At 38.0% G+C, this 115,343-nt stretch carries 104 protein-coding genes, 1 tRNA gene and 1 pseudogene (1 of these 106 cut by a window edge); 89 read left to right on the top strand and 17 right to left on the bottom strand.

What is annotated here, in order from left to right:
- The 5 genes from ACYQ2D_RS06915 to ACYQ2D_RS06895 form a co-directional block, all read left to right on the top strand.
- A protein-coding gene (locus tag ACYQ2D_RS06915; protein WP_459785004.1) for a glycoside hydrolase family 31 protein crosses the window boundary here: on the top strand, positions 1 to 1,790 show its 3' portion. It extends 277 nt beyond the left edge of the window; the window shows 1,790 of its 2,067 coding nt (coding positions 278-2,067); its start codon lies beyond the left edge, outside the window; it ends in the stop codon at positions 1,788 to 1,790.
- Between the two features lie 96 nt (positions 1,791 to 1,886).
- The gene (locus ACYQ2D_RS06910) at positions 1,887 to 3,878 is read left to right on the top strand and encodes a glycoside hydrolase family 31 protein (RefSeq protein WP_444138909.1); all 1,992 of its coding nucleotides are present in this window, start codon (positions 1,887 to 1,889) and stop codon (positions 3,876 to 3,878) included.
- Between the two features lie 42 nt (positions 3,879 to 3,920).
- A complete protein-coding gene (locus ACYQ2D_RS06905; RefSeq protein WP_117454995.1) occupies positions 3,921 to 4,559 on the top strand; it encodes a YesL family protein in 639 nt (212 codons plus the stop codon).
- Complete coding sequence (gene yicI, locus ACYQ2D_RS06900) at positions 4,556 to 6,802, top strand: alpha-xylosidase (protein ID WP_459785003.1); 2,247 nt, start codon at positions 4,556 to 4,558, stop codon at positions 6,800 to 6,802. The genes ACYQ2D_RS06905 and yicI overlap by 4 nt, the downstream gene beginning before the upstream one ends.
- Positions 6,803 to 6,978: 176 nt before the next feature.
- Positions 6,979 to 7,749, top strand: a complete 771-nt coding sequence (locus ACYQ2D_RS06895; RefSeq protein ID WP_117454999.1) for a nitroreductase family protein — start codon at positions 6,979 to 6,981, stop codon at positions 7,747 to 7,749.
- Positions 7,750 to 7,856: 107 nt separating this feature from the next.
- Here ACYQ2D_RS06895 and ACYQ2D_RS06890 read toward each other — a convergent pair.
- A tRNA-Gly gene (locus ACYQ2D_RS06890) sits at positions 7,857 to 7,929 on the bottom strand.
- A gap of 177 nt (positions 7,930 to 8,106) precedes the next feature.
- Between ACYQ2D_RS06890 and ACYQ2D_RS06885 the strand changes: the two genes are divergently transcribed.
- The 5 genes from ACYQ2D_RS06885 (at position 8,107) to ACYQ2D_RS06865 (ending at position 11,397) form a co-directional block, all read left to right on the top strand.
- Positions 8,107 to 8,448, top strand: a complete 342-nt coding sequence (locus tag ACYQ2D_RS06885) for a cyclic-di-AMP receptor (protein ID WP_117455001.1) — start codon at positions 8,107 to 8,109, stop codon at positions 8,446 to 8,448.
- Positions 8,449 to 8,506: 58 nt separating this feature from the next.
- On the top strand, positions 8,507 to 8,857 hold the full coding sequence (locus ACYQ2D_RS06880; protein ID WP_022304702.1) for a cupin domain-containing protein: 351 nt from the start codon (positions 8,507 to 8,509) through the stop codon (positions 8,855 to 8,857).
- A 100-nt stretch (positions 8,858 to 8,957) separates the two neighbouring features.
- A complete protein-coding gene (locus ACYQ2D_RS06875) occupies positions 8,958 to 9,344 on the top strand; it encodes a 4Fe-4S binding protein (protein ID WP_022304701.1) in 387 nt (128 codons plus the stop codon).
- 151 nt (positions 9,345 to 9,495) lie between these two features.
- Positions 9,496 to 10,425 (top strand): alpha/beta fold hydrolase, encoded by a 930-nt coding sequence (locus ACYQ2D_RS06870; RefSeq protein WP_459785001.1) that lies wholly within the window; start codon positions 9,496 to 9,498, stop codon positions 10,423 to 10,425.
- A 3-nt stretch (positions 10,426 to 10,428) separates the two neighbouring features.
- Positions 10,429 to 11,397: a biotin--[acetyl-CoA-carboxylase] ligase gene (locus ACYQ2D_RS06865; protein WP_117455005.1), complete on the top strand. Its 969-nt coding sequence runs from the start codon at positions 10,429 to 10,431 to the stop codon at positions 11,395 to 11,397.
- Here ACYQ2D_RS06865 and ACYQ2D_RS06860 read toward each other — a convergent pair.
- Complete coding sequence (locus tag ACYQ2D_RS06860; protein WP_117455007.1) at positions 11,377 to 11,868, bottom strand: VanZ family protein; 492 nt, start codon at positions 11,866 to 11,868, stop codon at positions 11,377 to 11,379. The genes ACYQ2D_RS06865 and ACYQ2D_RS06860 overlap by 21 nt on opposite strands.
- 127 nt (positions 11,869 to 11,995) lie before the next feature.
- On the opposite strand from ACYQ2D_RS06860, the gene thyA reads away from it, so the two are divergent.
- Positions 11,996 to 12,847: a thymidylate synthase gene (thyA, locus tag ACYQ2D_RS06855; RefSeq protein ID WP_117455009.1), complete on the top strand. Its 852-nt coding sequence runs from the start codon at positions 11,996 to 11,998 to the stop codon at positions 12,845 to 12,847.
- A gap of 35 nt (positions 12,848 to 12,882) precedes the next feature.
- Positions 12,883 to 13,371 (top strand): dihydrofolate reductase, encoded by a 489-nt coding sequence (locus ACYQ2D_RS06850; RefSeq protein ID WP_117455011.1) that lies wholly within the window; start codon positions 12,883 to 12,885, stop codon positions 13,369 to 13,371.
- 59 nt (positions 13,372 to 13,430) lie between these two features.
- Here the strand turns inward: ACYQ2D_RS06850 and ACYQ2D_RS06845 are convergent, their stop codons facing one another.
- Positions 13,431 to 14,456 (bottom strand): branched-chain amino acid aminotransferase, encoded by a 1,026-nt coding sequence (locus ACYQ2D_RS06845; RefSeq protein ID WP_459784998.1) that lies wholly within the window; start codon positions 14,454 to 14,456, stop codon positions 13,431 to 13,433.
- Positions 14,457 to 14,624: 168 nt separating this feature from the next.
- Between ACYQ2D_RS06845 and ACYQ2D_RS06840 the strand changes: the two genes are divergently transcribed.
- From ACYQ2D_RS06840 to ACYQ2D_RS06795, 10 genes are all read left to right on the top strand, one after another.
- A complete protein-coding gene (locus ACYQ2D_RS06840; protein WP_459784997.1) occupies positions 14,625 to 15,890 on the top strand; it encodes a 5-bromo-4-chloroindolyl phosphate hydrolysis family protein in 1,266 nt (421 codons plus the stop codon).
- On the top strand, positions 15,891 to 17,027 hold the full coding sequence (locus ACYQ2D_RS06835) for a toxic anion resistance protein (protein ID WP_117455017.1): 1,137 nt from the start codon (positions 15,891 to 15,893) through the stop codon (positions 17,025 to 17,027).
- A 19-nt stretch (positions 17,028 to 17,046) separates the two neighbouring features.
- Positions 17,047 to 18,102 (top strand): flavodoxin-dependent (E)-4-hydroxy-3-methylbut-2-enyl-diphosphate synthase, encoded by a 1,056-nt coding sequence (gene ispG / locus ACYQ2D_RS06830; RefSeq protein ID WP_459784995.1) that lies wholly within the window; start codon positions 17,047 to 17,049, stop codon positions 18,100 to 18,102.
- A 68-nt stretch (positions 18,103 to 18,170) separates the two neighbouring features.
- On the top strand, positions 18,171 to 22,691 hold the full coding sequence (locus tag ACYQ2D_RS06825) for a PolC-type DNA polymerase III (protein WP_459784994.1): 4,521 nt from the start codon (positions 18,171 to 18,173) through the stop codon (positions 22,689 to 22,691).
- Positions 22,692 to 22,736: 45 nt separating this feature from the next.
- Positions 22,737 to 24,017, top strand: coding sequence for a bifunctional folylpolyglutamate synthase/dihydrofolate synthase (locus ACYQ2D_RS06820; RefSeq protein WP_459784993.1), 1,281 nt, complete (start codon positions 22,737 to 22,739; stop codon positions 24,015 to 24,017).
- A gap of 74 nt (positions 24,018 to 24,091) precedes the next feature.
- Complete coding sequence (locus tag ACYQ2D_RS06815; RefSeq protein ID WP_187558292.1) at positions 24,092 to 24,553, top strand: hypothetical protein; 462 nt, start codon at positions 24,092 to 24,094, stop codon at positions 24,551 to 24,553.
- An 18-nt stretch (positions 24,554 to 24,571) separates the two neighbouring features.
- Complete coding sequence (locus tag ACYQ2D_RS06810) at positions 24,572 to 25,039, top strand: hypothetical protein (protein ID WP_117455026.1); 468 nt, start codon at positions 24,572 to 24,574, stop codon at positions 25,037 to 25,039.
- A gap of 244 nt (positions 25,040 to 25,283) precedes the next feature.
- A complete protein-coding gene (gene rsxC / locus ACYQ2D_RS06805) occupies positions 25,284 to 27,248 on the top strand; it encodes an electron transport complex subunit RsxC (RefSeq protein WP_459784991.1) in 1,965 nt (654 codons plus the stop codon).
- A gap of 1 nt (position 27,249) precedes the next feature.
- Positions 27,250 to 27,870: a methylenetetrahydrofolate reductase C-terminal domain-containing protein gene (locus ACYQ2D_RS06800; RefSeq protein ID WP_118701083.1), complete on the top strand. Its 621-nt coding sequence runs from the start codon at positions 27,250 to 27,252 to the stop codon at positions 27,868 to 27,870.
- Positions 27,871 to 27,924: 54 nt separating this feature from the next.
- Positions 27,925 to 28,803, top strand: coding sequence for a methylenetetrahydrofolate reductase (locus tag ACYQ2D_RS06795; RefSeq protein ID WP_117455032.1), 879 nt, complete (start codon positions 27,925 to 27,927; stop codon positions 28,801 to 28,803).
- Positions 28,804 to 28,873: 70 nt separating this feature from the next.
- Here the strand turns inward: ACYQ2D_RS06795 and ACYQ2D_RS06790 are convergent, their stop codons facing one another.
- Entirely contained in the window at positions 28,874 to 29,971 is a 1,098-nt protein-coding gene (locus tag ACYQ2D_RS06790) for a pyridoxal phosphate-dependent aminotransferase (RefSeq protein ID WP_459784990.1), read from the bottom strand.
- 172 nt (positions 29,972 to 30,143) lie between these two features.
- Between ACYQ2D_RS06790 and ACYQ2D_RS06785 the strand changes: the two genes are divergently transcribed.
- The 6 genes from ACYQ2D_RS06785 to ACYQ2D_RS06760 all read left to right on the top strand — a co-directional run bounded on the left by ACYQ2D_RS06785 (position 30,144) and on the right by ACYQ2D_RS06760 (position 40,113).
- Positions 30,144 to 33,590 (top strand): DUF5717 family protein, encoded by a 3,447-nt coding sequence (locus ACYQ2D_RS06785; protein ID WP_459784989.1) that lies wholly within the window; start codon positions 30,144 to 30,146, stop codon positions 33,588 to 33,590.
- A 16-nt stretch (positions 33,591 to 33,606) separates the two neighbouring features.
- Positions 33,607 to 34,872 (top strand): DUF5716 family protein, encoded by a 1,266-nt coding sequence (locus tag ACYQ2D_RS06780; protein WP_459784987.1) that lies wholly within the window; start codon positions 33,607 to 33,609, stop codon positions 34,870 to 34,872.
- Positions 34,865 to 35,647: a tetratricopeptide repeat protein gene (locus ACYQ2D_RS06775; protein WP_022304681.1), complete on the top strand. Its 783-nt coding sequence runs from the start codon at positions 34,865 to 34,867 to the stop codon at positions 35,645 to 35,647. Before ACYQ2D_RS06780 ends, ACYQ2D_RS06775 begins: the two co-directional genes overlap by 8 nt.
- Positions 35,648 to 35,724: 77 nt before the next feature.
- Positions 35,725 to 37,158 carry an adenylosuccinate lyase gene (purB, locus tag ACYQ2D_RS06770; protein WP_187558289.1) on the top strand — a complete coding sequence of 478 codons (1,434 nt, stop codon included), beginning with the start codon at positions 35,725 to 35,727 and terminating at the stop codon, positions 37,156 to 37,158.
- Between the two features lie 187 nt (positions 37,159 to 37,345).
- Positions 37,346 to 38,629 (top strand): adenylosuccinate synthase, encoded by a 1,284-nt coding sequence (locus ACYQ2D_RS06765; RefSeq protein WP_117455044.1) that lies wholly within the window; start codon positions 37,346 to 37,348, stop codon positions 38,627 to 38,629.
- Positions 38,630 to 38,739: 110 nt separating this feature from the next.
- Entirely contained in the window at positions 38,740 to 40,113 is a 1,374-nt protein-coding gene (locus ACYQ2D_RS06760) for an NAD(P)/FAD-dependent oxidoreductase (RefSeq protein ID WP_459784986.1), read from the top strand.
- Positions 40,114 to 40,282: 169 nt separating this feature from the next.
- Here ACYQ2D_RS06760 and ACYQ2D_RS06755 read toward each other — a convergent pair whose 3' ends face one another.
- Positions 40,283 to 41,272 (bottom strand): M14 family zinc carboxypeptidase, encoded by a 990-nt coding sequence (locus tag ACYQ2D_RS06755; RefSeq protein ID WP_459784985.1) that lies wholly within the window; start codon positions 41,270 to 41,272, stop codon positions 40,283 to 40,285.
- A 59-nt stretch (positions 41,273 to 41,331) separates the two neighbouring features.
- On the opposite strand from ACYQ2D_RS06755, the gene ACYQ2D_RS06750 reads away from it, so the two are divergent.
- Positions 41,332 to 42,165, top strand: coding sequence for an HAD family hydrolase (locus ACYQ2D_RS06750; protein WP_459784984.1), 834 nt, complete (start codon positions 41,332 to 41,334; stop codon positions 42,163 to 42,165).
- Between the two features lie 60 nt (positions 42,166 to 42,225).
- On the opposite strand, the gene ACYQ2D_RS06745 is transcribed toward ACYQ2D_RS06750, so the two are convergent.
- On the bottom strand, positions 42,226 to 43,707 hold the full coding sequence (locus ACYQ2D_RS06745; RefSeq protein ID WP_459784982.1) for a S1C family serine protease: 1,482 nt from the start codon (positions 43,705 to 43,707) through the stop codon (positions 42,226 to 42,228).
- A gap of 285 nt (positions 43,708 to 43,992) precedes the next feature.
- Here ACYQ2D_RS06745 and ACYQ2D_RS06740 point away from each other — a divergent pair, with 285 nt between their 5' ends.
- From ACYQ2D_RS06740 to ACYQ2D_RS06715, 6 genes are all read left to right on the top strand, one after another.
- Positions 43,993 to 44,865, top strand: a complete 873-nt coding sequence (locus ACYQ2D_RS06740) for a phosphoribosylaminoimidazolesuccinocarboxamide synthase (protein WP_117455054.1) — start codon at positions 43,993 to 43,995, stop codon at positions 44,863 to 44,865.
- 372 nt (positions 44,866 to 45,237) lie between these two features.
- Complete coding sequence (locus ACYQ2D_RS06735; protein ID WP_117455056.1) at positions 45,238 to 46,869, top strand: ABC transporter substrate-binding protein; 1,632 nt, start codon at positions 45,238 to 45,240, stop codon at positions 46,867 to 46,869.
- Between the two features lie 67 nt (positions 46,870 to 46,936).
- Positions 46,937 to 47,920 (top strand): ABC transporter permease, encoded by a 984-nt coding sequence (locus ACYQ2D_RS06730; protein ID WP_459784981.1) that lies wholly within the window; start codon positions 46,937 to 46,939, stop codon positions 47,918 to 47,920.
- On the top strand, positions 47,913 to 48,749 hold the full coding sequence (locus ACYQ2D_RS06725; RefSeq protein WP_022304671.1) for an ABC transporter permease: 837 nt from the start codon (positions 47,913 to 47,915) through the stop codon (positions 48,747 to 48,749). Before ACYQ2D_RS06730 ends, ACYQ2D_RS06725 begins: the two co-directional genes overlap by 8 nt.
- Positions 48,750 to 48,757: 8 nt before the next feature.
- Positions 48,758 to 49,681: an ABC transporter ATP-binding protein gene (locus tag ACYQ2D_RS06720; protein WP_459784980.1), complete on the top strand. Its 924-nt coding sequence runs from the start codon at positions 48,758 to 48,760 to the stop codon at positions 49,679 to 49,681.
- Positions 49,671 to 50,300, top strand: coding sequence for an ABC transporter ATP-binding protein (locus tag ACYQ2D_RS06715; protein ID WP_022304669.1), 630 nt, complete (start codon positions 49,671 to 49,673; stop codon positions 50,298 to 50,300). Before ACYQ2D_RS06720 ends, ACYQ2D_RS06715 begins: the two co-directional genes overlap by 11 nt.
- A gap of 68 nt (positions 50,301 to 50,368) precedes the next feature.
- Here the strand turns inward: ACYQ2D_RS06715 and ACYQ2D_RS06710 are convergent, their stop codons facing one another.
- Entirely contained in the window at positions 50,369 to 51,145 is a 777-nt protein-coding gene (locus ACYQ2D_RS06710) for a YdcF family protein (RefSeq protein WP_459784979.1), read from the bottom strand.
- 83 nt (positions 51,146 to 51,228) lie between these two features.
- A complete protein-coding gene (locus ACYQ2D_RS06705) occupies positions 51,229 to 51,735 on the bottom strand; it encodes an SEC-C metal-binding domain-containing protein (protein WP_459784977.1) in 507 nt (168 codons plus the stop codon).
- A 187-nt stretch (positions 51,736 to 51,922) separates the two neighbouring features.
- Here ACYQ2D_RS06705 and ACYQ2D_RS06700 point away from each other — a divergent pair, with 187 nt between their 5' ends.
- From ACYQ2D_RS06700 to ACYQ2D_RS06660, 9 genes are all read left to right on the top strand, one after another.
- Positions 51,923 to 52,576 (top strand): DUF6198 family protein, encoded by a 654-nt coding sequence (locus ACYQ2D_RS06700; protein ID WP_117455064.1) that lies wholly within the window; start codon positions 51,923 to 51,925, stop codon positions 52,574 to 52,576.
- Between the two features lie 346 nt (positions 52,577 to 52,922).
- The gene (locus tag ACYQ2D_RS06695) at positions 52,923 to 53,240 is read left to right on the top strand and encodes a DUF1540 domain-containing protein (RefSeq protein WP_459784975.1); all 318 of its coding nucleotides are present in this window, start codon (positions 52,923 to 52,925) and stop codon (positions 53,238 to 53,240) included.
- A 345-nt stretch (positions 53,241 to 53,585) separates the two neighbouring features.
- Positions 53,586 to 54,080 (top strand): translation initiation factor IF-3, encoded by a 495-nt coding sequence (gene infC, locus ACYQ2D_RS06690; RefSeq protein ID WP_022304663.1) that lies wholly within the window; start codon positions 53,586 to 53,588, stop codon positions 54,078 to 54,080.
- Between the two features lie 35 nt (positions 54,081 to 54,115).
- Positions 54,116 to 54,313 carry a 50S ribosomal protein L35 gene (rpmI, locus tag ACYQ2D_RS06685; RefSeq protein WP_022304662.1) on the top strand — a complete coding sequence of 66 codons (198 nt, stop codon included), beginning with the start codon at positions 54,116 to 54,118 and terminating at the stop codon, positions 54,311 to 54,313.
- Positions 54,314 to 54,349: 36 nt separating this feature from the next.
- Positions 54,350 to 54,706 (top strand): 50S ribosomal protein L20, encoded by a 357-nt coding sequence (gene rplT / locus ACYQ2D_RS06680; protein WP_022304661.1) that lies wholly within the window; start codon positions 54,350 to 54,352, stop codon positions 54,704 to 54,706.
- Between the two features lie 250 nt (positions 54,707 to 54,956).
- Positions 54,957 to 55,463 carry a TRAP transporter small permease gene (locus ACYQ2D_RS06675; RefSeq protein ID WP_117455068.1) on the top strand — a complete coding sequence of 169 codons (507 nt, stop codon included), beginning with the start codon at positions 54,957 to 54,959 and terminating at the stop codon, positions 55,461 to 55,463.
- The gene (locus ACYQ2D_RS06670; RefSeq protein WP_459784973.1) at positions 55,464 to 58,808 is read left to right on the top strand and encodes a TRAP transporter large permease subunit; all 3,345 of its coding nucleotides are present in this window, start codon (positions 55,464 to 55,466) and stop codon (positions 58,806 to 58,808) included.
- 324 nt (positions 58,809 to 59,132) lie between these two features.
- Positions 59,133 to 59,813 carry a polysaccharide deacetylase family protein gene (locus tag ACYQ2D_RS06665; RefSeq protein ID WP_459784971.1) on the top strand — a complete coding sequence of 227 codons (681 nt, stop codon included), beginning with the start codon at positions 59,133 to 59,135 and terminating at the stop codon, positions 59,811 to 59,813.
- A gap of 72 nt (positions 59,814 to 59,885) precedes the next feature.
- Complete coding sequence (locus ACYQ2D_RS06660) at positions 59,886 to 61,208, top strand: replication-associated recombination protein A (protein ID WP_022304657.1); 1,323 nt, start codon at positions 59,886 to 59,888, stop codon at positions 61,206 to 61,208.
- Here the strand turns inward: ACYQ2D_RS06660 and ACYQ2D_RS06655 are convergent.
- Together ACYQ2D_RS06655 and mnmL are read right to left on the bottom strand one after the other, a co-directional pair.
- Positions 61,201 to 61,713 (bottom strand): DUF4364 family protein, encoded by a 513-nt coding sequence (locus ACYQ2D_RS06655; protein ID WP_117455073.1) that lies wholly within the window; start codon positions 61,711 to 61,713, stop codon positions 61,201 to 61,203. The two genes, ACYQ2D_RS06660 and ACYQ2D_RS06655, sit on opposite strands and share 8 nt — an antisense overlap.
- An 87-nt stretch (positions 61,714 to 61,800) precedes the next feature.
- A complete protein-coding gene (gene mnmL, locus ACYQ2D_RS06650; RefSeq protein WP_459784968.1) occupies positions 61,801 to 62,733 on the bottom strand; it encodes a tRNA modification radical SAM protein MnmL/YtqA in 933 nt (310 codons plus the stop codon).
- 170 nt (positions 62,734 to 62,903) lie between these two features.
- Between mnmL and ACYQ2D_RS06645 the strand changes: the two genes are divergently transcribed.
- The 6 genes from ACYQ2D_RS06645 (at position 62,904) to ACYQ2D_RS06620 (ending at position 68,872) form a co-directional block, all read left to right on the top strand.
- Positions 62,904 to 63,470, top strand: a complete 567-nt coding sequence (locus tag ACYQ2D_RS06645; RefSeq protein ID WP_459784967.1) for a transporter substrate-binding domain-containing protein — start codon at positions 62,904 to 62,906, stop codon at positions 63,468 to 63,470.
- A gap of 156 nt (positions 63,471 to 63,626) precedes the next feature.
- Positions 63,627 to 64,244, top strand: a complete 618-nt coding sequence (locus tag ACYQ2D_RS06640; protein WP_022304653.1) for a DUF4867 family protein — start codon at positions 63,627 to 63,629, stop codon at positions 64,242 to 64,244.
- 48 nt (positions 64,245 to 64,292) lie between these two features.
- Positions 64,293 to 65,765 (top strand): L-fucose/L-arabinose isomerase family protein, encoded by a 1,473-nt coding sequence (locus tag ACYQ2D_RS06635; protein ID WP_117455079.1) that lies wholly within the window; start codon positions 64,293 to 64,295, stop codon positions 65,763 to 65,765.
- A gap of 72 nt (positions 65,766 to 65,837) precedes the next feature.
- Positions 65,838 to 67,307, top strand: coding sequence for a xylulokinase (gene xylB / locus ACYQ2D_RS06630; protein WP_459784965.1), 1,470 nt, complete (start codon positions 65,838 to 65,840; stop codon positions 67,305 to 67,307).
- 447 nt (positions 67,308 to 67,754) lie between these two features.
- Positions 67,755 to 68,465, top strand: a complete 711-nt coding sequence (locus ACYQ2D_RS06625; RefSeq protein ID WP_022304650.1) for a phosphatase — start codon at positions 67,755 to 67,757, stop codon at positions 68,463 to 68,465.
- A gap of 107 nt (positions 68,466 to 68,572) precedes the next feature.
- Positions 68,573 to 68,872 carry a YerC/YecD family TrpR-related protein gene (locus tag ACYQ2D_RS06620; protein WP_459784963.1) on the top strand — a complete coding sequence of 100 codons (300 nt, stop codon included), beginning with the start codon at positions 68,573 to 68,575 and terminating at the stop codon, positions 68,870 to 68,872.
- A gap of 84 nt (positions 68,873 to 68,956) precedes the next feature.
- On the opposite strand, the gene ACYQ2D_RS06615 is transcribed toward ACYQ2D_RS06620, so the two are convergent.
- Positions 68,957 to 69,589 (bottom strand): DUF1836 domain-containing protein, encoded by a 633-nt coding sequence (locus tag ACYQ2D_RS06615; protein WP_459784962.1) that lies wholly within the window; start codon positions 69,587 to 69,589, stop codon positions 68,957 to 68,959.
- A gap of 150 nt (positions 69,590 to 69,739) precedes the next feature.
- On the opposite strand from ACYQ2D_RS06615, the gene pcrA reads away from it, so the two are divergent.
- From pcrA to ACYQ2D_RS06485, 26 genes are all read left to right on the top strand, one after another.
- A complete protein-coding gene (gene pcrA / locus ACYQ2D_RS06610) occupies positions 69,740 to 71,962 on the top strand; it encodes a DNA helicase PcrA (protein WP_459784961.1) in 2,223 nt (740 codons plus the stop codon).
- A 319-nt stretch (positions 71,963 to 72,281) separates the two neighbouring features.
- A complete protein-coding gene (locus ACYQ2D_RS06605) occupies positions 72,282 to 72,533 on the top strand; it encodes a hypothetical protein (RefSeq protein ID WP_022304646.1) in 252 nt (83 codons plus the stop codon).
- 104 nt (positions 72,534 to 72,637) lie between these two features.
- Positions 72,638 to 74,029 carry a 23S rRNA (uracil(1939)-C(5))-methyltransferase RlmD gene (rlmD, locus tag ACYQ2D_RS06600; protein ID WP_118701077.1) on the top strand — a complete coding sequence of 464 codons (1,392 nt, stop codon included), beginning with the start codon at positions 72,638 to 72,640 and terminating at the stop codon, positions 74,027 to 74,029.
- Between the two features lie 52 nt (positions 74,030 to 74,081).
- Entirely contained in the window at positions 74,082 to 74,543 is a 462-nt protein-coding gene (locus ACYQ2D_RS06595; protein ID WP_117455089.1) for an AAA family ATPase, read from the top strand.
- Positions 74,540 to 75,082, top strand: a complete 543-nt coding sequence (locus ACYQ2D_RS06590) for an RNA 2'-phosphotransferase (RefSeq protein ID WP_117455091.1) — start codon at positions 74,540 to 74,542, stop codon at positions 75,080 to 75,082. Before ACYQ2D_RS06595 ends, ACYQ2D_RS06590 begins: the two co-directional genes overlap by 4 nt.
- 146 nt (positions 75,083 to 75,228) lie before the next feature.
- Entirely contained in the window at positions 75,229 to 75,453 is a 225-nt protein-coding gene (locus ACYQ2D_RS06585) for a VOC family protein (protein WP_243182647.1), read from the top strand.
- Positions 75,454 to 75,466: 13 nt separating this feature from the next.
- On the top strand, positions 75,467 to 76,057 hold the full coding sequence (locus ACYQ2D_RS06580; RefSeq protein WP_117455093.1) for a DUF1349 domain-containing protein: 591 nt from the start codon (positions 75,467 to 75,469) through the stop codon (positions 76,055 to 76,057).
- Positions 76,058 to 76,311: 254 nt separating this feature from the next.
- On the top strand, positions 76,312 to 76,527 hold the full coding sequence (locus ACYQ2D_RS06575) for a helix-turn-helix transcriptional regulator (RefSeq protein WP_117455095.1): 216 nt from the start codon (positions 76,312 to 76,314) through the stop codon (positions 76,525 to 76,527).
- Positions 76,514 to 76,972: a DUF6773 family protein gene (locus ACYQ2D_RS06570; protein ID WP_117455097.1), complete on the top strand. Its 459-nt coding sequence runs from the start codon at positions 76,514 to 76,516 to the stop codon at positions 76,970 to 76,972. Before ACYQ2D_RS06575 ends, ACYQ2D_RS06570 begins: the two co-directional genes overlap by 14 nt.
- Positions 76,973 to 77,118: 146 nt before the next feature.
- Positions 77,119 to 78,465 carry an MATE family efflux transporter gene (locus ACYQ2D_RS06565; RefSeq protein WP_118701076.1) on the top strand — a complete coding sequence of 449 codons (1,347 nt, stop codon included), beginning with the start codon at positions 77,119 to 77,121 and terminating at the stop codon, positions 78,463 to 78,465.
- A 16-nt stretch (positions 78,466 to 78,481) separates the two neighbouring features.
- Positions 78,482 to 79,105, top strand: coding sequence for a methylated-DNA--[protein]-cysteine S-methyltransferase (locus ACYQ2D_RS06560; RefSeq protein ID WP_459784958.1), 624 nt, complete (start codon positions 78,482 to 78,484; stop codon positions 79,103 to 79,105).
- A gap of 193 nt (positions 79,106 to 79,298) precedes the next feature.
- Complete coding sequence (locus tag ACYQ2D_RS06555) at positions 79,299 to 80,594, top strand: ATP-binding response regulator (RefSeq protein ID WP_459784957.1); 1,296 nt, start codon at positions 79,299 to 79,301, stop codon at positions 80,592 to 80,594.
- A gap of 202 nt (positions 80,595 to 80,796) precedes the next feature.
- Positions 80,797 to 80,946, top strand: coding sequence for a hypothetical protein (locus ACYQ2D_RS06550; protein ID WP_459784955.1), 150 nt, complete (start codon positions 80,797 to 80,799; stop codon positions 80,944 to 80,946).
- Between the two features lie 15 nt (positions 80,947 to 80,961).
- Complete coding sequence (locus ACYQ2D_RS06545) at positions 80,962 to 81,156, top strand: hypothetical protein (protein ID WP_459784953.1); 195 nt, start codon at positions 80,962 to 80,964, stop codon at positions 81,154 to 81,156.
- 428 nt (positions 81,157 to 81,584) lie between these two features.
- A complete protein-coding gene (gene iscB, locus ACYQ2D_RS06540) occupies positions 81,585 to 82,856 on the top strand; it encodes an RNA-guided endonuclease IscB (RefSeq protein WP_459784951.1) in 1,272 nt (423 codons plus the stop codon).
- A 74-nt stretch (positions 82,857 to 82,930) separates the two neighbouring features.
- The gene (locus ACYQ2D_RS06535) at positions 82,931 to 83,200 is read left to right on the top strand and encodes a DUF7724 family protein (RefSeq protein WP_022304632.1); all 270 of its coding nucleotides are present in this window, start codon (positions 82,931 to 82,933) and stop codon (positions 83,198 to 83,200) included.
- Positions 83,201 to 83,216: 16 nt separating this feature from the next.
- Positions 83,217 to 83,615 carry a C-GCAxxG-C-C family protein gene (locus tag ACYQ2D_RS06530; protein WP_022304631.1) on the top strand — a complete coding sequence of 133 codons (399 nt, stop codon included), beginning with the start codon at positions 83,217 to 83,219 and terminating at the stop codon, positions 83,613 to 83,615.
- Positions 83,616 to 83,715: 100 nt separating this feature from the next.
- A complete protein-coding gene (locus ACYQ2D_RS06525) occupies positions 83,716 to 84,663 on the top strand; it encodes an aldo/keto reductase (RefSeq protein WP_444139466.1) in 948 nt (315 codons plus the stop codon).
- A gap of 31 nt (positions 84,664 to 84,694) precedes the next feature.
- A complete protein-coding gene (locus tag ACYQ2D_RS06520; RefSeq protein ID WP_459784949.1) occupies positions 84,695 to 85,423 on the top strand; it encodes a hypothetical protein in 729 nt (242 codons plus the stop codon).
- A gap of 161 nt (positions 85,424 to 85,584) precedes the next feature.
- Positions 85,585 to 86,604 (top strand): formimidoylglutamase, encoded by a 1,020-nt coding sequence (hutG, locus tag ACYQ2D_RS06515; protein ID WP_022304629.1) that lies wholly within the window; start codon positions 85,585 to 85,587, stop codon positions 86,602 to 86,604.
- A gap of 35 nt (positions 86,605 to 86,639) precedes the next feature.
- On the top strand, positions 86,640 to 86,909 hold the full coding sequence (locus ACYQ2D_RS06510) for an FmdB family zinc ribbon protein (protein ID WP_022304628.1): 270 nt from the start codon (positions 86,640 to 86,642) through the stop codon (positions 86,907 to 86,909).
- Positions 86,900 to 88,048 (top strand): SLC13 family permease, encoded by a 1,149-nt coding sequence (locus tag ACYQ2D_RS06505; protein ID WP_459784947.1) that lies wholly within the window; start codon positions 86,900 to 86,902, stop codon positions 88,046 to 88,048. Before ACYQ2D_RS06510 ends, ACYQ2D_RS06505 begins: the two co-directional genes overlap by 10 nt.
- A gap of 33 nt (positions 88,049 to 88,081) precedes the next feature.
- Complete coding sequence (locus tag ACYQ2D_RS06500) at positions 88,082 to 88,612, top strand: nucleoside-triphosphatase (protein WP_459784945.1); 531 nt, start codon at positions 88,082 to 88,084, stop codon at positions 88,610 to 88,612.
- Positions 88,613 to 88,821: 209 nt separating this feature from the next.
- Entirely contained in the window at positions 88,822 to 89,541 is a 720-nt protein-coding gene (locus ACYQ2D_RS06495; protein WP_459784943.1) for a WYL domain-containing transcriptional factor, read from the top strand.
- A 43-nt stretch (positions 89,542 to 89,584) separates the two neighbouring features.
- Positions 89,585 to 90,499, top strand: a complete 915-nt coding sequence (locus tag ACYQ2D_RS06490) for a hypothetical protein (protein ID WP_459784942.1) — start codon at positions 89,585 to 89,587, stop codon at positions 90,497 to 90,499.
- A 181-nt stretch (positions 90,500 to 90,680) separates the two neighbouring features.
- Positions 90,681 to 91,682, top strand: coding sequence for a helix-turn-helix transcriptional regulator (locus tag ACYQ2D_RS06485; protein ID WP_459785314.1), 1,002 nt, complete (start codon positions 90,681 to 90,683; stop codon positions 91,680 to 91,682).
- 151 nt (positions 91,683 to 91,833) lie between these two features.
- On the opposite strand, the gene ACYQ2D_RS06480 is transcribed toward ACYQ2D_RS06485, so the two are convergent.
- Positions 91,834 to 92,844, bottom strand: coding sequence for a WYL domain-containing protein (locus tag ACYQ2D_RS06480; RefSeq protein ID WP_117455148.1), 1,011 nt, complete (start codon positions 92,842 to 92,844; stop codon positions 91,834 to 91,836).
- Positions 92,831 to 94,333, bottom strand: coding sequence for a WYL domain-containing protein (locus tag ACYQ2D_RS06475; RefSeq protein WP_117455150.1), 1,503 nt, complete (start codon positions 94,331 to 94,333; stop codon positions 92,831 to 92,833). The genes ACYQ2D_RS06480 and ACYQ2D_RS06475 overlap by 14 nt, the downstream gene beginning before the upstream one ends.
- A gap of 166 nt (positions 94,334 to 94,499) precedes the next feature.
- Between ACYQ2D_RS06475 and ACYQ2D_RS06470 the strand changes: the two genes are divergently transcribed.
- From ACYQ2D_RS06470 to ACYQ2D_RS06455, 4 genes are all read left to right on the top strand, one after another.
- A complete protein-coding gene (locus ACYQ2D_RS06470) occupies positions 94,500 to 95,465 on the top strand; it encodes a helix-turn-helix transcriptional regulator (protein ID WP_459784940.1) in 966 nt (321 codons plus the stop codon).
- A 125-nt stretch (positions 95,466 to 95,590) separates the two neighbouring features.
- A complete protein-coding gene (locus tag ACYQ2D_RS06465; protein WP_022304618.1) occupies positions 95,591 to 96,022 on the top strand; it encodes a MarR family winged helix-turn-helix transcriptional regulator in 432 nt (143 codons plus the stop codon).
- A gap of 109 nt (positions 96,023 to 96,131) precedes the next feature.
- Positions 96,132 to 98,474: a ferrous iron transport protein B gene (gene feoB / locus ACYQ2D_RS06460; RefSeq protein WP_459784939.1), complete on the top strand. Its 2,343-nt coding sequence runs from the start codon at positions 96,132 to 96,134 to the stop codon at positions 98,472 to 98,474.
- A gap of 347 nt (positions 98,475 to 98,821) precedes the next feature.
- Entirely contained in the window at positions 98,822 to 100,150 is a 1,329-nt protein-coding gene (locus ACYQ2D_RS06455; RefSeq protein ID WP_459784937.1) for a glycoside hydrolase family 32 protein, read from the top strand.
- Between the two features lie 44 nt (positions 100,151 to 100,194).
- Here ACYQ2D_RS06455 and ACYQ2D_RS06450 read toward each other — a convergent pair whose 3' ends face one another.
- On the bottom strand, positions 100,195 to 100,536 hold the full coding sequence (locus tag ACYQ2D_RS06450; RefSeq protein WP_117455157.1) for a nucleotidyltransferase domain-containing protein: 342 nt from the start codon (positions 100,534 to 100,536) through the stop codon (positions 100,195 to 100,197).
- Positions 100,537 to 100,698: 162 nt separating this feature from the next.
- On the opposite strand from ACYQ2D_RS06450, the gene ACYQ2D_RS06445 reads away from it, so the two are divergent.
- Positions 100,699 to 101,610, top strand: coding sequence for a PH domain-containing protein (locus ACYQ2D_RS06445; protein ID WP_117455159.1), 912 nt, complete (start codon positions 100,699 to 100,701; stop codon positions 101,608 to 101,610).
- Positions 101,611 to 102,093: 483 nt separating this feature from the next.
- Here the strand turns inward: ACYQ2D_RS06445 and ACYQ2D_RS06440 are convergent, their stop codons facing one another.
- Positions 102,094 to 102,591, bottom strand: coding sequence for a QueT transporter family protein (locus ACYQ2D_RS06440; RefSeq protein ID WP_022304611.1), 498 nt, complete (start codon positions 102,589 to 102,591; stop codon positions 102,094 to 102,096).
- Positions 102,592 to 102,984: 393 nt separating this feature from the next.
- Here ACYQ2D_RS06440 and udp point away from each other — a divergent pair, with 393 nt between their 5' ends.
- The 3 genes and pseudogenes from udp to ACYQ2D_RS06425 all read left to right on the top strand — a co-directional run.
- Entirely contained in the window at positions 102,985 to 103,767 is a 783-nt protein-coding gene (gene udp / locus ACYQ2D_RS06435; RefSeq protein WP_117455161.1) for a uridine phosphorylase, read from the top strand.
- Positions 103,768 to 103,864: 97 nt separating this feature from the next.
- Positions 103,865 to 104,287 (top strand): cytidine deaminase, encoded by a 423-nt coding sequence (locus ACYQ2D_RS06430; RefSeq protein ID WP_487247154.1) that lies wholly within the window; start codon positions 103,865 to 103,867, stop codon positions 104,285 to 104,287.
- A gap of 67 nt (positions 104,288 to 104,354) precedes the next feature.
- Positions 104,355 to 105,539, top strand: a pseudogene (locus ACYQ2D_RS06425) (phosphopentomutase); the annotation flags it as partial.
- A 296-nt stretch (positions 105,540 to 105,835) separates the two neighbouring features.
- Here the strand turns inward: ACYQ2D_RS06425 and ACYQ2D_RS06420 are convergent.
- Both ACYQ2D_RS06420 and ACYQ2D_RS06415 read right to left on the bottom strand, forming a co-directional pair.
- A complete protein-coding gene (locus ACYQ2D_RS06420) occupies positions 105,836 to 107,332 on the bottom strand; it encodes a tagaturonate reductase (RefSeq protein WP_459784933.1) in 1,497 nt (498 codons plus the stop codon).
- Between the two features lie 52 nt (positions 107,333 to 107,384).
- Positions 107,385 to 108,866, bottom strand: a complete 1,482-nt coding sequence (locus tag ACYQ2D_RS06415; protein WP_187558253.1) for a UxaA family hydrolase — start codon at positions 108,864 to 108,866, stop codon at positions 107,385 to 107,387.
- Between the two features lie 270 nt (positions 108,867 to 109,136).
- On the opposite strand from ACYQ2D_RS06415, the gene ACYQ2D_RS06410 reads away from it, so the two are divergent.
- The 5 genes from ACYQ2D_RS06410 to ACYQ2D_RS06390 all read left to right on the top strand — a co-directional run bounded on the left by ACYQ2D_RS06410 (position 109,137) and on the right by ACYQ2D_RS06390 (position 115,232).
- Entirely contained in the window at positions 109,137 to 110,156 is a 1,020-nt protein-coding gene (locus tag ACYQ2D_RS06410) for a TRAP transporter substrate-binding protein (RefSeq protein ID WP_022304103.1), read from the top strand.
- Positions 110,157 to 110,166: 10 nt separating this feature from the next.
- Positions 110,167 to 110,670, top strand: a complete 504-nt coding sequence (locus ACYQ2D_RS06405; protein WP_022304102.1) for a TRAP transporter small permease — start codon at positions 110,167 to 110,169, stop codon at positions 110,668 to 110,670.
- A 14-nt stretch (positions 110,671 to 110,684) separates the two neighbouring features.
- Complete coding sequence (locus tag ACYQ2D_RS06400; protein WP_118701054.1) at positions 110,685 to 111,992, top strand: TRAP transporter large permease; 1,308 nt, start codon at positions 110,685 to 110,687, stop codon at positions 111,990 to 111,992.
- A gap of 549 nt (positions 111,993 to 112,541) precedes the next feature.
- Positions 112,542 to 113,948: a glucuronate isomerase gene (gene uxaC, locus ACYQ2D_RS06395; protein ID WP_187558340.1), complete on the top strand. Its 1,407-nt coding sequence runs from the start codon at positions 112,542 to 112,544 to the stop codon at positions 113,946 to 113,948.
- A gap of 279 nt (positions 113,949 to 114,227) precedes the next feature.
- On the top strand, positions 114,228 to 115,232 hold the full coding sequence (locus ACYQ2D_RS06390) for a LacI family DNA-binding transcriptional regulator (RefSeq protein ID WP_187558339.1): 1,005 nt from the start codon (positions 114,228 to 114,230) through the stop codon (positions 115,230 to 115,232).
- The last annotated feature ends 111 nt before the right edge of the window (positions 115,233 to 115,343 follow it).

Raw genomic sequence — 115,343 nt, 5'->3', positions numbered from 1 at the left:
AAATTAAAGCGGTAATCAACAATATCGGTAAAATCAGCTTTTATAATCAGAAAGGTGAACTTCTCTTAGAAGAATATGTACGAAACAGAGAAGATATGTTTGCAGAAACCTGTAGTTCTCTGGAAGTAGAGGCAAGAGAGTTTAAACCGATTATCGGTGGAGATTATGAGTTGACGATGCGTTTTGAGTCAAATCCAAATGAAAAGATTTACGGAATGGGACAGTATCAGCAGAAATTCCTGGATGTAAAAGGTGCAGAACTTGAACTGGCACACAGAAACTCTCAGGCAAGCGTTCCGTTTGCATTATCTTCTCTTGGATATGGATTTTTATGGAACAATCCGGCAATCGGACGTGTAAGCTTCAATAAAAATATTACAACATGGGAAGCACGTTCTACTAAGAAACTGGATTACTGGATTACAGCAGGAGATACACCGGCAGAAATTGAAGAAGCTTATGCAGACGCAACCGGAAAAGTTCCGATGATGCCGGAATATGGACTTGGATTCTGGCAGTGTAAATTGCGTTATCAGACACAGGAAGAACTGCTTGAAGTGGCAAGAGAATATAAAAGAAGACAGATTCCGATTGATGTTATCGTAGTTGACTTCTTCCACTGGCCAAAACAGGGTGATTGGAGATTCGACCCGACTTACTGGCCAGACCCGGATGCAATGATTGCAGAATTAAAAGAAATGGGTATTGAGCTGATGGTATCTATCTGGCCGATGGTTGACTATAAGAGTGAAAACTTTGAAGAAATGAAAGCCAAAGGTCTGCTGACCAGAGTAGAAAAAGGTGTAAGAATCGATAATGTTTACATGGGAAATACCATTCAGTATGACTCGACAAATCCGGAAGCAAGAGAGTATGTATGGGGTAAAGCAAAGAAAAATTATTATGATAAAGGTGTAAAAATCTTCTGGCTCGATGAGGCAGAACCGGAATACACCGTATATGATTTTGAAAATTATCGTTATCACTTAGGACCAAACGTACAGATTGGTAATGTTTATCCGGCAATGTATGCAAAAACATTCTTTGATGGCATGCGAGCAGAGGGACAGGAAAATGTAGTCAACCTGCTTCGCTGTGCATGGGCAGGAAGTCAGAAATATGGTGCACTCGTATGGTCCGGAGATATTCATTCTACATTTGAAAGTCTTCAGAATCAGTTTGCAGCAGGTCTTAACATGGGACTTTCCGGTATTCCGTGGTGGACAACCGATATTGGTGGATTCTTTGGAGCAAACATCTATGATGAAGATTATCATGAAGTATTTGTACGCTGGTTTGAATATGGAACATTTTGTCCTGTTATGAGACTTCACGGTTATCGTATGCCATATCAGCCACAGCTTGGAACAACCGGTGGTGCAGAGTGCGTATCCGGTGCCCCGAACGAAATCTGGTCTTATGGTGATGATGTTTACGAAATCTGTAAAAAATACATTGAAATTCGTGAGGCAATGCGTCCATACACAAGAGAACTGATGGAAGCTGCACATGAAAAAGGAAGTCCGGTTATGAGACCTCTGTTCTATGACTTCCCGGAAGATAAAACATGCTGGGATAATGAATCTGAGTATATGTTTGGACCACAGATTCTGGTTGCACCGGTTATGGAACGTGGACAGAAAACAAAAGAAGTTTATCTGCCGGCGGGTACAAAATGGACAAACGTATGGACAAAAGAAGTATTTGAAGGCGGACAGACCGTTACAGTAGAGACACCAATTGAACAGATTCCGTTATTTACAAAAGAAGGATTTGAATTAGAAGTATAAAAAGATTCTGATGATATGTGAAAAGTAAACGGGTGTGCTGCACTGGTTGCCTTGGATGCAGCCGGTGCAGCACGTTTTTTATGGGGGATATTTGAGATGATTACACAAAAAGGAAATAAGATTTACAGACGACAGGATAAGGAATTACTTTGTATTGAACCATGGGGAAAAAACAGTTTCCGTGTTCGTGCGACACAGCGTTATGAGTTTGTACCGGAAGATATTTCTGCTTTACTTCCCCCACAGGAATGTAAAGTAAAGGTATTTGAAGAGGATGACTGCACGGTCATTGAAAATGGAAAAATCCGCTGTGAAATTACACCGACCGGAAAACTGCGTTTCAAAAATCAGGATGGAAAACTGTTATTAGAAGAGTTTGAACGAATTCGTGCGGATTACAGAAAAGAGTATAATAGTGCACTTGAGATTGTGCCAAGAACGTTTGAGCCACATCAGAATACGGATAATTTCAGATTGACCGTAAGATTTGAGCCGATTGACGGTGAAAAATTATATGGAATGGGACAGTATCAGCAGCCATATCTGGATGTAAAGGGCTGTACCTTAGAATTGGCACAGCGTAACTCTCAGGCGAGTGTTCCGTTTGTGCTTTCTAATAATGGATATGGATTTTTATGGAATAATCCGGCAATTGGACAGGTTTCTTTCGGAAAGAATGTGACGGAATGGACTGCAGTTTCCACAAAACAGATGGATTACTGGATTACAGCAGGAGATACACCGGCAGAAATTGAAGAGGCTTATGCGGATGCAACCGGAAAGGTTCCGATGATGCCGGATTACGGAACCGGATTCTGGCAGTGCAAACTGCGCTACATGACTCAGGATGAAATCCTTGAAGTGGCAAGAGAATATAAGAGAAGAAAGCTTCCGATTTCTGTCATTGTAGTCGATTATTTCCACTGGCCAAATCAGGGTGACTGGAAATTTGATACCGATTTCTGGCCGGATCCGAAAGCAATGGTAGAAGAATTAAAAGAGATGGGGATTGAACTCATGGTATCTATCTGGCCGACCGTAGAGGAAACCAGTGAAAATTATAAAGAGATGGAAGAACTGGGTTATCTGACTCGTTCCGAACATGGAAAACGTCTTGGACAGCTTAATGTGGCAAGTGTGATTGATGTAACCAATCCAGACGCAAGAAAATACGTGTGGGAAAAAATTAAGAAAAATTATTATGATTTAGGAATCAAAATTTTCTGGTTAGATGAGGCAGAGCCGGAACTGACCGGATATGAATTCAGTCATTACCGTTATTTCCGCGGTGCAGATATGGAAGTTGGAAATATGTATCCGAAAGAATATGCACGTATGGCTTATGAAGGCATGGAAGAAGAAGGTCAGGAAAATATTGTAAATCTGCTTCGCTGTGCATGGGCAGGAAGCCAGAAATATGGTACATTGGTATGGTCCGGAGATATTGATTCTTCCTTCCGTTCTTTAAGAAGCCAGCTTGCAGCTGGTTTGAATATGGGAATTTCCGGATTGCCATGGTGGACAACTGATATCGGAGGCTTTCACGGTGGAAATATTAACGATGAAAAATTTAAAGAAGTGCTGGTGCGCTGGTTTGAGTTTGGAGCATTTTGTCCGGTTATGCGTCTGCATGGATTCAGAGAACCGTTTATCCCAGGTTTAAGTGAATCCGGCGGTGGAAAACACAGGAGTGGTTCTCCAAATGAAGTATGGACTTATGGTGATGAAGTACTTAGAATCTGTACAAAATATCTTGAATTAAGAGAAACTATCCGTCCTTATGTAACAGAACTGATGAAAGAAGCACATGAAAAAGGAACACCGGTGATGCGTCCATTATTCTATGATTATCCGGAAGATACAAAAGTCTGGGAAATCGAAGATGAATACATGTTTGGACCAGATATGCTGGTTGCACCGATTTTATATGAAGATATGAGAGAAAGAACCTTGTATCTGCCAGAAGGAGACTGGGTCGATATCAACTCCAAAACAGAATATAAGGGCGGAGATTTTGTGACCGTAGCAGCTCCGCTTGATACCCTTCCGGTATTTGTAAAGAGAGGAACACATCCGGAACTGGTATAACAGAAACTTAAAACAGGTTATAAGAAAGAGGGCTGGAATCAAATGAAAAAGACGGAAAATATGTTTGGATTTGGAGGAAGTTTTGTAGGGACAGTAGAGAAAATATTTGACATAATGGCATTAGGATTTCTCTGGATTCTTTGCAGCCTTCCGGTCATTACCATAGGTGCATCTACTACGGCACTGTATTATGCGATGGTAAAATCAGTAAAAAATAATGATGGGTATGTGACGAAAGAATTTTTCCGTTCTTTTAAGTTAAACTTTATTCCAGCCACAATTTTATGGATGATTCTTGCAGTGATGACATTTATCATGCAGTTAAATGTAGGAATCTTAATGAAGAAAAGCAGTGGCATGGTGGGTCTGTTTTTTATCTGCTTTTATGCACTGGTATCGGTTTATCTGATTATTGTGGCATGTTATGCATTTCCGGCACTTTCCAGATTTGATATGAATGTCGGATGGATTTTGAAAATTTCAATGTACATGGTCGTGCGTTATATTTTTACCAGTATCATGCTTGTAATTATACTGGTCTGCATTGGTGCAATCGTCTGGAAACTCCCGCTGCTGGTGTTCTTTGTGCCAGGACCGATTGCGTTTTTGATGTCAGAATTTTTAGAGCGGGTGCTCAAAAAACATGAACCGAAAGTAGAAGAAGGAGGAACAGCAGAATGAAATTTACCAATGGATATTGGATGTTAAGAGATGAAATAGAAGCTTCTTATGCAGTAGAATATGCAAAACATACTGTAAATGGAAATAAATTAGAGGTATATCTTCCGGCAAAACACATGTCAGGAAGAGGGGATGCGCTGAATATTGCACTTCTTACATTGACGCTTTCTAGTCCTCAGGAGGGTGTTATCAAAGTATCAGCGGTTCATCATAAGGGAATGCCTTATAAAGGACCGTTTGCAGCAGTAAAAAATGAAAATCCAAATGTCACAATTGAAGATACAGAAGACCAGCTGATTTATAAGAGCGGTACATTAAAAGCAGTCATTGATAAGGCTCCAAATGCATATAAACTGGCATTTTATGAGGGCGATACATTCTTAACAGAATCCAGTTTCAGAAACCTTGCTTACATGCATAACCGTGAAACCGGAAAGAATTATATGGTAGAGCAGCTCCTGCTCGATGTAGGCGAGTATGTTTACGGACTTGGCGAACGTTTCACTCCGTTTGTAAAAAATGGACAGATTGTAGAAATGTGGAACGAAGATGGCGGAACGGCAAGTGAGATTGCTTACAAAAACATTCCGTTCTATATTACAAATAAAGGTTACGGCGTTTTGGTTGACAATGAGGGTGACGTTGCTTACGAAATCGGAAGTGAAAAAGTAGAACGAGTACAGTTCTCTGTAGAATCTGAAAGACTGGATTACTATTTTATCAGCGGAAAAACTCCGATGGGAACAGTAGAAAAATATACAGAATTAACCGGAAAACCGGCACTGCCTCCGGCATGGTCCTTTGGTCTGTGGCTGACTACTTCCTTTACAACAGATTATGATGAAAATACAACCTCCGGTTTTATTCAGGGAATGGCAGACAGAGACATTCCGCTTCATGTATTCCACTTTGACTGCTACTGGATGGAACGGTTTAAATGGTGCAATTTCCAGTGGGATCATGAGGTAACAACAGACCCGAAAGGAATGTTAAAACGCTATCATGACAAAGGGTTAAAAATTTGTGTATGGATTAATCCATATATTGGACAGCAGTCCGAATTGTTTGAAGAGGGAATGGAACATGGCTATTTCATCAAACGTATAGATGGAAGTGTATGGCAGACTGATTTATGGCAGCCGGGAATGGCAGTTGTAGACTTTACCAATCCGGAAGCATGCAAATGGTACCAGAGCAAATTAAAAGCACTGCTTGATGATGGGGTAGACTGCTTTAAGACAGACTTTGGTGAGAGAATCCCGGTAAAAGGAATTCAGTATTATGATGGTTCTGACCCGGTTAAAATGCATAACTACTTTACATTCTTATATAATAAGGCTGTATTTGAAGTACTTGAAAAAGAAAGAGGAAAAGGCGAAGCAGTTTTATTTGCCCGTTCCGCAACGGTAGGCGGACAGCAGTTCCCAGCACATTGGGGTGGAGACTGCTCTGCAACTTATGTATCAATGGCAGAAACCCTTCGAGGCGGACTTTCCCTTTCTGCGGGTGGATTTGGATTCTGGAGTCATGATATCAGTGGATTTGAGCAGACTGCTCCGGCAGATATCTATAAGAGATGGTGTCAGTTTGGACTGCTTTCTTCTCATAGCCGTCTGCATGGTTCTTCTTCTTACCGTGTGCCGTGGTTATTTGATGAAGAATCCTGTGTTATCTTAAAAGAATTTGTAAACTTAAAATGTCGTCTGATGCCGTATATCTATGAGCAGGCGGTAAAAGCACATAAAAACGGAACACCGGTGCTGCGTCCGATGATGCTGGAATTTTCAGAAGACAGAGCCTGCGACTGCCTTGATTTACAGTATATGTTTGGTCCGTCTCTTTTAGTTGCTCCTGTCTTCAAAGAAAGTGGAGAAGTAAGTTACTATCTGCCAAAAGGAACCTGGATTAACCTGATTACAGGAGAAAAGAAAGAGGGCGGAACATGGATAAAAGAAACGCATGATTATCATTCTCTTCCACTGATGGTTCGTGAAAATACCATCCTTCCGATGGGGGCAAGCGAGACAGAAGCAGAATATGATTATGCCGATGGTGTTACACTTGTACTTTCTGAATTTTCAGATGGAGCAAGTGCAGAAGTAGAAATTCCGGATACAAAAGGAAATACAGTTATGAAAGCTTACGCAGTCCGCAAAGGCGATGAAATCGAAGTTTCTGTAGAAGGCAGAAATGGTAACTTTACTGTGAAAAATCTTGGAAGCGGAACAGTTGTTGTAAAATAATTACGGTTTCTATTCTATAATAAAAGTATGTAATACCATACGATGCGACTTGACAATTTGTTTGTCAAGTCGTATTTTATTTTATAAGAAATAAGAAAAATTTTATCATTAAGACATTGGCAACTATCGTTAAATATGTTACAATAATGTTACAAAAAAATTAAAAAGGTGAGAAAATGAATTTATATGAAGCGATATTTTTAAGAAAATCAGTACGAAATTATGAGATGGAAGCACTCAAACCATCACTGCTTACTGAGATAAAAGATTATTGTAAACAGATAGAGGGATTAAATCCAGGAATTACCACGGATATTTCAATTATAGATAATACCAAAGGACAGTATAAGAGAGTTCATCTGCTGGGAGTAAAAGCCCCGTATTATCTGGCGTTTTATTCAGAAGATAAAGATAAGGCAATGTTAAATGCAGGATACATTTTAGAACAGTTAGCCTTGTTTTTATGTACAAAGGGGCTTGGAACGTGTTTCCTTGGAAATGTAAAACCAAAGTTTGGAAATACCAATAAAGGAAATATGAAATGCATGATTATGATGGCATTTGGAAAGAGCCGGGGGGCACATACCAGAAAGCCGTCAGAGGCAAAACGAATGAGCCTTCAGGAACTCTGCGTTTATAAAGAAGTACCGCGGCAGTGGGTGAAACAGCTTTTAGAGGCAGCAAGACTTGCACCGTCAAGCATGAACAGTCAGCCATGGCGTTTTGTGGTCTATGACAACCGGATTCACGTATTTTCAAAGAAGCATAATATCACTTATTTTGGTATGGGAAAATATGATGAATTTAATCTGGGTGTGATGTTTTCACACTTAATGATTGTAGCAGAAGAACTCTGGCTGGATTTGGATTTGATTCGTCTGGAGGATATTTCACATAAGAATTTTTCAAATTGTGATTATGTGATGAGTGCCGTACTGCGAACCTGATAAAAAGAAAAAAGAAACGTACTCAATCGATAGAAGAAAGAGTACGTTTCTTTTTTGTATTTTGATTATAATACGATGGAAAAAATTTTGTTTGTTTAAACAAAAAGAGCGCGAGACGGGACTCGAACCCGCGGCCTCGACCTTGGCAAGGTCGCGCTCCACCAACTGAGCCACTCGCGCATGTCTTAACGACAAGTGATAGTATACTATAGAGATATGAGAATGTCAATACTTTTTTTGAAAAAATTTAGAAAATAGAATTTGTTACTTTATTGGAAAAAAGGATATGAATGTGGTATACTAAAGACCAGAAATTCAGAGACTTAAAATAACCTTTAATCAAGGAGGAAATCCGTTATGAAGATGATATTTGCAATTGTGCACAAAGAAGATGAAGGATTTGTAGTAGAACGTCTGAATAAAGAACATATCAGTGTGACAAAACTTTCCAGTACAGGTGGATTTATGAGAAAAGGAAATACCACACTGATGATTGGAACAGAGGATGAAAAAGTAGACACTGCAATTCAGATTATTAAAGAAGAGTGTTCAAGAAGAAAAGAAATGCTTGTGCCGACACCAACTTATTCTGAGGGAACAAGAGCACCGATACTGGGATATTCCTCACCGCAGGTTACGGTTGATGTAGGCGGCGCAACCGTATTTGTTGTAGATGTAGAACAGTTTTTAAAATTATAATGAGAGTGTCAAAAATAGAAAGAATAGATAGAAAAGCAGAGAAAGGAAGAAAATAATCATGGTAAGAAAAACAAATGTAGTAGTACAGCAAAATGTCAGAGGAGGGGAAGGAACCGTAGAGTTTCATCACATTCTTGCAGAAGAAGAATTATATGGACATGGAAAGCTTTATGCAAAAGTAGTGTTAAAACCACACAGCTCAATCGGGATGCATCAACATGTTGGAAATACCGAACCATACTTTGTTTTAAAAGGAACAGGAGTATTTGTGGATAATGATGGAAGTCGTACCGAAGTGCATGAAGGAGATGTTTGTGTGATTGAACCGGGACAGAGCCACAGCATGGAAAATAATACGGATGAAGACTTTGAGATGATGGCTTTAATCTATAACGAAGCAGCAAAATAATGTTACAAATTCTAAATGAAAGTTTGCTTGTAAAACCGCCGTTATAATGATATTATAATTAGATAACTATTATATCATTTACAAAGCGGAGGAACTTAGGATGAAAAAATTAAAAGTAGTAAAAGGCGCAAAATGTATGGCATGTCTGGAGTGTGTAAGAGCCTGTTCAACAAGTTTTTACAAAGAATTTGACCCAGACAAATCCTGCATCCAGATTATTGACAAAAATGGTGACGCAAAACCTATGGTTTGTGTTCAATGTGGAAAATGTGAAAAAGCCTGTCCAGAGGGTGCAATTACACAGAATGCAAAAGGCGTTTACATGATTAACAAGAAAAAATGTACCGGATGTGGAAAATGTGTGGAAGCCTGTCCATTTAATGTCATGGTGAAAGCAGAAGAATCACCGGTTACAAGCAAATGTATCGCTTGTGGAATTTGTGCAAAAGCCTGTCCAATGGATGTTCTTGAAGTAGTAGAAGACTAATAGATATTGTATTAGTGTACTTGACACATTACACGAATCATGAATGGTGGCTGCCGCAGTTTGTCTGCCGGCAGTCATTTTTTTCTATTTAAGCATGTTAATACTAATTTTAATTTGAAGTAAGTCCGCTTTTTGTTTCGTGAGGTGAACGATGATAAAAAAATATGAAACGTCAATCTGTTCCAATCAGGATGGATTAGAGTTATCCGTTTTATGGTTAGAACCGGAAAAAGAACCGAAAGGAATCTTACAGATTTCTCATGGGATGAGTGAATATAAAGAACGCTATCTTCTATTTATGCGATATTTATGTGAACGAGGGTATCTCTGTGCCATCCATGACCATAGAGGACATGGAAAAAGCGTAAAATATAAAAGTGATTTAGGATATATGTACGGAGGAAAAGACGATGCGCTGGTGGCGGATTTGCATCAGGTAAGTGTGTGGTTAAAAGACAGATATCCAAATCTTCCATTTTATATGCTGGGACACAGCATGGGAAGTCTGATTGCCAGAAACTATTTAAAACAATATGACTATGAATTGGAAAAATTGATTTTAACAGGACCGCCTTGTGAAAATCCGGCTGCTGATCTTGGGCTTTTGATTTCGAGAGCAGAGAAGCGGGTTTCCGGTGCACATCACAAGAGTAAACTGTTGGAATTAATGGCATTTGGTCCTTATGCATTGAAATTTAAGGGAGAATCCAGCCGTTCTTCCTGGGTGTGTTCCGATAAAGAAGTGGTAAGAAAATATGATGAATCGGAATACTGTGGTTTTACGTTTTCTGCGGATGCATTTGAGAGCTTAATGCTTCTAATGAAAGAAACATACAGCAAAAAAGGCTGGAAATTAAAAAATAAAGAACTGCCGGTTCTGTTTTTGGCAGGGGCAGATGACCCATGTGCAGGAGGCGGACGAAAATTTGTAAAAGAACTTCAGTTTATGAAATCCATTGGATACCGGAAAGTAACCGGAAAGATGTATCCGGATATGCGCCATGAAATTTTAAATGAGACTAAAAAAGAACTGGTGTATGAAAATATATACGAGTATCTGGAAAGGAAAAATAGAAGATAAAATATGTCAACAAAATCAGAAGTTCTGAAGCTTTTAGAAGAAAATAAGGGGACTTATCTTTCCGGAGAAGAACTGGCCATAAAACTGGGCTGTTCAAGAACGGCAATCTGGAAAGCGATGAAAACGCTCCGTGAAGAAGGATATGAGATTTTGGCAGTCAATAATCGGGGATATGCATTAAGTAAAGAAAATAATGTATTATCCGAGGAAGCAATCCGACTTGGGCTTAATAAAAAAGCGGTAAGAATAGAAGTAAAAAGAGAAATTCCATCGACGAACCAGTATTTAAAACAAAAAGGAATCGAAGAAGAATACGAAGAAGGTTCGGTGGTTGTGGCAGAGAGTCAGAGTGCCGGAAAAGGCAGACGAGGACGACATTTTTATTCTCCCGGAAAATGTGGACTTTACATGAGCGTTTTATTAAAACCGAAAAAAACGGCACAGGAAAGTTTAAAGATTACAGCAGCGGCGGCTGTTGCTGTTTGCAGGGCGGTGGAAAAAGTATGCAAGGTGTCTCTTGGAATTAAATGGGTGAACGATTTATATCTGGGAGAGAAAAAAGTCTGCGGTATTTTAACAGAGGCAGTCAGTGACTTTGAAACCGGAGATATTGAACTGGTTGTAGTGGGAATTGGAATAAACTTAAAAGAACCGAAAGATGGATTTCCCAAAGAACTCGGAGATATTGCAGGAACAGTTTTAAAAGAGGGAGAGCATGTAGACCGGAATCTTCTGGTTGCAGAAATCGTAAATGAATTGTTAGAAGAGTCCGAAAAAGATGGAATCCCGAAAGAGTATATCGAAAGAAATATTGTGCCGGGACGAAAGGTCTGGGTAGCATATGGACAACAGGAGAGGAGTGTGTTCGCAAAGCAGATTCTTCCAGACGGCCGTCTGTTAATTGAAAACGAGCAACATGAAGAAGAGATTCTGCCTTGCGGGGATGTGTCTTTACGAATCCGAAGGATGTAAAAAGCCGTGACAGGTAATCTGGATAAATAAAATACCGATAAAAGCACCGATACTGTCAATTCCGACATCACGCTTGGAAGGACCTCTTCCATCCACGAAGGATTGATGAAATTCGTCTGTGCAGGCGAAACCGACACTGATAAGTCCGGCAAGCAGAATCAACCAGATTCCACGGACACCATAGACATAAAGCGGAAGCGAAACACAAAGCGCAAGAATAAAGTATTCGGTCATGTGGGCAGCTTTTCGAACCGGAAATTCCAGTTTATCGGTGTAATACTGGATTCTTGTCTCATCAAGATTTTTGTCGAGCGCCTTATCGGCAACGACAACGATTTCACGGCTGATTTTCTGGCTTAAAGCACCAGACTGCGCTCCGCTCTGTCCTGAGAAGGAAAAGATTAAATACATCATGCAAAGGGCAGGAATGAAAGAGAGCGGTTTTAAAAGTAATATAAAAAACTTTTTCATAAGAATGATCCTTTCTTAAAACTTTGAACTATCATAAGTGTTAATAGGTTAGATTAGACTATAGCACGTTTGGCTATGGATGTAAATAAAGAGAAAAAACTAAAAAAGCATTAGAAAAGAGGAAAACATGAGTTACGCAGATGAATTATTTGTAAAAATGTGCCGTGATATTTTGGATAACGGTACAGATACAAAGGGCGAAAAAGTCCGCCCGAAATGGGAAGATACCAATGAAAGTGCTTATACAATCAAACGATTTGGAGTGGTAAACCGCTACGATTTAAGAAAAGAATTTCCGGCGCTGACGCTTAGAAAAACCGCATTAAAGAGCTGTATGGATGAAATTTTATGGATTTATCAGAAAAAATCCAATAATGTCAATGATTTACATTCTCATATTTGGGATGCCTGGGCAGACGAAAATGGTTCAATTGGAACCTGCTATGGAGATGTCGTGGGACGAAAATTTATTTATAAAGAAGAAGAAACGGACCAGATGGATTATGTGCTTCGTCAGTTGAAAGAAAATCCTTACAGCAGGCGGATCATGACGAATCTCTATCAGTTTGAATATCTGCACAGCGGAGCATTAGATCCATGCTGTTACAGCATGACTTATAGCGTGACAAAAGAGCCGGGAGAAGAACGGCTGATTTTAAATGGAGTGTTAAACCAGCGTTCTCAGGATGTGCTTGCAGCCAATAACTGGAATGTGTGCCAGTATGCGATTCTGCTTATGATGGTGGCACAGGTCAATGATATGATTCCCGGAGAACTGGTGCATGTGATTGCCGATGCGCATATTTATGACCGTCATGTGCCTGTAATTGAAGAATTAATTAAAAGAGAACAGTATCCGGCACCAAAAGTTTCCTTAAATCCGGAAGTGAAAGATTTTTATAAGTTTACTACTGATGATTTGATTGTGGAAGATTATCAGGCAGGAGAACAGATTAAAAATATTCCGATTGCGGTATAAGAAGAAAATAGAAAGACAGAGGAGAAATTAAAATTATGAATATTATTGTAGCAGTAGATAAAAATTGGGCGATTGGAAAAGAAAATAAACTGTTGGTGAGTATTCCGGCAGATATGAAATTTTTCCGCAGTACCACGACCGGAAAAGTAGTTGTGATGGGAAGAAAAACTTTAGAAAGCTTTCCAAATGGACTGCCTCTTAAGAACCGTACCAATATTGTGCTGACAAAAGATAAAAACTATAAAGTAAAAGATGCGATTATCGTGCATAGCATAGAAGAAGCCCTCGAAGAATTGAAAAATTATGCGTCCGAAGATGTGTATGTAATCGGAGGAGACAGTATTTATGCACAGATGCTTCCTTACTGCGATACCGCTCATGTGACTAAAATTGATTTCGGATATGAAGCAGATGCATGGTTCCCGAATCTGGATGAAAATGAAGAATGGAAAATTGCAGAGGAAAGTGAAGAACAGACTTACTTTAATCTGGAATATTCTTTTGTGAAGTATGTAAGAAAATAAAATAAAAAAATCCGTTGGCAGTTAAAATTCTGTCAGCGGATTTTTTATAAAAAAATTAATTATTCGATTACTTTTAACCATCCTTCTGGAGCTTCGATGCGTCCCATCTGGATCCCTGTTAATGTTTCGTATAATTTCTGAGTAGTCGGTCCCATTTTTTCCATTCCGGAAGGGAATACGATTTCTTTTCCATGGTCAACAATCTTACCAACCGGTGAGATAACAGCAGCAGTACCGCAAAGACCACATTCTGCGAAATCTTTTACTTCGTCGAGATAAACTTCTCTTTCTTCTACTTTCAGTCCAAGATAATGTTCTGCAACATAAAGCAGGGAACGTCTTGTGATAGATGGAAGAATACTGTTAGATTTTGGAGTAACAACAGTGTTGTCTTTTGTGACAAACAGGAAGTTTGCTCCACCTGTTTCTTCTACTTTTGTTCTTGTTGCTGCATCAAGATACATGTTTTCATCATAACCCTGATTGTGAGCATCAACGATTGCATGTAAGCTCATTGCGTAGTTTAATCCGGCTTTGATATGTCCTGTTCCATGAGGTGCAGCACGGTCAAAATCACTGACACGGATTGTAATCGGTTTTGCACCGCCTTTGAAGTAAGGTCCTACTGGTGTAGTAAATACACGGAACTGATATTCATTTGCAGGTTTAACACCGATAACAGCGTCAGAACCAAACATGTAAGGACGGATATATAAAGTTGCACCAGAACCATAAGGTGGAACATAAGCAGCGTTTGCTTTTACAGTTTCAACAACGGCTTCAACGAAACGGTCTTCTGGGAATACCGGCATTTCCAGACGTTTTGCAGAATCTACCATACGAGCTGCGTTTAAGTCAGGACGGAATGTTACAATGTGTCCATCTTCTGTTGTATAAGCTTTCATACCTTCAAAAACAGTCTGCGCATACTGAAGAACTCCGGCACATTCGCTTAAGGTGATGGTATCGTCTGTTGTAAGACCGCCTTCATCCCATGCTCCATTTTTAAAATTTGAAACATAACGATAATCTGTTTTTACATAACCAAATCCAAGGCTGGACCAGTCGATGTTTTTTTTCTCCATTTGAATCTCCTCCATTCTTTGCCCATTGATACGATAGGTAACTATAAATTTGTTTTCCATTATAAAACTTTAATGCGGGAAATGCAAGAGAAGTTACATTGCTTTTTTAAGTCATATCAGATATAATTGAAATCAGTTCTGGTAAGGGCAGGATTGGAGTGAGAGAATATGCCAAAGAATGATTGGAACCAACTTGGAAATGATATAAAAAATATTGTGCAGGATGCAATTGAGACAGGAGATTATGGGCGCTTAAATCGTGATTTAGGTGTAACGCTTGAGAATGCGCTGGGAAATATGGCGACGAGTGTGAAAGATGCTGCAATAAAAAATCTGAATCATTTTTCAGGTAGTCAGCAGACAGCAAATCAGAGAAGAACTGTTTCACCGGAAAGACAAAGACAAGAGCAGAATATGCGGGGATATAAAAAGAAACTGGTGAAAGAAGCCAGAGAAAAATTCGCCCTGTATGTCAATACTTCAACTCCGAGAGCACTTGGAATTCTATTTACGATACTTGGAGTTGCACTTGTGGGAATGTTTGGAGTGACGGCTGCAACGCTTGGAATTGCAGGAGTCTTTATTGACGCAGTTGCAAATAAGATGCAAAGAGGAATGTTTGTATTTATAGCTGCGATAGTGGCAAGTGGAGCGCTTGGCATTTATGGAAATACGCTTCGTAAAAAAGTGAACCGCTTCCGTTCTTATGTACGGACTTTAAATGGAAAGACTTATGTTAGAATTGAGGAACTTGCAAAAGGCGTAAGAAAATCTCCAAAATTTGTAAAACGGGATTTGAAGAAAATGATTAAAAACCGTATGTTCTTAGAAGGGCATCTGGATGAAGAGGGAAATTATCTGATTACCAGTGATGAGTCTTATGAACAGTATATGCAGACAAAGAAAGCATCTGAGATTCAGGAAAGAGAGATGCAGGAAAAAGAACAGGCAGAACAGAAACTGCGGAGAACTCTTTCAGAAGAAGTGCAGGAAGTCATCAAAGAAGGGGAAGCTTACTTAGAAGAAATTCGAAGCTGCAATGAAGCAATTCCGGGTGTGGAAATTTCCAATAAAATGTATCATCTGGAGAATGTGATTTTAAGAATCTTCAAGCGGGTGGAACAGCATCCGGAGCTGATTTCGGACCTGCATAAATTTATGGATTATTATCTTCCGACGACCGTTAAATTGTTGAAAGCTTATGAAGAACTCGACAAACAGCCGGTTGAAGGAGAGAATATTAAAACAGCAAAACAAGAAATTGAAAATACACTGGATACCATCAATGAAGCATTTGAAAATCTTCTGGACAGCTTTTTTAGAAATACGGCATGGGACGTATCGACTGATATTTCTGTCTTAAAGACTATGCTGGCACAGGAAGGACTGACAGGAAATAAGGACTTTGAAAGTGTATCCGGAAAGGAAAATTAAATGAGCGATGAATTTAAAGAATTTGATGTGACACCGACACTTACTTTTGGGGTGGAAGAAGAAAAACCTGTCCCGAAAGAACCGGAAAAACCGACGGATCCAAATATGACTGAAGACGTATTGTCGGCGGAAGAACGCCAGATGGTGGAAAGTTTTTCCAAGCAGATTGATATCCGCAATTCTGCTGCAATCTTGCAGTACGGAGTGGGAACGCAGAAAAAAATGGCAGATTTTTCAGAAGAAGCACTCGCAAAAGTAACAACAAAAGACCTTGGAGAAGTTGGTGATTTGCTTGAAAATGTCGTGAAAGAACTGAAGAGTTTTGATGCGGTGGAAGAAGAAAAAGGTCTGTTTGGAATTTTTAAACGTGGCACGAATAAAATTCAGGCATTAAAAACGAAGTATGCCAAAGCAGAAGGAAATATCGAACAGATTGTGCAGACACTGGAAAAACATCAGATTCAGCTTTTAAAGGATTCAGCGACTATGGATAAAATGTATGCACTGAATTTGAATTATTTTAAGGAACTTTCCATGTATATCTTAGCAGGAAAGAAGAAGCTGCAAGAAGTGCGGGAAGGTGAGTTAAAAGAACTGACTTTAAAAGCACAGATGAGCAATCTGCCGGAAGATGCACAGGCGGCAAAAGATCTGGATTCAATGTGCCAGCGATTTGAAAAGAAAATTCATGATTTGGAATTAACCCGTATGATTTCGATTCAGACTGCTCCGCAGATTCGTCTGGTGCAGGGAAATGATACCTTGATGGCGGAGAAGATTCAGTCTACGCTTGTCAATACGATTCCACTCTGGAAGAGTCAGATGGTACTGGCACTTGGAGTGGCACATGCATCTCAGGCAGCAAAGGCACAAAGAGAAGTTACCGATATGACGAATGCCCTGCTTCGCAAAAATGCAGAGACATTGAAGATGGCAACGATTGATGCGGCAAAAGAGTCTGAACGTGGAATTGTGGATATCGAGACGTTAAAACATACAAATGAGAATTTAATCAGCACCTTTGATGAAATTATGAATATCCAGAAAGAGGGTCATCAGCAGAGAATGGAAGCAGAAGCTGAGATGAACCGCTTAGAAGAAGAGTTAAAGAAGAAGCTATTGGAAATAAACCATTAATTTTTGGAGGCGAAGGTAGATGTATCGTGACAATACAAAAATAGTTTCAATTGGAGACAGAAAAATCGGTGGTGGAAATCCGATTTTAATTCAGTCCATGACAAATACCAAGACAGAAGATGTCGAGGCGACCGTAGCGCAGATTTTGGAGTTAGAAGCAGCAGGATGTGAGATTGTCCGCTGCACTGTTCCGACTTTAGAGGCAGCAAAAGCATTAAAAGAAATTAAAAAACAGATTCATATTCCGCTTGTTGCAGATATTCATTTTGATTATAAAATGGCAATTGCAGCGATGGAAAACGGAGCCGATAAAATCCGAATTAACCCGGGAAATATCGGAAGTTCGGAAAAGATTAAAGCCGTTGTAGATACTGCGAAAGCCAGAAATATTCCAATTCGTGTCGGTGTCAATTCCGGTTCACTCGAAAAAGAACTGGTTGAAAAATACCATGGAGTCACAGCAGAAGGACTGGTGGAGAGTGCGCTTGATAAAGTACGCATTATCGAGGACTTTGGCTATGACAATTTGGTCATCAGTATCAAATCTTCGGATGTTATGATGTGCGTAAAGGCGCATGAACTGCTGGCAAAACAGACCAATTATCCACTGCATGTCGGAATTACAGAAGCCGGCACCTTATATTCCGGAAATATTAAATCCGCAGTTGGACTTGGAATTATCTTATATGAAGGAATCGGAGATACAATTCGTGTTTCTTTGACAGGAGATCCGGTTGAGGAAATCAAATCTGCAAAAAGAATTTTAAAGACCTTAAATTTAAGAAAAGGCGGAATTGAAGTCGTATCATGTCCAACTTGTGGACGTACCCAGATTGATTTGATTGGTTTGGCAAATCAGGTGGAGACGATGGTTCAGCAGTTTGATTTAGATATCAAAGTGGCAGTAATGGGTTGTGTGGTAAATGGTCCTGGCGAGGCGAAAGAAGCAGACCTTGGAATCGCAGGAGGAAAAGGTGTGGGTCTTTTGATTAAAAAAGGAGAAATTGTAAGGAAAGTGCCGGAAGCTGAACTGCTTGATACCTTAAGAGAGGAACTGGAACACTGGGCGAAATAATCCGTTCTTATTTATAAGCAAATGATGAGAACTTGTATTGGATGGAATAGAAGAAAGGAAGCATATCAATGGAAAAAGATTTCTTAGAAGTCTTTTTAGGTCTTGAAGTAGAAAAAGAATTAAAGGCACTTTTAGAAGATGTGAAAGTGACGAAGATTGCAGTCAATCCGAAAAAAGACCGTATGAGAGTTTACATTCAGAGCATACAGTGGATTCAGAAAAAATACATCTATGCTCTGGAAAAGCAGATAAAGAAACAGTTTTTTGCTTCAGCGCAGATACAGATAAAAATTATTGAAAAATTTACGCTGACCTCTCAGTATACGCCAAAGCTTTTCTTTGAAGCCTACCGCTCTTCTATGTTAGATGAACTAAGAGGGCACAGTATTTTAATTTATAATACCTTTCGTACTGCGAAAATTGAATTTCCGGAAGAAAACAAAATGAAACTTGTCATGCAGTCCTCTGTACTGGCAAAAAGTCATGAGGAAGAATTGATTTCTTATATTGAAAAAATCTTCTGTGAAAGATGTGCATTCTCTCTGATTGTAGAGCCGGAATATGAAGAAGCAGGCGAAAGTAAGATACGCAAAAACAGCGAAATACGAATTATGCAGGAGGCTGCTCATGTCATTGAGCAGTCTTCTTTCGGGCATGTAAAAGATGAGGCGGAAGAGGGCACAGAAAGCGAAGCAAATCAGCCAGACACAACAAAAGAAGAGAAAAAAGAAAGCAAGAAAGAAAGCAAAAAAGAAAACAAAAAAGAAAAACAGACGGAATCAAAAACGAAAAAAGAAAATACAAAAGAAAAAAGATTTACGCAAAACTCCGAATACAGACGTGGTGTAAAACGTTCCGATAATCCGGATGTAATTTATGGAAGAGATTTTGATGATGAGGTCATTCCGTTAAGTTCGGTTCAGACAGAGATGGGTGAAGTCTGTATCCGTGGACAGATTATGAGTCTGGATACCCGTGCCATCCGTGGCGAAAAAACAATTATTATGTTTGCGATTACGGACTTTACGGATTCGATTATGATAAAACTGTTTGCAAAAAATGAACACGTAGATGAAATTTTAGAGGGCGTAAAAGTTAAAAACTTTATTAAATTAAAAGGTGTCACCAACATTGACCGTTTTGACAGCGAGCTTACGATTGCGTCTGTTGCCGGAATTAAGAAGATTGCACCATTTACTTCTTCGAGAATGGATACCAGTCCGGAAAAACGAGTGGAACTTCACTGTCATACCAAGATGAGTGATATGGATGGGGTTTCCGATGCAAAACAGATTATCAAACAGGCGTATGAATGGGGACATAAAGCGATCGCAATTACCGACCACGGAGTTGTTCAGGCATTCCCGGAGGCAAACCACTGCTTTGATGAGTGGGGCGGAGTTGTGCCAAAAGATGCAGATTTTAAAGTGATTTATGGAATGGAAGCCTATCTGGTCGATGATTTGAAAGGAATTGTACAAAACAGTAAGGGACAACCGCTTAGAGGAAAATACGTGGTCTTTGATATTGAAACCACAGGATTTTCGGCGATGGCAGATAAGATTATTGAAATCGGTGCGGTTCGTGTGGAAAACGGAATCATCACCGGACGTTTTTCTGAGTTTGTAAATCCAAAGATTCCGATTCCATTTCGGATTGAAAAGCTGACCAGCATCAATGACAGTATGGTGGCAGGGGCAGAAACCATTGATACCCTGCTTCCAAAATTTATTGAATTTTGCGAGGGCGCAGTTATGGTTGCCCACAATGCGGAATTTGATATGAGTTTTATTCAGAAAAACTGTAATGATTTAGGAATTGAGACAGACTTTACTTTCGTAGATACCGTGGGAATGGCGAGATTCTTACTGCCACAGTTAAATCGTTTTAAACTTGACACCGTAGCAAAAGCGGTTGGAGTTTCTCTGGACCATCATCACCGTGCGGTTGATGATGCAGAATGTACCGCCGGAATTTTCCTGCGCTTTATCGAGATGTGTAAGGAAAGAGATATTGAAAATCTGGATGATTTGAATGAAAAAGGAGCAGTTTCTGTCAATGCCATCCAGAAAATGCCGACCTATCATGCCATTATTCTGGCAACCAATGATATCGGGCGTGTCAACCTCTATCATCTGGTATCGGATTCGCATTTGATTTATTATCACAGGCGGCCGAGAGTTCCAAAAAGCGTGTATCTAAAATATCAGGAAGGCTTGTTAATTGGTTCTGCCTGTGAAGCCGGAGAATTGTATCAGGCAGTGTTAAACGGCAGACCGGAGCCGGAAATCGCAAGACTGGTAAATTTCTATGATTATCTCGAAATCCAGCCGGTCGGAAACAATGAATTTATGATTCGTGATGAGGATCGTGGCGATATCAACAGCGAAGACGACCTGCGTGAAGTCAATCGAAAGATTGTAAAACTAGGAGAATTATTTAATAAACCGGTCGTTGCAACCTGTGACGTACACTTTTTAGACCCGGAGGATGAAATCTACCGCCGAATAATCATGGCAGGAAAGGGATTTGATGATGCAGATATGCAGCCACCGCTTTACCTGCATACTACTGAGGAAATGCTTCAGGAATTTTCCTATCTGGGAAGCGAAAAAGCCGAAGAAGTTGTAATTACTAATCCAAATAAGATTGCGGATATGGTAGAAAAGATTTCTCCGATTCATAAAGGAAAATGTCCGCCTGTTATTGAAAATTCCGATGGGATGCTTCGAGAAATCTGTTATAACAAGGCACATGAAATTTATGGCGATACTCTTCCTGAAGTGGTAGAAGAACGCCTAGACAGGGAATTAAATTCCATTATTTCCAATGGATATGCGGTTATGTATATGATTGCCCAGAAACTGGTATGGAAGAGTAACAGCGATGGTTATCTGGTAGGCTCGAGAGGTTCGGTTGGTTCTTCTTTTGCGGCAACGATGTCTGGAATTACCGAAGTAAATCCATTAAGTCCGCATTATTACTGTTCTTCCTGTCATTATAGCGATTTTGATTCGGAGGATGTAAAGGCTTACTCAGGACGTGCCGGATGTGACATGCCGGATAAGATCTGTCCGGTCTGCGGAAAACCATTAATTAAGGAAGGATTTGATATCCCATTTGAGACCTTCCTTGGATTTAAAGGGGATAAAGAGCCGGATATTGACTTGAACTTCTCAGGAGATTATCAGGGAAAGGCGCACCGCTACGTTGAGGTTATCTTTGGAGCAGGACAGACATTCAAAGCCGGAACGATTGGAACACTTGCAGAGAAAACTGCATTTGGTTATGTGAAAAATTATTTTGAAGAACGTGGAGACCGCAAACGAAACTGCGAAATCACAAGAATTGTACAGGGATGTACCGGAGTCAGACGAACCACAGGTCAGCACCCTGGAGGAATCATTGTACTTCCGATTGGCTGGGATATCGAAGAATTTACACCGGTTCAGCATCCGGCAAATGATATGACAAGTGATATTATTACGACGCATTTTGATTATCACTCCATCGACTCAAACTTATTAAAACTGGATATACTCGGACACGATGATCCGACCATGATTCGTATGCTTGAGGACTTGACCGGAATCAATGCAAGAGAGATTCCGCTGGACAGCAAAGAAGTTATGTCCTTATTTAAAAGTACGGATGCACTTGGCATTACATCGGAAGATATCAGAGGTTGTCCGCTTGGCTGTCTTGGAATCCCGGAGTTTGGAACCGACTTTGCGATGCAGATGTTAATTGACGCAAACCCGACTTCCTTTTCAGATTTGGTGCGTATTTCCGGTCTGTCTCATGGTACAGACGTATGGCTTGGAAATGCGCAGGATTTGATTAAATCGGGTACTGCGACCATTACCACCTGTATCTGTACCCGAGATGATATCATGATTTATCTGATTAATAAAGGGCTGGAACATGGACAGGCATTTACCATCATGGAAAGTGTACGAAAAGGAAAGGGCTTAAAACCCGACTGGATTGACGAAATGAAATCGCATGGAGTGCCGGACTGGTACATTGAATCCTGTAAGAAAATTAAGTACATGTTCCCGAAGGCACATGCGGCTGCTTATGTTATGATGGGATGGCGAATTGCATATTGTAAAATTTACTATCCGCTGGCGTATTATGCGGCATATTTCAGTATCCGTGCGACCGCATTTTCCTATGAACTGATGTGCCAGGGAAAAGAAAAACTGGAATACTTTATGGATGACTACGAGAAGCGAAAAGACAGTTTAAGTAAAAAAGAGCAGGATACGCAGAAAGATATGAAGATTGTTCAGGAAATGTATGCCAGAGGATTTGAATTTGTGCCGATTGATTTATATAAGGCAAATGCGCATACGTTCCAGATTATAGATGGAAAATTGATGCCGGCCCTTGATACGATTGAAGGACTTGGAGATCGTGCTGCAGATGCGGTTGTGCTGGCAGCGGAAGATGGAGCATTTTTATCAAAAGATGACTTTAGAAATCGTACGAAAGTCAGCAAGACGGTAATTGAGTTAATGTCGGATTTGGGACTGTTCGGAGATTTACCGGAATCCAATCAGATGTCGTTGTTTGATTTTCAGTAAAAAATATTAAAACGAGTAAGTAAAGAAAAAAGGAAGACAAAGGTTATGAATTATCAGGAAGCAAGAGCATTTTTAGATGAAGTAGGAAAAAGCGGAAGCGTGCTTGGATTAGAAGGAATGAAGGAATTATTAAGACGTCTGGGTAATCCGCAGGACAAACTGAAATTTATTCATATTTCCGGAACAAATGGAAAGGGCTCAGAGCTGGCATTTCTTTCAGAAATTTTGACAAAAAGTGGATACCGCACCGGAAGATACATTTCTCCGACGCTGTATTCTTATCGTGAACGCATCCAGGTAGATAAAGAAATGATAGACCGTGATTCTCTGGCAAAACTTACGACAAAAGTAAGAGAGGCAATTGACGGGATGCTCTTTGATGGACTGCAAAGCCCGACCGTTTTTGAAGTGGAAACAGCAATTTCATTTTTGTATTTTGTAGAAAAGCAGTGCGATATCGTTGTATTAGAAACCGGACTGGGCGGAACACTCGATGCGACAAATGTGGTAACGACAACCGTGCTTGAAGTGATTGCTTCGATTGGAATGGATCATATGATGTTCCTTGGAAATACGCTTGGAGAAATTGCAAAAAATAAAGCCGGAATTATTAAACAGGGGACTCTTGTTGTATCTGCAAAACAAGAGCCGGAAGCAGAAGAGGTTGTAAAGAAAGTCAGCGAGGAAAAACATGCAACGCTCTCGATTGTAAATCAGGAGGAAATCAAAGACGTTCATTATGGATATGAAACACAACGCTTTTCTTATAAAAACTGGAAAGACATCGAAATTTCTCTTGCAGGAACGTATCAGATAAAAAATGCAGCACTTGCACTCGAAGCAGTGGAGGCACTTCGAAGTCTTGGCTATCAGTTAAGTGAAGAAACGGTACGAAAAGGAATGAAAGAAGCAACCTGGAGAGGACGCTTCTCTGTTATCCATAAAGACCCGGTTGTAGTCATTGACGGAGCACATAATCCGGCAGCGGCAACTGTCTTAAAAGAATCCTTAGAAACTTATTTTAAAGGAAAAAACCTGTATTACATCTTTGGGGTATTTGCGGATAAAGACTATGAAAAAGTCATTGAACTGACTGCGCCGCTTGCAAAACAGATTGTGACGGTGCAGACACCAAATAATCCAAGAGCACTGCCGGCAGAAGAACTGAAAAAAGCAGTAGAAAAAGTGAATCCGAATGTAAAGGCGGCAAAAAGTGTGGCAGAAGCAGTGGAAGAAGTAAAAGCAATGACGACAAAAGATGATGTAGTGATTGTATTTGGGTCACTTTCTTTTTTGAGTTTGGCGGATGAGGCATGGAATCGGTAGATAAATTTTGAAAAAAATATTTGGCTAAACTGTTTGAAAATTAAATCTATAATTGTTATAGAGGAGATTAAAAAATGTATAAAGTAAAATTTTTTAGTGGATATGAAGGGAAAAATTTTATTGGGTTAAGTCCAGAAGAAGTAATAAAAAATATGTCCGATTTTGAGGAAACGTTTTATGGTGGGAAGAATAAAGAAATTCGACGAGATATTTCAAAAGATATTATAGCGTATTATGACAAGAAAAATAAAATTTGTGAAGCAATACAGTTTGTAAACGAGCATACAGATATATATGTTAATGGAGTTCAGCTTATGCGTGTTCCAGAAGAAGAGGTTATTCCAACATTAAGAAAAGTTTTTCCAGGAGAAGAAGGGTTTACCGATGGTTCAAATTATATGTATATGAAATATGCATTTAGTGTGTTTGTGACAGAGGGGCAGGTATATGGAGTAACTGTGGGGAAGAAAAACTATTTTGATTTTTGGAAAGAAGATTTAGAAGACTTAGGTCATTCTGGATTAATGAAATTTTAAGAGAAGAGAGATTGAAATATGAAAAAAATAGTTAAAATCATACTTCCTGTTGTTATCGTAGCAGCGGGATTTGGAATGTTCAAGTATTCGCAGAAATCCCTCCAATCTGAATCAGCAAAGGAACAAAAAGAAGCATCAAAGGAAACGTCAAAAGAATCAGAACAAACAGATGAGGATGAAAAGACAAGTCAGGACTATGAAGGAATCCAATATGATGAAGATGGTTTCATGATGAGTCCGGATGAATTAAATGCAGACCTTCCAGAATCGACTTATGAAGAGATAGAGGCAGACGGAGCATATGAAGAAGCGATGGATGCAGAACAGGAAGAAGAAGAGAATGAAATTCATTTCGATGATGGAACGGCAACGGATATCTCAGATTCTGTTACAATAGAGTCCTATCCGGAATACAGTTCAGATATCAGTAGTGATTCGGATTTATCAGGCGAGAATCCTGCTTCTTTTTTCATGAGCGGAGAATAGAAAGGGTCAATTGTATACAATTTATGGTTTTTCTGGAAAATTTGAATAAAATTTCATAAAAATCACTAATAAACCTAGCTAAAAAAGCAATTTTGTGGTACATTTAATAAGTAAGTATTTAGAGGCTTATTTACCTGATTCTTTTCGTTCTTTTTTGTTGCGGAGCTGAAAGGAACGAATCGAATCAGATATCATAAGGGATTATTTATTTTCATTATCAAAAAAATATAAGGAAGGTGAGCAATTGGAAAACTATACTAAGTATAAGCTGAAAAGTAATGATGAGCTTGCATCAGTGCTTGAAGGCAAGGACAATCTGTTTGTGATTGCATGTAACAAGTGTTTCAAAGAATTTGAAACTGTTGACGAACCAGATTGCGATGAGTTTTTAAAATTTGCTGCAGAGCAGGGGAAAAATGTCACAGGCAGTGCAAAATTAGACTTCTTATGCAATAAGATGCACACAGAAAACAAATTACAGGATTTGATTCCGGAGGGAACAGAAAATGTAGTTGTTATTTCCTGTGGTCTTGGTATTCAGACCGTTGCAGATTTAGCGGGCAAACCGGTTATTGCTGCAAGTAATACCTTAAATTACAGAGGTCACCATGGTATGGCACTTACCAAGAAGAGCTGTGACGCATGTGCACAGTGTTATCTGAATGTTACAGGTGGTGTCTGTCCGATCGTCGATTGTTCCAAGAGTCTTGTTAATGGACAGTGCGGTGGAGCAAAAAATGGAAAATGTGAAGTAGACCCGAATAAAGACTGTGCATGGGAAAAAATCTACCAGAGACTGGCAAAACAGGGTCGTCTGGAAGAATTTTTAAATCAGCCGGTACAGGTTCGTGATTTCTCAAAAGTAAATTTCAAAGTCATTAATGATTATGTAAAATCAATCAGAGATGAAAGACTCAATGGATATTATGGTGGTGTTCATCCGTCAGAACGTAAAGAGTTCAGTGAACATATTGCACTTAAGAAATTCCCGGAACCAAAAACGGTTGTAATCTCTATGTCCCAGCACCTTGGAGCACCGGCAAATCCAATCGTTGAAGTGGGCGATACCGTAAAGGTAGGTCAGAAGATTGGAGAAGCAGCAGGCTTTATCAGTGCTCCGGTACATTCCAGCGTAAGCGGAACCGTAGTTGCTGTTGAACCTCGTATGCATGGCACAAGAGGCAGTGAAGTAATGGCTGTTGTTATTGAATCGGATGGAAAAAATACTCTGCACGAATCCGTACAGCCACATGGTGATTTAGATAATCTTACACCGGATGAAATCATTGATATCATTCGTGAAGCAGGTATTGTTGGTATGGGTGGTGCAGGTTTCCCGACTTGCGTAAAATTAAAACCGGCAAAACCGGTTGATACCATTCTTTTAAATGGATGCGAATGTGAACCGCTCTTAACAGCCGACCACAGAGTACTCCTTGAGTTTGCCGATGACATTATTTTTGGTTTAAAAGCAATCCTTAAGACAACAGGTGCCGAAAAAGGTATCATCGTTATCGAGGATAATAAACCGGATGCCATTGAATTAATGCAGGAAAAAGTTGCCAATATCGGAAATATGGAAGTGTTTGTTGCGAGAACGAAATACCCACAGGGTGCAGAAAAAACTCTGATTAAACGTGTTATGGGAAGAAAAGTTCCAAGCGGCGGTCTTCCGGCAGATGTTGGTGTTGTAGTAGATAATATCAGTACAGTAAAAGCAATCTCCGATGCAATCCAGACAGGTATGCCACTCGTTGAACGTGTTGCAACTGTAACTGGTGAAAAGATTAAAAATCCTGGCAACTTTATCATCAAAATCGGTACCAGCGTAAGAGAACTGATCGATTACTGTGGTGGATTTACAGATGATGATGTTCTGGTTAAGATGGGTGGTCCTATGATGGGATTCCCACAGAGTACATTGGATGTACCGATGATGAAAGGTTCCAATGGTATTATTGCAATTGATACAGATGAGACAAAAGAACAGCCATGTATCAAATGTGGACGCTGTGTTGATGTTTGTCCGATGGAACTGTCTCCATTGTATTTTGTAAAATATGCCAAAGAAGAGAACTGGCAGGGCATGAAAGATATGAATGTTATGGATTGTGTAGAATGTAGATGCTGCCAGTATATCTGTTCTTCTAAGATTCCGATTATTGACAGTATCAAAGCCGGAAAAAATGCGATAAGGGGGATGAAGTAATATGTTAATTACCCAGTTAAAAGCAAAAGAAACAATTACATCATTGACAGCCGGAAAAAAAGTTTTTATCATCAACTGCCATGGATGTAAGGAAGTTCGTTTTCCGGAAAAAGAAGCTGTTGAACTTCAGAAAGAACTTGCCGCTGAAGGAAATGTAACAGGTGTTCTCACAACTGATTATATTTGCAATCCGGAAAATATGGAGTTACGTCTCAAAAAACATTTAAGTAAAATTCAGGAAGCAGACTTAGTTTTAGTATTTTCTTGCGGTGTTGGTGTACAGACCGTAGCAGAATATCTTGAAGATAAGATGGTCTGTGCAGCCTGCGATACATATCCGGTACCTGGTTTCCAGGGCGTGACACCGTTAGAGTACAAATGTGACCAGTGCGGTGAATGTTACCTGAATCTGACAGGTGGAATCTGTCCAATCACAGCATGTTCCAAGAGCCTTGTAAATGGCCAGTGTGGCGGTTCCAAGAATGGAAAATGTGAAGTGGACAGTGAGATGGAATGTGGATGGGAACGCATTTACAGACGTTTGAAAGAAATCGGACGCCTTGATGTATTAAAATGCCCGACACAGGTTCATAACTTCGCAACAGACGATGAAGTAAAATAGTGAAAAAAGAAGCTTAATTAAGCTATGATATTATAATGATTGGAGCAATGTACAATGAAAATGAAAGAATTATTCGACCGTGGTGAATTTGTAGTTTCTGCTGAAGTAGGACCGCCAAAAGGGATTCATGTAGATGAGCTGTTAGAAGAAGCAAAAACATACCTTCAGGGTGTTCATGCAGTAAACGTAACTGATAACCAGTCTTCTGTTATGCGTCTTGGTTCTCTTGCAATGTGTAAAGCATTAAAAGATGCAGGCATGAATCCGATTTTCCAGCTGGCATGCCGTGACAGAAACCGTATTGCACTGGAATCTGACCTTCTCAGTGCTGCAATGTTTGGTATCGAAAACATCCTCTGTCTGACTGGTGACCATACAAAAATGGGTGACCATCCGCAGGCAAAACCGGTATTTGACTTAGACTCTGTATCCCTTCTTCACACAGTTGGACTCTTAGAGTCAGGTGTAGACCTTGGTGGAAATGAATTAGTTGGCGAACCTCCGAAATTCTCAAAAGGTGCAGTTGTATCTCCATGCAGCGATTCTGTTGATGCACAGCTTGCTAAAATGGAAAGAAAAGTAGCTGCAGGTGCAGAATACTTCCAGACACAGGCAATCTTTGAGCCGGAAAAATTCATCAAATTTATGGAAAAAGCAAAACAGTTCGGAAAACCGGTACAGGTTGGTATCATCATTCCGAAATCTGCGGGAATGGCAAAATTCATGAACAATAATGTTGCCGGTATCCATGTTCCGGATGAAATGATCGAAGAATTAAAAGCAGATAAAGAAAAGACAAAAGCTGGTATTACAGGTGTTGAAATTGCAGCACGTATTATCAAAGAATGTAAACCATACTGTCAGGGTGTACATATCATGGCACTTGGCTGGGAATCTAAAGTTCCGGAACTGCTGAAACAGGCTGAAATCTAAAAATAATAAATTTAAGAAGAATAATAATAGAGGGAGCAGCGCACAAGTTAGTGCGTAGCTCCCTCTTAGTTTAAGCAAGCAGTTCTTTCATCGCTTCTAATAATTCGGTATTTTTTTCAGGGCTCATCAGACAGAACCGGATATAACTGTTATCTAAAAACGGGAAAGTGGAACAGTCACGAATCATCAATCCCTTTTTGATGCAGTGGTCAAACATCATTTCGGAAGTGACTTCTTCTTTTAAAATTTTTACAAGAATAAAATTCGTACAGGACGGATAGACTTTGACGGTATCCAGTTTGGACAATTCATTTGTCATGCGTTCTCGTTCTGTGGTAATTAAAGTCTTTGTTTTTTCAATATATTCTTTATCGGAAAACATGATACAGCCGGCAATTTCTGCCAGACTATTGATAGTCCAGGGATTCTTTTTGGTGTTAATATGTTTTAACAAATCCGGATTTCCGGTTACGGCATAGCCAAGGCGAAGTCCCGGAGCTGCAAAAAATTTGGAAATTCCGCGAAGCACAATCAGATTGGTATAATTGTTAGTCAGTGGAATTGAGGACATATTCGCTGCGTCCGGAGCAAATTCTTCATAGGTTTCATCAACCATGACAAACATTCCATATTGGAGTGCAGTGTCCAAAATTTTTCTCATTTCTTTTTTGGTGATGGCGGAAGCAGTTGGATTGTTCGGATTGCACAGCACAAGTAAATCAATCGAATCATTTAGCTGGTGGCAGAAATCATTGACGTCCATCTGAAAATCATTTTCTTCTTTTAATGGATAATATAAGGTATGTCCGCCCTCTAAGGTGATTTCACGCTCATATTCCGAATAAGTCGGTCCTAAAATCAGGGCTTTTTTTGGATGAGTGGATTGAATAAATAAAGAAATCAATTCAGTAGATCCGTTTCCAACAATAATATTTTCAAACTGCGCACCGGTATAATCACAGATACTTTTTCTCAGTTTTGTATAGTCGCGGTCGGGATAAGAAGTGATAGCGTCTACATGCCTGGAAAGAGTATCCCTTAAAAGAGGGGAAATTCCAAGTGGATTTACATTGGCAGAAAAACTGGTAATATCCTCTTTTTTGATTCCGTAAATATCCTCTATTTTTTCTAAATCACTGCCATGAAAATGGTCTTTATGTTTCAGCATATCGTAGATGCTCCTTTCTTTTTTACGTGTCATGCAACTTGTCTGATGCAGTCTTTCGAGAGGTTGCGTCTGTTGCATTTGTAGTGTATAATTCACATTATAGCCAGAAAATAAAAATTGTTCAATATAAAATAAGCAACGGGAAAAAAAGAGAAACAACGGGGTAAATACATTGAAGAGAAGAATGGAGCAGTTAATAAACGGAAGATTTGAATATGAAGTGCCAAAACTCCTGTTTTCACAAAACAGCATTGCGGTAAGTACAAAGCCGGAAGAAAATGTAAGGGGAGAGCTGGTTATTCGGGCAGAAGATAAGAGCCGTATCAAAGGACTTGTATACTCTTCTCACCGCAGATTTCTTCTTGGAAAAGAGCGTTTTTTAGGACAAAATGTGACAATTCCTTATGGCGCAGATGTGAAAGGATTAAAGCCAGGAGATTCCTTTGAGGGAGAGGTGGTACTGACTACAAATGTAGGAGAGTATCGTCTGCCATTTCAGATTTCAATCGAAAAAGAAGAAGTAAAGACAGCTATGGGTGCAATCGACAATTTGGATGCATTTACACAGCTTGCAAAAGAAGATTTCAGGGAGGCATATCATTTATTTGTAGATGCCTCTTTCCGGACCCTTTTAAAAGATTGTCAGGAATTGCTTCCTTATTATTTTGCAATGACGACAAAACCGGTTACACTACAGAATCTGGAAGAGTTTTTAATTGGAATTGGAAAAAAAGAGCGGGTTGCCCTGAAAATCGAATCGGAAAATCTGGAAGTTTATGAAGTAATGGCTTCTTTAAAAGATACTCTTCGGATTCATAGAAGCACCTGGGGACATTTAAAAGCAGAAATCTTTGTAGAAGGGGATTTTCTGGAAGTAGAGAAGAAAAAAATCAGTGATGATGATTTCATCGGCAGTGTTTATGAGATGGAATATATTATCCGCAGAGAAAATCTTGGAAAAGGGAAAAATTTCGGACGGATTCGTATCAGGACGGTGTATGAAGAACTGGTTTATACGGTGATGGCGTCAAAGTCAGGAGAAAGACAATTAGACCTTGAGACTTATGCAAAGCATAAAAAAGTAGAACTGTTGCGGGACTTTCTGGATTTCTTACTTGGAAAGACAGAATTTTCGTTCTGGAAGGGACAGACGGAAGCCGCATTTTCAGAAGCACAGGAGAATGGATTTTTCACGACTGAGTACAAACTGGTACAAATTTATCTGTTACACTGCTTAAATGAGAAGGAACAGGCAGGAAAACTGCTTGGTCAGTTAAAGTCTGAAAAAGAAGTGATGAAGAATAAACGTCTGTCCGGAATCTGCGAGTATTTGGAATATGTGCTGGATGACAATAAAGAAGCATTTGAAACTTCTGCAAATGAAATGCAGTTTTTGGAGAAACAGTACAATGAGGGCAGCAGGAGTCCATTTTTATATCTTCAGGCATGCCGTCTTGCCGAGAAAGATGGGGCACTGCTTCGCAGATTTGGTGGATTTACAAGACAGGTTATGCTGTTTGCAAAACGTCATGGAATCCTTTCAGAAGAGATGGCATTTCGTGCAACAGATTTATCGGAAAACCTTCGAGAGTATTCGGAATCTGTCTATGAGCTGCTGGAATATATTTATCAGAGATATCCGTCCGCCCAGGTTGTGCGTGCAATTTGCCTTTTGATTATGAAAGGAAAAGCGGGAGAAGAACGGTATTTCAAATGGTATGAACTTGCAGTGCAGAAAGATTTGAAAATCACAAGACTCTACGAATGTTATATCGAGACGATGAGCCGGAATTATCGTGGAATGTTGCCGAGAATGATCCGGATGTATTTTGGATACAACAATACCCTGAGTGATACCAAAAAAGCTTTTGTATACAGCAATGTTATCCGCAATAAAAATCTTGATAAGGTAACCTATCAAAGTTATCGGGCAACGATGGAACAGTTTGCACAGGATAAATTAAAAGAGGGACGCATCAATGAAGATTTTGCGGTGATGTATCGAGAGTTTTGTCTGAACAGTAAGGACGAAGTAATCAAACGGGCACTTGGAAAAGTATTGTTTGTGCATCGCTTGTATTGTGATGACAAAAAAATTCGAAAAGTGATTGTGAAACACTCTGCGTTTGAAAAAGAGCAGGTTTATACGTTTAACAATCACGCAGCATATCTTTCTATCTATACACCGGATGCAGGAATTGTATTTGAGGATGATTGCCAGAGAAGATATATTCAGAACGTGGATTATAATCTTCAGCCATTATTTGAGCGGGAAGAGCTGGCGAGAGAACTTGCAAAGGAAGAACATCAGAGCGCAGGACTGCTTTTATATACGTGTGGAGAACTTGCACATGAAAATCAGATTACACTGACGAATCTTCACAGTTTTGAGCTTGCAGCCGAGGAAGAAAGCTTTTCAAAAGAATACAGACAGCAGATTCGCAAACGTTTATTGTTGTTTTATCAGGAATACATGGGAGAAGAAAATTTGAAGGCTTCTCTGGAAAAAATTGATTTTCAGAGTTTTGCAAAAATCAATAAGAGCCTTTTGATTACAATTCTGATTAAACAGAAAATGTATGTGGGTGCTTATGATTTAATCTGTGAATATGGATATGAAGAAATCAGTTTCGTGGATTTACTGCACTTGTGCACCTGTATGATTCAAAATCTGGATTTTGAATATGAAGAGGAATTAGTGCTTCTGGCGCATGACATTTTTGAACAGGGAATTTATGATGAAGTTATCTTGAAGTATCTGGTAAAATACTTTAAAGGTCCGGTTGATAAAATGATAGAAATCTGGCAAAGAGCAATGGGATTTTCTTTGGATGCTTATGAGCTGGAAGAAGATATCTTGATTTTCAGTATGTTTGGACGAATCTGGACACCTCAGGGTTCGGCGGTATTAAAAGATTATGTCAGACAGCGTGGAAAAGAAGTGGTAATTCTTGCTTATGTTACCTTTGAATCCTTTGAATTTCTGCTTGCCGGCAAAGAATCAGACCGTTTTGTGTTCCGTTCGATTGAACAAATCCGCAAACGTGAATGGGAACATGACTCGATTTGCGATGTGGCATTGTTAAAATCTTATGAGCTGGAACAGGACTGGGATGAAAAGCGCATGACAAATGCAGAAGCCATTTTGGAAGAATGTGAAAAGAAGGGATTAAAATTTGCTTTTTATCAGAATCTTCCACGAACGCTTTTACAGAAGAGCCAGGAAGAAGATAAAGTATTTGTAGAATGTTTTGCCGGAAATGATGCAAAAGTTACGCTGTATTACCGGATTCGTGAGAAGAGTCAGGAAGAAACTCCATATAAAGAAGAAATGTTGGCAAACCGCTATCATGGAATCTTTAACAAAGAATTTCTCTTATTCTGTCAGGAAACCTTGGAGTATTATTTCGTAATCGAAAAAGAGAAAAAAGAGTATACAACCGAAACAGAAGAATTAACCGTATCCGGTGAAAAGAAAAAAGAAACAACAAAATATCAGATGATAAATCAGATGTTGTCAGCAAAACAGCATGGAAAAGAAGAGGAATTAAAAGATGTGCTTGAAACATACAGGCAAAGAGAAGCCTGGATTGCATCACTTTTCCGATTGATGGAATAGCAGAGGGAGACGAGGAATGAACGAGACAAGAAATATCATTGCAAGTCTGGAATTTGGAGAAAAAGAATCTCAGATTTGTTATTATGACAGAAAAGAAAAAAATCCGGTTTCTCTTGCGGTAAAGACCGGAACGACAGAATATACCTTTCCGACAAGATTGTCCAAACGTCCCAAAACAAATATCTGGCATTTTGGAGCGGAATCCGAATATTTTTCGAAATATGAGGGAGAGATACTGGTAGAGGATGTACTGAATCTCTGCATGAAAGGAGAGCCGGTTGAGATTGACGGAGAAGTCCATGAGGTAGAAGAACTGCTTGAAGTATTCTTAAAGGGCTGTCTTTCTATGCTTGGAGTGGGAGAACCGCAAAGACAGATTAAAATTTTAATGATTACAACACCAAATCTGAATCGGGTATTTATCCGTAAACTGCAGAAGGTGTGCAGACATTTGAATTTTGCAAATGGTCAGGTACTGATACAGGATTATAATGAGAGTTTTTATTATTATGCAATGCGTACCCGCCATGATAATGCAAACCGAAGTACAGGCTTATTCTGCTTTGATAAAAACAGAGTGCATTTTCGAAAACTCTGGATTGATACGACAACAAAACCGATGATTGCAAGAGTTGAAGTGGGAAAATCCGAATTGCTTTCGGAAAATCCGAAAAAACGGGATAAGAGATTCACTGAAATGATTGAAAAATGCTGTGGAGAGGAAAGTTATTCAAATCTGTATCTGATTGGCGAAGGATTTGATAAAGAATGGGCAGTAGATTCTCTTACCGCCCTTTGTAAAAATCAGAGAAGAGTTTATTACGGAAATAATCTGTATGTACGAGGGGCTTGCTTTGCCGCACTGGAAAAAAGTGAGGATAAGACTCTTGGAAATTACCTGTATGTGGGAGAAGCTTTAGTAAAAAATCATATTACAATGAATATGAACATTCAGGGAAAAGACCAGATTTATACCGTAACAGAAGGTGGAAAAAACTGGTACGAAACGGAACATACTTTTGAACTGATTTTAGATGAAAAAGAAGATTTGGAATTTACCTTACAGCCTATGGATGGAGAAAAGCCTTTTGTGCACACAATGAAGTTAAAGGGACTTCCGAAACGTCCGAAGAAAGCGACCAGATTACGGATACAGGCAGTTTATGAATCCGCAGATTGCTGTGTGATATTTGTGGAGGATTTGGGATTTGGAGAACTTTTCCCATCAAGCGGTCTTAAATGGACCGAAAAAATAAGATGGCAGGAGGCGGAACATGAGTGATTATATTTTATGTCAGGTAAAAAGGGCTTCGCTGCCGTTTTATGTGGAAAATATCAGTAAAAATATTTATAGCATAGAAGAACTCTGTTATTATTTTTATAAAAATATTTATCTGATTGATGAAAGTATTATCAATGAACGGCTCTGCAACTGGCTGAAAGATGAGTTGGGGCTGTCAAAATTATATGAAAAGCTGTACCGGATTTTGGAAAAAGAAGAGGGAACGAGTGCATTTATTCTGGCAATTTTCCGTGAAATTCATTATCTTTCTCATGAAGAATTTAAGAAATTAAATGAAACTCTTGAAATTTTAGAAAAGCAGCTTCCGGCAGTGCGAATCAAGAAAAAAGGCGATTATCTTATCGGTAACCGGATGTATGTCAATGCAATCCGAATGTATGAAAATGCTCTGGTATCCGCAAAAAGAGAGGAAAATCTTGGACTTCAGTTTGAAGGTGAGATTTATAACAACATGGCTTATGCGTATCTGGAACTGTTTCAGATGGAAGAGGCAGCAAAATATTTTAAGAAAGCTTATGAAAAACTGCCGGCTCAGCAGATTCGCAGACAGTATTTCTATACCTGCCGTATGTTTATGGATGAGGGAAAATGGAGAGAAGAATGTGAAAGCATGGGAGCGGATGAGAAGGAGCGAAAAGAAATTGTCTATGAAATGAGTCAGGTCAAACCAGAGCAGATGGCGTGGAATACAGAAGAAATTGATGAGATGCTTTCTGATTTTAAGAAAGAATATCATAGAAGTACAGGGTTTTAGCTTGTGTTTTCTTGCTACGTGAGCTATAATCCAAAAAGTAAGAACACTTGTAAAAACGAAAAAAGGAGATTACAAAAATGAGTACAGACAGATATCAGAGTCCATTATCTGAACGTTATGCAAGCAAGGAGATGCAGTACATTTTTTCACCGGATATGAAATTCCGTACCTGGAGAAAATTATGGATTGCACTTGCAGAGACAGAAAAAGAACTGGGATTAAATATCACACAGGAACAGATTGATGAGCTGAAAGCGCATGCCGATGATATTAATTATGATGTTGCAAAGGCTCGTGAAAAAGAAGTGCGTCATGATGTTATGTCTCATGTTTATGCATACGGTGTGCAGTGTCCAAAAGCAAAAGGAATCATTCATCTTGGAGCAACATCCTGTTATGTAGGAGATAACACAGATATTATTGTAATGACAGAAGCGCTCAAACTGGTGAAAAAGAAACTGGTGAACGTAATTGCAGAACTTGCAAAATTTGCAGATGCAAACAAAGCACTGCCAACCCTGGCATTTACTCATTTTCAGCCGGCACAGCCAACAACCGTTGGTAAGAGAGCAACTTTATGGATGCAGGAATTTTTAATGGATTTAGAAGACTTAGAGTATGTTCTTAGCACCATGAAACTCCTTGGTTCAAAAGGTACAACCGGTACACAGGCAAGTTTCCTTGAACTGTTTGACGGAGACCAGGAGACCATCGATAAGATTGACCCGATGATTGCGAAGAAAATGGGATTTGAAAAATGTTATCCGGTATCCGGACAGACTTATTCCAGAAAAGTAGATACAAGAGTATTAAATATCCTGGCAGGAATCGCAGCAAGTGCACATAAGTTCTCAAATGACATTCGTCTGCTTCAGCATTTAAAAGAAGTAGAAGAACCATTTGAAAAGAGCCAGATTGGTTCCTCGGCAATGGCGTATAAGAGAAATCCGATGAGAAGTGAGAGAATTGCTTCTTTATCCCGTTTCGTTATGGTCGATGCGATGAATCCGGCAATTACATCCGCTACACAGTGGTTTGAGAGAACCTTAGATGACTCTGCAAACAAACGTCTTTCTGTTCCGGAAGGCTTCCTTGCAATTGATGGAATCCTTGATTTATGCTTAAACGTAGTAGACGGACTGGTTGTATATCCAAAAGTAATTGAAAAACGTTTAAGAAGCGAGCTTCCGTTTATGGCAACAGAAAATATTATGATGGATGCGGTAAAAGCAGGCGGAGACCGTCAGGAATTACATGAAAGAATCCGTGAACTTTCCATGGAAGCAGGAAAGAATGTTAAAGTAGAAGGAAAAGAAAATAATCTGCTTGAACTGATTGCTGCTGACCCAGCATTTAACATGACATTAGAGGATTTACAGAAAACAATGGAGCCATCCAAATATACCGGAAGAGCCGAAGTACAGGTTAATGCATTTTTGAAAAATGTAGTACAGCCGGTTCTTGATGACAACAAAGAAATTCTTGGTATGACAGCAGAAATTAATGTTTAAATTAATATTTTGATAAGAAAGACAAGAGGGGTCTTATAGGTAACTTTTACTTATAAGACGCCCCTTTTTTGGAAAAAAACACTAAAAATAAAAAAAACAATGCTTTTTTTAAAATAGAACTTTATTTCTCAAAAGAAATGTAGTATGATACATGAGTACAAATAAGCACTTTTAGGAGGAATGCAAAATGGTAAAAGCAGTAGTAGGGGCTAACTGGGGAGATGAAGGTAAAGGTAAAATTACCGATATGCTGGCTCAGGAATCCGATATTATCGTAAGATTCCAGGGTGGTGCCAATGCTGGCCATACAATTGTAAACAATTACGGAAAGTTTGCACTTCATACTCTTCCGTCAGGTGTGTTTTATGACCACACCACCAGCGTCATCGGTAACGGTGTAGCGCTTAACATCCCAGTACTGTTTAAAGAGATTCAGTCAATTGTGGAAAAGGGTGTTCCGATGCCGAAGATTAAAGTATCTGACCGCGCACAGATGGTAATGTCCTATCACATCAAATTTGATGAGTATGAGGAAGAACGTCTGGCAGGAAAATCTTTTGGTTCTACAAAGTCAGGAATCGCGCCGTTTTATTCAGATAAATATGCAAAAATAGGTTTTCAGGTAAGTGAGCTTTTTGAAGATGAAGCAGTACTCAGGGAAAAAGTAGAACGTGTCTGTGTAACAAAAAACGTACTTCTTGAGAATCTGTATCATAAACCGGCTTTAAACCCTGATGATATCATGGAAGAATTAAAACAGTACAAAGAAATGATAGCACCTTATGTGTGTGATGTTTCTTTATACCTTTGGAATTCATTAAAAGAAGGAAAAGAGATTCTTTTAGAGGGACAGTTAGGTTCATTAAAAGACCCAGACCATGGAATTTATCCGATGGTTACTTCCTCTTCTACACTCGCAGCTTACGGTGCAGTAGGAGCAGGTATCCCGCCTTATGAAATCAAAAAAATTATTACAGTCTGCAAAGCATATTCCAGTGCAGTAGGAGCAGGCGCATTTGTATCTGAAATCTTCGGAGATGAGGCAGATGAATTAAGAAGACGCGGCGGTGATGGCGGAGAATTTGGTGCTACAACAGGACGTCCAAGACGTATGGGATGGTTTGACTGTGTAGCTTCTAAATACGGATGCCGTATGCAGGGAACAACAGACGTAGCATTTACAGTTTTAGATGTACTTGGATACCTTGATGAGATTCCGGTTTGCGTAGCTTACGATATTGATGGAGAAATCACAACAGAATTCCCGACAACCGCATTACTTGAAAAAGCAAAACCGGTAATCGAAACATTACCAGGCTGGAAATGCGATATTCGTGGAATTAAAAACTACGAAGACCTTCCGGAAAATTGTAGAAAATACATTGAATTTGTGGAAGAAAAGATTGGATTCCCGATTACAATGGTTTCTAACGGACCGAGCAGAGATGATATTATTTACAGAAATAAATAAGATTTAATTAAAAACAGGACAGAGGACCCCTAAGTCGTTACAAAAGAATGACTCAGGGGTTTTTGTCTGGAAAAAGTAAAAACAAAGTAGAGTATAGGAGATTTAAGTTTATGAAATATGATGTAATCATTATTGGTGCAGGTCCGGGTGGGATTTTCTCTGCTTATGAACTGCTTGAGCAGAATAAAGACTTAAAAATTGCAGTATTTGAAGCAGGTGCACCGCTTGAAAAACGCCGCTGTCCGATTGATGGTGATAAAGTAAAAACCTGTATTAAATGTAAAACGTGTGCAATTATGAGTGGATTTGAAGGAGCAGGTGCATTTTCTGATGGAAAATATAACATCACAAATGATTTCGGTGGTACTCTCTACGAACACATTGGAAAGAAAAAATCACTGGAATTAATGCATTACGTGGATGATTTGAATGTAAAATTCGGTGGCGGAGAAACAAAGATGTATTCTACTGCAGGAACAAAATTCAAAAAACTTTGTCTGCAAAATAAATTAAACCTGTTAGATGCATCGGTACGTCACTTAGGAACAGATATCAACTATATCGTACTGGAGAATATTTATCAGGAATTAAAAGACAAAGTAGAATTCCGTTTCTTCTATCCGGTCAGCCGTCTGGAAATGTTAGAAGATGGATATCGTGTGTTCCACGAAGAAGAATATGACGACTGTGATAAATGTATCGTTTCTGTTGGACGAAGCGGAAGTAAGTGGATGGAATCTGTCTGTAAAGACCTTGAGATTCCGACAAAATCAAATCGTGTAGACTTAGGTGTCCGTGTAGAACTTCCGGCAGTTATCTTCTCTCATCTGACTGACGAACTTTACGAGAGCAAGATCGTATACCGTACAGAAAAATTTGAGGATAATGTGCGTACCTTCTGTATGAATCCGTACGGAATCGTTGTAAATGAAAATACCAACGGAATCGTTACCGCAAATGGTCACAGCTATGAAGACCCTGAAAAACAGACTGAAAATACCAACTTTGCCCTTTTAGTATCCAAACATTTTTCTGAGCCGTTCAAAGACAGTAATGGATATGGCGAAAGTATCGCAAGACTCTCCAACATGCTTGGAGGCGGTGTTATCGTACAGCGTTTTGGAGATTTAGTAAGAGGACGAAGAAGTACCGTGACACGTGTGGAAGAAGGACTGGTACGCCCGACTCTTGCAGCAACACCTGGAGATTTAAGCCTTGTGCTTCCAAAACGTATCTTAGATGGTATTATCGAAATGATTTATGCATTAGATAAGATTGCGCCAGGTACTGCAAATGATGATACTCTGCTTTACGGTGTAGAAGTAAAATTCTATAACATGGAAGTCGATATCGATGAAAATCTGGAAACCAAATATAAAGGTCTGTATGTGATTGGAGATGGTAGTGGTGTCACTCATTCTCTTTCCCATGCATCCGCAAGTGGTATTTATGTTGCAAGACATATTACAGAAGGAATGAAATAAAAATCAGGTTTCAACAAATATAGCAAGGATTCTCCCACCTCTATAGGTGGTGAGAAAAATTGCAAACAGGAAGGTTAACGGCAGTGGTGGGCGGAGAGAAATCGGTATCCTCCATTGACATGAGGTAAACCACAGTCAGCGTTTTGCTGACATGTCAGACTCTGTGAAATTACCGACTGTGGATTGAAACAAGAATATCAAGAATACTTTCTTCAAAAACAAATTGATTTTCTTTACGGATTTTTTTATAGGCAGATGGCGGAAGTGGAGACTCCGCCCTGCCTATTTCTATTGTCAGACTTGGAATATTCTGCTTTAAAAGTGCCCAGTCTTTATAGCCTGCCGGGTCAAGTTCCTCATAATTGTCATCGGGAGTATAGCTGGTAATGTCAGAAATTCTTTTGGCGAAGGACTGTGTTTTTTTTGCCAGTTCTCCACGCTGTCCAAATGACCAATAAATCACAGCACCGGAAGAGTGATAACTGATCGTGCGGTCAAATTTTTCTTTTAACGTTAATTGAATCAAAGTATCTGCTTCTAAGGTACATCCGGCTGACGGACCTTTATAATGTTCACTTGCCGGTTTTTGAACTCCATCATAATAACTTTCCCAGAGCGCATCAAAGTTTCGGTTTACATCAATGCCTTCTGCATTGGATTTCCAGTATTTAAAGTACTGTTTCCATGGCATCCTTGCCCCTTCTCTGCGTGCAATTTCCCATACCCTCCTTCGGTTTTCCTCTTTGTTTAGAGCATCGGGCCCCATTTGGCTGATAGTAACCCCATCGGGATTAACCATGGGAAGGAGAAAGAGCGAACAGGTATCAAAAAAAGTCTGATACGAATATCCACGATAAGTTTGTTTTTCTAAAATGGCTCTTGCAAATGAGGCAGTCAAATCCATGAGAAGCTGGCAGGTCATATATTCTCTTCCGTGAATCCCCGCAAAAATTAGAATTTTGTGTCTGGCATCGGGCTTTCCGATTCGTGCCTGAAAAATTTCCCGACCGTCGATTGTACGTGCAAGAGTGGTGATTTGTACAATTTTCTCAAAAATTCTTGAATAAATATGTAAATCATTTTTTAAGTCTTGATAAGAATAGCCGGAAAATTGTAGAATCTGTCGATTTTCTCTGACATTTCGAGCATTAATGTCCATTGACGGAAACTCCTGAACTCTTTATAATTAAAGATATTCAAAAAAGGGAGGTTTCAGACGTGAAGAAGCTAAAACAATTGCTTGCTCTTTTAGTCGTCATACTGCTTCTTGGTTTATATGCACTTACCCTTGTATTTGCTCTGATGAAAAGTCCTGCAGCACAGGATTTACTTCTGGCATCTTTGTACGCAACCGTAATTCTTCCGGTTCTTATCTATGCCTTTTTGCTCGTCTATAAGTGGAGAAAACCGGATGATAAAATACCAAAGATTGACGAAAAACATGCCAAAGTAAATACCATTATTTTTGATTTGGGAAAGGTTCTTGTTGATTATGACTGGCAGGATTATTTAAAATCCATGGCATTCGATGATGATGCGATTGAGGCAGTTGGAGATGCGATGTTTGCCAGCGATGACTGGGTAGAAGCAGATCGTGGAGTACGCACAGAAGAAGAAATTTTACAGTCTTTTATTGATAACGACCCTGAATATGAAAAGCAGATTCGTGATGCGTTTGATGATATGGGATTTACGATTCATACATTTTCGTATACAAGAACCTGGCTAAAATACCTGAAACGACGAGGATATAAACTTTATTATCTCTCGAATTTTTCAAAACCTCTCTTTGAACGGTGCATGCAGGAGATGGAGTTTTTAAATCTGATGGATGGCGGTTATATGTCATGGGAAGTGCAGATGATAAAACCGGACGCACAGTTTTATCAAAAACTGTTAAATGATTTTAAGATTGAGCCATCTAAGGCAGTATTTCTGGATGATGTGATGGAAAATATTGCAGAAGCAAGAGCACAGGGGTTAAATGCAGTTCATTTTACAAATAAGAAAGAAGCAATTCGTGCCTTGAAAGACGACTTTGGGGTAGAATAACAAAAAAGCAATCCGAAAACTCGGGTTGCTTTTTTGAATGCTATATATGCTGTGTTTCATTTATCGAATGGAAAATGCGGAAGCCGGAGAGTAAGAACCGCCTTGCTGTCTGTCATTTGAGTTTCCGTTTCCGTTTGTCTGGCTGTTGCCGTCAGAAGAAGTATCGGATTTGCTTCCTAAAGAGATGGAAACAGTTTTTTCTTTGTAGCTGTCACTGTCCGGTACTTGAAGAGTTAACTCAACCGTTTCACCGGCTTTATAATATTGCAGCAAATCCTGAAGGCTTTCGATATCAGTGACGGATTTTCCATCGAATTTTGTGATGACAGAGCCGGAAGTAATGCCGGCTTTTTCAGCTGCGCTGCCAGAAGTTACTTCAGATACATAGATACCTTCCGGAAGATTATATTTCTCCTGAACATCACTGGTTACATTGATTCCTTTAATACCGATTGTTCCCTGTTTGTCAGAGTCTACTTTGGTTCTGGTTGTCTGGTTCATCAGATTATCAATGATATCAGAAACTCTGGAAATCGGGATTGCATAGCCCATACCTTCTACTTCTGTGGAAGCAAGTTTCGCAGAGTTGATACCGATGACTTCACCATTCATATTTAAAAGCGCACCACCGCTGTTACCTGGATTAATAGCGGCATCTGTCTGAATATAAGTTGCAGAACTGCTGTCATCAGAAGAAGAGTTGCTGTCCTGTGTATCAGAAGAATTATTGCTTAAAGCACGATTTACGGCACTTACAATACCGGTTGTAACGGACTGACCATATCCTAAAGCATTACCGATGGCAACAACCTGTTCGCCGACTTTTAAAGAGTCAGAATCACCGATGGAAGCAACAGCAATCTGAGACATTGTATCATCGGAAATGCTGTCAAGCGGAACTGCGATAACTGCAAGGTCATTTTCTGCGTCTGTACCTTTTACGTTTGCCTCATATACCTTATTGTCGATGAAACAAACGGAAAGAGTATCGGCACCTTCTACAACGTGATTATTTGTTACCATTAAAAGTTCTGTATCATTTTTGCCGATAATAATACCAGAACCCTGACTTTCGGTTTCCTGAGTCTGTGCCTGACCTTGGCCTCTAAATCCGAACTGACTGAAGTAATCCTGGACTTCCTGAACAGATTTATTTGTGATTGCTACGATAGATGGCATTGCAGATGTTGTGATATCAGAGACATCTAAACTGCCTTTATTAGAGCTGTCGGAAGTAGTGGTTGTCTTTAACAGACTGGCACTTGAACTATTACTTTTAGAAGTCTGGCTTGAACTGTTTGTTGTTTTTGAAACAGGTGAAAAGTAATTTACAGCCTGGAAAGAACCGGCAGCGACAGAACCAAATAAAACAGCACTTAAAGTGATAGCACCGATTTTCTTTGCAAGTTTTTTAGAATTTTTAGGATTCTTTTTATTGTTATTATGACTGCCGGATGGTGTCAGTGGCTGATAAGTATTGGTTTCATTTTCCATTTCATTATTATTTTCTGTATGATTAAAATCGTAATTGTTTAACATCATCAATTCCTCCTTGTTGTTCCCTTTGATGCTTCTAAGAATACAGGAAGAGTGTGACGAAAATGTCGAGATTCTGTGATGAAAATAAGGTAAAAGTGTGTAAATTTGGTGAACACGAAAGACTGGACAATAGAGAAAATGGGATTTACATTCTGAAATCCATGTTTTGGTAAAAGAAAGCCTCTAAAACTTGACAAAAAACTACAAATGGTGGTACTGTTATTGCAACCGCAGTAACAGCGGGGAGCAACGAAATAAAAGAATATAATAATATTGAGGTGCGAAAAAATGCAGGAATTGAAACCAATCAAAGAAGGTAAAGTACGTGAAATTTATGACAACGGTGACAGTCTGATCATGGTAGCAACCGACAGAATCAGTTGTTTTGATGTGATTTTAAAAAATGAAGTTACAAAAAAAGGAACCGTTCTGACACAGATGTCCAAATTTTGGTTTGACTTAACAGAGGACATTCTTCCAAACCATATGATTTCTGTAGATGTAAAAGATATGCCGGAATTTTTCCAGCAGGACAAATTTGATGGAAATAGTATGATGTGCCGTAAACTGGAAATGCTTCCTATTGAATGTATTGTACGTGGTTACATTACAGGAAGTGGCTGGGCAAGCTATCAGGAAACTGGTAAAGTATGCGGAATTGAACTTCCGGAAGGCTTAAAAGAATCTGACAAATTACCGGAACCAATCTATACACCATCTACAAAAGCTGAGATTGGAGACCATGATGAAAATATTTCTTATGAAGAAAGTATTGCTCATCTGGAAAAATATTTCCCGGGAAAAGGCGAAGAATACGCTCAGAAACTTCGTGATTACACCATTGCACTGTACAAAAAATGTGCAGAATACGCACTGAGCAAAGGTATTATTATTGCAGATACAAAATTTGAATTCGGACTCGATGAAAATGGAAACATTGTAATCGGAGACGAAATGCTGACACCAGACAGTTCACGTTTCTGGCCGGCAGAAGGCTATGAACCGGGACATGGACAGCCGTCTTTTGATAAACAGTTCGCACGTGACTGGTTAAGAGCAAATCCGGATAATAACTGGACACTTCCACAGGATATCGTGGATAAAACAATTGAAAAATATCTTCAGGGATATGAGATGCTGACAGGTAAAAAATTAGTTTAACCAAATCAAGTAAGTCCCCTGCTTCAATTGCGAAAAGCAATAAGCAGGGATGGGGACTTGCTTGTATCAGGAGGGGGCAAGCCCCTTCTGATAAGCTGCGTAGCAGCTATTTGGTTATGAGCAAGTAGCGAAGCGAATTGCGAATATCCACTTGACGGTTGGCTTAATCAATGCAAAAGGGCAGGTTCTTTGTGAACCTGCTTTTTTTGTACAAAATTATAAAAAATATCCCCCGGATAGGGTTCTGGCATAGTAGCGAAGTAGTGTAAAAACAAGAAAAAATTAAAGGAAAATTATATCCGCGCAGGGGGCTTACGAAGACTTGTAAAGTTAAGTATAATGAGGAAAACACAGAAACCACAGGAGGAACGTATGAAAAAGAAAGTAGTAAGTATTTTATGTCTGACGACTATGCTCATGGCTGTTTTTACGGGGTGCGGAGCTGACCAGAGTGAAGAGACAAAGCAGACAGATGAAGTTAAAGAGACAAAACAAACAGACGATGGAGTGCGGGCGTATGTTGGAGGAACCATTTTTGAAAGTAGTCTTGACCCAATAAAGGGTGCGATGAGTTATGGATATCCTTTTATCAATGAGGCATTGCTGGAAGTAAATCCAGATTCGGAATATGTTGGAGATTTGGCAACAGATTGGAAAGTAAGCGATGATGCACTGACTTATACATTTAATTTAAAAGAAAATGTAAAATTTAGTGACGGAAGTGATTTTGATGCTGAAGATGTAGTATTTACATATAAGACGGTGAAAGAAAATCAGGCAAATAATGAAAACGTTGATTTAACTCGTCTTGATAAAGTGACAGCCTTAGATAATCACACGGTTGAATTTAAATTAAGTGAAGCATATTCTCCGTTTTTGGATACCACTGCAATGTTACAGATTGTTCCTTCTGATGCTTATGACAGCGAATTGTTTGATACACAGCCAATTGGAACAGGTGCTTATAAGGTGTCTCAATACGATGCAAATCAGCAGATTATTTTAGAAGCTAATGATCAGTATTATGGAGATGCGCCGGAAATTAAGAAAGTAACACTGGTTGCAATGGAACAGGAGGCAGCTTTTTCAGCAGCAAAATCCGGAGAGTTGGATATAGTAATGGTAGGTGCGAACTATTCAAAAGAAAAAGTAGATGGTATGACTGCCACTAATTTTGAAACAATGGATGTAAGAAATATTTCGCTTCCGGTTAATCCGACGATGACAGCAAAAGATTCAGAAGGAAATGAAGTGGTTGTTGGCAACGATGTTACTTCTGATAAAGCAGTCCGTGAAGCATTATCTATCGGTATCAATCGTCAGGAGATTATAGACAATGCATTTAACGGTGTTGGAAAACCAGCTGTGAATTTTACAGATAATTTAGTATGGGCTTCTACAGAAACTTATGAAGATGGAAGAGTGGATGAAGCAATCAAATTATTGGAAGATGCCGGCTGGGAAGACTCTGATAATGATGGAATCAGAGAAAAAGGTGATTTAAAGTGTACATTTGATGTGTATTCTCCCGGTGGAGATCAGGATAGATACAATTTAGCAGTTGCATTGGCTGAAAATGCAAAAAATTTGGGAATTGATATTCAGGTAAAGACTGCTACCTGGGATGAAGTTACCACACTTCAGAATACAGCGGGCATTGTATGGGGGTGGGGTCAGTATTCACCTACTGTATTATATTCGCTGTTTAAATCAGATTTATTTTTAACAGGTGGGTATGACAATGTAGTTGGATATAAAAATGATGTTGTAGACCAGAAAATTGATGAGGCTCTTACAGCGAACAATCAGGAAGATGCAATTGCAGCATGGAAAGAAGTTCAGAAAATTGCAGATGCAGATTATCCGGAACTGTACTTAGTAAATATTGAACATTGCTTTTTTATCAATGATAACTTAGACATATCAATGGATACCCAGATTCCGCATCCACACGGACATGGAAGTCCGATTGTATGTAATATGAAAGATTGGAAGTATAAGTAAAAAATAAAGATACGGTTTTTAGGTGACCTGTCTGAGATAGGTCACCTATTTTGGGAGAAAGGGATAAATGAAAAGCGTAAAAAAAATTTTATCGGAAGCGATTAGGATGCTTTTGTTATTGATAGCAGTAAGTTTGGTGGCATTTATTCTTATTACAAAAGCACCAATTGACCCTCTTGTATCTTACATAGGGACAAATTCTACGTTGTCAAATGAAGCAAAGGAAGAAATATCGGAATATTGGGGATTGAACGACCCATTGCCGGAACGATTTGTTACGTGGGCAAATCATGCATTACATGGAGATTTTGGAGAGTCTATCACGTATAAAAAGCCGGTAATACAGATTATTAAAACAAGGTTTTTATATTCAATTGTATTGATGCTACTGGCGTGGTTTTTTTCTGGAATTTTAGGATTTGTTCTTGGAATATTATGTGGAATACATCAAGGTGGTATTTTTGACAGGTTTATGAAACTATTCTGTTTGATTACAAAGTCTGCGCCAACTTTTTGGTTGGGCTTGTTAATTTTATCGTTGTTTGCAGTTCAATTAGGATGGTTTCCAATGGGGATGGCTGTGCCAGCGGGTAAATTAGCCAGTGAGGTCACAATCTGGGATAGAATTTATCACTTGATTTTACCTGTGCTTACGTTAACGATTGTAAGTATGAGTGATGTAATCCTGTACACAAGGCAAAAAATTATAGAGATTATGAATAGTGATTTTATTTTATATGCGAAAGCGCGAGGAGAATCTCAAAAACAATTAATAACAAGACACATTTTGAGAAATGTTATTTTACCGGCTGTTACTGTTCAGTTTGCATCATTTAGTGAACTTTTTGGAGGAATGGCATTGGCAGAGAATGTATTTTCCTATCCAGGAATAGGAACGGCAACTACGGCAGCAGCTTTAAATGCAGATGTTCCTTTGTTACTGGGGATTGCATTATGCAGTGCAATGTTTGTATTTGCAGGAAATTTAATGGCAAATATTTTATATGGCGTATTCGACCCGCGAATCAGAGAGGGGGAAGAGTATGTCTGATAAAAAAATTGTATGGAATAGAAAGACCAAAATTGTTGTATTAATGGTAATCGCAGTTGTTTACCTGGCAGGGATTTTTATATGGGGAATATTTATGAATCCTGAAAAATATGCAGTAAACTATGCAAATAAATTCTTGAGTCCAAGTTTAAAACATCCTTTTGGAACAGATTTTGTTGGAAGAGATATGTTTTATCGATGTGTTAAAGGATTGTCAAATAGTATTGTGATAGGAATTCTTGCTTCAATTGTTAGCTCAATAGTTGCGTTAATATTTGGAATAGCTGCTGCTGTTTTTGGAAAATGGGTAGATAAGGTGGTTAATTGGGGGGTGGATTTGTGTATGGGGCTTCCTCATTTGGTACTGTTAATGTTGATTTCCTTTATGTTGGGAAAAGGAGTAAAAGGAGTAACAATTGCAGTTGCATTAACACATTGGCCGTCACTGACTCGAATTGTGAGGTCTGAAGTTATGCAAATTCGTTCTTCTCAGTATGTTCAAGCTGCTTATAAAATGGGAATTTCAAAATGGAAAGTGGCAGTTACTCATATTGTTCCACATGTGTTGCCATCTTATTTGATTGGTTTAGTGTTATTGTTTCCTCATGCGATTATGCATGAAGCATCTATTACATTCTTAGGATTTGGACTTCCGGCAGAGATGCCTGCAATTGGTGTCATTTTATCTGAAGCAATGAAACATTTAGCTACAGGAAAATGGTGGCTGGCTTTATTTCCAGGTCTATTATTGCTAATTGCAGTTGTTTTATTTGATGTTATGGGAGATAATCTGAAAAAATTATGGAATCCTGGAAGTGGTAACGAATAGAGGTAAAAATGGATAATAGAAAAACAGTTTTAGAAGTAAATGATTTGGTTGTTTCTTTTAGCATGTATAAAAAAGGATTTAGAAAAGAAAATCTGGAAGTAATTCATTCCTTGTCTATAGATGTAAAAGAAAAAGAAATTGTGGCTATTGTAGGTTCAAGTGGTTCAGGAAAAAGTCTTTTAGCATCGGCGATATTAGGGTTATTGCCTGGCAATGCAAGCACAAGTGGAAGTGTCTGCTATATGGGGAAACAGTTGGATGATAAATTAAGAAAACAGTATCTTGGTAGAGAGATTGCATATATTCCACAGTCGGTAGACCATTTGGACCCCGTTATGAAAGTTGGACCACAGGTAGTAGGGGTATATTCTACAGAAGAAAAACAATGCAAAATGTTTCAAAAATATCAGTTAGATAAAAGTGTAGAAGAAATGTATCCGTTTCAATTATCCGGAGGGATGGCCAGGCGTGTACTGATTTCAGCGGCGGTGTTGGAAACTCCTAAATTAATTGTTGCAGATGAGCCGACACCAGGACTTAGTGTTGATATGGCTATGGATACATTAAAACATTTTAGAAAAATAGCAAATACAGGTACGGGAATTCTACTAATTACTCATGATATTGATTTGGCATTTGAGGTTGCAGATCGAATTGCAGTATTTTACGCTGGTACAGTTGTAGAAATTTCACCAACGGAAGATTTTAAAAAGGGAAAAGAATACTTACGACATCCCTACAGCAAGGCATTTCTGAGAGCATTGCCACAAAATGAATTCCAGCCGATTCCCGGAATACAGCCTTATGCTGGAAATTTGCCAGAAGGTTGTTTATTTGCAAATCGTTGTCCCGATGTATCTGAAAAATGTACGGGACAAATACCAATGAGGGAGTTGCGAGGGGGAAAGGTCAGGTGTGTAAATGCAACTTAAATTAGAACATATTGATTTTAGATATACAGATAAATCTCCTTGGATTTTAAAAGATGTTTCTTTGACAATAGAAGCAGGAGAACGTGTTGGAATTGTAGGACCATCCGGTTATGGAAAAAGCACGTTATCTAAAATTATTGCAGGGTATATGAATCCGACTTCCGGAAGCGTGATGATTGACGAAAAACCGCTGCCTAAAAAGGGAATGTGTCCTGTACAAATGATATATCAACATCCGGAATATGCAGTTAATCCAAGATGGAAAATGAAAAAAATCCTGAATGAATGTTGGACTCCTGGAGAAGAAGTATTAGCTCGGATGGGAATTGAAAAAGATTGGCTGAACCGTTGGCCGTCAGAATTATCAGGTGGAGAACTGCAGCGTTTTTGTATTGCACGAATATTAAGTCCGGATGTGAAATTCCTTCTATGCGATGAGATTACTACGATGCTGGATGTGATTACACAAGCTCAGATATGGCAGGTGCTTTTGGATACTGCGAAAAAGAACGGTTATGGAATGTTAATTATTACCCATAACATGGCGCTGGCTGAAAAAGTATGTACAAGGATAGTAGACCTTAGAGATATTAATCATATCAAACAGATTGACGTATGATAATTAATCCTGAATTATTCATGGAACAACCATGAATAATTCAGGATTAGATTTATCGAAAAATTCAGCTATAGATTTCCGACCAGTTTATCTTTCCAGATACCAAGACATTCTCGCACCAGATAATTTAGCTGTAAAAATTTGTTACTTTTTGCCGGAACACCTTCTATCTGTCGGCATCCCATCTTTTTTCCAATCGAAGTTCCTCGAAATACGTGAAAGCCGTTGGTTACGATTCCAATTCGTAGCTCTTCTGGCTTTTTATTTAATTCTTTTTCTAAAAGTGCAAGTGAATATTTTAGGTTTTCATTTGTATTAGTAGAACGGTCTTCTTTTATCAGACGTCTCGTATCGATTCCTTGTGAAACCAGATATTTATACATTGCTTCTGCCTCGGAAATCTCTTCTCCTGAACCTTTTCCACCGGAGACAACCGCTATTGTTTCTGGATTTTCATTGAGGTATTCTTTTGCCCGCTTCAAGCGAAGCTTCAATGAATTACTTAATTTCGTTCCATTGACCTGTGCCCCTAATACAATCAGCGTGTCCAGATTTTTAGATGGTTTCTGAGTCATTCCCGAAAAAATCAGACCTTCTGTTATCAAAAATGCAATGACCACCAAAATCGCCAGAGTAAGGCATACTGTTTTTACAGGTTTTGGAAATATACTTAAAATATTCCAGTGATGCGTTGCTTCTAATCGTAACAAAATTGCTATTGCATAACACACAAGTCCTGCTGCTGCCCAGATACACGGAAATAAGGAAGAAAGTCCTGCATACAATACAATTCCGATAAAATAAAGAATACTAAAACTTCCTAATAAAATAAATAATATTCTCATAAATAAAATCCTTTCACTTTCATTAGTAGTTTTTCCTGATAGAAAAAGAAGACGGAAAAATTCCGCCTTCTACTTTTTTATAATTATTTGTTTTTTCCACAGCAGTGTTTGTATTTTTTACCACTTCCGCATGGACACGGATCGTTACGTCCGATTTTCGGTCCTTTTACAACTGTACCGGATTTTTTCTGTTCTACATATAATTCTTTTTTCTTTTCTTCTGTGAAGATTTCATTCCACTGAGGAAGATCGTACAGCCAGTCTGCTTTTGCGTCTACCATGTTTTTGTAGAGCATTTCTGTATCAAATCCGAGATTCACTACAGTATCTTCTTCCATTTCTTCAATTGGATTCTGTACTTTTAAGCTGTCATTGATTCCGTCAAGGAAACCAACCATTGTCATAATGTCTACGTCAAATTTTTCAGCAAGTTCTTTTACAGTTCCTCTTTCTACATTTGTCGGGTCTGCAAGAAGTTTTTCATAAATTCCTTTTTCAATTAAGAAATAGTTTGTCCAGAATTTCTGAAGCTGTGCCCTGTCTGCTTCCTGAGAATATGCAATCTCTCTCCATTCCTGTAATAATGCCATGTATTTTACCACCTTTTACTTAATATTCATATTTTGGGCGCAAAGCACCTATACGTAACAGTATATACGATATGCACAGATTTTTCAATATTTTTTATAGTTTCCAGGCAGATTATGCATTGCAAGCAAAAAAAAACGGGTCTATAATGAGAAGCGCAAATGAATAAATGAAAAGGAAGAAAGAGAAATGAATGATTCAAAACTTACAATCCGTGGAGAACTTACTCTTATTGTGATTGTCATTATCAATAGCCTCGGCGTCGTTTTGATGCTTCACTCTGGCTCAGGCATATCAGCCATTTCAAGTGTGCCTTATGCTTTTTCGGAAGTATTTCCAAAACTCACTCTTGGAACCTGGACTTACCTTTTTCAAAGTCTGCTTATCTTAACTTTAATGGTACTTCGGAAAAAATTTATTCCGGAATACTTATTTAGTTTTGTTATAGGATTTTTCTTTGGAAAAATGGTAGATATCCATCAGGCATGGGTCAGCCAGCTTCCATACACGATTCCATTGCGTGTAGTATATTTTGTTTTAAGTTATCTCATCATCTGCTTTGGAATCGCACTTTCAAACCGCTGCAAAATGCCGATTATTCCGACAGACCTGTTTCCAAGAGAACTTGCAGATATCTTAAAACGTGAGTATTCCAAAATCAAAGTTCCTTTTGATGTTACCTGCCTGTTTATTACCGGATTTATGACTTTCTTATGTCTTGGACATATTATGGGATTGGGTGTTGGAACAGTTCTTGCCGCATTTACTATGGGAAAAGTAATTGGAATTATTGGAAAAGAAATGGATAAAAAGGTTCAATTTATTTCTATTATGAAGTCTTAGGTAAAAGAAACCAATTTTTCTGTCATCCTAGTATTTTTTTAATTATTTGTCAATCCCATTGTATATTTTAACAGAAACTGCTCATACTATAAGTAGTCCATGGAGGGAAGGCACAAATACGTGACGCTCTTCCTGGAAGAACAAAAGAAAAAGTAGAAATACTTATCCTCCCCTTTGAAAAGCCCCTGCACTTAGAAGAAGCCCAACTAAGTACAGGGGTTTTGTTAAGTCGTTTGAGTTTCTGTTCTGTAAAAGATAAAAAACTAATGCATAAAAAATTTCTTTCTACACATACTGTTCTTGGTAAACGTACTCTCAGGGTATGAAGATTAAGGAGGAAATAATTATGCCATTATTAAATTGTACAGCAAGAACTTGTGTTTACAACAAAGAGGAATACTGTTCCAAAGGAGATATCGTAGTAGATGGAAGCAATGCAAAAGTCGCAGACGAAACCTACTGCAGCAGTTTTGTGGAACGAAGCGGAAGTGCGATGAACAGCATTGGCGGAGAATGTGGATGTAAAACAATTAACGTAGACTGCAAAGCCTGCCAGTGTACATTTAACAATCAGGAGAAATGCAGTGCAGATAAAATTACAATTACCGGTGCCAGTGCCTGTCACTGTGATGAAACAAAATGTGGAAGCTTTGAGCTGAATTAAGTTACAGAAAAAAGAATCCCGGGAAACGGGATTCTTTTTACATAAACCCCTTGACATTGCAGTTTATTTATGATATCGTAATACAGTCTGAAGAAAAAGAAAGCAGAGTAATTGCTCTCACCTTAGCACGAGTAAGTGACTATGGTTCATATTTGAAATAATTGATGCGCTTTTGCGTTTTCTTTATGGGAATATGTTGTGGAGAGCTTATGCTGTCCACTTTTTATTTATTTCATAGGAAATTCTTTCTTATTTTTTTCAGAATGTTATGAGGTAGGTGGCTGACAAAAAAGTCAGATGAGTGTTTTATCAATATTATGGAGGTGCACAACAATTAGCGAATTAATGATTAATGAACAAATCAGAGACAGAGAGGTCCGTCTCATTGGCGCAAATGGAGAACAGCTTGGTATTATGTCTGCCAGAGATGCGCAGAAACATGCTCAGGAAGCAGGATTAGACCTGGTAAAGGTTGCTCCTACAGCAAAACCGCCAGTTTGTAAAATTATTGATTATGGTAAGTATAAGTACGAATTAGCGAGAAAAGAAAAGGAAGCTAAAAAGAAACAGAAAACCATCGAGGTTAAGGAAGTGCGTTTGTCTCCAAATATTGAAGAAAACGATTTAAACACCAAGGTCAACAATGCCAGAAAATTCCTTACCAAAGGAAATAAAGTAAAAGTAACACTTCGTTTCAGAGGTAGAGAGATGGCACATATGCAGAGCAGTAAACACATCTTAGATGAGTTTGCACAGTCCTTATCCGATATTGCGGTTGTTGAAAAAGCACCGAAGGTAGAGGGACGCAGCATGACCATGTTTTTGACAGAAAAACGCTAGACGTTCATTAAAAGAGTTTTAAGGAGGATACAATCATGCCAAAAATGAAAACAACAAAAGCAGCTGCAAAGCGCTTCAAAAAAACAGGTACAGGATTATTAAAAAGAAATAAAGCTTATAAGAGCCATATCTTAACAAAGAAATCTCAGAAGAGAAAGAGAAACCTGAGAAAAGCAGCTATTACAGATGCTACTAATGTAAAGAACATGAAGAAGATTTTACCGTACATCTAATTCGATATTCGTTTTAAAACAGGAGGAAATTAAGAAATGGCAAGAATCAAAGGCGGATTAAACGCAAAGAAAAAACACAATAGAGTATTAAAAATGGCAAAAGGATACAGAGGTGCTCGTTCTAAACAGTACAGAGTTGCAAAACAGTCTGTAATGAGAGCTCTGACAAGTGCTTATGCCGGAAGAAAACAGAAAAAACGTCAATTCAGACAGTTATGGATCGCTCGTATCAACGCAGCAGCAAGAATGAATGGTCTGTCCTACAGCAAATTTATGTATGGATTAAAACTGGCTAACGTTGACTTAAACAGAAAAGTTTTAGCTGACATGGCTATCAACGATGCAGAAGGATTTGCTACATTAGCAGAACTTGCAAAATCTAAACTTGCTTAATTAAAATTAGAAGTGAGAAATCAGGCAGGAGATGAAATTTTTGAATTTCATTTCCTGTCTTTTTTTAAATACTATTGACGGAAATATAAAAAAGAAGTAAAATGTTCGAGAAGAATGTATAAATTTAGAAACAGGCAGTGAATCCTGTAGGTAGGATTCTTTTTTTTCGCCTTTTGTGTACGCGTAGCACGTGCAAATGTGTTTGGGATTTATGCTTCTTCAGGTTTTAAGTCAAGAGGAGGAAAAAAAGATGAAAACCTACAAGAAAATCATGGATGTGCTTGCCGGTATCGAAAAATTGATTTTAGTTGTATCAACGATTTTGATTCTGGTTCTCACAGTTGGAAATGTATTTTCAAGAAAAGTCATCCACCGTTCCTGGTCTTTTACAGAAGAACTGGTGGTAGCAGTTTTCGTTCTGATTACCTTACTGGCAGCAGCTCTTGCATGCCGAGAGGGAGAGCTTGTCAGTTTAAATCTGGTAACAGAACGACTGCCGAAAAAAACAAAAAAACCAATTGCAATTTTAGTGACTGTATTATCTGTAATTTTTACAATGATACTGTTCTATTACGGAATGGATAAGGTACTGACACAGCTTGCAAATGGAAAACGTACATTCGTATTAAATTGGCCGGAATGGATTTTCTGGTCCTTTGTACCGATTGGTGCAGGCTGCATGATTCTTCATTTTATTGAATACTGCATCGATTTTTGTACAGACTTTAAATTTGCAAAGAGAAAGGAGGAGGCATAAGTGATTAGTGCGGTTTTATTCTTATCATTTTTTGTATTCTTAATCTTAAATGTGCCGATTGCGATTTGCCTTGGACTTTCTTCCGTATGTGCAATCTTATATTCGGGAACTTCTTTAACAATTGTAGCAACAAATATGTATTCCGGAATCAGTAAATTCTTATTGCTTGCCATTCCATTTTTCGTATTATCCGGAAATATCATGGCAAAAGCCGGAATTTCAAAACGTCTGATTAAATTTGTAAATACCTGTGTAGGACACAGAAGAGGTGGTATTGCGATTGTATGTGTTATCGTAGCCTGCTTCTTTGGCGCAATTTCAGGTTCCGGTCCGGCAACCGTAGCTGCGCTTGGTGCAGTTTTAATTCCGGCAATGGTAGAAGAAGGAGGATTTTCTGCTCCATTCTCAACTGCGATGATGGCAACTTCAAGTTCTATCGCAATTGTCATTCCGCCAAGTATTGCATTCGTAGTTTATGCCTCTATTACAGGTGTATCCATTGCGGATATGTTTGCAGGCGGAATTATTCCGGGTGTCTTAATGGGTCTGGCACTGATTGTTGTAATTATGATTGAAGTGCGTAAAAAAGGAATCCAGCCGACAACCAAAAAAGCAAGTTGGGGAGAGCGTGGAAAAGCGTTTGCTGATGCATTCTGGGGATTCTTAATGCCAATTATTATTCTTGGTGGAATCTATGGAGGAATCTTTACTCCGACAGAAGCAGCAGCGGTATCCGTAGTTTATGGTCTGTTTGTTGGTATGGTAATCTACCGTGAAGTAAAATTTAAAGATCTGGTAGATATCTTTGTAGAGTCTGCAAAGACAACCGGTGGTATCATGCTGATCGTAGCATGTGCTTCTTTGTTTTCATTTGTATGTACCAAATTTGGTATTTCGCAGGCAGCGTCAAGTCTGCTTTCCAGTGTAGCACATAATCAGTTTACGTTTCTTTTAATTGTAAATGTAATCTTCTTAATTGCAGGATGCTTTATCGATGCAAACTCTGCAATGTATATTTTTATTCCGATTATGCTTCCGGTTTGCAAAGCACTTGGATATGATTTAGTCGCCTTTGGTATTGTTGCAACGGTCAACCTTGCAATCGGACAGGTTACTCCTCCGGTAGGTGTTAATTTATTTGTTGCAATCAGTGTCAAAATCAAAAAAGGACTGGAAGTTACCCTTCAGGAAATTTCCAAAGCGGTGCTCCCGATGATTGCAGCCTGCGTAGTTGTCCTTTTGATGGTGACTTATATTCCGCAGATTTCTACTTGTCTGCCAAAACTCTTCGCAGGAAGTTCTTATACAGGAACATCGAAACTTGCAGCAGATGATTCTGAGGCAGAAGAGAGCCAGTCTGATGATGACTATAATCAGATTGATGATTACAGTGACCTTGGCTGGGAAGAACAGACCTGGAACTTTGCATGTTCTACCACCGAAACCAGTACCTGGGCACAGGCCGGAGAACAGTTTGGAAAATTAATGGAACAGGCAACCGGCGGTAAAGTAAAAGTAAATGTATACGCAGCAGACCAGCTGACAAACGGAAATCAGTCAGAAGGCATTCAGGCACTTATGAACGGAGATCCGGTACAGATTTCCATGCATTCAAACCTGATTTATTCTGCATTTGATGCAAGATTTAATGTTGTATCTTTACCATTTATTTTTGATTCTGTAGAAGATGCCGATGCGAAGCTGGATGGCGAAGCAGGACAGAAATTAGATGAAATCTTATCTGAGTACGGACTTCACTGCATGGGTATGGCAGAAAACGGATTCAGACAGCTGACAAACTCTGTCAGACCGGTAACTTCCGTAGACGACATGAAAAACTTAAAAATCCGTGTAGCAGGCTCTAACCTGTTAATGGAATGTTACAAGAGATGGGGCGCAGATGCGACCAACATGAACTGGTCTGAAACTTATACAGCACTTCAGCAGAATACAGTAGAAGGTCAGGAAAATCCACTTCCGGCAATTGATGCTGCAAGTGTACAGGAAGTACAGAAATACTGCTCTATGTGGAATGCAAACTATGACTGTCTGTTCTTCTGCATCAACCAGGATATCTACGATGCACTGACACCGGAGCAGCAGGCTGTAGTTGATGAAGCAGGTAAAAAAGCAGTTGATTTTGAACGTGAGATCAACCGTTCCGGTGACGATGAAATCAAATCCCGCTGGTCAAAAGAAAACGGTGTGGAAATCACAGAGTACGAAGACCTTGACATTGATTCTTTCAAAGATGCAGTTGCGGACATTCCGCAGTGGTATGAAGAACAGCTGGTTGCAGAAGGATTTGACGAGGCAGAAGTAAAAGATTTAATTAATGTATTTACTGCAAAAAGCAGTGCAGGAAATTATGAAGTAGAGGACAGAAGTGACTTAGACTGGAAAGAACAGACCTGGAACTTTGCATGCTCTACTACAGAAACCAGTACCTGGGCACAGGCCGGACAGAAATTTGGCGAAATGATGGAACAGGCAACAGGCGGCAAGATCAAGGTAAATGTGTATGCAGCAGACCAGTTGACAAACGGAAACCAGTCAGAGGGAATTCAGGCACTTATGAATGGAGACCCGGTGCAGATTTCCTTACATTCAAACTTAATTTACTCTGCATTTGACCCGAGATTTAATGTGGTATCTCTTCCATTCTTATTTGATTCCGTAGAAGATGCGGATGCAAAACTCGATGGGGAAGCCGGAGAAAAGTTAAAATCTATTCTTGAAGATTATGATATTCATTGTATGGGAATTGCAGAAAATGGATTCAGACAGTTGACAAACTCTGTCAGACCGGTAACTTCTGTAGACGACATGAAGAATTTAAAAATCCGTGTAGCAGGTTCCAACCTGTTGATGGAATGTTATAAGAGATGGGGCGCAGATGCAACGAATATGAACTGGTCTGAAACTTATACAGCACTTCAGCAGAATACGGTGGAAGGTCAGGAAAATCCACTTCCGGCAATTGATGCAGCAAGTGTGCAGGAAGTACAGAAATATTGTTCGCTGTGGAATGCAAACTATGACTGTCTGTTCTTTGGAATCAATCAGGGTGTTTATGATGCACTGACACCAGAACAGCAGGAAGTAGTCGATGAAGTCGGACAGAAAGCAGTACAGTATGAACGTGAAATCAACCGTGCAGGAGATGACGAAATTCTCTCCCGCTGGCAAAATGAAAATGGTGTAGAAGTACTGAAAAATGAAGAACTTGATGTAGAGTCCTTCAAAAAAGCAGTAGATGGCATTGACGAATGGTTTGTAGAAGAATTAAAGAAAGCCGGATATGATGACGGTCAGGATCTTGTAGATGCATTTGAACGCAGATAAGCATTCCCCCGTTTCAAGTGCGCAGAGCACTAAGCGGCGGTTGAGGGGGGATGCTTCTGTCAGTGGGAGTTGGAAGCTCCCACTGACAGAACGCGAAGCGACTGCGTTCATGAGCAAGTAGCGAAGCGGATTGCGAATGTCCGCTTTACTGCAGATAAGCATTCCCCCGTTTCAAGTGTGCGGAACGGATCGCGAATGTCCGCTTTACAAATAAAAAATTGTAAAAATGTAAGTTTTAGAAAGCTGGATACTTTTTTGGAAGTATCCGGCTTTTTTTGAATATATTGTTATAACAAGTAAAACTGAGAATTTGGATAGAAAAGAATGAAGCGAATAAAAGGATTAGCCGGTATTACGATTTTATTTTTTATGTTAATCGCCGTGGCAGGTTTAGATGGAGACTTTGATAAAAAAGAACAATCTGTATTTGGAGCACTTTCAGATGAGGAACATCCGAAAATTGCACTGACCTTTGATGACGGACCCCATCCGGTTTATACAGAAGAACTCTTAGATGGTCTAAAAAAGCGAAAAGTCATGGCAACTTTTTTTCTGATTGGAAATAATATCGAAGGAAATGAAGAGATTGTAAAACGGATGGCAGAAGAAGGACATTTAATCGGAAGTCATACTTATAACCATGTGCAGTTAAATAAACTTTCAGAATTGAAAGCGAAAGAAGAAATATTAAAAGGCTGTAATAAAATTTATGAGACAACCGGAGTCTGCCCTTCATTTGTGCGTCCACCGTTTGGGGAGTGGAAGAAAAATCTGGATTTTTGTGTGACCATGCTTCCTGTTTTCTGGAATGTTGATTCTCTTGACTGGAAACTGCAAAATACAGAAAAAATCGTAAAAAGAGTAGTGAAAGATGTGAAAGAAGGTGATATTATTTTAATGCATGATATTTTTGAAACTTCCGTTCAGGCGGCATTTCAGATTATTGATACGCTTGAAAAAGAAAACTATGAATTTGTTACGGTGGATGAACTGCTTTTGGAGTAAATTTAAGCAAGTAGCGAAAGCGGATTGCGAATATCCGCTTGACAAAATATATTTTACGAAATGGAGAAGGTTATGGATTTATTTGATTATATGAAAGAACAGACTTTAGAAAACGAATCTCCGCTTGCTTCAAGGATGAGACCGGTTTCTTTAGAAGAGGTGGTAGGTCAGGAACATATTATTGGAAAGGGAAAACTGCTTTATCGTGCGATTAAGGCAGATAAACTGAGTAGTATTATTTTTTACGGACCTCCGGGAACCGGAAAGACAACACTTGCAAAGGTGATTGCAAATACAACAAGTGCAAGATTTTGTCAGATGAATGCGACGGTTGCCGGAAAGAAAGACATGGAAGAAGTCGTAAAAACAGCACAGGATTATCTTGGAATGTACGGAAAAAAGACGATTTTATTTGTAGATGAGATTCATCGGTTTAATAAAGGGCAGCAGGATTATCTGCTTCCGTTTGTAGAGGATGGAACGCTGGTTTTAATCGGGGCAACTACGGAAAATCCGTATTTTGAAGTAAACAGTGCGCTGATTTCACGCTCGATTGTGTTTGAATTAAAGTCACTTGAAAAGAAAGATATTGATAAGCTGCTTTTAAGGGCGGTATCAGATACCGAAAAAGGAATGGGTGCTTATGGTGCGGTATTGGATGACGATGCAAGAGAATTCCTTTCGGATATTGCAGGCGGAGATGCAAGAGCAGCTTTAAATGCATTAGAGCTTGCCATTCTTACAACCGAAAAAAGTGAAGATGGAAAGATACATATTACATTAGAAGTTGCCTCTGAATGTATTCAGAAACGAGTAGTGCGTTATGATAAAACCGGAGACAATCATTACGATACGATTTCGGCATTTATCAAAAGTATGAGAGGTTCTGATCCTGATGCAGCAGTTTATTATCTGGCAAAGATGCTTTATGCCGGTGAGGACATTAAATTTATTGCAAGAAGAATTATGATTTGTGCTTCAGAAGATGTAGGAAATGCAGATCCACAGGCACTTCAAGTTGCAGTTTCGGCAGCTCAGGCAGTAGAGCGGGTTGGTATGCCGGAAGCTCAGATTATTTTATCGCAGGCAGTTTTATATGTAGCGTGTGCGCCAAAAAGCAATGCGGCATATATGGCGGTTTTTGATGCAATGGAAAATGTAAAACAGGTAAAAACAACCGTTCCTCCGCATCTTCAGGATGCACATTATAAAGGAGCGTCAAATTTTGGACGTGGAATTGGATATAAGTATGCACATGATTATCCGAATCATTATGTAAAACAGCAGTATCTTCCATCTGAGATAGAGGGGACGAAATTTTATCATCCAAGTGAAAACGGATATGAAAAACAGATACAGGAACATTTAAAAAAAATTGCTGAGCATGCTACATGAGCATGTCCAGCAGTTTTTCATATACGGCTTTATTTTTTGTCTGCCAGGAAGCACACACGGCTTCAGCGGCAGCCTTTGTCGGAACGGTCATAGTTAATTCAATAAGCGGTACTTCTTTTTCTTTTGCGCTGCATCGAACCTGATAACCTTCTTTTTCTCCTCTGTAATAATTGGCAAAGGTTGAAAGTTCTTCCTTGATTTCCATTGCATTATTTTTGAAAAATTCAGCAATTTCTCCTTTAATTTCTTTAGGAATTTCTTTTCCGAAATACTCAAGTGTCTGTTCTCCGGATTTTGTAATCGAGAAATAAGAAGAATTTCGGATAGTTTCGCAGTGGATTAACTCGGATTCGGTTAACTCTGAAAGTGCCTGCTGTAAATGGAAATAGGTAGTATATCCTTTATCAAGAATAAATCCGGAAATCTGTGCGTTGGTTAGTGGAAAATCTACCTTTTCCAGCATATAGAGTACAATAAGTTTATATAAAGTAAGTGATTCTCCCATGAGAGTCCTCCTTTTAAATGTAATGTTCTCTTGAAATCTTTTATGATAGTTACAGAAAAAATCCAAGAGTACATTTGTGATAGGTTTTCAGGTTTCATGAAACAGTCTGCCCTGCCAGGTGTTTCGGATTTTACACTCATGATGAAGGGTGTTTAATACTGTTTTTTTTGCGCTGCTCCATAAAGGGGCAATTAAAAGTGCTTTTGGACCGTCTCCTGTTACGCGATGGACAACGATGTCTGGTGAAAGGCGTTCGAGGCAGCTGATGACCAAATCAATATATTCTTCCATGGAGTAGACTTTAAATTTACCATCCAGATAATCAGAAGCTAAATCGGTTCCTTTTAAAACATGCAGAAGCTGAAGTTTAATTCCCTGAATGTCTTTGTGATTTAAATAATCAATCGTTTCTAAAATATCTTCTTTTGATTCGCCTGGCAGTCCAAGAATGGTATGCACAATGACTTCAAGCCCTGCGTCTTTTAAATTTTTTACTGCTGTTTCAAAACAGGAGAGTGAGTAGCCTCTGCGAATGTAGCGAGCAGTTTCTTCATGCATGGTTTGAAGACCAAGTTCAACCCAGACAGGCTTTATCTGATTCAAACGTTTTAGAAGTGCAATGACATCGTCTCCAAGGCAGTCGGGGCGTGTGCCGATAGAAATTGCGACAACATCGGGATAAGAAAGTGCCTCTGTAAAAATTTTTTCCAGATAGTCAACGGGAGCATAGGTGTTTGTGTATGCTTGAAAATAGGCAATAAATTTTTTTGCCCCACGTTTTTCTCTGAGGCGGTCAGCCTGAATCTTAATTTGGGTGGTGATGCTGTCACAGGAATTTCCGGCAAAATCACCGGAACCTCCGGCACTGCAGAAAATACAGCCTCCGTTTCCGAGTGTACCGTCACGGTTTGGACAGCTCATTCCTCCATTTAATGCTACTTTATAAACTTTGGTGGAAAATCGTTCCTTTAGCATTGCATCGAATGAATAGTAAGGTTTTCCATTCCAAGAATTTGCCATAATAACTCAATGACTCCTTCCAGTTTTTCTTTTAGCTCTATCATACCATTAGCAAAATCCTTTTGCAAGAACCGAAGGCACATATTTGACAAAGAAGAGGGAGCATGATATCGTAGTGTTAGCAAAATGGAATGTATGCGTTAACAAAAACAAAAAGTGAGGTAAAAAATGTGAAAAACATAAGAAGAAAACTGGGAGCAGTAGCGTTAGCCGCTGTTTTAATGATAATTTCCCTGTCAGGTTGTGGTGTGGGGAAGATATCTTCTGATGGAAGTATTTCTACTATAGAAAGAGGTGTCTTAAAAATTGGAATGAATTTAAATGATTCTCCGATGAGTTATTTAAATACCGATACCGCAAGACCGGATGGATTTGAGGCAAAGGTAGCAGAGCAGGTAGCAGAGAAACTTGGATTAAAACTTGAAATTATCGATACTACCCAGAAAAATTTATTAAAATCATTAGATGCAGACATTTATGATTGTGTGATTTCAAGTGTTGGCATGACAGAAGAAAACTGTGAAAAATATGAAGCAACAAATGCTTATGCAGATGTCAGTGCGATAGAAGATGAGTTAACTGAAAAGCCGAAAAATACCAAAATTGCTATCTTTGGTAAGAAAAATAATGGATTAATCCAGGCAATCGAAAAACAGGCATTAGAGCCATTAAAAGAGGATGGAACACTTTCAGAAATTTCAAATCAATATTTGGGTACAGATGTTATAGTAAAATAAAATATAGTAAGATAAAAATTTAAAATTCTGCTTGCAAAATTGCAAGTAGAATTTTTTTATAAAAAAAGCAAAAAACGACTTGATTTTTTTTACATTCGATGGTAGCATAAGCATATAGTTTAATGACTAAACTAATTAAGAAGGAGGTAACGTCCCATGGAAATTTTAAATGTCATGGACAAAGCATTTGCTCCATACGGAAAAGTCGTAACAGGACTTAACGTAAGCGATCTTCTGGCTGCACTTGAGAAAACACCAAAGCCGGATGATGTTATTTATGTTGCTTCAGATGAAGCCCTTGAAGCCTGTCCAAGCGTAGAAAAGATTGCTTACAGTCTTTTTGGAGGAATGCCGATTCAGGTAGGTTATTGTAATGGAAGCAATTATCTGTTGAATGCAGTGGAATACCACAGAGATAGTGAAGTCAATGTAGCATTAACAGATTTAATCCTGATTCTTGGAAAAGAGCAGGACATTGAAGCTGATGGTACATATCAGACAGAGAAGATGGAAGCATTTCTTGTTCCGGCAGGAACGGTCGTGGAAGTATATGCAACCACCCTTCACTATGCACCATGTAATGTAAATGAAAATAAGTTCTGTACAGCAGTCATTCTTCCGAAAGGAACAAACGAAGATGCACCGGCACCACAGAACAATACAGCAGAAGACAAACTGCTTTTTGCAAAAAATAAATGGCTCATCGCACATAAAGATGCAAAAATCCAGGGCGCTTTTGAAGGATTGATTGGAGAAAATCTTTCCGTAAAATAAGAAATTTAAAATCAAATTTTTAGTTTCATTTTTCAGGAGGAAAATAAAATGAATTTATCAAATATGCCACAGGCAAAATTAGGTATTGTAGCAGTAAGCCGTAACTGTTTCCCAAAATCTCTGTCAGAAAACAGAAGAAAAGCAGTAGCAGCTGCTTATAAAGGTGAAATCTACGAATGTCCAACAGTTGTAGAAAATGAAATGGATATGAAACAGGCATTAAAAGAACTGCGTGAAGCAGGATGTAATGCATTAGTTGTATATCTTGGAAACTTTGGACCGGAAACAGAAGAAACTTTACTGGTAAAATACTTCCATGGACCAGCTATGGTTGTTGCAGCAGCAGAAGAAAGAGGAGACAACTTAGTACAGGGTCGTGGTGATGCCTACTGTGGTATGCTTAACGCAAGCTACAACTTAAAACTGCGTGAATTAAAAGCATATATTCCGGAATATCCAGTTGGAACACCGGAAGAAGTTGCGGATATGATTGCTGAATTCGAGCCAATCGCACGTGCAATCGTTGCAATCAAAAACTTAAAAATCATCAGCTTTGGACCGCGTCCTACAGACTTCCTTGCTTGTAATGCTCCAATCAAACGTCTGTATGATTTAGGTGTTGAAATCGAAGAAAACTCCGAACTTGACCTGTTTGAAAGCTTTAACAAACATGCCGGAGATCCACGTATCGAAGGTATTGTAAAAGAAATGGAAGAAGAACTTGGAGAAGGAAATAAAAAACCGGAAATTCTTCCAAAACTTGCTCAGTATGAAATTACTCTGCTTGACTGGGTAGAAGCTCATAAAGGTGCAAGACAGTATGTTGCCCTGACAACAAAATGCTGGCCGGCATTCCAGACACAGTTTGGTTTTGTACCTTGCTATGTAAACAGTCGTTTAACAGGAAGAGGACTTCCAGTATCCTGTGAAGTAGATATCTGGGGAACATTAAGTGAATTCATTGGTACTGTTGTAAGCCAGGATATCGTTACTCTGCTTGATATCAACAACACAGTTCCGGCTGATATGTACAATGATGAAATCAAAGGAAAATTCAACTATACACATAAAGATACATTCATGGGATTCCATTGTGGAAATACAGCTTCCCAGAAACTGTCCTTCTGCTCTATGAAATATCAGATGATTATGGCAAGAGCACTTCCGGAAGAAGTAACACAGGGAACTCTTGAAGGAGATATCATCCCTGGAGATATCACATTCTATCGTCTGCAGAGCACAGCTGACTGCAAACTTCGTGCATACATCGCACATGGTGAAGTTCTTCCGGTAGCAACTCGTTCCTTTGGTGCAATCGGTATCTTTGCAATTCCGGAAATGGGACGTTTCTATCGTCACGTACTGGTAGAAAAGAACTATCCACATCACGGAGCAGTTGCTTTTGGACACTTCGGAAAAGCGCTCTATGAAGTATTTAAATACCTTGGCATTGATGTAGAAGAAATCGACTACAACCAGCCAAAGGGAACTCTGTACCCAACAGAAAATCCATTTGCATAATTTTTGCAGGTAAGAATCAAAAATGGAGGCTGCCCGAAAGAGCAGCCTCTTAGTGAATAAGGAGAAGAAAATATGTTATACATTGGTGTTGACCTTGGTACATCCGCTGTAAAATTACTGTTAATGAACGGAGAAGGCAAAATTGAAAAAATTGTTTCCAGAGAATATCCTCTCTCTTTTCCGCATCCAGGCTGGTCAGAACAGAAACCGGAAGACTGGTGGACACAGAGTATTGAGGGAATCAAAGAGCTGACAGCAGAATGTGATAAGAGTCAGGTTGCAGGTATCAGCTTTGGTGGACAGATGCATGGTCTTGTTATCTTAGATGAAAATGATGAAGTCATTCGTCCGGCAATTCTTTGGAATGACGGAAGAACAACAAAAGAGACTGCTTACTTAAATGAAGTAATCGGAAAAGACAAACTCTCTGAGTATACAGCAAATATTGCATTTGCAGGATTTACTGCACCGAAGATTCTGTGGGTAAAAGAAAATGAGCCGGAGAATTTCAAACGTATCAAAAAAATCATGCTTCCAAAAGACTATCTGGCGTATAAATTATCCGGTACTCACTGCAGTGATATGTCCGATGCATCCGGTATGCTGTTAATGGACGTAAAGAACCGTTGCTGGTCGAAAGAAATGCTTGATATCTGCGGAATCACAGAAGAACAGATGCCGAAACTGTTTGAAAGCTATGAAGTAGTTGGAACATTAAAACCGGAATTAGCAGAAGAACTGGGTATTCCGGCAACCTGTAAAATAGTAGCAGGTGCAGGTGACAATGCAGCAGCCGCAGTTGGAACAGGAACTGTTGGCGATGGAATGTGTAACATTTCCCTTGGAACAAGTGGAACAATCTTTATTTCAAGCAAAGAATTTGGTGTAGACCCACACAATGCACTCCATGCATTTGCTCATGCGGATGGAAATTATCACTTAATGGGATGTATGTTAAGTGCGGCTTCCTGTAATAAATGGTGGATGGATGAAATCATCGGAACAAAAGATTATGCCGGTGAGCAGGCAAAAATTGAAAAACTTGGTGAAAATAATGTATACTTCCTGCCATATCTGATGGGAGAACGCTCTCCTCACAATAATCCAAATGCAAGAGGAACTTTCATTGGTCTTACAATGGACAGCACAAGAGCCGATATGACACAGGCTGTTTTGGAAGGTGTCGCTTTTGCAATCCGTGATTCCTTTGAGGTTGCAAAATCTCTTGGAATTAAGATTGAACGCACAAAAATCTGTGGTGGCGGTGCAAAGAGTCCGTTATGGAAGAAAATGATTGCAAACATCTTAAACATCAAAGTAGATGTAATTGAATCCGAAGAAGGACCGGCACTTGGCGGTGCAATGCTTGCAGCAGTTGCAAACGGAGAGTTCGCTTCCGTAGAGGATGCAGCAGCTAAGATTGTAAAAGTTATTGATACGGTAGAACCGGAACCGGAACTGGCAGCAAAATATGAAGAAAAATATCAGAAATTTGCTAAGATTTATCCGACTGTAAAAGATTTATTTGGCGAATTACTGTAAAAGATATTCGAATTTGAACGCAGATAAGCATTCCCCCGCTTCAAGTGTGCGAAGCACTAAGCGGTGGAGGGGGGATGCTTCTGTCAGTGGGAGTTGAAAGCTTCCACTGACAGAACGCGAAGCGACTGCGTTCATGAGCAAGTAGCGAAGCGGATTGCGAATGTCCGCTTTACCGCAGATAAGCATTCCTGCTTCAAATGCGCAGAGCATTAAGCAGATTGTGAATGTCCGCTTTACAGCAGGAGACAGTGTACAGAAAATTTTTTCTATACGCTGTCTTTTTTTGCGTTGTTTTTACGATGCTAATGCTATAGTGTAATAGGAAAACATACTTGATTTTGAAAAATAAGAGCGGTATAATAAAAGCCCTGTTAGCAAGAAAAAATTTTACAGAGGAGAAGGAATAAAGACTCCGAGAATACATAATTGAATCAGGAGGAGAGTATCATGAAATACGTACTGGATGTGCACACACATACGATTGCAAGCGGACATGCCTATAATACGATTAAAGAAATGGCACAGTCTGCATCAGAAAAAGGGCTGGAGTTGTTGGGAATCACAGAACATGCAATGAAAATGCCGGGAACCTGTCATTCGTTTTATTTTGCAAATTTAAAAATGCTGGAACGAAAGATGTTTGGGGTAGAAATGCTGTTTGGTGTGGAACTTAATATCTTAAATCAAGACGGTGAAGTAGATATGGAAGAAAATCTCTTAAAAAAAATGGACATCGTGATTGCAAGTATGCATATACCTTGCTTTAAGTCTGGTACAAAAGAAGAAAATACACAGACTTATTTAAAAGTTATGGAAAATCCTTATGTGAATATTATCGGGCATCCGGACGATGGAAGATTTCCGGTCGATTATGAACAGCTGGTACTTGGAGCAAAGAAGCATCATGTACTTCTGGAAGTGAATAATAACTCTTTAGACCCTCGCTGTACCAGAGAAAATGGGGAAGAGAATGTAAAGGACATGCTTTGCTATTGTAAGAAATATGAAGTTCCGGTTGTGGTGGATAGTGATGCACATACAGATGCTCTGGTTGGCTGTCACTGCTTTGCTGAAAAAGTAATAAAAGAAGTAGATTTTCCGGAAGAACTGATTATAAACCGTTCTGTAGAAGAACTGAAAAAATTTCTTAATAAGTAAATTTTGAAAATACTGCTTTACTTTAAAATTTTAGTGTGTTAATATAGGAAGAAGAGAAGTCATATTGGGGTGACAAAAATATACGTTATGATAGGAGAGTTAGAATTATGAGTAAAAAAATTCATACAGAAGCAGTCGATTCTTTATTTGATGCGATTTTATGTTTAAAAGATAGAGAGGAATGTTATACATTTTTTGAAGATGTATGCACAATCAATGAAATCTTGTCTTTGTCACAGCGTTTTGAGGTAGCAAAGATGCTCAAAGATAAGAGAACTTATCTTGATATTTCCGAAAAGACAGGTGCTTCCACAGCAACCATCAGCCGTGTAAACAGAAGTCTGAACTATGGAAATGACGGATACGAAATGGTATTTAAGAGAATGACGGAAAAAACAGAAGAATAAAAACAGAAAAGAAAAAGTCAGGAGAGGACCTTTTAAAAATAAAAATGTGTACCTCTCCATTTTTTTGAGAATTTTTACAATTTATTATTTCTTACTGTTCTTATTCTTATTTTTCGTCTCTTTGGGCTGGTTATCTGCCATGTCGTCTATAATCTTTTCGATAACCTGTTTTTTAACATAGACGTCAAAACTGAGCATACAGATGAAAGAGAATTTTCGGAGAAAATCCTGTTCTTCTTCTGTTGCGTGCTCAAAAGAACTGCAGGCAAGTTTATATTTTTTGGTTACGTCTTTGGCAAGTGGCTCAATCTGCTTAAGTTCTAAGTTCATAATCTCATTATAAAGTTCGGTCATATCCATTGAGCCGTCACCGGAAAAATAATTTTCGGAAATCGGATCAAGCAGGGTCTGGATATCATTGATACATAAAATATTTTTTAAATAATAGATAAAAGTAAGCATTAAAAGATGCTCTTTTGAATATTTCTTTTTGACCGGTGGCGGTAACAGGTTATTTTTGGCATAGTTGTTAATCATGGTTTTCGTCAGAATTTTATCTCCTTCATGTCTTCTTGAAGAAGAAAGATGACTCTCCATAAATGTCGTTACCTGATCCATATATAAATCAATTTCCGGAATTTCTTCAGGTTTAATATAAGAAATACGAGAAATGCTTTCAAGAATACTATTGAGCATGTCTTTTGTGTCAATTGTCATTTTATCACCTCTATGCTATATTATATAGTTTTCAAAACTATTTGTAAACGAATTTCTGTAAAATTTTCACGCTTGAAGCCGATAAGGGGAGTATGGTATATTGTAGAAACAGGTGACACTGAAAAATAATTTTAAAGAAGGTGCAGGTTTATGAGTATATATGATACCTTAAATCCGGAACAGAAAGAAGCTGTCTTACAGACGGAAGGTCCGGTTTTAATTTTAGCAGGCGCCGGTTCTGGAAAGACCCGTGTGCTGACCCATCGAATTGCCTATCTGATCGATGAAAAAGGAATTAATCCGTGGAATATCATGGCGATTACATTTACTAATAAGGCAGCAGGTGAAATGCGGGAACGAGTGGATAAGATTGTGGGATTTGGCTCGGAAAGCATCTGGGTTTCAACCTTTCACTCAAGCTGTGTGCGGATTTTAAGAAGGTACATTGACCGCTTAGGCTATGAAAATAATTTTACGATTTATGATACCGATGACCAGAAAAGTCTGATGAAAGAAGTCTGCAAAAAACTGAATATTGACACGAAAATCTATAAAGAACGTGCGATTTTAGGTGCAATTTCTTCTGCAAAGGATAATCTGGTTGGTCCGGAAGAATACGAAAAAAGTGTGATGGACGATTACGGCCGGAAAAAAATTGCAATGGCGTATACAGAGTATCAGAAAGAATTAAAGAAAAACAATGCATTGGACTTTGATGATTTGATTGTAAAAACTGTTGAATTGTTCCAGAGCTGTCCAGATGTGCTGGATTCTTATCAGGAAAGATTTAAGTATATTATGGTAGACGAATATCAGGATACGAACACAGCGCAATTTAAGTTTGTCAGCCTTTTAGCCGGCAAGTATCAGAATTTATGTGTTGTTGGTGATGACGATCAGTCCATCTATAAGTTCCGTGGTGCAAATATCGGAAATATTCTTGGATTTGAGAAGGTATTTCCAAGAGCAAAAGTAATTAAACTGGAGCAGAATTATCGTTCCACAAAAACAATCCTTGAGGCTGCCAATCAGGTCATTCACAATAATATTGGAAGAAAAGCAAAAACGCTTTGGACCGATAATGAAATCGGTGAACCCGTGCATTACCGCCAGTTTATGAATGGTTATGAAGAGGCAGAATATATCGCAGGAGACATTAGTAAAAGGGTTCGTGAGGGAGAATGTGAATATAAAGACTGCGCAATTCTATATCGAACCAACGCACAGTCCCGTATGTTTGAAGAAAAATTTTTGATGGCAAATATTCCATACAGACTGGTAGGGGGCGTAAACTTCTATGCACGTAAGGAAATCAAAGATTTGCTGGCCTATTTAAAAACCGTAGATAATGCCAGAGATGACCTTGCAGTGCGTCGTATTATCAACGTGCCAAAGAGAGGAATTGGTGCTGCAAGTCTCTCTAAAGTGCAGGATTTTGCAGACCAGAACGGAATTGGATTCTATGATGCTTTGCAAAGAGCAGATGAAATTACAACACTTGGACGTGCAGTATCTAAAATTACACCATTTGTAACCTTTATTCAGAGTTTAAGAAGTAAATTGGACTATATCAGTCCGTCTGAATTATTGAAAGATATTATTGACGAAACCGGGTATGTGACAGAACTTCAGGCAGAAAAAACAGAAGAAGCGGAATCTCGAATCGAAAATATTGATGAATTGATTACAAAAGTGGTAAGTTATGAAGAAGAATGTGAAGCAAATAATGAAGAAATCAGCTTAAGTGGTTTCTTGGAAGAAGTGGCATTGATTGCGGATATTGACACGGTAGATGGAGATGACAACCGTGTACTTCTAATGACTCTTCACAGTGCAAAAGGTTTGGAATTTCCTTATGTATATCTGGCAGGAATGGAAGATGGCGTATTCCCAAGTTACATGACTATCGTGTCAGATGACCCGACTGAAATCGAAGAAGAAAGACGTCTTTGTTATGTTGGAATCACAAGAGCGATGAAGGATTTGACTCTGACCTGTGCACAGCAGAGAATGATTCGTGGAGAAACCCAGTATAATAAGCCGTCCAGATTTATCCGTGAAATTCCGAAGGAATTAGTAGACCTTGGAAGAAATTTCAAAGAAAGAAAAGTAAAAGAAATTCCGCTTCCAAAAGGCTACCAGCAGATGAAAAAAGCAATCAAAGAGCCGGCATTTATGCAGAAAAAATTTGAGGTAAAAAAAGCATCCAGCCTTTCTTATGATGTGGGAGATACTGTCAAACATATCAAATTTGGAACTGGTGTGGTAAAATCCATTGTTGATGGTGGAAGAGATTACGAAGTAACGGTAGCTTTTGAAAAAGCAGGCGTAAAAAAGATGTTTGCATCCTTTGCAAAATTAAAGAAATTATAACATTATTTTAACCAAATCAAGTAAGTCCCCTGCTTCAATTGCGAAAAGCAATAAGCAGGGGTGGGGACTTGCTTGTATCAGGAGGGGGTAAGCCCCTTCTGATAAGCTGCGTAGCAGCTATTTGGTTATGAGCAAGTAGCGAAGCGGATTGCGAATATCCACTTGACAATGCAAAAGATAAAAGTACAAATACAAGGAAAGAAGAAAGAAAAGATAGTAAAATCTACATAAGCGTGATATAATAATGGAAACAGCCAAAGTAACGGACTTAAAATTGCCAGAAAGTAAGTTTCTGTGCAAGAGAGGAAGGTGTAGTATTATGAATCGTATTGAAGATTTAGTAGCAGCATTGCAGAAAAGGGAAGAGGAGAAAAATAAAAATACAGTTTTATGGATTCTCGCAATTGTTGGAGCTGTATCTGTAGTTGCAGGAATTGCTTATGCGGTTTATCGTTTCTTCACACCGGATTATCTCGAAGATTTTGAAGAAGACTTTGATGATGATTTCGATGACTACTTCGAGGATGATGAGGAAAACGAAGAACACGAAGAAGATAAGGACGAAGAGTAACAAAATAATAAAAAGAAGCTTCGGGAAACCGGAGCTTCTTTTTTAGAAAGAATGAAATAGAAAATAAAGAAGAATAAATAGCATCAGATATGGAGGTCGAACATTTGAAAAAAGGTGAAATTTATGAAGGCGTAGTAGAAAAAATTGAATTTCCAAATAAAGGAAAAGTAAAAGTTGGAGAAGAAACGGTTATTGTAAAAAATGCAATCCCAGGTCAGAAAGTCCGTTTTATGATAAATAAAAAACGTGGAAAAAAATTAGAGGGACGTCTTTTGGAAGTATTAGAAAAATCTCCTCTTGAAAAAAGAGAACCGGTCTGTAGCATTTTTCCGGCATGTGGAGGCTGTATGTATCAGACCATGTCTTATGAAGACCAGCTTAAGATGAAGGCAAAGCAGGTAAAAGAACTTTTAGATACAGCAGTAAAAAATGGTGGACAGGTAGACGAAAACGGAAATCCGGATTATGTATTTGAAGGAATCAAAGGAAGTCCATTTGAATTTGCTTACCGCAACAAAATGGAATTTTCCTTCGGAGATGAATATAAGGACGGACCGCTTGCACTTGGACTGCACAAAAAAGGCAGTACTTATGATGTGTTAAGTGCCCGTGACTGTAAATTGGTACATGAAGATATGACAAAAATCCTTTGTTGTGTCCTTGAATATTTTCAGGAAAGAAAGACCAGTTTTTATAAAAAAATGCAGCATGTGGGCTATCTGCGCCATCTGCTGTTACGCCGTGCCAACACAACCGGAGAAATTTTAGTCAATCTGGTAACTACAAGTCAGGAAGAAATGGATTTAACACCATTAAAAGAAGCACTTCTTGCATTGGATTTGGAAGGAAAAATTGTGGGATTTCTTCATATTATCAATGATGGATTATCCGATATGGTAAGAAGCGATGAGACGAGAATTCTTTATGGACAGGATTACTTCTACGAAGAAATCTTAGGATTAAAATTCAAAGTGACGCCATTTTCTTTCTTTCAGCCAAATTCTTACGGTGCAGAAGTACTTTACAATACTGCAAGAGAATACCTTGGAAGTACAAAAGATATGACCGTGTTTGATTTATATAGCGGAACCGGAACGATTTCACAGATTTTAGCACCGGTAGCAAAAGAGGTAATTGGTGTGGAAATTGTGGAAGAAGCAGTTGAAGCAGCAAAAGCAAATGCAGCTTTAAATGGAATCGAAAACTGCCACTTTATCGCAGGCGATGTATTAAAAGTGATCGATGAGATCAAAGAAAAACCAGATACGATCGTGCTTGACCCGCCAAGAGATGGAATCCATCCAAAAGCACTGCCAAAGATTATTCAGTATGGAGTGGATAAGATCGTGTATATTTCCTGTAAACCATCCAGTTTGGCAAGAGATTTGGAAGTGTTCTTACAGAGAGGATATCGAGTTGAAAAATGTGTGTGCGTGGACCAATTTTGTCAGACGGTGCATGTTGAAACTGTCGCATGTTTGAAAAAGGTAAAATAGTAAAAGCTTTTGAAACAAAAATGATAAATTGGAACTTTATGGGGAGATTTCAATGAAAATCCATATTATAGGAGGAAGCGGTTCTGGAAAAACTTATCTGGCAGACAAATTATCAAAAGAATATGGTATTACACATTATGATTTAGATGAACTGCAATGGGATAATAAAGCAGATTCTTATGGGGTAAAAAGAAATGCAGAAGAACGACAGGAAATATTGGAAGATATTCTTGAAAATGAGCAATGGATTATAGAAGGTGTTTATTATAAATGGTGTAAACAGTGCTTTGCAGATGCAGATAAGATTTATTTATTGCAAGTTCCAAGACGAGTTTATATTTATAGAATCGTGAAACGATTTTTGAAAAGAAAACTTGGATTAGAAAAAGGAAAAAAAGAAACGATAAGGTCGCTTATTCATTTAATCAAATGGGCGGATATATATGAAAAAAATGATATGATTGAGATAAAGAAAATTTTAGAACGATATAAGGATAAGGTGATGATAATATGAACTTAACAAGAACCAGTTGTTTTTTAAGTCTGATTTTACGCCACAAGCCAGAAACCATTGGTATCAGTCTGGATGAACATGGCTGGGCGAATGTGGATGAATTGATTGAGGGCATTTCAAAAACAAGAGAATTCAATATGGATATTTTAGAAGAAATTGTCCGGACAGATGAGAAAGAGAGATATTCTTTTAATGAGGACAAGACTTTAATTCGGGCGAATCAGGGTCATTCCATTCCAGTGGACGTTGAATTAGAAAAGGTAGAACCTCCAGAGGAATTATGGCATGGAACAGGTGAAAAGTATGTTTCTTCGATTGATGAGATTGGTCTGATTCGCAAAAGCAGATTGTATGTGCATTTATCAAAGGATAAAGAAACTGCGGTTAAAGTTGGAAGCAGACATGGAAAACCAGTGATTTATACTGTAAAGGCAAGAGAAATGTATCAGGATGGATATGAGTTCTTCTTATCAAAAAACGGAGTGTGGCTTACAAAAGAAGTACCGGTGAAGTATTTGGAAAAAATAGTAAAAGAATAAATAATAAGGACAGAGAAAATGGTTAAAAAACCAGAAAACTCTGTCCTTATTTTATTTGCGATATTGTTCAATAAATATATAAAATAAACCAATGAAATCAGAAGAAATTTATAATATAATTCAAGAAAAAGAAGGAGAGTGAGTAAATGAAGTTTGATATTATGAATGCAAATGTAAAAATAGAAAACTCTCAATATGGGAAAACCCTTTCCATATATGTTGATAGCAAGAATAAAGTGAATCAATTAATGATAAAGCTGGCAGATGCAGGATTTGTTGTTGATTATGAGCCACGTTATGAAATGCAGAATTATGAGGGATGTTTTCTATACGAAGATGGAAATTCAATTAAAGTTTGTTACAAATTGTAGAGGAGAGAATGATATGGAATTTAATTGGTTAAACAAAAGTGAAATGGAAGTTGAAGAAAATAAAATTAAGATATATGCACCAAAAGAAAGTGATTTCTTTTGCAATAATGGAGCAGTGTCAGAAGAGGGAATTACACCGGAATCTTTGAGTAATGCTCCATTCTATTATACAGAAGTAGAAGGCGATTTTGTATTAAGAGTCAAAGTGTCCCATGATTTTAAAGATACCTATGATTCTGCGTCTCTGATGGTAATGGAGGATATGGAGAATTGGGCAAAAAGCTGTTTTGAAAAAACAGATTTTGATACTCATGCGGCAGTTAGTGTGGTCACTAAAAATGGTATGTCTGATGATGCGAATGGATGTAATATGATTGGAAATAGTGTTTGGCTTCAGATTTGCAGAGTAGATAATTCTTATGCTTTTCATTATTCCGAAGATGGAGAAACTTATTATATGACCAGATTTTTTAACCTGTCAGGACAGAAAAAAATTAAAGTGGGATTACTGGCACAAGCACCTCAGGGAAATGGAGGAATTCGTACCTATGAAAATCTTTCAATTGAAAAAAGAACAGTAAAGAATATAAGATTTGGAAAATAAAAAACGATAGGGATATTTAAAATTATAAATTTTTATTAAAATATTAGCAATTAGCAAAAATTTTAGAATCTAATATTTTAAAATAGACGAAAAAAGTACCGGAAAAGAAGGACAAAAGCTCCTTTTTTATCCGGTACTTTTTGTTGTCATATTATCTATTAGTTCGTTTATAGTTTACTAAAAATAAAATATACTTGACTTTTTATCGGATAAATGATACCTTAGAGAAAAGAAAAGCCGGAGGTGAATTACACGTGTCAAAGAATATTGCTATTAAAGTAGCAAGAGCAGAAAAAGATATGACACAAAAAGCATTAGCGGAAGCAGTTGGGGTTTCAAGGCAGACGATAAATGCCATTGAAAAAGGAGAATACAATCCGACGATTAAATTATGTCGAAAAATCTGCCGTGTGTTAGAAAAAGGTTTAGATGATTTGTTTTGGGAGGATGAGGATTATGAAGAAGAATAAAAGTAATCTGGATGAAAGACAGGAATTAAAGCTTCTTAAAATTGAACATAATGGATGCTGGTTTGCTTTTTGGGGATTGTTAGCTGTGATGTTGGTGCAGCTGCTTTTAGGAAATAACGATGCAAAAAATCTTGCAGGGGAATGGATTGTGTTTATGAGTTTATGTGTCTATCTTTTGACCGCTTGTATTAAAAATGGTATCTGGGACAGAAGATTAAAACCGACACTGAAAACAAATACGATTGCCAGTTTGATTGCAGGTATTCTGACCGGAATTGCCTGGTTCATCATTTCTTACCGCAACTATCATAAATTTGCAGGGGCTGTTGCGACAGGAAGCATTATGTTTCTTTGTGTAGGTGGTTTGTGCTTTGCCGGATTAACAGTATTTTCTGGAGTCTATAAAAAGAGAGTGAAAAAACTGGAAGAAGAATCTGAGGAATAAATCATACCAGAAAATATGATAGCTAGAAACAAATACCATTCATCGTGGAAAGGGGATAAAAGCCATTTTTCACGGTGTTTTTTTGTCTGAATTTTTGCTATAATGCGAGTTGAAATCGTATCAAAAATTTAAGAAGGGAATTTAAAATGAAACTAGAAAAAGACAGTATTTTTTACAGAAAACTATGGAGTCTGATGATTCCAATTGTACTGCAAAACCTGATGCTTGCAATGGTCGCAGTAGCCGATGCGTTTATGCTTGGGGGAATGAACCAGAATTATATGTCTGCGGTTTCACTGGCAACACAGATTCAGTTTATCCAAAACATGTTTCTGGCAGCAGCAACAGCAAGTCTTGGAATTTTGGGGGCACAGTACTGGGGAAAGGGAGATATCAAAACCTTAGATGATATTTTCTGTATGGCACTTCGGCTTTGTGGCATGGTATCCGTTATATTTTTTATTGGATGTGTATTCTTTGGAAAGTATCTGATGTTGGTTTTTACGAATGAATCTGTACTGATTGGGTATGGTGTGAGCTATCTGAAAATTGCAGGTTGTTCTTATCTGTTAACCGGAATTTCGCAGTGTTATCTTGTCATTATGAAAACAAGTGAACATGCAAAGACAACGGCAATTATCAGTTCATTTACCGTTTGTGTAAATATTATTTTAAACTGGATATTTATCTATGGTGCATTTGGCTTAGAAGCAATGGGAGTAAAAGGTGCAGCACTTGCGACCTTAGTGGCACGTATTTTAGAACTGGGCTGTTCGATTGTGATTTCTTATAAAGACGGCTACATTCATCCGGATATGAAGCGGTTGTTTTATCGAAATAAACAGCTTGCAAAAGATTTTCAAAAATGTGCCCTGCCGCTTCTTGGTGCGTGTTTGTTCTGGGGGATTGGATTTACGTCTTATTCATCCTTTATGGGACATCTGGGTGTTAATGCGGCAGCAGCAAACTCTGTGGCTGCGGTTGTGCGTGATATTATCTGCTGTTTTAGTGCGGGTATTTCAAGTGCAGCAGGAATTATGGTTGGAAATGAACTGGGAGCCGGAAATTTAAAACGAGGAAAATTATATGGAATCCGTTTATTAAAAATTTCACTGGTCTGTGGTGTGATGGCTTCCCTTTTGATGTTGGTGACTGCACCGATTATTCTGCATTTCGTGAATCTGACTCCACAGGCAGCAGGATATTTAAAAGGTATGTTTGGAGTGATTGCCTTTTACATGATAGGGCGTTCGGTCAATGATGTCACGATTAATGGAATCTTTGGAGCAGGTGGAGACACGATGTTTGATATGTACAGTCTTGCAGTATGCATGTGGTGCCTTGCAATTCCGCTTGCTGCACTTGGTACTTACTATTTTCACTGGCCAGTCGTAGTTGTGTATGCGTGTACCTGTATTGACGAAGTTGGGAAACTTCCGTGGGTATTTTTGCATTTTAGAAAATATAAATGGGTGAAGGATTTGACACATTAATTTAGAGGTGATTAAGATGAAAACACGAGAAGAGATTTTAGCTTATGGATTAACATTTGCGGATACTTATGTGGATACGCCGTTTTCTGATACAAACTGGCAGCTTGTACGGGTAAAGCAAAGCAAAAAAGCATTTTTGTGGACTTATGAGAAAGATGGTTTTTTGAATTTAAATGTAAAAGCAGACCCGGAGTGGCGTGATTTCTGGAGAAGCACTTATGAGTCTGTAATTCCGGGATATCATCAAAACAAAGAACATTGGAATACGATTATTTTAGATGGTAGTATTCCGGATGAAGATGTAAAGCGTATGATTGCAGAAAGTTATGATTTGGTAACGGACAGTCCGACAAAACGAATTTACGAAGCAGTGAAAAAAATTCCTAAAGGACATGTGGCAACGTATGGACAGATTGCAGAGATGGCCGGAAATCCGAGAATGTCAAGAGCTGTGGGAAATGCCTTACATAAAAATCCTGACCCGCTTCATATTCCATGTTTTCGAGTGGTGAATTCCAAAGGCGAACTTGCGGGCGCATTTGCATTTGGAGGAGGAAAAGCACAGGAAGAACTTTTAAGAGAAGATGGAGTTGAAGTCGTGGATGGAAAAGTCGATTTAGAGAAATATGGAATGAAATAGATTAAGAAATGGTGGCAGATGCCGTCTGAGATATATTTATAGAAAATAGGGTAAAAATAAAAAGGACTTTAGCTGAAAAAAATTTTCGGTTAGAGTCCTTTTTTTACAAGAAAAGACAGTTCGATATGGTATGATTGTAGGAAAAATAAGATAGAAAAAAGAATAATTGAAAGTGAGTAGAAAGAAGAAAAGAATGAAGTCTTGGAAACAAAATCCTTCAGAAAAGAAAACTCAAAATCAATTAGAAAACAAAGTCGAAAAAGAAACAAAAGAAAATCAGTTCAATCGTGCAGAAACTATTTTTTTAAACAGTATTTCACATGATATAAGAACACCATTAAATGTGATTATCGGATATACGGCGCTTGCATCTGCCCATGTTAATGAAGCGCAGGAGGTAAAAAAATATCTATCGAAAATAGAGACAGCAAGCAACCATTTACTGTTATTAATAAATGATGTTCTGGATATGAGTCATATTGAAAGCGGAACATTAAAGCTTGAACACGCACCAGTGTATTTACCGGATGTGCTGGAAAATTTAAAAGCAATTATTCAGACAGATAGTTCTGCGAAACAGCTGAAATTTTGTGCAGATACCAAAAATATGGTGCATAAAAATGTTATTACGGATAAACTTAGATTAAATCAGGTATTATTAAATATCTTGGAAAATGCAGTAAAGTATACAAGACCTGGAGGAAAAATTTATTTTCAAATTCAGGAATTAAAAGGACAAGAGCCGGGATTTGCAAAATATGAATTTCGTGTAAAAGATACCGGAATTGGTATGAGTGAAGAATTTATAGCACATATATTTGAACCGTTTACCAGAGAACAGACCTCTACAGTTAGCGGGATTGAAGGAATGGGACTTGGAATGGCGATTGTAAAAAAGATTGTAGACAGGATGGGTGGTACTATTGCGGTAAAAAGCAGACAGGGGAAAGGGACAGAAGTTATAGTTATCTTGAAATTTAAAGTCAGCAGTCAACCTGTAGCAAATGAAATGCGGGCACTTTCAAGACCAGAACAGATGGAAACATTTTCAGAAAAGGAAAAGGCAAAACAAGAAAATTTGAAAGAAGAAAGTTTAGAAAATCCATTTAAAAACAAGAAGATTCTCTTGGTAGAAGATAATGAATTAAATCGGGAAATTGCGGTAGAACTGTTAAAAGAAGCTGGTTTTATTTTAGATACAGCAGAAGATGGAACAATAGCGGTAGAAAAAATGAGAACTGCAAAACCAGGTCAGTATGATTTGATTTTGATGGATATTCAAATGCCGATTATGGATGGATACGAAGCAACCCGCCAAATCCGAAAGCTAGAAAATCCAGAAACAGCTAATATTCCAATTGTGGCAATAACAGCAAATGCATTTGAAGAGGATAGACAAAAAGCACTGGAGGCAGGAATGAATGAACATGTATCAAAACCGATTGATTTGGAAAGGCTGTTGGAGGTTGTGAAGAAAGTACTGAAATAATGAAAGAATAATGAAAGAGAAAGAAAGCTTTGGAATGAAAAGATAGTTCCAAGGCTTTTTTTATTTTATAAGGAGAACTAAAAAAGTAAAGGAATCCTCGTATTTGAAAGATAAAAGTGGCATAATAGAGATATATAAATAATCTAGGTGTTTATAGAATGCAGTAGGAAGATTTACTGTATTAAATAAGGAGAAACAAAGTATGTTTATTAATTTTTCAAATCATCCAAGTGAGGCATGGGGAAAAACACAGTTAAATGCAGCAATGGAATATGGTGAGGTGATAGATATTCCATTTCCAGCAGTTAATCCGTATTCAAATGAGGAAGAAATTTATAAAATTTGTGAATAGTATGTGGCAAAGATTATGAATTTAAATCCGTCTTGTGTGTTATGTCAGGGTGAGTTTTGTGTTGCTTATGGAGTAATTTCGGCACTGAAAAAATTTGGAGTAAAGGTAGTTGCGGCTTGTAGTGAGAGAAAATCTGTGGAACGAAAGGTAGGAGATAATGTAAAGAAAATTTCTAGTTTTTCATTCGTACAGTTTCGGGAATATGAGTAAATTTTAAGAATGGAAACGGGATTAAAAAAGTAAAGAACATAAGAGGGGATAAAGTTTTCTTACAGGAGAAAGATAAACGATTTAAAAGAGTGGTAAAATTTTAGAAAATAATTTAAAATAATAGTAGTAACATGAGATGTAGTCAGCTGCCTTTGACCTAGAATTAATGTTTTAAAGAGGTTAGAACTTATAAAAGTTTAAGTTGACTAGCCTAAGTGCCTTAAACACTACGTTATTTCTGTTATCACACCTGCAAATGATACCCTAGTTTGCAGCTCTGTGCAGGCTCTGTAAACAACTCTGTGAGGTAGGAGTAGTCAACCTGAAGTCTCCGATTACGGGAAGCAGTTCTAACATTGGCGAAGGGTAACAAACTTTCTTAAATAGAAAGGTGCAGAACCTGAGGGTATCTGCAAAAGGTACATATTATGCGAGTATTTGTATTTAATATGCGAGGCGAACCTTTAATGCCGTGTACGCAAAGAAAAGCCCGCCTTTTATTGAAAGCAGGCAAAGCAAAAATTTATAAGTATAATCCATTTACTATTCAGTTAAAGTATGCAACTGGTGAGACTAAGCAGGAATGTCATGTTGGAATCGATACTGGTTCTAAGTATATTGGTCTTGCTGTGACCTCTGAAAATAAGGTTTTATTTAAGGGCGAAGTAGAGCTTCGTCAGGATGTAAAATCAAAAATTGATACAAAACGAATCTATCGCAGAAGTAGGCGAAATCGTAAGACTCGATATCGTAGATGTAGATTTTTGAATCGTAAACGGTTTGGCAAATGGCTTCCGCCTAGTTTACAAAATCGTATTAATCATACATTTAAATGGATTGATAAACTATGTTCTTTTATACCAGAATCAATTCTTCATATTGAAGTTGGCAAATTTGATATTGCTAAGATGATTAATCCAGAGGTTCATAGTGTTGATTATTCGCAAGGTCAAACTTATGGATATCAAGGAGAACGATATTTTATTTTTGCAAGAGATAACTATACATGTCAGGTATGTGGAGAAAGGAATAAGCCATTACAAACACATCATATTATTTATGTATCAAATGGTGGTACGAATCGTGTTGATAATCAAATCACGGTTTGTAAAGAGTGTCATACCAGTACGAATCATAAGAATGGAGGAATCTTTTATAAATGGCAGAAGGAACACAAAAAAGTTAAGCAGTATAAAGCACCACCATTTATGAATGTACTTAGACAACAAATTCTTAATCAATATCCACAGGCTCTTATTACATATGGTTTTGAAACTACTATTAAACGTAAAAATATTGGTTTAGAAAAAACGCATTATAATGATGCAATTGTTATTAGTGGAGTTTCTACTATTTCTGAGAATTTTCATGAATGGCTTCTTATTAGGCAATTTCGTAAGAAAAAACGTTCACTACACGAAGGAGTGCCTCGTAAGGGAAGAAAAGAACCGAATCGTATACAAAAGCGTAATAGCAAAAATACTCCATATTATCGTGGATTCTATCTGAATGATAAGGTGAGTGTATTTGGAAAGAGCGGATATATTACTGGATTTACCAATAGTGGAGCTTATGTCAAGGGCGTAGATGGTGAATACATTGTTTTACCGAATAAATCTTATAAGCGGGTAAATATTGCAAGTTTGAAGTTTATCTGCCACAATAATAATTGGCAGTATATTACAAAAAATGCCGTGTGATTCAAGATTTATTTTATCATCGTTATGGAGTATGAAATTCTAAATAGAAAAGGATAAAAGAAAGGAAATTCATTATGGATTATGCCACATTAAGTAATGAAGAGGGTTATACGGTTTTTGAGTTTGAAAATTATAGAATAAGATTTAAAGCACCGTATTCCTTAGAACATTATATTTCTGTTAAAGAATGGGATAATGGATACCTTGTTGTGATGGCAAAATATAGTCATAATAATGAATACGAGGAGGAATATATTGATTTAAATCCAATATTAGAAAATTTATATATTCCCTCCAATGAATTTTTGAGTAAAATAAAAGAAGTAAGAATACAAAATACTTAAGAAAAGAGGCTTTACAATGAACAAACACATAGAAAAAGCAATACAGCTTAGAAATGCAACTCCAATGGTCAACAATTGTTCTCAGACCATCCTTCGGGTTTATGCTGAGGAGCTTGGTTTGGATGAAAATCTTGCAGCAGGAATTGCCGGCAATTTTGGTGGCGGAATGAAATGCGGAAGCACCTGTGGGGCAATCACAGCAGGATTTATGATACTTGGAGCAAAGGGAATCGAATCTCCATTTGCGGTAAATGAATTCCGCAGACGAATTGCTGAAAAGCATGATGGAATGACAGACTGTGCGGAACTTTTAAGAGCCAATGCACAGAAAGGCGGAGCAAAGAAACCGCACTGTGATAATATGATTTTTGAAGCAATTGAGCTGATTGACGAATTAACAAAAGAAGCAGAGTAATTCGGTTATGAGCAAGTAGCGGAGCAAATTGCGAATATCCGCCGGATTAAGAGTAAAGTAATTTTACAAAGAAAAGTAAAGAACAGGGGGGACAAATCCAATGAAGTATACGAAATTTGGTAAAACAGGAATTGAAGTTTCTAAGATGTGTCTTGGCACATGGGGCATTGGTGGTGCCGGATGGGACAATTACTCAGATGAGAGCCGTATGGATGCAATTAAAGCAGCTTTAGATTGTGGTATTAATTTTATCGACACAGCACCAGCCTACAATGCAGGAAAAGCAGAACAGTATGTAGGAGAAACTCTGCATAAATTAGGTGCGAGAAAAGAAGTTGTGATTTCTACGAAATGTGGAAATGAATTTATTGATGGGAAATATGTCCGTTGTGGTTCAGCTGATAAAATCTTAAGAGAGTGTGATGAGTCTTTGCAGAATTTAAAGACAGACTATATTGATGTTTATCTGGTACACTGGCCAGACCCGAATGTTCCAATGGAAGAGACAATGGACGCATTAAATCAGTTAAAAAAACAGGGAAAGATTTTACATGCCGGAGTTTCTAATTTTACAAAGGAACAGATGGAAGAAGCAAACAAATATTGTGAAATCGAAGCCTATCAGCCACAGTTTTCCATGGTAGACCGGGATAATGAAGAATTAATCCGCTGGGCGCATGCACAGGACATGGGAGTTATGACTTATGGAACATTAGGTGGTGGAATTTTAACCGGAAAATATCGTGAGTTAAAAACGTATGAAGCAAACGATAATCGAAATAGATTCTATCCATATTTCAGAGAACCATTATTCTCAAAAGCGATGAAATTGTTATCTGTCATGGATAAAATCAGTAAAGAGAGAAATGTACCGCTTGCACAGATTGCATTAAACTGGACCTTGAAAAAAGAATTTATTTCTTCCTGCATCACAGGTTCACAGAGCCGTGATAAGATAGAGGCAAACTGCAAAGTATTCGACTGGGAATTAAGTGCAGAAGAAATGCAGATATTAGATAAAGCGATTGAGGAATATTCGAGAGAGTAAATAGAAAAAAGAGTGGGGAACAAAGAAAACAATGGAAAAGAAAAAGTTTAAATTAGGGAAAAAGAAGCAGGATGAGGTTGTTTTAGGAAAGAAAGAGAAAAAGAAATTTATGACTCCGAAAAAATGGAATATTGTATTAGGAGTTCTTGCGGTATTTTTCTTTTTGGCAGCTGTAGGCAATTCGGGTAATGCCACAAATGCTGAAAAATGGGAAAAATCATATAACGAAGCAACTAAATCAAATGATGAAATCAAAAAACAAAATGAAGATTTACAGGCAAAATTGGACAAGCTTCAAGCGGATTATGATTCACTTTCTGAACAGGTAAAGGCGCAGGAAGACCAGAAAAGTCAGATAGACAGCTTGACTCAGAAACAGAAGGAACTTGAAAAACAGTATAATGATTTAAAAACAAAAAATGATGCAGCAAATAAGCAGAATGAAGAACTGAAAAAACAGAGTGACGATTTAAAGAAACAAAATGAGGATTTACAATCACAAAACAGCTCCCTTCAGTCTCAGCTTGCAAGTGCACAAAGCAGTGCCAATACAAATACAGCAACACAGGCAGTGGAATCCTCTGCTCCGGCAGTGGATAATTCTACACCAAGCACTGAAATGGTATGGATTCCAGCAACTGGACAAAAATATCATAATAAACCAAACTGTGGAAATATGAATCCAGATACAGCAAGAGAATTGACAAAATCAGAGGCAGAAGCAAGTGGATATAGTGCTTGTAAGAATTGCTATCGTTAGGAAAATTTTTTGATTAGATAAATTTATCAGAAAATTCGATGAAATTTTGACTCTTGCATCGTAAAATAGAACAAGTAAAAGAAAATAAACAGGCATATCAGACATGGAGAATGATATGCCTGTAGTACGTTCATTTTAAAATAGGAAGAAGGTATTTTGAGATGGGATTAACAAACTATGTAAGTGCAATGGATTGCTGGAAGGGACGTATTGACAGTACAACAGATTATGATGCATTTCGCTGGCATCAGTGGGTACAGCCGTTGGATTTGAATATACAGACGGAAAAGCCGGAGTGTGAACTGGGTTTTGCTTTTATCGGTTTTTGCAGTGAGCAGGGAGTAAAGCGTAACAAAGGTCGTGTCGGAACTGCGCTTGCACCGGATTTTATCCGTGCACAGATGTCAAATCTTCCATGTACTTTTTTACAGGATGTCAAATTATATGATGCCGGAAATATTTTATGTGATGAGATCTCAATGGAAGAGGGACAGAAACTGCTTGGCATGGCAGTGGAGAAAATTTTGGATTTAGCTTTATTTCCGATTGTGCTTGGAGGCGGTCACGAAACAACTTTTGGTCATTTTCAGGGGCATCTGGCAGATATGAAAAAGAAAGAAACGCCTCTTGATATGGGAATCATTAATTTTGATGCGCATTTTGATTTAAGACCTTATGAAAATGGTCCGTCATCCGGTTCAATGTTTCGCCAGATTGCAGATATTTACAAAAAGGAAAATGTGCAGTATCATTATCTTCCGTTGGGGATACAGGAACATAGTAATACTGTCAGTTTATTTAAATTTGCAAAAGAAATCGGAACAGAATATATTCTTGCAAAGGAAATCCAAAATTCCAATTATGCAACGATATTAGATAAAGTGGATACCTTTTTATATCAGTGCAGTTCAGCATATATTACTGTATGTACCGATGTATTTTCTTCCGCTTTTGCACCAGGAGTCAGTGCAACACAGTCACTGGGATTGGACCCTGAAGTGGTGCTTCCGATTATCAAACATATTTTGAGAACCCGCAGAGTCAGAGGATTTGATATCTGTGAAATCTCTCCGAGATTTGACCAGGATAATACGACTGCAAATCTTGGTGCAGTGATTATATTTGCGGTGGTAAATACGCTTTGTAAATTAAATAATCTGGCGATTGATGTATTGGAATAAGGGGAAATTATTAAGAAAGCAAGAGGGAAAAGACAATGTATTATGTGCCAGATGGAACAAAAGAATGTGGATTTTATGAATGTAAAAAATGTGGAAATCGTTTTCTTTCTCTTCAAACGATGGAAAAGATTCCGTGTCCGGAATGTGAGGCAGAAATCGACTATGAAATCGGACCGGATGAAAGCTTGGAAGATGTTTTAGACACTGCTGTCTTACTGGAAAAAATTGAAGGACCAGAAGAAGTAGAAAAAATGGATGCACTTTTAAGTCTTGCAATTACCGGAGGGGATGATAGTTGGATTTAAGAGTTCGCATCTGTAAATTCTTAAAAAAAGAAGTAGTGCTTTGTGTTGCTTTTGTGCTGGCTGTAATTTCTTCTTTTTTGATTCATCCGGACAAGAAATATATACAGTATATTGATTTTCGGACCTTAGCAATTTTGTTTTCTCTTATGAGTGTTATGGCAGGATTAAAGTTGCATGGAGCCTTTGATTTTGTGGGGCGTAAGATGCTGGAAAAAACAAAATATCTTTGGCAGGTCATTTTAACTTTAGTGCTTCTTACTTTTTTTGGAAGCATGCTGATTACAAATGATGTGGCGTTGATTACCTTTGTACCATTTACTTTTGTGGTATTTAATTTGCTGGGAGAATCCTACCGAAAAAAACAAGTTTTATGGGTAGTCTGTATTCAGACGATCGCAGCAAATCTTGGAAGTATGCTGACTCCCCTTGGAAACCCGCAGAATCTTTACTTATATGGAAAAAGCGGGCTGTCATTTGGAAGGTTTCTTCTATTAATGCTGCCTTATACCTTAACTGCGCTGGCGCTTCTTTGTATTTGGAGTTTTTTGCTTTGTGTGAAAGAAAAGAAAAAAGTAATTCAAATGGAGTGGAAGTCAGAAGAGCAAGTATTTTGTAACTGGAAGAAAATAAGAGTTTATCTGATATTATTTGGAATCTGTCTGCTTGCAGTCCTACATATCATGGATTATCGAATTTCTTTTTTGATTGTGTTGCTTCTTATCTTTCTATGGGACAGAAAAAGTTTGAAACGAGTAGATTATTCGTTATTACTTACGTTTGTTGCATTTTTTATTTTTATTGGAAATGCAGGAAGAATTTCTGCTTTTTCACTATGGCTAAATCAGATTATAGAAGGACGGGAGGTAATTGTGGCAGTGCTTGCAAGTCAGATTATCAGCAATGTTCCGACTGCACTTTTATTATCCGGATTTACCAATAAAATTTCCCTTCTGATTATCGGAACGAATTTGGGTGGCCTTGGTACATTAATTGCATCAATGGCCAGTTTGATTTCTTATCGTCAGATTGCACAGGAAGAAACAGAACGAAAAGGAAAGTATTTTTTGATTTTTACAATCTCAAATGTTATTTTCTTGTTGATTCTTCTTGGAGTATGGAAGATGACAGGGGTACAGTAGAAAATCTGTATGGAAGAAGGAAGTGTAAAAGCTATGAGAAAACATGCGTTAATTGTCGGACCACGCAGAGTTGGAAAAAGTACGTTAATCCGTAAAGTAATAGAAACTTTGAATTGTTCGGTAGCAGGTTTTGAGACAAAAAAAGAATCAAAAATGGAGGATGAAACGCTGGGCTCTCCCATTTATATTCATACGATAGGAGCACCGTGGCATTATTCCGAAGAAAATCTGTTGGGATATTGCAAAAACCAGAAAACACAAAGAATCAGCGATGCATTTAATCGTTATGCAGACAAGCTGTTACAGCCAGTACCCGAGGGAACAATTCTTTGCTTTGATGAGATTGGATTCATGGAGTCAAAAGAAAAGGCATTTTGTGATGCAGTGTTAAAACGACTTGACGGAGACATTCCGATTCTTGCAGCAGTAAAAGATAAAGAAATCCCTTTTTTAAATCAAGTGCGAAATCATCCAAACTGCAAATGCTTTTTTATTACAGAAGAAAACAGAGACAAGTTAGTGGATGAAGTGCTTGAATTTATGAAAAATCAAATAGAAAAATAAATATTCAGAAAATGGATAGAAATTTGGCAGAGACAGGCTGGATTTTTATCCATTTTTGATTTACAGGAAATTGCTTTCTCATAAAAATGATTGAAAAAGGGCTGCTTATTATTGCGGTTCTTTTTGTTTTTTATAATAAAAAAATAAATAGGTACGACAAAATATGACGTCCTCCATTGCTATGATAATAGCGATGGAGGAGTAGAAAAATGGCGAGAACAGATAAGGCTATGCGAATACTTTCTACGCAGTTGGAATTGCTGAGAGGAGGGAAAGTTTATAAAAAATCTTATTGCAAGAAGAATGAAGTCAGTGCCCGAACATTTGACAGAGACATTGTTGAAATCCGTATGTCATTAAGTGAATCATTTTCCGGGCAGGAAGTGAAATATGTAAGAAATGAAAATTATTATTATCTGGATAAACCGGATATGATAAAACCGTTGACTGCAATTGAAGCATCTTTTTTGTTGGAAATGATAAAAACATGTCAGGTACTTCAAAGGGAAGAATATGTGGGAATGGTAGACAGCATTGTGAAAGCAACGGAATTGAACCGCCGTCAGTCTCTTGAAAAAATGGCAGAGGAATATAAAAAACTGGATATAGGGGTGAGTGAGGATGCAATGCTGAAAATGCTGTGGGACTTATTGCAGTGTGTTGTAGAACAGGATAAAATCAGGATTCATTTTAAAGATAAAAGAAAAATAGAATTAGCACCGGTTTTTTTGTGGATGTATCAAGATAAAATTTATCTGTTTGCTTACAAGGAAAGAACGTTAAACGTGTATTCTTTGCAGGAGATGGACTGGTTTACACTGCTTGGAAGCAAGTATCCGAGAGAACTGCAGGAGAAATTTTATAAAGTTTCCTGTGAACAGATACATAAAAGAATAAAAAATATGGAAGAATCAAAAGAAGAGGAGTAGGCATATCGACAGGTTTTTTTAAATAATGTAAAGGAGAATTTGAATGAATGGGACAAAATCTGCAAAAGAATATCGAAAAGGAGAACAATTAGAAATTACAGAAGAGAAAATGACAGAAGAAACACTGGAAAAAATAGAAGAGATTTTTCAGGAATTTCTCGAAGGGAGAAATGAAAATTCAAAAAAGATTGCAGATTCTGTAGAACTTTATGAAAAAGAATTAGAAGATTTTAATCGAAGCATGAGAGCAGGAATCACAAAAGAATCGTGGTTTCTGGAAAAATTACAGGATAAAGCGAAAGGACTTTCTATTGATTATTTTGGAAATATTCTTTTGGAGATGAATCAAAAACTGGCTGAATCAAACAGAACAATGAGCAAACTGCTGTTTGAAACAGAAGAAATAGATAGAACTAATATTGAGCGGAAGAAAACCGTAAGAAAATGCAAAACAAAGTGGAATAGTTATAATACGAAAGAAGTTGCACTGGAATTAGCAAGAGAAGCCAAATGTCAGCTTATGTTTTGGAATCAAAAGGATGAGTGGCTGAAAAATTCACAGTTTTTAGAAAACCTGGCAAAAAGCTGGTTTGAACAGGAGATAAATACAAATAAAAATAGTGAATTAAAAAACGTCATTGCAGAAGCATTAAAGACCGCAGGGAAAGAACAGCTTCTTCCATATCAATTTTCACAGCTTTCAACAGAGTGGCTTACCAGAATAGCCTGCGTATCGGTAGAACATTTAAAAATTATATGGGAAACTGCAAAAGGAGAGATGGCAATGCGGGAAGCAACAGAAGAAATCGAAAAGTGTATTCTTGTGTTATATTCTTCTTTTGATTTGAAAAATGTAGACTTTCTCTGCTTTTATGCCCCTTTGTTAGGGAGAGTGACAGAGGATGTCCTTAATAGAACGACAGATAAAGAAAATAAAAAGAAAAAAGAGAAAAAATAGCCGAAAATGCAGGGCGGAATATTGTGAAAAAGAGCAAAAAAGGTATACTAAGAGATAGCAAGAGGAGTGGCTTTTCTTAGAAAATTATAAAAGGAAAAAATTTTTAAACAATAAAAAGGATGGACGGAACGTGTCCATATCAAATGCTATGATTGAATCAAACGATGGAGGAAAGCCATATATGAAAGAGAAAAACGAAAGTAAAGAGAAAAACAAAACCAGAAACGAAGATAAGAATGAAGGTAAAATTATCAGAGTTTTAGAAATCTATACCAGACTGTTAAATGGAGCGGTTATCAACAAAGAAGAAGAGGCAGAGAGGTATGGAGTGGCAAAGCGAAGCATTCAAAGAGACATTGATTCAATTCGGGAATATTTAAGACGAACCGATAATAAAAGCGGAGTATATGATTTAGTTAACTATGATTACAGAAAAAAAGGGTACTGTCTGGAACATATTTACAAAGTAAAATTAAAAAGCAGTGAAATACTTGCAATCTGTAAAATCCTTTTAGAAAGCCGTTCGATGACAAAAAGAGAGATGACAGATATTCTGGATAAATTAATCGAATGTTGCGTTCCACTTGAGAATCAAAGAGTAATTAAAGATTTAATTTTAAATGAAGAATTTCATTACATAGAGCCACAGCATAAAACAGTATTTATCGATAAAATGTGGAATATCGGGCAGGCAATTCGAGAACATCAGTACATAGAAATCGAATACAAAAAGATGAAAGGAAAAGAAACAGTAACAAGAAAACTCAAACCGGTTGCGATTATGTTTTCGGAGTATTATTTTTATCTGACGGCATTTATTGACGATAAAAAGGTGCGGGAAGATTTTAATATCTTAAATGATTCTTTTACGACGATTTATCGAATGGACCGAATCCATTCTTTGAAAATTTCAAAAGAAAAATTCAACATTCCATACAAAGACCGATTTGAAGAAGGAGAATTTCGGAAACGGATTCAGTTTATGTATGGCGGACCACTGCAGAAAGTACGCTTTAAATACAGTGGAATTTCTGTTGAAGCGGTGCTTGACCGCCTGCCGACTGCAAGGATTCTGCATGAGGATGAAAGCGGATATATGATTGAGGCAGAAGTGTTTGGAGAAGGGATTAAGATGTGGATACGGAGCCAGGGAGAGTTGATAAGTGAGGTGAGTTATCGGTAGGAGATGTAGAGTAGTTCGGCAGAATTGATTTTCTGTTAGAGGAAAATTGGGAATAAGAAAAAGATTGAAATTAAAAAGCATCTCAAATATTAGATACTGTACCGCCCCCAAAAAGTTAGACTAAAAATTTGACTTTTGGAGGGCGGTATTTTTATTTTGGATAATTTTCATAAGCGGAACGAATGATTTGAATAATTTTTTCAACAACGGTTTGTGGTGAAATTACTTTTACATAATGCCCTAGAAAGAGAATATTGCGAAAAATTTCTTCTTCTTGAAAATGATAATAGTAGATAGTCATAGTGAGTTTATTATTTTGTTCATAACAATAAGTGTCATAAGAGGAAAAAAGATAAGTACACCGGTCATAAGCTTCTCTCTGGTTTAAAATTTCTAACTGAATTGGATGTGTTAATTTAATATTAGAAAGTTGTTTTTCAAAATCTATAATAAATTCATCATAATTCGGAATGACAGTTCCAATTGAAACAGAAGATAGATTTGAGAGAATTATTTTAACGGGGCGTTTGGCACTAATTGGATAGCATGAGAGGCAAAATAAATTAAATTGTGGTGAATATTCAATTTTATAGGGATATACAATTTCGTTAGAGTAAATTTTACCGGATTCACTGTGATTGGTAACAGTGAGCTGCCGATGCTGTTGGACTGCCTGGACAATTGTTTGAAAATGGGTAATAAATTGTGGAGTAATATCCAGGCAGCTTTCTGTAGAAAACTCTCGTATATCTATATAATGTTGCTGGAGGGGATAATCTTTAAAACTTATATCTTTCAATAAGGCGTCAAGAAGTTTTTGCTTTAACTCTGAATTCAAAAATAAATCGGAGTTACTGGTTTGAAGTACATAGTAAAGCCAGGCTTTTTCTGCAATGCTTGCCCGAACTGGAATAGGAACTTCTCTAATGGGTTGCAGCTTGTTCTGGTCATCTTTATATAGAAGTCCTGCATTATGATTTGGAAAAACAGATTGATTTAAAACAGCATGAATAAATTCTTCAAAGGTGCTTTGAGAAGTTCCTAATAATTGATATTCCAGTTCCTCTGGAGTCAGTGCCAGTTCTTCATTAGAGATACAGCTGTTAATGTAATTTGTGAGATACATAAAATTTTTATTCTTATATTTATTAAATAGTTTCATATTGTTTTAAAGCCTCTTTCCAGTCGAATTTTAATTTTTGTGCGAGAAAAGGATTCGTTTCGGAATCAACTACTGCATAAGCACCGAAGCTTCGTATCCAGGGAATTAACTCGCATTCATCTTGAACTTCGACAGTAAAATCAATTTGTCCGTTCTCAAGTTTCGTTATTGTCCCATGACGTTTGGTTGAAATTAAATAGTTCGACCATTTTTTATAGTTTTCTGTTGGAAAAGAAAAATGTATCGTTACAATAGAGGTTGTATCATTTAGTGCAACATTCCAGATATTTTTTGTCTGTTCCTTATAAGTCTGAGTATACAAGCTGTCTAAAGTATCAGGAGTTTCATCTGATTGTTCTAATTTAAAACATTCATATTTTCTAGTCACATTAAACTTTTTATCAATTTGAATATCAATAATAGATGAAATTTTGGCCATAAAAAAATTTTTTTCATCATAACTGTAACCAAAAAAGTACTGACGCCCGTATTGCTTATCAATTACCAGTTTTATTGGAAGCGAATGAAATAATAGTTCTTCGGAGTCTTGAGTTTTATAAGAATATTGTAGTACTTCTTTTTTGTGTATCGCAGTTAAAATCGTCCAGGTTACATCATCATCAATTACGGTTTGCAGGCGATGATTTTTATAAAAGAAGACCGGATTTTTTTGTTTGTAAAAAAAATTCACTTTTTCTTTAAGAAAAATAGAATTTGAATAGGCTTCAAGTGTAGATGAAAGATAAAAACCGGGTATCGTTAAAAAAGTACTATTATAAAAAAACTGAGTCATTAACTGAAGGTCGTAAAGTTCATCTGCGGTCAGGTTTAAAAAGATATCAGAAGATAAATGATATCTGATTTCTTTAGAAGAATTTGTTTTTATAAGAATACCAATGTCAGTAAGTTCGGTCAAACGTGCACGGATTTGTGGAGGCGTAAATAACTTGTCATTGTATTTAAAATCAGGAAGCAGTTGGTTTGATTTTTTTAAAATCGTTAAATTAGAGTTATAAATATTAGGGATAATTGTAAATAAGTCAGCAACAGAAATATTACCATTAAATTCAACGGAATCAATTTTATCAGCAGGAAGTTTATAATCAAAATGTTCGTAAGGATTCTTATCATCTGCATCAATAAAGGTCTGCATAAGACAGAAATAGAAAATAATATCATCAATAACATAAGAGCAATTTTGATAAGTTTCAGCGAGATAATTTACAGGACAGCGAAATGGGTCATAGATTAGATGAAATTTTTTACCAGAAGCCGTTTCGATAACTTTTGGTTCTTGTAAGTATTCACTATTAATATAGTTTTTAATCCGTAGACAGGTATGATAAAAAGAACTGGTGCTATTAATCAGTTTTTTTTCCAAAAACTCATCTAAAGACGAAATATCATATAAGTATAAGTACCGAAGAATATTACGGATTTTATTATAATGTTTGATTTCATTTTGAAAAGTATGAGTGTTTTTTGCCATAAGTTCCTCCCAGGGTATTGTAGGTTTTTTTGAACGAAGAAAAATATCGTTGTGATAAGATAAAATTATCAAATAACAAAGAAAATTTACTTGCGAATATCTATAAAAAATATACCAAAAACATTTTAACAAATCCAGAGAGAATTATTAAGAGGAGGAACGTTAAATGGAAAAAGAGATAAGAGATAAAGAGAAAGTAGAAAGAGTTTTAGGAATTTATACAAAACTGCTGGATGGAATAACTGTAAATAAGCAGAAAGAAGCAGAAAAGTATGGGGTAGTAAACAGGAGTATTCAAAGAGATATAGATAATATACGCAGTTATCTGGCAAAAACAGATAATGAGGAAAGTGTTTATAATAATGTTTTATATGATTATAAAAGAAAAGGTTATTATTTAGAGCATATTTATGATAAAAAATTAAATAGTAAAGAAATGTTTGTCATCTGTAAAATTCTGTTAGCAAGCCGTTGTTTAACCCAAAAAGAGATGTCCGAGATTTTAAGAAAGCTGATAAAAACTTGTATTCCATTAGAGAACCAAAAATTAATTACAGAATTAATTTCTAATGAGGAATTTCATTATGTAGAACCACGACATAAAGTCATTTTTGTTGATAATATGTGGGAAATTGGACAAGCAATTCATGACCAGCATTATATAGAAATTGAGTATGAGAAAACGAAGAATGAAAAAACGATAATACGAAAGGTGAAACCGGCGGCTATTTTATTTTCTGAATATTATTTTTATATGATTTCATTTGCAACTCCAGAGCTGGAAAGAGAGAAATTTAAACGTGTTGAGGATTCTCTTTTAGTAATTTACCGTTTGGATAAAATAAAAAATTTGAAAGTATTAGAGGAAAGATTTCAGGTTCCTTATGCAGAACGATTTGAAGAAGGAGAATTTCGTAAGAGAGTTCAATTTATGCAAAATGGTCCACTTCAGAAAGTAAGATTTAAATACAATGGCAAATCTGTTGAAGAAGTATTGGATCGGATTCCAACATCCAGAGTCTTACAGGAAAATGAAGATGGGGCGATAATTGAGGCAGAAGTGTTTGGAGATGGAATTAAAATGTGGATACGAAGTCAGGGAGAGTTAATAAGTGAGGTGAGTTATAGGTAGTAAAAATAATATGTAAAAAAGATTAGCAGATGAAAACCTGGTAATCTTTTTTAACACTCTTGACAAATTCTATTAGTTAGAATAAACTATCTTTAGGTAGAAGAGGAAATAGGAGGAACACGCGGATGTCTTTGGATGTACTTGCATTGGAATTTACCGATATGCAGCTCAAGTATTCAAAAGAAATTTCAGCGTTTTTGGATAGGGCATCAGCGTTTGGACAAGACCGGATTCTGATTTATCTATATAAAGAAAATGACCATATTCTGGTTGGAGATTTGACAAATGAACTGCAGATGTCGACCGGAAGAATTGCAAATATTTTAAAAGAGCTGGAACGAAAAGGGTATATTCTAAGAATTCAGCAAAGGGAAGATAAGAGAAAGTATGAAGTTTGCCTTACAAAAAGTGGCGAAAATTACAGCAGGGAATTGTATGCGGATATGGTTGCGAATCATAGAGCATTGATGGAACAGCTGGGTGAGACAGATGGAGAGCAGCTCCTTAAGCTTTCTGAGAAAGTATTGCGGTTTAGAAAAACAATGGTTTGTAAATAAAACAGGCTGAAAAAGCCTGTTAAAAAATCCAAAATATCTTCTACTGAAAGATAAACTACAAAGTAAAGAAATAAAAGAACAAAAAACATAAGAGAAGGGAGATCAGAGAATGACACTCAAAGAACTTGAAATCGGAAAGAGTGCTGCCATTAAAACCGTTGGTGGTTCGGGAGCACTTCGTCAGCATTTTCTTGATATGGGAATGATTCCGGGAGCAGAAGTCACAGTTGTAAAACTTGCACCGATGGGCGACCCGATGGAACTTCAGGTTCATGGATATGAACTGACACTTCGTCTGGCGGAGGCAGACCAGATTGAGATTGAGCCGATTAAAAAGAGAAGCCGTGCACACGAAGGAAAAGAGTATTTAAAACCATCGGAACATCCGGGGCTTGGTGAAGATGGAAAGTATCATTCTAAAGAAAGTGAAAATCCTCTTCCGGAAGGAACTGCATTGACCTATGCATTAGTAGGAAATCAGAACTGTGGAAAAACAACTTTATTTAATCAGTTGACCGGTTCGAATCAGCATGTTGGAAATTTCCCGGGAGTTACGGTTGATAGAAAAGATGGTTCAATTAAGGGGTATTCCAATACAGATGTGACAGATCTTCCTGGAATTTACTCGATGTCTCCATATAGCAGTGAGGAAATTGTTTCACGAAATTTTGTATTAAATGAAAAGCCGAAAGCAATTATTAACATTGTGGATGCGACAAATATCCATAGAAATCTGTATTTAACGATGCAGTTACTTGAGATGGATGTGCCGATGGTCGTTGCCTTAAATATGATGGATGAAGTTCTTGGAAATCAGGGTTCCATTGATGTAAATGAAATGGAAGCTCTGCTTGGAGTTCCGGTCATTCCGATTTCGGCAGCAAAAAATGAAGGGGTCAGTGAATTAGTCGAACATGCGATTCATATTGCAAAGTATCAGGAACGTCCGCTTCGTCAGGATTTTTGTGATAAAAATGACCATGATGGTGCAGTGCACCGTTGTATTCATGCGGTGATTCATTTAATTGAGGACCATGCACAAAAAGCCGAAATTCCAGTACGATTTGCTGCAACAAAAGCAATCGAAGGTGACAATCTGATTCTGGAACAGCTGAAATTAGATGAAAATGAAATGGAAATGCTCGAACATATTGTACAGCAGATGGAGAACGAGCGAGGACTCGATCGAAGTGCGGCAATTGCAGATATGCGGTTTGACTTTATTGAACGACTGTGTGAGAAGACAGTTGTAAAACCAAAAGAGAGCAAAGAACGTATTCGAAGTGAAAAGATTGATAAGATTTTGACCGGAAAATATACTGCAATTCCATGCTTTATCGGAATTATGGTATTAGTCTTCTATCTGACCTTTAATGTAATCGGAGCATGGCTTCAGGGCATTTTGGAATTTGGCATTGATAAGATTTCAGAAGCAGTGGGCTCAGCAATGACTGCGGCGCATGTAAACAGTGCAGTGCATAGCCTTGTAATAGATGGCATTTTTAACGGTGTTGGAAGTGTATTAAGTTTCCTTCCGATTATTGTAACTTTATTTTTCTTTTTATCTTTGATGGAGGACAGCGGATACATTGCACGTGTTGCTTTTGTTATGGATAAGTTGTTAAGGAAAATCGGTCTTTCCGGACGAAGTATCGTGCCAATGCTGATTGGTTTCGGATGTACCGTTCCGGCAGTTATGGCAACGAGAACATTGACAAGTGAACGTGACCGTAAAATGACGATTCTTTTAACACCATTTATGAGCTGTACGGCAAAACTTCCGATTTATGCATTTTTTGTAAGTGTATTTTTCCCAAAACAGGGCGGACTCATTATGGCAGGTTTATACTTGCTTGGCATTTTGGTTGGAATTCTGGCTGCCTGTCTTTATAAAAATACGTTATTTAAAGGCGAACCGGTACCGTTTGTAATGGAGCTTCCAAACTATCGTCTGCCGGGAGCAAAGAATGTAGGACAGCTTTTATGGGAAAAAGCGAAAGATTTCTTACAAAGAGCATTTTCGGTTATTCTGCTTGCAACAATTGTAGTTTGGTTCTTGCAGAGTTTCGATTTACATTTAAATATGGTAAAAGATTCCGCAGACAGTATACTTGCTATAGCAGCAGGATTTTTGGTTCCGATTTTCAAACCGGTTGGTCTTGGAGACTGGAAAATCTGTACTGCATTAATCAGTGGATTTATGGCAAAAGAAAGTGTGGTATCAACCTTAGAAGTGCTCTTTGCAGGCGGAATCGCAGGTGTGCTTTCTCCACTTTCCGCAGCGTCTCTTCTGGTATTTAGTCTGCTGTATACGCCATGTGTAGCGGCAATCGCGTCTATTCGTCGTGAACTTGGTGGAAAATGGGCGGTTGGAGTTGTATTCTGGCAATGTGCAGTGGCATGGATTTGTGCCCTGATTATGCATTTAATTGGACTTGGAATTGGATTTTAATAAGTAAAAATAAAAGATGAAATGCTTTAAATGTCGGGGCGGAACGCCTCGGCATTTTATTGTTTATTTTTATTGACTTTTGTAACGTAAGTAGTTAATATCAAGTTATAGAGTAACCGGTTACTTTGAACGCAGATAAGCATTCCCCCGCTTCAAGTGCGCGGAGCACTAAGCGGCGGGTGAGAGGGATGCTTATGTCAATGGGAGTTGAAAGCTCCCGCTGACAGATCGCAAAGCGACTGCGTTCATGAGAAAGTAGCGAAGCGGATTGCGAATGTCCGCTTTACTGAAAAAAGTGACAAAAATAACAAAAAAAATAAGAAGAGATAGTAGAAAGGAAAAAATTTATGAAACAGGACGTATTACATTTAAAATCCCCAGTCAACTGGATAAATGACCCGAATGGTTTTATTTATTACAAAGGAAAGTATCATTTATTTTACCAGCATTTTCCTTATGCTCCAATATGGGGAACAATGCACTGGGGTCATGCAGTAAGTGAAGATTTAGTGCATTGGGAACATAAGAAAATTGCATTATTTCCGACAAAATCTTATGACAGAAATGGTGTTTTTTCTGGAAGTGCAATTGAAAAAGATGAGAAACTTTATTTCTATTATTCAGCAGTACGCTATTTGGAACAGGATGAAGAAAATATTCATCTTTCTAAAAATGACCAGTTTGAGACAAGTCAGGCAATGCTGATTTCAGAAGACGGAGAAAAGTTTGATAACTGGAACGGAAAAAAACAGATTATTCCGGTCATTCGGGATGAAGAAATTGCAGATGCCAGAGATACCAGAGACCCAAAGGTCTGGAAAGAGGACGAGAAGTATTATATGGTACTTGGAAGCACCTATCATGGAAAACAGGCAAGAGTTTTGATTTTTGAAAGTGAAGATGGAGAAAACTGGAATTATAAATCTCAGTGTCGGAAAGAGACTTATGGTCATACGATGGAGTGTCCGGATTTATTTAAAATTCGTGAGCAGTATGTTTTTGTCGGTTCTCCAATGGGAATTCAAAATGATGGTTTGGAGTATGCGAATCAGTCTGTCTGTACATTGGCAAAATTTGATGTCAAAACCGGGGAGTTAAGTTTACCGGATGAGTATCAGATGGTGGACTATGGCGGTGATTTTTATGCGCCACAGAGCAATCTGGATAAAGATGGAAGAAGAGTGATGATTGCATGGATGCGTATGCCAAAACCGGTAGAATCAAAAGATGGAACACAGTGGATCGGAATGATGTGCCTTCCACGAGTGGTTGGAATCAAAAATGGACAGGTTACATTTGATGTGCATCCGAATGTAAAAGAAAATTTTGAAGAAATAGATTTAACCAAAGTGGTATTAAAATTAAAAGAAAAACAGCCACTTTGGATAACAACGACTTTATCAGAAGGAGAAGAATTAGAAATCGGTGGATACGAAATTTGTCTGGAAGATGGAGCAGTTGTAGGAAATCGTGAACGTGTATTTGCAGATATGGAAGGATATCATGTGGAAAATCAGACCCCGAAAGTAGGGAAATCTGCAAAACTGGATATTTTTGTGGAAGAAAATTTAATTGAAATTTTTGTCAATGATGGACAGTATGTCTTAAGTCATGTGGTTTATGGATTAGGAGATACACTGAATGGAAAGATTCAGAAGGTTCGAGTATTGAAATAAATTATGACACCGCCCGATATATGGAAATATCGGGCGGTATTTGTTTATGCTGCTCCATATAAAATGACTCCTTCTCTATGAATATTAGAATAAAATGGATAATTTACAATCCATTTGTTAAAATGAGCTTCACTTTTAGCAATTGGCTTTATATCAATATTATAATCCATATTAAAATCATACGTCATATAGGAGAGTTTTTGACTGTATGCTTTAAGTTCCAAATCTGATAAATCTAATAAAATCATAATATCAATATCTGAGTCAGGTCTAAAATCACCTCTGGCGTAAGAACCATATAAAATAATTTGGCGTAAATGTGTGCCGTATATCTGCTTTATTTCATTTACATATTGTTTAATTAAATTTTGTATATTTCCTGGCATATACATTTCCCCTTTAGATTTAAATTGATATAATATAGGTTACGTTTTTATTATACCCAGATTTTCTTTTTTTTCCAGATTTTATTTGTAAAGAAATTTTCATTTGCATTACTTAAGAAATAAGATATACTAGAATTATTAAAAGCAAAAGGGGGTTTTTAGATGATTTTGGTAGGTATTATGCTGGTTACGGACCTTATCATGGTTGCAATTGTGGCAGCAGTTTATGGTGGAAAAACAAAGTATCAAAGCGGAATGATACTTGGAATACATCTTCCAAAAGAAGTAATTTCTCAACCAGAAGTTGTAGAACTGACTCAGAAATATAAAAGAAACAGCAGATACTTTTATATTTTAAATTTAATGCTTGGCTGTGTGGTCTGCCCTCTTGGTTTTTGGTATACCTCAATTTTGATGATTGTCTGGAGTATCTGGTTTTTTGAGTTTATTTTTGGTTCTATGAAAAGCCTGTATTCGGCGCATAGAAAATTATATGAGATAAAAATAAAAAATGGCTGGGGTCAAAATCCGGCAGGTTTAGCAGAGGCTTCTGTGCCAGATGAAGATTATTATTGGAGAAAAGGCTGGTATGAGAATCCGGAAGATCTCCATTTCTGGGTGCAGGATCGCTATTCCAGTACTAATTACAGTCTTAATATCGGAAGAAAAGGTGGAAAAATTTTCCTGGCAGTGATTACAATTGGAACGTTGTCATTATTTATCTGGATGTGCGTGATGTTTGTGAGGATGGATTTTACTCCGGTGCGTCTAAAAATAGATGCCGAACATGTAAAAATTACTTCAGGATATACAGGGGCAGAATTTGATAAAGATGAAATAGAAGAGATAAAATTGATTGAAAAACTACCGGATGAAAAATTTGTCCGCACAAATGGCTCGGCAGATGGAAATCAGTGGCTTGGAAAATTCCGTGGAAGCAAGAGCGGAGCGTGCCGGATGTATGTCTGGTTAAAAGAAACGCCAATTATCGAAATTAAGACAGATAAATATACGATTTTTATTAACAGTAAAGAAGATGGTCAGACGGAGAAGTGGTATGAAAAGTTAAATTAAAAAAGCGGAGAGTCATAAAATGTAGTTTACTTATACACAAGAAAAGAAATTTACAAAACAGCAGGTACATGAAAAAATATTGACTCTACAATAGATGTAGGGTTTAATGTTTTTTGTGAAAGGAGTTGTCAGTTATGGAAAATAATTTAACTTCCGGCAACTCTGTTTCCGATGGGACTTGCAACAGCCTTTGGTTTTTTAGGCTCTGTTTTTATCTGCATTGGAGCATTTTTGTGGTTTAAGAAAACAAAACGACTGGTGGCAGTACAAAATGGATAACAAGAAACTCTTTCGGATTGGTGAAATGGCAAAACTTTTTCACTTAAGCGTGCAGACTCTGCGTCATTGTCAACTACCCACCACCTAAAGGTAGTGGGCTTGTAACTGCCCAGTCGTAATGAATATTTGAACAAAAAAACCACTGCAACACAGTTTTGAACTGTTCAGCAGTGGCTTTTTTGAATTTGTTGTTATGCAATAGATTTAAGCAATAGATTTAAAAAGGACGGTTTTATATTTATAAAGTGCTTCGTATAAAATCAGTCCAATCACACCTGCGGAAATGACTTCGCCAACTCCGACTGTCAGCATCATAAATGGAATCGGAAGTGGTACGGCATAAGCATATTTTAATACGAATGGTACGATGATGGTATTTGCAACAACTGGTGGAAGCGGAGCAAGATATTTGCTTTTATTTCTAAGCATGCGTGTAAAAACGGCTCCGATTAAAGTTGCAATGCTTCCAAAGATAATATCCGGAAGAATCGCACCGCCTAAAATATTTCCGAGAAGGCATCCGATAAATAAACCTGGAATTGCCGCCGGAGTAAAGACCGGAAGGATAGTGAGGGCTTCTGCAAAACGAATCTGTACTTCGCCAAATGCGAGAGAAGCACCAAGGACAGTCAGTACAACATAGATAGCTGCAATCATGGCAGCCTGTGCTAAGAAAAGCACTTTTGAGTTTTGATTTTTCATAATATTTTTCTCCTGTAGTTTTGTTTTACGTGTGGAAGGTCACGAACACACGATTACTAAAACCCGAAAGACCTTGGTTAACAGGGGTTTCAGCGGTTGTTAGTATAGCATGAGAAAATAAAAAAATCAAGGAAAGTACCAAAAAAGTACCAAATAGGAAAAGTGGCTGGAAATTTGCTTAATTTGGTTAAAAATTTAAAGATGTGCAATGCAAATATAATGCATTGACAAAAATATTGCAAAAGTATAATCTGATGGTAGAAAAGGGTGCTAATATAGCAACAACGAATTTTACAATGAGAATTGACGAGGCTGTTAAAGCTCAGCTTCAGCAATTAATGAAAGATAAGAGATAGAAAGAGCAGGATTAAAAATGAAAGTGAGGGTTTTCATATGAAAAATTATTCAGAGGACGCAAGCAAACAGTATCATATTCAGGTAGGAGAAGGCGAAGTTGGACGTTACGTGATTCTACCGGGTGACCCAAAGCGCTGTAAAAAAATTGCACAGTATTTTGAAAATCCGGTTCTTGTAGCTGACAACAGAGAGTATGTAACTTATACCGGAACATTAGATGGAGTAAAAGTAAGTGTAACTTCCACTGGTATCGGTGGACCGTCAGCCTCTATCGCAATGGAAGAATTATACCGCTGTGGAGCAGATACCTTTGTCCGAATCGGAACTTGTGGAGGAATGCAGACAGAAGTAAAGAGCGGTGATATTGTTATTGCAACTGGTGCAATCCGTATGGAAGGAACAAGCAAAGAATATGCTCCAATCGAATTTCCGGCAGTCGCAGATTTAACTGTTATCAACGCATTGGTAGAAGGAGCAAAAAAAGAAGGCTGTGAATTCCATACAGGTGTGGTACAGTGTAAGGACGCATTTTACGGACAGCATGAGCCGGAGACGAAACCGGTCAGCTATGAACTGATGAATAAATGGGAAGCATGGAAACGTTTAGGATGTCTGGCTTCTGAGATGGAATCTGCAGCACTTTTTGTAGTTGCAAGTTACTTAAAAGTTCGAGTGGGCTCTTGCTTCTTAGTTATAGCAAATCAGGAAAGAGAAAAATTAGGATTGGACAATCCGGTGGTACATGATACCGATAAAGCAATTCAGGTGGCAGTACAGGCAATACGTGAATTGATTCGTGCAGATAAAGAGAATCAGTAAGATTAACTGTTAAGGCATCAAAGACGCAGAAAATTTCTTGCAAAATAAAATGTAGGAAAGACTACAAGAGTATAGGAAAAACGAAAGGCAGGAAAAAATCATGGACAAAAAACAGATTGAAGAAATGATTGATTTGGCAGTCAGGCAGTTAGATTACTCCTATGCGCCATACTCAAACTTTCATGTAGGAGCGGCACTTCTGGCAAAAAACGGAACTTATTACACAGGATGTAACATCGAAAATGCCGGTTACACCGCAACAAACTGTGCAGAGCGCACTGCCTTTTTTAAAGCAGTCAGTGAAGGAGTAAAGGAATTTCAGGCAATCTGCATCGTAGGTGGAAAAGATGGGGTGCTCACTGAATATGCAGCACCGTGTGGTGTGTGCAGACAGGTTATGATGGAGTTTTGCAACCCTGAAACATTTCAGATTATTCTGGCGGTCAGCAAGGACAAATATGATGTCTTTACGTTAAAAGAACTTCTTCCGCTGGGATTTGGACCGGCCAATCTGGCATAACAAATAGTAAAAAATTATATGGTATATTAACATGGTTTTGTGTCGGAGCAGACAGAAAGGAATTGTTATGGAAACTTATAAGAGAGTATTTGTGATTGTTTTGGATTCACTTGGAATTGGTGCAATGCCGGATTCTGAAAAATTTGGAGATAAAGGTGTAGATACCTTCGGGCATATCTTAGACAAGATGGGAACATTGAATATTCCAAATCTTCAGAAACTGGGAATGTTAAACCTGCATAAGGGTGGAAACATGGAAGGTGTCGAAAAACCAATCGGACGTTATATGCGGATTGGCGAAGCCAGCAACGGAAAAGATACGATGACCGGACACTGGGAAATGATGGGAATTTATACTCCGAAACCGTTTAAAACTTTTACGGAAACAGGATTTCCAAAGGAATTAATCGATGAACTCGAAAAAAGATGCCACAAGCGTGTCATCGGAAATAAGAGTGCAAGTGGAACGGAAATCATCGAGGAACTTGGAGAAGAAGAAATCAATACAGGAGCAATGATTGTATATACTTCAGCAGACTCTGTCTTGCAGATTTGCGGAAATGAAGAAACTTTTGATTTACAGAATCTATATCATTGCTGTGAAATTGCCAGGGAGTTGACCTTAAAGGATGAGTGGAGAGTCGGAAGAGTCATTGCCAGACCTTATGTCGGAAAGAAAAAAGGCGAATTTAAACGAACCAGTAATCGTCATGATTATGCTTTAAAGCCAACAGGAAAAACCGCATTAAATGCTTTAAAAGATGCAGGATTTGACGTTATCGGTGTCGGAAAAATCAATGATATCTTCTGTGGAGAAGGCATTACAAAAAGCTATCATTCTGAAAGTTCGGTACATGGCATGCAGCAGACAGTGGAAATCTGTAAAGAAGAGTTTCATGGACTTTGTTTTGTAAATTTAGTAGACTTTGACGCATTGTGGGGGCATAGGAGAAATCCGGAAGGATACGGACATGAAATTGAAAAGTTTGACGAAGGACTTGGAAATTTATTAAACGAAATGAAAGAGGATGACCTGTTGATTCTGACCGCAGACCACGGAAATGATCCAACATACACGGGAACAGACCATACGAGAGAGTATGTGCCGTTTGTTGCTTATTCTAAGAAAATGGAAGAGGGCGGAGCAATCGAAAATCAGGATACTTTTGCGGTGATCGGAGCTTCTGTTGCAGAAAACTTTGGCGTGAAAATGCCGGAAGATACGATTGGAACTTCTATTTTAAACCAGTTGAACGCAGATAAGCATTCCCCCGCTTCAAGTGCGCAGAGCACTAAGCGGCGGGTGAGGGGGGATGCTTCTGTCAGTGAGAGTTGAAAGCTCCCACTGACAGATCGCGAAGCGACTGCGTTCATGAGCAAGTAGCAAAGCGGATTGCGAATGTCCGCTTTACGTAAAAGAGATACCGGCGGAAAAAATATAAAAATATAAAAAGGAAGAGACAGGCTGATTGATATCAGTAGGTCTCTTCCTTTTTGTAGAGGTTTGTATGTATTAATTTTTATAGAGAGAACAGTAACTATAACTGTTTATTTTTTGATGATTTCTTTCATCACTTCGTAAGTACCTTTGGTACGGATTTCTTCAAGACAAGTGGTAACTGCATGTTCAAATCCATCGATTGTGCTTAGATCTTCACCCCAGAATGAGATATTTGTGCAGACTGCATGAACCAGGTCTTTTGCACTATCATCTTTGTGTGAATAGAAAAATTCTAAGACATCAGCATCGTCTTTTACAGTGTAAGTACCGCTTTTGCGGGATGCATTCAGTCCGTCTGCAGTTAATTCCTGACCATTGTAGAACGCAATATAGAAAGCGAAAGATGCAGTGATGCATGCTGGAAGGCTTCCTCTTCTTGTAACATACTCTTTTAAAGAAGGCATAACACGTGCTCTCCATTTTGAAGTAGAGTTTAATGAAATTGCAAGCAGTGCATGGTCGATAAATGGATTTTTGAAACGTTCGGTAACGGCAGATGCAAAGTCTTCTAATTCTTCTTTTGAAAGGTCAAGAGTCGGAATAATTTCGTCATAGATAGTCTGATTCATAAAGCTGCAGATCACTTCATCTTCCATACAGTTTCTTACGATATCCTGTCCTGCGAGGTATGCACCAAGCACGAAAGAAGTATGAGCACCGTTTAAGATGCGGACTTTGCGCTGTTTGTAAGGTTTGTGATTGTCTGTAACAAGAACCGGAAGTCCTGCTGCTTTAGCCGGAAATTCTTTTTCTAAAGATTTTGGTCCTTCGATTACCCAGAATCCGAAAATTTCACCGGTTGTTAAAATGGCATCTTCATAACCGTTTTCAGCAGTTAAAGTTTCTGCTTCGGCAGACGGATATCCAGTTACGATACGGTCTACTAAAGTAGAACAGAAAAGGTTTTCAGCTTCAATCCAGTTGATAAACTCTTCTCCGAGTTTCCACTGTTTTGCATAGTTTAAGACGCATTTTCTGAGTGCTTTTCCGTTATCTTCAATTAATTCGCAGGAAAGAATAATCAGACCTTTTCCGGATTCTTTTCCGAATTTTTGGAAACGACGGTATAAAACCTGAGTCAGTTTTCCAGGGTAGCTGGAAGCCGGAGCGTCCGTAAACTGACAGGAAGCATCATAAACGATACCTGCTTCTGTTGTATTAGAAACTACGAAACGTAACGCTTCATTGTCCGCACAGGCAAGCAGTGCTTCAAAATCGTCATAAGGGTTGATGCATCGGCTGACACAGGAAAGGATACGCTTGTTGTTTACTTTCTGTCCATCTTGAAATCCTCTTAAATATAAAGTATAAAGCCCTTCCTGTTCATTGAGAGCGGCAGCTACTTTAGAATGGGATGCAGTTGGTTTGCAGATGACAACTTTTGAGTTAAAACCTGCTTTTTCATTCATCACATCAATAAATGCATCTGTAAAGGCACGTAAAAAGTTACCCTCTCCAAACTGAAGAACACGTTCAGGGGCATCTTCTAAGAGATACCCGTCATAATTCATTTCATGAAGGGTTTCATAGGATAATTTTTTCATCTTTTTCTTCTCTTTTCTTCTGATTATTTTATTTAAGTTCGGAAACTATAAATTAAAGGGTGACGCCCTGTTTGAAGATTGCCATGTCATGGAATCCGGCTTCTTCAGATTTGGATTTCTTTCCGGATGCGATTTCAATTACAAAATCAAAGAGTTTAGAAGAAAGAGAATCTAAGGTTTCCCCTTCAACTAAAGTTCCACAGTTGAAATCAATCCAGTTATTTTTTTTATTTGCAAGTGTAGAGTTAGTTGCAATCTTTACAGTTGGAACCGGACTTGCAAATGGAGTGCCACGTCCTGTGGTAAATAAAACGATGTGTGCACCGGAAGCTGCAAGAGCAGTGGAGGCAACTAAATCGTTTCCGGGAGCACTTAAAAGATTTAAGCCGTGTGTACAGACTCTGTCTCCATAAGAAAGAACACCTTTTACAGGAGCACTTCCGGATTTCTGGGTACATCCAAGAGATTTATCTTCCAGAGTGGAAATTCCCCCTTTTTTATTTCCAGGAGATGGGTTTTCATAAATGGTCTGATTGTGGCTTTTAAAATAATTTTTAAAATCGTTGATTAAGTTCACGGTCTCATCAAAAAGTTTTTCATTTTCACAACGATTCATAAGCAGGGTTTCCGCTCCAAACATTTCCGGAACTTCTGTTAAGACAGTTGTTCCGCCTTTGGAAATTAACAAGTCGGAAAATGAACCGACAGTTGGATTGGCAGTGATTCCGGAAAGTCCGTCACTTCCGCCGCATTTCATTCCGATAACCAGTTCGCTACAGCTGATGGGTTCTCGTTTGAAACTTCCTACATAGTCTGCAAGGTCTGCAATTACATCCAGTGCATCGGAAATTTCATCTTCACATTCCTGAGCAACCAGAAAACGAACGCGTTTTTCGTCGTATTCGCCGATGTATTTTTTTAATTCTTCGATGTTACTGTTTTCGCAGCCCAGTCCAAGTACCAGTACACCACCAGCATTTGGATGATTGATTAAATCAGCAAGAATCTGTCTTGTATGTTCCTGGTCGTCTCCCATTTGAGAACATCCGTAAGGGTGTGGGAAAGCAACGATTTCTTCAACGGTTCCTTTTTTATAAACCTGAGCCTGTCGTTCGATAGCAGTTGCTACATTGTTGACACAGCCAACGGTTGGGACAATCCAGATTTCATTACGAACACCGACTTTTCCGTTGCTTCTTCTATAACCATCAAAGAAACGTTCTTCGGTTTTTTTGACTTCCGGATGAACCGGCTCATAAGTGTAAGTAAGCAGGTCGCCAAGACCGGTGCGGATATTGTGTGTGTGAATCCAGGAACCGGTTGTGATGTCTTCTTTTGCAAGACCAATCTGTGAACCATATTTAATAACAGGTTCGTCTGTCTTGATATCTGTTAAGGCAAATTTGTGTCCTTGTGGGATATCTTCTGATAAAGTCACTGTCTGACTGCCGAGTTCGACAACCAGTCCTTTGGATAATGGAGCAAGAGCAACTGCTACATTATCATTGGAATGAATCTTTAAATATTTTTGCATTGGAAAATTCCTCCATTAAAAATTGTAAGAGCTTACATAAAAAATACAACGAAACGCTTTAATAGTCAATATAAAAGATGAGAAACATTAAAAAAAGCATAATTTTAGGGGAAATAGACAAAAATAGATGGGAAAGATTGTGAAAAAATTTGCGGAAAAGTGTTTGCTATTTCGGTGAAAGCGTTTTATAATTCAAAATGAAATGTAAACGCTTACCTATGCGTGCAAAAAAAAGAAAAAAAAAAGAAAAAAGAAAGGAAAATGAAACTTATGAAGAGATTAAGAAGACTGTTTGTCTGCCTGGTCTGTCTGTGCGTGGTTATGAGTGCTCAAGGATGCGGTTCTATTGCAGGTGTTTCAAGTGGCAAGAGAATTATTCGTATTTCTCATGCGCAGTCTGAAACACATCCGGAACATCTTGGACTGTTAAAGTTCAAAGAATATGTTGAGGAAAATCTGGGAGATAAATATGAAGTCCAGATTTATCCAAATGAAATTTTAGGTTCTGCACAGAAAGCAATCGAACTGACACAGACCGGAGCGATTGACTTTGTAGTGGCAGGAACAGCAAACCTCGAAACATTTGCTGATGTGTATGAGATTTTCAGTATGCCATACTTATTTACATCAGAAGAAGCTTACCATGAAACCATGAACGATACTGATTACATGGAAAAGATTTATGAATCTACGGATGATGCAGGTTTTAGAGTATTGACATGGTACAATGCAGGAACAAGAAGCTTCTATGCAAAGAAACCAATCTATACACCGGATGACTTAAAGGGACTTAAGATTCGTGTACAGCAGAGTCCGGCAAGTGTTAAGATGGCAAATGCATTTGGAGCAGCAGCATCACCGATGAGCTTTGGTGAGGTATACACAGCGATTCAGCAGGGTGTCATTGACGGAGCGGAAAATAATGAGCTGGCGCTGACAAACAACAAACACGGTGAAGTCGCAAAATATTATTCTTACAACAAACATCAGATGGTACCGGATTTATTAATCGGAAATCTTAAATTCTTAAATAGTTTAAGTGATGAGGAATTCCAGGTTTTTAAAGAAGCAGCACGTCTTTCTACAGAAGTAGAAATGGAAGAATGGGATACTCAGGTTCAGGAAGCAAAAGACATTGCTCAGAATCAGATGGGTGTTGAATTTATCGACGTTGATGTACAGCAGTTTAAAGATAAAGTTGCAGGTGTACAGGAAGAAATGTTAGAAAGCAATGAAAACATCCGTGATCTGTATGACCATATTCAGGAAATTAACAAAAAGTACGAGTAGGAGGGGTACGATGGAAGCAGTAAAGAAAATCAAAAATGGGATGAATGCAGTCTTAAGTTTCTTATGTATCATTCTCTTTGCTTTTATGGTATGTGTAGGAACCTACCAGATTGTCACACGTTTTGTTTTTAATTCCCCGAGTACGGTATCAGAAGAGCTTCTGACTTATAGCTTTGCATGGATGGCATTGCTTTCTTCTGCACTGGTATTTGGAAAACGTGACCACATGAGAATGGGATTCTGGGCAGATAAGCTGACCGGAACAAAGAAAAAAGTTTTAGAATTGGTAATTGAATTAATTGTTCTTATTTTTGCAGCGAGCGTTATGGTGTACGGTGGTTCTACCATTATGAAACTTACAATGACACAGAAAACAGCTTCTCTTGGAATTCCAATGGGAATCATTTACACAGTTGTTCCGCTTAGTGGAATTGTAATTGTAATTTATGCAATTTTAAATATGATTGAACTGTGCAAGGGAAATTTAGACCAGCCGGTGGCTGAAGAAAAATAGGAGGAGTCTGATTTATGAGTATAGCAATTGTATCAGGAATCATCATTTTGGTTCTGCTGGTCATTATGTTAGTTGCAGGTGTACCGATTGCTGTAGCACTTGGTGTATCATCTGTATGTGCAATTCTTCCGGTTATGGATATCGACGTTGCGGTATTGACCGGTGCACAGCGAATTTTTTCAGGAATTTCAGTATTTAGTTTATTAGCAATTCCGTTTTTTATTCTTGCAGGAAACATCATGAATAAAGGTGGAATTGCCATCCGTCTGATTAACCTTGCAAAATTAATCACTGGACGTACTCCGGGTGCACTGGCTCAGACAAATGTTATCGCAAACATGCTCTTTGGAGCAATTTCCGGTTCTGGTACAGCAGCTGCTTCTGCTATGGGTTCTATTATCGGACCAATCGAAAAAGAAGAGGGATATGACCCGAACTTTTCCGCAGCGGTAAACATTGCGACAGCACCGACAGGACTTCTGATTCCGCCAAGTAATGTTATGATTACTTATTCTTTAGTAAGTGGTGGAACATCCGTAGCGGCCCTGTTTATGGCAGGATACATTCCCGGAATTTTATGGGGTCTTGCATGTATGCTTGTAATTTACATCATTGCAAAGAAAAAAGGATATCGTGCAAAATCAACATTTACAGCAAAAGAAGCCGGAAAAGTTATCTTACAGGCTCTGCCATGTCTGCTTTTGATAGTTATTGTAATCGGTGGAATTATTGGTGGTATCTTTACAGCAACAGAAGGCTCTGTTGTAGCAGTTGTATACAGCCTTTGCCTGTCTCTGTTTGTTTATAAATCCATTACCTTAAAAGACCTCCCGAAATTATTCAAAGAGAGTGCTGAAATGACAGGTATCATTATCTTTTTAATTGGTGTATCCAGTATCATGTCATGGGTTATGGCATTTACAAATATTCCGGAAGCAGTATCAAGCGGACTTCTTGCAATTACAAATAATAAATACATTATTTTCCTGCTGATTAATATTATTCTGCTTGTAGTTGGAACATTCATGGATATGACACCGGCATGTCTGATTTTCACGCCAATCTTCCTTCCGGTCTGCAGTGCACTTGGAATGAGTACCATTCACTTTGGTATTATGTTAATCTTTAACTTATGTATCGGAACAATTACACCGCCGGTAGGAACGACGTTATTTGTCGGTGTAAAAGTTGGAAATGTAAAAATTGAGACAGTATTTAAGCAGTTGCTTATTTACTTTGCAGCGATACTTGCTGTATTATTATTAGTAACCTATATTCCACAGCTTAGTTTATGGCTGCCAAGTCTGATGGGGTATGTATAAAGGGAAAGCGCTATCATTCACGCAGGCGCACGCAGTACAGTGAAAGTTAAGTGCTGTTATATTGACGCAGAATAATTGCTTCAGATACAAGGCGGAGGAATGAGGCGTAGCAGTAGCTACGGCGATTGACGACAACGCAGTAGATGAAAAATTAGACAAGTCAGGATGACAGTTGCTTAACAATTTCACTGTACAAACTACTTGTCGCTGGCAGCGGTACATAAGAGGCATAGCCTCTAAGTACCGGCCGCTCCAAAGTGTCTGCTTGTGAAAAGATAGCTAATTAAATGTTCCAATGGATGAAGTTACTTAGTAAAGTTCAAGTTGAATGAATGTGAAGCTTGGTTCATGTTTTTTGGTCAATCATGTTTTATATTGACTATAATGAAGTGTAGTAAAAAATAGATTGTTGATTTATTTGGACTAAATTGCATGTCAGGAGTATTTGATTGATAAAAAAGTAATGAATGGAACTTTAGAAGATATCTATTATGTACCGCAGGATTACCCTGTGGTGAAGCAAGAAATTTTATTAAGGAGGCTTTTGCAATGAAAGCATTTATGGATGAAAACTTTTTACTTGAAACTCCGACCGCACAGAAGTTATTTCATGAATATGCAAGTCAGGTGCCGGTTTTAGATTATCACTGTCATATCAATCCGCAGGAAATTGCTGAGGATAGAAAATTTGAAAACATCACACAGGTATGGCTTGGTGGTGACCATTATAAATGGCGTCAGATGCGTTCTAACGGAGTAGATGAATATTACATCACCGGTGGTGCATCTGACCGTGAAAAATTTCAGAAATGGGCAGAAACTCTGGAAAAGGCGATCGGAAATCCGCTGTATCACTGGAGTCATTTAGAGCTTAGAAAATATTTCGGTTATGAAGGCTATTTAAATGGAGAAACCGCAGAAGAAGTATGGAATTTGTGTAATGCAAAACTGCAGGAGGACAGCATGTCTGTTCGTAACATTATTAAGCAGTCTAATGTTACTTTGATTTGCACGACAGATGACCCGGTAGATGATTTAAAATGGCATCAGATGATTGCAAAAGATGACAGTTTTGATGTACAGGTACTTCCGGCATGGAGACCGGACAAGGCAATGAATCTGGAAAAACCGGAATATCTGGATTATGTAAAAACTCTTTCTGAAGTAAGTGAAGTAAAAATCGACAGCTTCAAGGCTTTAAAAGAAGCACTTGTAAAACGTCTGGATTATTTCCAGGCAAATGGCTGTAAAGTATCAGACCATGGTATCGAGTATGTTATGTATGCTCCGGCAGATGATGCAGAAGTCGAAAGAATTTTTGTCAAGAGACTTGCTGGTGAAGCGGTAACAAAAGAAGAAGAATTAAAATTCAAGACGGCATATTTACAATTCATGGCAGAAGAATATTATAACAGAGACTGGGTAATGCAGCTTCATTATGGATGCAAACGTGATAACAACACACCACGTTATAAGCAGTTAGGTCCGGATACGGGATATGATTGCATCAACAACTATGCACCAAGTTCTGAAACGGCAGATTTCTTAAATTCTTTAAATGTAGCAGATAAGATGCCGAAAGTGATTTTATATTCTTTAAATCCGAATGATAATGCAGCAATCGGAACAATTTTAGGATGTTTTCAGGACAGCAGTGCAATTGGTAAAATTCAGCAGGGTAGTGCATGGTGGTTTAATGACCATAAAACAGGAATGATTGAACAGATGACTTCTCTTGCAAATTTAGGTCTGTTAAGCAACTTCATCGGTATGCTGACGGACTCAAGAAGTTTCCTGTCCTATACAAGACATGAATATTTTCGAAGAATTATGTGTAATTTAATCGGCGGATGGGTAGAAAACGGAGAATATCCGGCTGACTACAAAGCATTAGAGAAAATTGTAAAGGGAATTTCTTATAACAATGCGGTTCGCTATTTTGGATTTGACTTATAAGAAAAACAGGCTTATTATTAATAGAGATACTTTTTGTGAACGCAGATAAGCATTCTCCCGTTTCAAATGTACGGGGCACGAAACAGTGGGTAAGGGGGATGTTTATGTCAGTGAGAACCTTTCGCTCTCACTGACAGGTCGCAAAGCGACTGCGTTCATAAGCAAGTTGCGAAGGGGATTGCAAATGTCCGCTTTACAGCAAAGAGGCATGGATTTTAAATCTGAAAATCCATGCCTCTTTAAAGAATCAGAATGATAGAAAGATGAGGAAACAAAGTCATTAACATTTACGATATAGCCAGAATTTCCGGTGTGTCAATCGCAACAGTTTCAAGGGTGGTAAACGGAAGCCAGAAAGTCAGTGAAAAGACCAGACAGAAAGTAATGGATGTGATAAAAGCAGAAGGCTATACGCCAAATATATTTGCGAGAGGACTTGGACTTGATTCAATGAAAACGATTGGAATTATGTGTCCAAACATTGCGGATAACTACATGGCAAGAGCAATTTCTCACCTGGAACAAAATTTTCATGAATATGGATATGACTGTATTCTTGGATGCAGTGGACACACAAGAGAAGCAAAAGAAAATTATGTAAAATTGTTATTATCTAAGAGAATCGATGCGCTTGTTATGGTTGGTTCTACTTATGGTGGAAACGGAGTAGAAGAAAAGGAGACGGCTTATATTAAAAATGCGTCGAAACAGGCGCCGGTCTTTTTGATTAACAGCTGGATTGAGGGAGAAAATATTTATTGTTCGAATGCAGATGATTTCTCTGCTGCTTATGAAGTGACCAGCGCATTGATTCGCCGTGGAAAGAAACGGATTTTATTTTTGTATGATTCGGAGACTTTCAGTGCAAAGCAGAAGATGGAGGGCTACGAAAGGGCGCTTTCCGATGCCGGTTATCCGGTGCTTGGAGATTTGAAGTTCCGTACCAAAAACGAAATCCATCATGCAAGAGATTTGATGCTTGCGTATAAGAATCTGGAGTTTGACAGTGTATTTGCAGTAGAAGACGGGCTTGCTGTTGCTGCTTTAAAGTATGCAAAGGTAAAAGGAATTTCGGTACCGGAAGAACTTTCTGTGGTTGGATATAATAACTCACCGCTTTCTGTAAGCTGTGAGCCAGAACTGACTTCTGTAGACAGCCGGATTGAACAGCAGTGTTACATAGCGGTGGAAAACATTGTAAAAGTGTTAGAGGGAAATACAGAAGTTTCACACCGTACCATTGTGCCGTGTGAAATCGTTAAGCGTTGTACGACAGATTTCTGATTCATTTTTGTAAAAAATGATTAAAAAAGAACGCTTGACAAATTAAAACACAATGCTATAATTGACTCATCAATAAGAAAATACGTTGACGAGACGAGTAAGATGTGGAAA

It is taken from the genome of Blautia stercoris (assembly GCF_054657695.1).
This window is presented reverse-complemented; position numbering and strand designations above follow the sequence as displayed.

What these genes read in the sequence shown, in the direction of transcription:
- ACYQ2D_RS06910 (WP_444138909.1), top strand. Translation starts at nt 1,887, where the DNA reads ATGATTACACAAAAAGGAAATAAGATTTACAGACGACAGGATAAGGAA.
- ACYQ2D_RS06905 (WP_117454995.1), top strand. Translation starts at nt 3,921, where the DNA reads ATGAAAAAGACGGAAAATATGTTTGGATTTGGAGGAAGTTTTGTAGGG.
- yicI (WP_459785003.1), top strand. Translation starts at nt 4,556, where the DNA reads ATGAAATTTACCAATGGATATTGGATGTTAAGAGATGAAATAGAAGCT.
- ACYQ2D_RS06895 (WP_117454999.1), top strand. Translation starts at nt 6,979, where the DNA reads ATGAATTTATATGAAGCGATATTTTTAAGAAAATCAGTACGAAATTAT.
- ACYQ2D_RS06885 (WP_117455001.1), top strand. Translation starts at nt 8,107, where the DNA reads ATGAAGATGATATTTGCAATTGTGCACAAAGAAGATGAAGGATTTGTA.
- ACYQ2D_RS06880 (WP_022304702.1), top strand. Translation starts at nt 8,507, where the DNA reads ATGGTAAGAAAAACAAATGTAGTAGTACAGCAAAATGTCAGAGGAGGG.
- ACYQ2D_RS06875 (WP_022304701.1), top strand. Translation starts at nt 8,958, where the DNA reads ATGAAAAAATTAAAAGTAGTAAAAGGCGCAAAATGTATGGCATGTCTG.
- ACYQ2D_RS06870 (WP_459785001.1), top strand. Translation starts at nt 9,496, where the DNA reads ATGATAAAAAAATATGAAACGTCAATCTGTTCCAATCAGGATGGATTA.
- ACYQ2D_RS06865 (WP_117455005.1), top strand. Translation starts at nt 10,429, where the DNA reads ATGTCAACAAAATCAGAAGTTCTGAAGCTTTTAGAAGAAAATAAGGGG.
- ACYQ2D_RS06860 (WP_117455007.1), bottom strand. Translation starts at nt 11,868, where the DNA reads ATGAAAAAGTTTTTTATATTACTTTTAAAACCGCTCTCTTTCATTCCT.
- thyA (WP_117455009.1), top strand. Translation starts at nt 11,996, where the DNA reads ATGAGTTACGCAGATGAATTATTTGTAAAAATGTGCCGTGATATTTTG.
- ACYQ2D_RS06850 (WP_117455011.1), top strand. Translation starts at nt 12,883, where the DNA reads ATGAATATTATTGTAGCAGTAGATAAAAATTGGGCGATTGGAAAAGAA.
- ACYQ2D_RS06845 (WP_459784998.1), bottom strand. Translation starts at nt 14,456, where the DNA reads ATGGAGAAAAAAAACATCGACTGGTCCAGCCTTGGATTTGGTTATGTA.
- ACYQ2D_RS06840 (WP_459784997.1), top strand. Translation starts at nt 14,625, where the DNA reads ATGCCAAAGAATGATTGGAACCAACTTGGAAATGATATAAAAAATATT.
- ACYQ2D_RS06835 (WP_117455017.1), top strand. Translation starts at nt 15,891, where the DNA reads ATGAGCGATGAATTTAAAGAATTTGATGTGACACCGACACTTACTTTT.
- ispG (WP_459784995.1), top strand. Translation starts at nt 17,047, where the DNA reads ATGTATCGTGACAATACAAAAATAGTTTCAATTGGAGACAGAAAAATC.
- ACYQ2D_RS06825 (WP_459784994.1), top strand. Translation starts at nt 18,171, where the DNA reads ATGGAAAAAGATTTCTTAGAAGTCTTTTTAGGTCTTGAAGTAGAAAAA.
- ACYQ2D_RS06820 (WP_459784993.1), top strand. Translation starts at nt 22,737, where the DNA reads ATGAATTATCAGGAAGCAAGAGCATTTTTAGATGAAGTAGGAAAAAGC.
- ACYQ2D_RS06815 (WP_187558292.1), top strand. Translation starts at nt 24,092, where the DNA reads ATGTATAAAGTAAAATTTTTTAGTGGATATGAAGGGAAAAATTTTATT.
- ACYQ2D_RS06810 (WP_117455026.1), top strand. Translation starts at nt 24,572, where the DNA reads ATGAAAAAAATAGTTAAAATCATACTTCCTGTTGTTATCGTAGCAGCG.
- ACYQ2D_RS06800 (WP_118701083.1), top strand. Translation starts at nt 27,250, where the DNA reads ATGTTAATTACCCAGTTAAAAGCAAAAGAAACAATTACATCATTGACA.
- ACYQ2D_RS06795 (WP_117455032.1), top strand. Translation starts at nt 27,925, where the DNA reads ATGAAAATGAAAGAATTATTCGACCGTGGTGAATTTGTAGTTTCTGCT.
- ACYQ2D_RS06790 (WP_459784990.1), bottom strand. Translation starts at nt 29,971, where the DNA reads ATGCTGAAACATAAAGACCATTTTCATGGCAGTGATTTAGAAAAAATA.
- ACYQ2D_RS06780 (WP_459784987.1), top strand. Translation starts at nt 33,607, where the DNA reads ATGAACGAGACAAGAAATATCATTGCAAGTCTGGAATTTGGAGAAAAA.
- ACYQ2D_RS06775 (WP_022304681.1), top strand. Translation starts at nt 34,865, where the DNA reads ATGAGTGATTATATTTTATGTCAGGTAAAAAGGGCTTCGCTGCCGTTT.
- purB (WP_187558289.1), top strand. Translation starts at nt 35,725, where the DNA reads ATGAGTACAGACAGATATCAGAGTCCATTATCTGAACGTTATGCAAGC.
- ACYQ2D_RS06765 (WP_117455044.1), top strand. Translation starts at nt 37,346, where the DNA reads ATGGTAAAAGCAGTAGTAGGGGCTAACTGGGGAGATGAAGGTAAAGGT.
- ACYQ2D_RS06760 (WP_459784986.1), top strand. Translation starts at nt 38,740, where the DNA reads ATGAAATATGATGTAATCATTATTGGTGCAGGTCCGGGTGGGATTTTC.
- ACYQ2D_RS06755 (WP_459784985.1), bottom strand. Translation starts at nt 41,272, where the DNA reads ATGGACATTAATGCTCGAAATGTCAGAGAAAATCGACAGATTCTACAA.
- ACYQ2D_RS06745 (WP_459784982.1), bottom strand. Translation starts at nt 43,707, where the DNA reads ATGATGTTAAACAATTACGATTTTAATCATACAGAAAATAATAATGAA.
- ACYQ2D_RS06740 (WP_117455054.1), top strand. Translation starts at nt 43,993, where the DNA reads ATGCAGGAATTGAAACCAATCAAAGAAGGTAAAGTACGTGAAATTTAT.
- ACYQ2D_RS06735 (WP_117455056.1), top strand. Translation starts at nt 45,238, where the DNA reads ATGAAAAAGAAAGTAGTAAGTATTTTATGTCTGACGACTATGCTCATG.
- ACYQ2D_RS06730 (WP_459784981.1), top strand. Translation starts at nt 46,937, where the DNA reads ATGAAAAGCGTAAAAAAAATTTTATCGGAAGCGATTAGGATGCTTTTG.
- ACYQ2D_RS06725 (WP_022304671.1), top strand. Translation starts at nt 47,913, where the DNA reads ATGTCTGATAAAAAAATTGTATGGAATAGAAAGACCAAAATTGTTGTA.
- ACYQ2D_RS06720 (WP_459784980.1), top strand. Translation starts at nt 48,758, where the DNA reads ATGGATAATAGAAAAACAGTTTTAGAAGTAAATGATTTGGTTGTTTCT.
- ACYQ2D_RS06715 (WP_022304669.1), top strand. Translation starts at nt 49,671, where the DNA reads ATGCAACTTAAATTAGAACATATTGATTTTAGATATACAGATAAATCT.
- ACYQ2D_RS06710 (WP_459784979.1), bottom strand. Translation starts at nt 51,145, where the DNA reads ATGAGAATATTATTTATTTTATTAGGAAGTTTTAGTATTCTTTATTTT.
- ACYQ2D_RS06705 (WP_459784977.1), bottom strand. Translation starts at nt 51,735, where the DNA reads ATGGCATTATTACAGGAATGGAGAGAGATTGCATATTCTCAGGAAGCA.
- ACYQ2D_RS06700 (WP_117455064.1), top strand. Translation starts at nt 51,923, where the DNA reads ATGAATGATTCAAAACTTACAATCCGTGGAGAACTTACTCTTATTGTG.
- ACYQ2D_RS06695 (WP_459784975.1), top strand. Translation starts at nt 52,923, where the DNA reads ATGCCATTATTAAATTGTACAGCAAGAACTTGTGTTTACAACAAAGAG.
- infC (WP_022304663.1), top strand. Translation starts at nt 53,586, where the DNA reads ATGATTAATGAACAAATCAGAGACAGAGAGGTCCGTCTCATTGGCGCA.
- rpmI (WP_022304662.1), top strand. Translation starts at nt 54,116, where the DNA reads ATGCCAAAAATGAAAACAACAAAAGCAGCTGCAAAGCGCTTCAAAAAA.
- rplT (WP_022304661.1), top strand. Translation starts at nt 54,350, where the DNA reads ATGGCAAGAATCAAAGGCGGATTAAACGCAAAGAAAAAACACAATAGA.
- ACYQ2D_RS06675 (WP_117455068.1), top strand. Translation starts at nt 54,957, where the DNA reads ATGAAAACCTACAAGAAAATCATGGATGTGCTTGCCGGTATCGAAAAA.
- ACYQ2D_RS06665 (WP_459784971.1), top strand. Translation starts at nt 59,133, where the DNA reads ATGAAGCGAATAAAAGGATTAGCCGGTATTACGATTTTATTTTTTATG.
- ACYQ2D_RS06660 (WP_022304657.1), top strand. Translation starts at nt 59,886, where the DNA reads ATGGATTTATTTGATTATATGAAAGAACAGACTTTAGAAAACGAATCT.
- ACYQ2D_RS06655 (WP_117455073.1), bottom strand. Translation starts at nt 61,713, where the DNA reads ATGGGAGAATCACTTACTTTATATAAACTTATTGTACTCTATATGCTG.
- mnmL (WP_459784968.1), bottom strand. Translation starts at nt 62,733, where the DNA reads ATGGCAAATTCTTGGAATGGAAAACCTTACTATTCATTCGATGCAATG.
- ACYQ2D_RS06640 (WP_022304653.1), top strand. Translation starts at nt 63,627, where the DNA reads ATGGAAATTTTAAATGTCATGGACAAAGCATTTGCTCCATACGGAAAA.
- ACYQ2D_RS06635 (WP_117455079.1), top strand. Translation starts at nt 64,293, where the DNA reads ATGAATTTATCAAATATGCCACAGGCAAAATTAGGTATTGTAGCAGTA.
- xylB (WP_459784965.1), top strand. Translation starts at nt 65,838, where the DNA reads ATGTTATACATTGGTGTTGACCTTGGTACATCCGCTGTAAAATTACTG.
- ACYQ2D_RS06625 (WP_022304650.1), top strand. Translation starts at nt 67,755, where the DNA reads ATGAAATACGTACTGGATGTGCACACACATACGATTGCAAGCGGACAT.
- ACYQ2D_RS06620 (WP_459784963.1), top strand. Translation starts at nt 68,573, where the DNA reads ATGAGTAAAAAAATTCATACAGAAGCAGTCGATTCTTTATTTGATGCG.
- ACYQ2D_RS06615 (WP_459784962.1), bottom strand. Translation starts at nt 69,589, where the DNA reads ATGACAATTGACACAAAAGACATGCTCAATAGTATTCTTGAAAGCATT.
- pcrA (WP_459784961.1), top strand. Translation starts at nt 69,740, where the DNA reads ATGAGTATATATGATACCTTAAATCCGGAACAGAAAGAAGCTGTCTTA.
- ACYQ2D_RS06605 (WP_022304646.1), top strand. Translation starts at nt 72,282, where the DNA reads ATGAATCGTATTGAAGATTTAGTAGCAGCATTGCAGAAAAGGGAAGAG.
- ACYQ2D_RS06595 (WP_117455089.1), top strand. Translation starts at nt 74,082, where the DNA reads ATGAAAATCCATATTATAGGAGGAAGCGGTTCTGGAAAAACTTATCTG.
- ACYQ2D_RS06590 (WP_117455091.1), top strand. Translation starts at nt 74,540, where the DNA reads ATGAACTTAACAAGAACCAGTTGTTTTTTAAGTCTGATTTTACGCCAC.
- ACYQ2D_RS06585 (WP_243182647.1), top strand. Translation starts at nt 75,229, where the DNA reads ATGAAGTTTGATATTATGAATGCAAATGTAAAAATAGAAAACTCTCAA.
- ACYQ2D_RS06580 (WP_117455093.1), top strand. Translation starts at nt 75,467, where the DNA reads ATGGAATTTAATTGGTTAAACAAAAGTGAAATGGAAGTTGAAGAAAAT.
- ACYQ2D_RS06570 (WP_117455097.1), top strand. Translation starts at nt 76,514, where the DNA reads ATGAAGAAGAATAAAAGTAATCTGGATGAAAGACAGGAATTAAAGCTT.
- ACYQ2D_RS06565 (WP_118701076.1), top strand. Translation starts at nt 77,119, where the DNA reads ATGAAACTAGAAAAAGACAGTATTTTTTACAGAAAACTATGGAGTCTG.
- ACYQ2D_RS06560 (WP_459784958.1), top strand. Translation starts at nt 78,482, where the DNA reads ATGAAAACACGAGAAGAGATTTTAGCTTATGGATTAACATTTGCGGAT.
- ACYQ2D_RS06555 (WP_459784957.1), top strand. Translation starts at nt 79,299, where the DNA reads ATGAAGTCTTGGAAACAAAATCCTTCAGAAAAGAAAACTCAAAATCAA.
- ACYQ2D_RS06550 (WP_459784955.1), top strand. Translation starts at nt 80,797, where the DNA reads ATGTTTATTAATTTTTCAAATCATCCAAGTGAGGCATGGGGAAAAACA.
- ACYQ2D_RS06545 (WP_459784953.1), top strand. Translation starts at nt 80,962, where the DNA reads ATGAATTTAAATCCGTCTTGTGTGTTATGTCAGGGTGAGTTTTGTGTT.
- iscB (WP_459784951.1), top strand. Translation starts at nt 81,585, where the DNA reads ATGCGAGTATTTGTATTTAATATGCGAGGCGAACCTTTAATGCCGTGT.
- ACYQ2D_RS06535 (WP_022304632.1), top strand. Translation starts at nt 82,931, where the DNA reads ATGGATTATGCCACATTAAGTAATGAAGAGGGTTATACGGTTTTTGAG.
- ACYQ2D_RS06530 (WP_022304631.1), top strand. Translation starts at nt 83,217, where the DNA reads ATGAACAAACACATAGAAAAAGCAATACAGCTTAGAAATGCAACTCCA.
- ACYQ2D_RS06525 (WP_444139466.1), top strand. Translation starts at nt 83,716, where the DNA reads ATGAAGTATACGAAATTTGGTAAAACAGGAATTGAAGTTTCTAAGATG.
- ACYQ2D_RS06520 (WP_459784949.1), top strand. Translation starts at nt 84,695, where the DNA reads ATGGAAAAGAAAAAGTTTAAATTAGGGAAAAAGAAGCAGGATGAGGTT.
- hutG (WP_022304629.1), top strand. Translation starts at nt 85,585, where the DNA reads ATGGGATTAACAAACTATGTAAGTGCAATGGATTGCTGGAAGGGACGT.
- ACYQ2D_RS06510 (WP_022304628.1), top strand. Translation starts at nt 86,640, where the DNA reads ATGTATTATGTGCCAGATGGAACAAAAGAATGTGGATTTTATGAATGT.
- ACYQ2D_RS06500 (WP_459784945.1), top strand. Translation starts at nt 88,082, where the DNA reads ATGAGAAAACATGCGTTAATTGTCGGACCACGCAGAGTTGGAAAAAGT.
- ACYQ2D_RS06495 (WP_459784943.1), top strand. Translation starts at nt 88,822, where the DNA reads ATGGCGAGAACAGATAAGGCTATGCGAATACTTTCTACGCAGTTGGAA.
- ACYQ2D_RS06490 (WP_459784942.1), top strand. Translation starts at nt 89,585, where the DNA reads ATGAATGGGACAAAATCTGCAAAAGAATATCGAAAAGGAGAACAATTA.
- ACYQ2D_RS06485 (WP_459785314.1), top strand. Translation starts at nt 90,681, where the DNA reads ATGAAAGAGAAAAACGAAAGTAAAGAGAAAAACAAAACCAGAAACGAA.
- ACYQ2D_RS06480 (WP_117455148.1), bottom strand. Translation starts at nt 92,844, where the DNA reads ATGAAACTATTTAATAAATATAAGAATAAAAATTTTATGTATCTCACA.
- ACYQ2D_RS06475 (WP_117455150.1), bottom strand. Translation starts at nt 94,333, where the DNA reads ATGGCAAAAAACACTCATACTTTTCAAAATGAAATCAAACATTATAAT.
- ACYQ2D_RS06470 (WP_459784940.1), top strand. Translation starts at nt 94,500, where the DNA reads ATGGAAAAAGAGATAAGAGATAAAGAGAAAGTAGAAAGAGTTTTAGGA.
- ACYQ2D_RS06465 (WP_022304618.1), top strand. Translation starts at nt 95,591, where the DNA reads ATGTCTTTGGATGTACTTGCATTGGAATTTACCGATATGCAGCTCAAG.
- feoB (WP_459784939.1), top strand. Translation starts at nt 96,132, where the DNA reads ATGACACTCAAAGAACTTGAAATCGGAAAGAGTGCTGCCATTAAAACC.
- ACYQ2D_RS06455 (WP_459784937.1), top strand. Translation starts at nt 98,822, where the DNA reads ATGAAACAGGACGTATTACATTTAAAATCCCCAGTCAACTGGATAAAT.
- ACYQ2D_RS06450 (WP_117455157.1), bottom strand. Translation starts at nt 100,536, where the DNA reads ATGCCAGGAAATATACAAAATTTAATTAAACAATATGTAAATGAAATA.
- ACYQ2D_RS06445 (WP_117455159.1), top strand. Translation starts at nt 100,699, where the DNA reads ATGATTTTGGTAGGTATTATGCTGGTTACGGACCTTATCATGGTTGCA.
- ACYQ2D_RS06440 (WP_022304611.1), bottom strand. Translation starts at nt 102,591, where the DNA reads ATGAAAAATCAAAACTCAAAAGTGCTTTTCTTAGCACAGGCTGCCATG.
- udp (WP_117455161.1), top strand. Translation starts at nt 102,985, where the DNA reads ATGAAAAATTATTCAGAGGACGCAAGCAAACAGTATCATATTCAGGTA.
- ACYQ2D_RS06420 (WP_459784933.1), bottom strand. Translation starts at nt 107,332, where the DNA reads ATGAAAAAATTATCCTATGAAACCCTTCATGAAATGAATTATGACGGG.
- ACYQ2D_RS06415 (WP_187558253.1), bottom strand. Translation starts at nt 108,866, where the DNA reads ATGCAAAAATATTTAAAGATTCATTCCAATGATAATGTAGCAGTTGCT.
- ACYQ2D_RS06410 (WP_022304103.1), top strand. Translation starts at nt 109,137, where the DNA reads ATGAAGAGATTAAGAAGACTGTTTGTCTGCCTGGTCTGTCTGTGCGTG.
- ACYQ2D_RS06405 (WP_022304102.1), top strand. Translation starts at nt 110,167, where the DNA reads ATGGAAGCAGTAAAGAAAATCAAAAATGGGATGAATGCAGTCTTAAGT.
- ACYQ2D_RS06400 (WP_118701054.1), top strand. Translation starts at nt 110,685, where the DNA reads ATGAGTATAGCAATTGTATCAGGAATCATCATTTTGGTTCTGCTGGTC.
- uxaC (WP_187558340.1), top strand. Translation starts at nt 112,542, where the DNA reads ATGAAAGCATTTATGGATGAAAACTTTTTACTTGAAACTCCGACCGCA.